Origin of the sequence: Pseudoalteromonas sp. NSLLW24 (genome assembly GCF_015864725.1) — a bacterium.
GTDB lineage: Bacteria > Pseudomonadota > Gammaproteobacteria > Enterobacterales > Alteromonadaceae > Pseudoalteromonas > Pseudoalteromonas arctica.
The window spans coordinates 1-102,275 of the sequence record NZ_JADYWQ010000017.1 but is presented as its reverse complement, the minus strand read 5'-3'; the positions used below and the strand labels follow the sequence as shown (position 1 = coordinate 102,275).

89 protein-coding genes and 1 pseudogene are annotated in these 102,275 nt (G+C 38.3%); 62 read left to right on the top strand and 28 right to left on the bottom strand.

Annotation, left to right across the window (positions count from 1 at the left end; genetic code table 11):
• Positions 1-479: 479 nt before the first annotated feature.
• From I6E72_RS16180 to I6E72_RS16140, 9 genes and pseudogenes are all read left to right on the top strand, one after another.
• A pseudogene (locus I6E72_RS16180) lies at positions 480-635 on the top strand (IS3 family transposase); the annotation flags it as partial.
• A gap of 299 nt (positions 636-934) precedes the next feature.
• Complete coding sequence (locus tag I6E72_RS16175; RefSeq protein WP_197113115.1) at positions 935-1,141, top strand: hypothetical protein; 207 nt, start codon at positions 935-937, stop codon at positions 1,139-1,141.
• A 97-nt stretch (positions 1,142-1,238) separates the two neighbouring features.
• Positions 1,239-1,679 (top strand): hypothetical protein, encoded by a 441-nt coding sequence (locus I6E72_RS16170; protein ID WP_197113114.1) that lies wholly within the window; start codon positions 1,239-1,241, stop codon positions 1,677-1,679.
• 278 nt (positions 1,680-1,957) lie between these two features.
• A complete protein-coding gene (locus I6E72_RS16165) occupies positions 1,958-2,914 on the top strand; it encodes a DUF1679 domain-containing protein (protein ID WP_197113113.1) in 957 nt (318 codons plus the stop codon).
• A gap of 146 nt (positions 2,915-3,060) precedes the next feature.
• Positions 3,061-3,690, top strand: a complete 630-nt coding sequence (gene upp, locus I6E72_RS16160) for a uracil phosphoribosyltransferase (RefSeq protein WP_024591723.1) — start codon at positions 3,061-3,063, stop codon at positions 3,688-3,690.
• A gap of 9 nt (positions 3,691-3,699) precedes the next feature.
• The gene (locus I6E72_RS16155) at positions 3,700-4,938 is read left to right on the top strand and encodes a uracil-xanthine permease family protein (protein ID WP_024607205.1); all 1,239 of its coding nucleotides are present in this window, start codon (positions 3,700-3,702) and stop codon (positions 4,936-4,938) included.
• Between the two features lie 144 nt (positions 4,939-5,082).
• Complete coding sequence (locus I6E72_RS16150; protein ID WP_197113112.1) at positions 5,083-6,828, top strand: HAD-IIB family hydrolase; 1,746 nt, start codon at positions 5,083-5,085, stop codon at positions 6,826-6,828.
• Positions 6,821-8,041: a glycosyl transferase gene (locus tag I6E72_RS16145; RefSeq protein WP_002958673.1), complete on the top strand. Its 1,221-nt coding sequence runs from the start codon at positions 6,821-6,823 to the stop codon at positions 8,039-8,041. The genes I6E72_RS16150 and I6E72_RS16145 overlap by 8 nt, the downstream gene beginning before the upstream one ends.
• A gap of 55 nt (positions 8,042-8,096) precedes the next feature.
• Positions 8,097-9,875, top strand: coding sequence for a sugar phosphorylase (locus I6E72_RS16140; protein ID WP_197113111.1), 1,779 nt, complete (start codon positions 8,097-8,099; stop codon positions 9,873-9,875).
• 104 nt (positions 9,876-9,979) lie between these two features.
• Here the strand turns inward: I6E72_RS16140 and I6E72_RS16135 are convergent, their stop codons facing one another.
• Positions 9,980-12,820: a TonB-dependent receptor domain-containing protein gene (locus I6E72_RS16135; RefSeq protein ID WP_197113110.1), complete on the bottom strand. Its 2,841-nt coding sequence runs from the start codon at positions 12,818-12,820 to the stop codon at positions 9,980-9,982.
• 548 nt (positions 12,821-13,368) lie between these two features.
• Positions 13,369-16,209, bottom strand: coding sequence for a TonB-dependent receptor plug domain-containing protein (locus I6E72_RS16130; protein WP_101217008.1), 2,841 nt, complete (start codon positions 16,207-16,209; stop codon positions 13,369-13,371).
• Between the two features lie 556 nt (positions 16,210-16,765).
• Here I6E72_RS16130 and I6E72_RS16125 point away from each other — a divergent pair.
• Both I6E72_RS16125 and I6E72_RS16120 read left to right on the top strand, forming a co-directional pair.
• Positions 16,766-17,155, top strand: coding sequence for a cytochrome b562 (locus tag I6E72_RS16125; protein ID WP_197113104.1), 390 nt, complete (start codon positions 16,766-16,768; stop codon positions 17,153-17,155).
• A gap of 83 nt (positions 17,156-17,238) precedes the next feature.
• Entirely contained in the window at positions 17,239-17,625 is a 387-nt protein-coding gene (locus I6E72_RS16120) for an OsmC family protein (protein WP_024591728.1), read from the top strand.
• Positions 17,626-17,688: 63 nt separating this feature from the next.
• Here I6E72_RS16120 and ykgO read toward each other — a convergent pair whose 3' ends face one another.
• Together ykgO and I6E72_RS16110 are read right to left on the bottom strand one after the other, a co-directional pair.
• Entirely contained in the window at positions 17,689-17,823 is a 135-nt protein-coding gene (ykgO, locus tag I6E72_RS16115) for a type B 50S ribosomal protein L36 (RefSeq protein WP_002958669.1), read from the bottom strand.
• Positions 17,820-18,086: a type B 50S ribosomal protein L31 gene (locus I6E72_RS16110; protein WP_007580864.1), complete on the bottom strand. Its 267-nt coding sequence runs from the start codon at positions 18,084-18,086 to the stop codon at positions 17,820-17,822. The genes ykgO and I6E72_RS16110 overlap by 4 nt, the downstream gene beginning before the upstream one ends.
• Before the next feature lie 241 nt (positions 18,087-18,327).
• Between I6E72_RS16110 and I6E72_RS16105 the strand changes: the two genes are divergently transcribed.
• Together I6E72_RS16105 and I6E72_RS16100 are read left to right on the top strand one after the other, a co-directional pair.
• On the top strand, positions 18,328-18,597 hold the full coding sequence (locus I6E72_RS16105; RefSeq protein ID WP_007580861.1) for a hypothetical protein: 270 nt from the start codon (positions 18,328-18,330) through the stop codon (positions 18,595-18,597).
• Positions 18,598-18,925: 328 nt separating this feature from the next.
• Positions 18,926-19,888: a sensor domain-containing diguanylate cyclase gene (locus I6E72_RS16100; RefSeq protein ID WP_165722726.1), complete on the top strand. Its 963-nt coding sequence runs from the start codon at positions 18,926-18,928 to the stop codon at positions 19,886-19,888.
• 74 nt (positions 19,889-19,962) lie between these two features.
• On the opposite strand, the gene I6E72_RS16095 is transcribed toward I6E72_RS16100, so the two are convergent.
• Positions 19,963-21,003: a metal-dependent hydrolase gene (locus tag I6E72_RS16095; protein WP_197113102.1), complete on the bottom strand. Its 1,041-nt coding sequence runs from the start codon at positions 21,001-21,003 to the stop codon at positions 19,963-19,965.
• Between the two features lie 107 nt (positions 21,004-21,110).
• Positions 21,111-21,998, bottom strand: a complete 888-nt coding sequence (locus I6E72_RS16090) for a LysR family transcriptional regulator (protein ID WP_197113101.1) — start codon at positions 21,996-21,998, stop codon at positions 21,111-21,113.
• A 115-nt stretch (positions 21,999-22,113) separates the two neighbouring features.
• Here I6E72_RS16090 and I6E72_RS16085 point away from each other — a divergent pair, with 115 nt between their 5' ends.
• The 8 genes from I6E72_RS16085 (at position 22,114) to I6E72_RS16050 (ending at position 27,762) form a co-directional block, all read left to right on the top strand.
• On the top strand, positions 22,114-23,286 hold the full coding sequence (locus I6E72_RS16085) for an MFS transporter (protein ID WP_197113122.1): 1,173 nt from the start codon (positions 22,114-22,116) through the stop codon (positions 23,284-23,286).
• A 417-nt stretch (positions 23,287-23,703) separates the two neighbouring features.
• Positions 23,704-24,519, top strand: coding sequence for a 2,5-didehydrogluconate reductase DkgB (gene dkgB, locus I6E72_RS16080; RefSeq protein ID WP_024591732.1), 816 nt, complete (start codon positions 23,704-23,706; stop codon positions 24,517-24,519).
• Positions 24,520-24,598: 79 nt separating this feature from the next.
• Positions 24,599-24,886 (top strand): putative quinol monooxygenase, encoded by a 288-nt coding sequence (locus I6E72_RS16075; protein ID WP_197113099.1) that lies wholly within the window; start codon positions 24,599-24,601, stop codon positions 24,884-24,886.
• A gap of 449 nt (positions 24,887-25,335) precedes the next feature.
• A complete protein-coding gene (locus I6E72_RS16070; RefSeq protein WP_197113097.1) occupies positions 25,336-25,557 on the top strand; it encodes a hypothetical protein in 222 nt (73 codons plus the stop codon).
• 96 nt (positions 25,558-25,653) lie between these two features.
• Positions 25,654-25,998, top strand: a complete 345-nt coding sequence (locus tag I6E72_RS16065) for a hypothetical protein (protein ID WP_197113095.1) — start codon at positions 25,654-25,656, stop codon at positions 25,996-25,998.
• 188 nt (positions 25,999-26,186) lie between these two features.
• Complete coding sequence (locus tag I6E72_RS16060) at positions 26,187-26,345, top strand: hypothetical protein (protein ID WP_007378675.1); 159 nt, start codon at positions 26,187-26,189, stop codon at positions 26,343-26,345.
• A gap of 109 nt (positions 26,346-26,454) precedes the next feature.
• Positions 26,455-26,859 (top strand): hypothetical protein, encoded by a 405-nt coding sequence (locus I6E72_RS16055; RefSeq protein WP_197113093.1) that lies wholly within the window; start codon positions 26,455-26,457, stop codon positions 26,857-26,859.
• 138 nt (positions 26,860-26,997) lie between these two features.
• Positions 26,998-27,762, top strand: coding sequence for a 2-keto-4-pentenoate hydratase (locus I6E72_RS16050; protein WP_165736380.1), 765 nt, complete (start codon positions 26,998-27,000; stop codon positions 27,760-27,762).
• 73 nt (positions 27,763-27,835) lie between these two features.
• On the opposite strand, the gene I6E72_RS16045 is transcribed toward I6E72_RS16050, so the two are convergent.
• Complete coding sequence (locus I6E72_RS16045; protein ID WP_197113091.1) at positions 27,836-28,699, bottom strand: delta-class carbonic anhydrase; 864 nt, start codon at positions 28,697-28,699, stop codon at positions 27,836-27,838.
• A gap of 103 nt (positions 28,700-28,802) precedes the next feature.
• Positions 28,803-29,456, bottom strand: coding sequence for a DUF6058 family natural product biosynthesis protein (locus tag I6E72_RS16040; RefSeq protein ID WP_197113121.1), 654 nt, complete (start codon positions 29,454-29,456; stop codon positions 28,803-28,805).
• A gap of 171 nt (positions 29,457-29,627) precedes the next feature.
• On the opposite strand from I6E72_RS16040, the gene dapA reads away from it, so the two are divergent.
• The 21 genes from dapA (at position 29,628) to I6E72_RS15935 (ending at position 48,177) form a co-directional block, all read left to right on the top strand.
• A complete protein-coding gene (gene dapA / locus I6E72_RS16035; protein ID WP_024591739.1) occupies positions 29,628-30,545 on the top strand; it encodes a 4-hydroxy-tetrahydrodipicolinate synthase in 918 nt (305 codons plus the stop codon).
• Positions 30,546-30,663: 118 nt separating this feature from the next.
• Positions 30,664-31,377, top strand: coding sequence for a beta-ketoacyl synthase chain length factor (locus tag I6E72_RS16030; protein WP_197100563.1), 714 nt, complete (start codon positions 30,664-30,666; stop codon positions 31,375-31,377).
• Positions 31,370-32,152, top strand: a complete 783-nt coding sequence (locus I6E72_RS16025; protein ID WP_180961397.1) for a lysophospholipid acyltransferase family protein — start codon at positions 31,370-31,372, stop codon at positions 32,150-32,152. The genes I6E72_RS16030 and I6E72_RS16025 overlap by 8 nt, the downstream gene beginning before the upstream one ends.
• A complete protein-coding gene (locus I6E72_RS16020; RefSeq protein WP_007580830.1) occupies positions 32,149-32,406 on the top strand; it encodes a phosphopantetheine-binding protein in 258 nt (85 codons plus the stop codon). The genes I6E72_RS16025 and I6E72_RS16020 overlap by 4 nt, the downstream gene beginning before the upstream one ends.
• Positions 32,407-32,427: 21 nt before the next feature.
• Positions 32,428-32,673: an acyl carrier protein gene (locus tag I6E72_RS16015; RefSeq protein ID WP_002958648.1), complete on the top strand. Its 246-nt coding sequence runs from the start codon at positions 32,428-32,430 to the stop codon at positions 32,671-32,673.
• Positions 32,674-32,677: 4 nt separating this feature from the next.
• Complete coding sequence (locus tag I6E72_RS16010; protein ID WP_197113082.1) at positions 32,678-33,244, top strand: hypothetical protein; 567 nt, start codon at positions 32,678-32,680, stop codon at positions 33,242-33,244.
• Positions 33,237-34,601 (top strand): AMP-binding protein, encoded by a 1,365-nt coding sequence (locus I6E72_RS16005; protein WP_197113080.1) that lies wholly within the window; start codon positions 33,237-33,239, stop codon positions 34,599-34,601. Before I6E72_RS16010 ends, I6E72_RS16005 begins: the two co-directional genes overlap by 8 nt.
• Positions 34,585-34,950 (top strand): ApeI family dehydratase, encoded by a 366-nt coding sequence (locus I6E72_RS16000; RefSeq protein WP_121954599.1) that lies wholly within the window; start codon positions 34,585-34,587, stop codon positions 34,948-34,950. Before I6E72_RS16005 ends, I6E72_RS16000 begins: the two co-directional genes overlap by 17 nt.
• On the top strand, positions 34,943-35,692 hold the full coding sequence (locus tag I6E72_RS15995) for a glycosyltransferase family 2 protein (protein WP_121954587.1): 750 nt from the start codon (positions 34,943-34,945) through the stop codon (positions 35,690-35,692). The genes I6E72_RS16000 and I6E72_RS15995 overlap by 8 nt, the downstream gene beginning before the upstream one ends.
• A complete protein-coding gene (locus I6E72_RS15990; protein WP_165735812.1) occupies positions 35,682-36,650 on the top strand; it encodes an LpxL/LpxP family acyltransferase in 969 nt (322 codons plus the stop codon). The genes I6E72_RS15995 and I6E72_RS15990 overlap by 11 nt, the downstream gene beginning before the upstream one ends.
• Positions 36,643-38,187, top strand: a complete 1,545-nt coding sequence (locus I6E72_RS15985; RefSeq protein ID WP_197113078.1) for an HAL/PAL/TAL family ammonia-lyase — start codon at positions 36,643-36,645, stop codon at positions 38,185-38,187. Before I6E72_RS15990 ends, I6E72_RS15985 begins: the two co-directional genes overlap by 8 nt.
• Entirely contained in the window at positions 38,180-38,608 is a 429-nt protein-coding gene (locus I6E72_RS15980; RefSeq protein ID WP_197113076.1) for an acyl-CoA thioesterase, read from the top strand. The genes I6E72_RS15985 and I6E72_RS15980 overlap by 8 nt, the downstream gene beginning before the upstream one ends.
• A gap of 24 nt (positions 38,609-38,632) precedes the next feature.
• Complete coding sequence (locus I6E72_RS15975; RefSeq protein WP_121954589.1) at positions 38,633-39,142, top strand: outer membrane lipoprotein carrier protein LolA; 510 nt, start codon at positions 38,633-38,635, stop codon at positions 39,140-39,142.
• Between the two features lie 46 nt (positions 39,143-39,188).
• On the top strand, positions 39,189-41,429 hold the full coding sequence (locus tag I6E72_RS15970) for a transporter (protein WP_197113074.1): 2,241 nt from the start codon (positions 39,189-39,191) through the stop codon (positions 41,427-41,429).
• Between the two features lies 1 nt (position 41,430).
• The gene (locus I6E72_RS15965; protein ID WP_197113072.1) at positions 41,431-42,669 is read left to right on the top strand and encodes an NAD(P)/FAD-dependent oxidoreductase; all 1,239 of its coding nucleotides are present in this window, start codon (positions 41,431-41,433) and stop codon (positions 42,667-42,669) included.
• Positions 42,657-43,217 carry a DUF3261 domain-containing protein gene (locus I6E72_RS15960; RefSeq protein WP_197113071.1) on the top strand — a complete coding sequence of 187 codons (561 nt, stop codon included), beginning with the start codon at positions 42,657-42,659 and terminating at the stop codon, positions 43,215-43,217. The genes I6E72_RS15965 and I6E72_RS15960 overlap by 13 nt, the downstream gene beginning before the upstream one ends.
• Positions 43,214-44,383 carry a beta-ketoacyl-ACP synthase gene (locus I6E72_RS15955; protein WP_007580801.1) on the top strand — a complete coding sequence of 390 codons (1,170 nt, stop codon included), beginning with the start codon at positions 43,214-43,216 and terminating at the stop codon, positions 44,381-44,383. The genes I6E72_RS15960 and I6E72_RS15955 overlap by 4 nt, the downstream gene beginning before the upstream one ends.
• Positions 44,376-44,831: an ApeP family dehydratase gene (locus tag I6E72_RS15950; RefSeq protein WP_024599920.1), complete on the top strand. Its 456-nt coding sequence runs from the start codon at positions 44,376-44,378 to the stop codon at positions 44,829-44,831. Before I6E72_RS15955 ends, I6E72_RS15950 begins: the two co-directional genes overlap by 8 nt.
• Entirely contained in the window at positions 44,828-45,553 is a 726-nt protein-coding gene (gene fabG, locus I6E72_RS15945) for a 3-oxoacyl-ACP reductase FabG (protein ID WP_007580797.1), read from the top strand. Before I6E72_RS15950 ends, fabG begins: the two co-directional genes overlap by 4 nt.
• The gene (locus I6E72_RS15940; RefSeq protein ID WP_197113120.1) at positions 45,553-46,782 is read left to right on the top strand and encodes a beta-ketoacyl-ACP synthase; all 1,230 of its coding nucleotides are present in this window, start codon (positions 45,553-45,555) and stop codon (positions 46,780-46,782) included. Before fabG ends, I6E72_RS15940 begins: the two co-directional genes overlap by 1 nt.
• A 90-nt stretch (positions 46,783-46,872) precedes the next feature.
• Positions 46,873-48,177 carry a DEAD/DEAH box helicase gene (locus I6E72_RS15935; protein WP_002958629.1) on the top strand — a complete coding sequence of 435 codons (1,305 nt, stop codon included), beginning with the start codon at positions 46,873-46,875 and terminating at the stop codon, positions 48,175-48,177.
• A gap of 31 nt (positions 48,178-48,208) precedes the next feature.
• Here I6E72_RS15935 and I6E72_RS15930 read toward each other — a convergent pair whose 3' ends face one another.
• Entirely contained in the window at positions 48,209-49,708 is a 1,500-nt protein-coding gene (locus I6E72_RS15930; RefSeq protein ID WP_197113069.1) for an amidase family protein, read from the bottom strand.
• 95 nt (positions 49,709-49,803) lie between these two features.
• Positions 49,804-51,411, bottom strand: a complete 1,608-nt coding sequence (locus I6E72_RS15925) for an NAD(P)/FAD-dependent oxidoreductase (protein WP_197113067.1) — start codon at positions 51,409-51,411, stop codon at positions 49,804-49,806.
• A 194-nt stretch (positions 51,412-51,605) separates the two neighbouring features.
• Here I6E72_RS15925 and fdxA point away from each other — a divergent pair, with 194 nt between their 5' ends.
• The 3 genes from fdxA (at position 51,606) to I6E72_RS15910 (ending at position 56,642) form a co-directional block, all read left to right on the top strand.
• Positions 51,606-51,929 (top strand): ferredoxin FdxA, encoded by a 324-nt coding sequence (fdxA, locus tag I6E72_RS15920; RefSeq protein ID WP_010553018.1) that lies wholly within the window; start codon positions 51,606-51,608, stop codon positions 51,927-51,929.
• 136 nt (positions 51,930-52,065) lie between these two features.
• Positions 52,066-54,309 (top strand): carbohydrate binding family 9 domain-containing protein, encoded by a 2,244-nt coding sequence (locus tag I6E72_RS15915; protein WP_197113065.1) that lies wholly within the window; start codon positions 52,066-52,068, stop codon positions 54,307-54,309.
• Positions 54,310-54,887: 578 nt separating this feature from the next.
• Entirely contained in the window at positions 54,888-56,642 is a 1,755-nt protein-coding gene (locus I6E72_RS15910) for a putative bifunctional diguanylate cyclase/phosphodiesterase (RefSeq protein WP_407072741.1), read from the top strand.
• A 99-nt stretch (positions 56,643-56,741) separates the two neighbouring features.
• On the opposite strand, the gene I6E72_RS15905 is transcribed toward I6E72_RS15910, so the two are convergent.
• From I6E72_RS15905 to I6E72_RS15875, 7 genes are all read right to left on the bottom strand, one after another.
• The gene (locus I6E72_RS15905; RefSeq protein ID WP_165722747.1) at positions 56,742-57,443 is read right to left on the bottom strand and encodes a TorF family putative porin; all 702 of its coding nucleotides are present in this window, start codon (positions 57,441-57,443) and stop codon (positions 56,742-56,744) included.
• A 9-nt stretch (positions 57,444-57,452) separates the two neighbouring features.
• Positions 57,453-58,670, bottom strand: a complete 1,218-nt coding sequence (locus I6E72_RS15900; RefSeq protein WP_024592192.1) for a BCCT family transporter — start codon at positions 58,668-58,670, stop codon at positions 57,453-57,455.
• Positions 58,671-58,828: 158 nt separating this feature from the next.
• Positions 58,829-60,496 carry a choline dehydrogenase gene (gene betA / locus I6E72_RS15895; RefSeq protein ID WP_197113063.1) on the bottom strand — a complete coding sequence of 556 codons (1,668 nt, stop codon included), beginning with the start codon at positions 60,494-60,496 and terminating at the stop codon, positions 58,829-58,831.
• Positions 60,497-60,507: 11 nt separating this feature from the next.
• Entirely contained in the window at positions 60,508-61,971 is a 1,464-nt protein-coding gene (gene betB, locus I6E72_RS15890; RefSeq protein WP_101217061.1) for a betaine-aldehyde dehydrogenase, read from the bottom strand.
• A 1-nt stretch (position 61,972) separates the two neighbouring features.
• Positions 61,973-62,548 (bottom strand): transcriptional regulator BetI, encoded by a 576-nt coding sequence (gene betI, locus I6E72_RS15885; protein WP_197113118.1) that lies wholly within the window; start codon positions 62,546-62,548, stop codon positions 61,973-61,975.
• A 409-nt stretch (positions 62,549-62,957) separates the two neighbouring features.
• Positions 62,958-63,263 (bottom strand): hypothetical protein, encoded by a 306-nt coding sequence (locus tag I6E72_RS15880; RefSeq protein WP_165725464.1) that lies wholly within the window; start codon positions 63,261-63,263, stop codon positions 62,958-62,960.
• Complete coding sequence (locus I6E72_RS15875; protein WP_002958616.1) at positions 63,263-63,520, bottom strand: DUF3081 domain-containing protein; 258 nt, start codon at positions 63,518-63,520, stop codon at positions 63,263-63,265. The genes I6E72_RS15880 and I6E72_RS15875 overlap by 1 nt, the downstream gene beginning before the upstream one ends.
• A 146-nt stretch (positions 63,521-63,666) precedes the next feature.
• On the opposite strand from I6E72_RS15875, the gene I6E72_RS15870 reads away from it, so the two are divergent.
• Positions 63,667-64,947 carry a flavohemoglobin expression-modulating QEGLA motif protein gene (locus tag I6E72_RS15870; protein WP_008169642.1) on the top strand — a complete coding sequence of 427 codons (1,281 nt, stop codon included), beginning with the start codon at positions 63,667-63,669 and terminating at the stop codon, positions 64,945-64,947.
• 71 nt (positions 64,948-65,018) lie between these two features.
• Here the strand turns inward: I6E72_RS15870 and I6E72_RS15865 are convergent, their stop codons facing one another.
• From I6E72_RS15865 to I6E72_RS15850, 4 genes are read right to left on the bottom strand one after another with little or no spacing between them, the layout of a single operon-like run.
• Complete coding sequence (locus I6E72_RS15865) at positions 65,019-65,822, bottom strand: DUF1338 domain-containing protein (protein WP_007580767.1); 804 nt, start codon at positions 65,820-65,822, stop codon at positions 65,019-65,021.
• A 35-nt stretch (positions 65,823-65,857) separates the two neighbouring features.
• A complete protein-coding gene (gene astD, locus I6E72_RS15860; protein ID WP_197113055.1) occupies positions 65,858-67,324 on the bottom strand; it encodes a succinylglutamate-semialdehyde dehydrogenase in 1,467 nt (488 codons plus the stop codon).
• Positions 67,325-67,331: 7 nt separating this feature from the next.
• Positions 67,332-68,366 carry an arginine N-succinyltransferase gene (gene astA / locus I6E72_RS15855; RefSeq protein WP_007580762.1) on the bottom strand — a complete coding sequence of 345 codons (1,035 nt, stop codon included), beginning with the start codon at positions 68,364-68,366 and terminating at the stop codon, positions 67,332-67,334.
• Between the two features lie 50 nt (positions 68,367-68,416).
• Entirely contained in the window at positions 68,417-69,622 is a 1,206-nt protein-coding gene (locus I6E72_RS15850; RefSeq protein WP_007580760.1) for an aspartate aminotransferase family protein, read from the bottom strand.
• A 194-nt stretch (positions 69,623-69,816) separates the two neighbouring features.
• Here I6E72_RS15850 and I6E72_RS15845 point away from each other — a divergent pair, with 194 nt between their 5' ends.
• A complete protein-coding gene (locus I6E72_RS15845) occupies positions 69,817-70,245 on the top strand; it encodes an Lrp/AsnC family transcriptional regulator (RefSeq protein ID WP_002958609.1) in 429 nt (142 codons plus the stop codon).
• Positions 70,246-70,744: 499 nt separating this feature from the next.
• Positions 70,745-71,914 carry a cache domain-containing protein gene (locus tag I6E72_RS15840; protein WP_101216978.1) on the top strand — a complete coding sequence of 390 codons (1,170 nt, stop codon included), beginning with the start codon at positions 70,745-70,747 and terminating at the stop codon, positions 71,912-71,914.
• A gap of 59 nt (positions 71,915-71,973) precedes the next feature.
• On the opposite strand, the gene I6E72_RS15835 is transcribed toward I6E72_RS15840, so the two are convergent.
• Entirely contained in the window at positions 71,974-72,906 is a 933-nt protein-coding gene (locus I6E72_RS15835; protein WP_024591768.1) for a hypothetical protein, read from the bottom strand.
• Between the two features lie 383 nt (positions 72,907-73,289).
• Here I6E72_RS15835 and I6E72_RS15830 point away from each other — a divergent pair, with 383 nt between their 5' ends.
• From I6E72_RS15830 to rluF, 10 genes are all read left to right on the top strand, one after another.
• Positions 73,290-73,592 carry an isoamylase early set domain-containing protein gene (locus tag I6E72_RS15830; RefSeq protein WP_121954768.1) on the top strand — a complete coding sequence of 101 codons (303 nt, stop codon included), beginning with the start codon at positions 73,290-73,292 and terminating at the stop codon, positions 73,590-73,592.
• Positions 73,593-73,601: 9 nt separating this feature from the next.
• A complete protein-coding gene (malQ, locus tag I6E72_RS15825; RefSeq protein ID WP_197113053.1) occupies positions 73,602-75,596 on the top strand; it encodes a 4-alpha-glucanotransferase in 1,995 nt (664 codons plus the stop codon).
• Positions 75,597-77,837 carry a 1,4-alpha-glucan branching protein GlgB gene (gene glgB, locus I6E72_RS15820; RefSeq protein ID WP_197113051.1) on the top strand — a complete coding sequence of 747 codons (2,241 nt, stop codon included), beginning with the start codon at positions 75,597-75,599 and terminating at the stop codon, positions 77,835-77,837.
• On the top strand, positions 77,830-79,893 hold the full coding sequence (glgX, locus tag I6E72_RS15815) for a glycogen debranching protein GlgX (protein WP_197113049.1): 2,064 nt from the start codon (positions 77,830-77,832) through the stop codon (positions 79,891-79,893). Before glgB ends, glgX begins: the two co-directional genes overlap by 8 nt.
• A complete protein-coding gene (locus I6E72_RS15810; RefSeq protein ID WP_197113047.1) occupies positions 79,886-82,423 on the top strand; it encodes a glycogen/starch/alpha-glucan phosphorylase in 2,538 nt (845 codons plus the stop codon). The genes glgX and I6E72_RS15810 overlap by 8 nt, the downstream gene beginning before the upstream one ends.
• A gap of 14 nt (positions 82,424-82,437) precedes the next feature.
• A complete protein-coding gene (gene glgC, locus I6E72_RS15805) occupies positions 82,438-83,739 on the top strand; it encodes a glucose-1-phosphate adenylyltransferase (protein WP_121954773.1) in 1,302 nt (433 codons plus the stop codon).
• A gap of 82 nt (positions 83,740-83,821) precedes the next feature.
• Positions 83,822-85,357: a glycogen synthase gene (locus I6E72_RS15800; protein WP_197113045.1), complete on the top strand. Its 1,536-nt coding sequence runs from the start codon at positions 83,822-83,824 to the stop codon at positions 85,355-85,357.
• A gap of 89 nt (positions 85,358-85,446) precedes the next feature.
• On the top strand, positions 85,447-86,661 hold the full coding sequence (locus tag I6E72_RS15795; protein WP_197113043.1) for an EAL and HDOD domain-containing protein: 1,215 nt from the start codon (positions 85,447-85,449) through the stop codon (positions 86,659-86,661).
• Positions 86,662-86,691: 30 nt separating this feature from the next.
• Positions 86,692-87,762, top strand: a complete 1,071-nt coding sequence (locus I6E72_RS15790) for a DUF418 domain-containing protein (RefSeq protein WP_197113116.1) — start codon at positions 86,692-86,694, stop codon at positions 87,760-87,762.
• Positions 87,763-87,848: 86 nt separating this feature from the next.
• Positions 87,849-88,886, top strand: coding sequence for a 23S rRNA pseudouridine(2604) synthase RluF (gene rluF, locus I6E72_RS15785; protein WP_033012488.1), 1,038 nt, complete (start codon positions 87,849-87,851; stop codon positions 88,884-88,886).
• Between the two features lie 22 nt (positions 88,887-88,908).
• Here the strand turns inward: rluF and I6E72_RS15780 are convergent, their stop codons facing one another.
• Both I6E72_RS15780 and I6E72_RS15775 read right to left on the bottom strand, forming a co-directional pair.
• The gene (locus I6E72_RS15780; protein WP_197113041.1) at positions 88,909-89,493 is read right to left on the bottom strand and encodes a hypothetical protein; all 585 of its coding nucleotides are present in this window, start codon (positions 89,491-89,493) and stop codon (positions 88,909-88,911) included.
• Positions 89,494-90,065: 572 nt separating this feature from the next.
• Positions 90,066-90,806: a putative quinol monooxygenase gene (locus I6E72_RS15775; protein WP_197113039.1), complete on the bottom strand. Its 741-nt coding sequence runs from the start codon at positions 90,804-90,806 to the stop codon at positions 90,066-90,068.
• 344 nt (positions 90,807-91,150) lie between these two features.
• Between I6E72_RS15775 and I6E72_RS15770 the strand changes: the two genes are divergently transcribed.
• Complete coding sequence (locus I6E72_RS15770; protein ID WP_010552992.1) at positions 91,151-91,483, top strand: PBPRA1643 family SWIM/SEC-C metal-binding motif protein; 333 nt, start codon at positions 91,151-91,153, stop codon at positions 91,481-91,483.
• Positions 91,484-91,591: 108 nt separating this feature from the next.
• Here I6E72_RS15770 and I6E72_RS15765 read toward each other — a convergent pair whose 3' ends face one another.
• Positions 91,592-94,660, bottom strand: coding sequence for an efflux RND transporter permease subunit (locus tag I6E72_RS15765; RefSeq protein WP_197113037.1), 3,069 nt, complete (start codon positions 94,658-94,660; stop codon positions 91,592-91,594).
• A gap of 2 nt (positions 94,661-94,662) precedes the next feature.
• On the bottom strand, positions 94,663-95,745 hold the full coding sequence (locus tag I6E72_RS15760; RefSeq protein WP_024591780.1) for an efflux RND transporter periplasmic adaptor subunit: 1,083 nt from the start codon (positions 95,743-95,745) through the stop codon (positions 94,663-94,665).
• A 122-nt stretch (positions 95,746-95,867) separates the two neighbouring features.
• Between I6E72_RS15760 and I6E72_RS15755 the strand changes: the two genes are divergently transcribed.
• Complete coding sequence (locus tag I6E72_RS15755; RefSeq protein WP_165725478.1) at positions 95,868-96,770, top strand: LysR family transcriptional regulator; 903 nt, start codon at positions 95,868-95,870, stop codon at positions 96,768-96,770.
• Complete coding sequence (locus I6E72_RS15750) at positions 96,760-97,065, top strand: MGMT family protein (protein ID WP_197113035.1); 306 nt, start codon at positions 96,760-96,762, stop codon at positions 97,063-97,065. Before I6E72_RS15755 ends, I6E72_RS15750 begins: the two co-directional genes overlap by 11 nt.
• Positions 97,066-97,121: 56 nt before the next feature.
• Here I6E72_RS15750 and I6E72_RS15745 read toward each other — a convergent pair whose 3' ends face one another.
• Complete coding sequence (locus I6E72_RS15745) at positions 97,122-97,700, bottom strand: DJ-1/PfpI family protein (RefSeq protein WP_197113033.1); 579 nt, start codon at positions 97,698-97,700, stop codon at positions 97,122-97,124.
• Between the two features lie 217 nt (positions 97,701-97,917).
• Positions 97,918-98,298, bottom strand: a complete 381-nt coding sequence (locus tag I6E72_RS15740) for a VOC family protein (RefSeq protein WP_197113031.1) — start codon at positions 98,296-98,298, stop codon at positions 97,918-97,920.
• 977 nt (positions 98,299-99,275) lie between these two features.
• On the opposite strand from I6E72_RS15740, the gene I6E72_RS15735 reads away from it, so the two are divergent.
• Positions 99,276-102,065: a tetratricopeptide repeat protein gene (locus I6E72_RS15735; RefSeq protein ID WP_197113030.1), complete on the top strand. Its 2,790-nt coding sequence runs from the start codon at positions 99,276-99,278 to the stop codon at positions 102,063-102,065.
• Positions 102,066-102,275 lie beyond the last annotated feature (210 nt).

Genomic DNA, 102,275 nt, shown 5'->3' with positions numbered 1-102,275 from the left:
GCAGCCAAAGCTTGGGCCTCACATTACCCGAACTTGGTTAAAGTATTAATTAATTTATGGGTTTATTATCCATACAAGCTAATTAATAAGGACAATGCTCCTCACCCGTTTTAGTGGACACCTCCTCATCACTTTGAGGAGGCTAAAATGCCTAGATATACCCAACCTAGAAAGACATGGTTTTACCCAGTTAATTTCAAAATAAAAGTGTAGTGGCATAGTGATTTTGGCCACAATTTTCATACAGAGTTATATAAAACCAAGTGGGGGTTTTTTATGCCTTAGTTTTATCAAAAACGTCCACTAATGTTAAACTACAAAAAACTTAATTACTTAATTACTTAATATAGCTATGGCATTTTACATTCCGTTATTACAACCTCATTTTAAGCACATTGAAATTGGCGATACGCTTACATCACTTTGGAGTGGATGTGGCAGCGAATAAACAAGACACCCATCCTAAATTTTGCACTTTTCTTAAAGCAGATTTAATTCGAGGAAATAAATTTGAGAGCAGCGGTAAACTATTATCAAAATTAAAGGTTTACCTAAATTATTTTTACAATAGACAGCGATTGCATTCGAGTTTAGGATATAAATCACCTGCCGAGTTTGAATCGGCAGTTAATTGAAACGTGGAAGGTGTCCACTTTATCGGGTGAAGATCAACTAAAACAGTTGGCTCAGTTTCGCTTCGCTGCACATTTTAGCCAACAATTTTAGTCCGCTTAATGTGGGCGTTATAAGGCTTAGAATGATAAATCGATATCCTAGCCATGAAGAAGTTGAGCATCTTAATAAATTGCTCGGATTCAAAGCGACTGGAAATGAACAAGATTGGGCAATACAATTTGCAGATCATTCCCGAATATCAGAGTTTCTAGAGGTTTACCTAAACTCGATGATTTCTCCTGCTCAAAAGATTGAAATTATGGAATTAATTATTGCTTCGTTTGATGATTTACTCGCATACGAAAATGACAATAACGAACTTTGGTCAATGATCTGTGCTGCAATGTACAAAGATATTCACTTATTTAAAGGTACTTTAGATTATTGGGGTTGTGGTCAGAATAGAATTGAAGATGAGTTATTTCATATTACAAAGAAAATTAGGTTGTTTGAACACGCCTTATAACAAAGCGCTAAACGGGACAAAAACGCAATGCCATGCTTCGCATATTGTGGCATCACGTTTTAGCCCGTTAGCTTAGTGTTATATACCTAGGGAAGTTATGGTCGCTCATTCAAAATTTGTTCAATTATTAGCTTACGTTTGTGCTGTGATTCTTATTCCCGTATACGTTTTTGGTTCTATAGCTTTATTTTATGCAACTTATAAATCAACTTTAAATCCTGACGTGCTAATTACATTATTTATTGCTGCTGTTGCTATTGTAGTTTCTTTTTTCGGTTACAAAAGCATGTATTTATTAATTCGTTTTATCAAAACACTCAAGGCTAGTTTTGAATTTGACGAAAATGGAATATGTTTAAATTTTCAAAGTAATTCCCAAAAATATACTTGGGATGCACTTAAAAATTCAAAAGACTATCCAAGTTGCCAAATTTTTTGTTTAATCGATGATAGTGGTAATCATCTTTATTCTATTTGGGAGTATGCTTCTAATTACTCACAATTTAGAAAATTAGCTTTAGAGAAAATCGGTATATAACAAGCTGTTCAAGCGGGCAAATGCTCCTCACCCGTTTTAGTGGACACCTCCACATCACTTTGAGGAGGCTAAAATGCCTAGATATACCCAACCTAGAAAGACATGGTTTTACCCAGTTAATTTCAAAATAAAAGTGTAGTGGCATAGTGATTTTGGCCACAATTTTCATACAGAGTTATATAAAACCAAGTGGGGGTTTTTTATGCCTTAGTTTTATCAAAAACGTCCACTAATGTTAAACTACAAAAAACTTAATTACTTAATTACTTAATATAGCTATGGCATTTTACATTCCGTTATTACAACCTCATTTTAAGCACATTGAAATTGGCGATACGCTTACATCACTTTGGAGTGGATGTGGCAGTATTGTGCAGTGCCAGCTTGATGATAAAGCCTGTGTTATTAAAGCTATTAAAATACCCAGTTATATACACCATCCTAAAATTAAACAAAGCGAATTTGCACTTAAAAGAAAGCAGTATTCCTATAGTGTTGAATACACTTTTTATAAGCTTTATAGCCAGCACTTACCAAAACATGCGCAAAGTATTAAATGTATAAGCGCAGTTAATAAAGATGATGAATACGCGCTGGTGTTTAAAAACTTTATCAAACATGGGTTTACTCAAGCAGGGCCACAACATGTTAAAGCTATATTAAGGTGGCTTGCACACTTTCATGCGTTTAACTTAAGTAAACCCGCTGATGGGTTGTGGCAGCAAGGCAATTACTGGCATTTAAGCACGCGCCCAGATGAGTTTAATAAACTAAAAGATAACCTTGATAAAAAGTCCGATATTAAAAATGTTGCACATAAAATAGATGAGCAACTACAAAGTTGTGCGTACAAAACGCTGATTCATGGCGATGCAAAACTTGCTAACTTTGCAGCAAATGAGCGCGATCAAATACTCGGTTATGATTTTCAATATATAGGTGCAGGTTGCGGGATAATTGATGTAATGTATTTTATGACCAGTTGCTTGAGTGATGCACAATTACACGAGTGCGCTGATGAGTACCTTGTGTATTATTTTGATAATTTAAAAGCTGCTATTACAACTTATCACCCTTGGGCACCAGCAGGTATAATAGCTGACAATTGGCTCGCTTTATGGCCTGCTGCATGGGCTGACTTTTATCGATTTTTAGCTGGCTGGAGCCCCGAGCATCAAAAAATAAATAGTTATATGCAACAGCAAGTAAACAGCTGGTTAGCGGGTAACATTTAATAAACACAATTGGTTGATGGCTTGCATAAATATCAAGCAAAACAATGCATTTTGGCACGATGTATGAAAATCTCTTTAAAACTACAGGTCAAATGACCTTTTTTAATATAAAATACTGCAAATTCTTGTATCAGTAGGTTTATATCATGGCAATTCACGTTATTTCTCACCCTCTTGTTCAACATAAACTAGGCCTAATGCGAGCGCATGGTATTAGTACTAAAAGCTTTCGTGAATTATGTTCTGAAGTTGGAACCTTATTAACTTACGAAGCAACTAAAAACCTACAGTTAGAAGATAACGAAATTACAGGCTGGGATGGCAATAAATTAAAAGTAGAGCACATTAAAGGTAAAAAAATTACCGTAGTGCCTATTTTGCGTGCTGGTCTTGGCATGATGGACGGTGTTATGCAGTTATTACCAGCCGCGAAAGTAAGTGTTGTTGGTCTTGAACGTAACGAAGAAACACTAGAGCCAGTACCATATTTTGAAAAGCTAGTAGGTAATATTGATGAACGCCTAAGCTTAGTTATTGACCCTATGCTTGCAACGGGTGGCTCAATGATTGCCACAATCGATATGCTTAAAAAAGCAGGCTGTAAAGAAATCAAAGTAATTGTACTTGTTGCAGCACCAGAAGGTGTTGAGAGAACACTTGCCGCTCATCCTGATGTAGAAATATTTACAGCCTCAGTAGATAGCCACTTAAACGAAAAGGGCTATATTATCCCTGGTTTAGGCGATGCAGGCGACAAAATATTCGGTACTGTTTAGGAGTCTTAAGTGCAAAATAATGACACCTTTTCAATAAAAACTATTTTAACGGGCGCGCAAATGCTGTTTGTAGCATTTGGTGCATTGGTATTAGTGCCGCTTTTAACGGGCTTGGATCCTAATGTTGCGCTTTTTACCGCAGGCCTTGGTACTTTGCTGTTTCAGGTAGTGACTAAAGGCCAGGTGCCTATATTTTTAGCTTCATCGTTTGCCTTTATTGCTCCTATTATTGCCGCTGTGCAAATGTGGGGCGTACCGGCCACTATGGGCGGCTTAATGGTTGCAGGTTTTGCTTATATGCTTTTAAGCTTATTAGTAAAATTTAAAGGCGTTGCAACGCTTCATAAAATTTTACCGCCTGTTGTTGTAGGCCCAGTAATTATGGTTATTGGCCTTGCGCTTGCACCTGTTGCTGTAAATATGGCGATGGGTAAAAGTGGCGATGGCAGTATTCAAATTATTGATTACACTAGCGCTATTTATATATCGTTGTTCTCGTTAGTGGTTACGCTTATTTTTGCAGTATGGGGAAAAGGCGTATTTAAGCTTATACCTATATTAGCAGGGGTTGTAGCGGGTTATTGTTTATCGCTTGGTATGGGCGTTGTGCAATTTGACGCAGTGACTAACGCGCAGTGGTTTGCTGTACCAAACTTCACTTGGCCTGAGTTTAAATGGCAGGCTATTTTGTTTATGGTACCTGTAGCAATAGCACCTGCAATTGAACACATTGGCGACATGATGGCTATTAGCCAAGTAACCAATAAAGACTTTTTGAAAAAGCCTGGGCTTCACCGCACTTTATTTGGTGATGGCCTTGCGACGTCTGCTGCATCATTATTTGGTGGCCCGCCTAACACTACATATTCAGAAGTTACGGGCGCTGTAATGCTTACCAAAAACTTCAATCCTAAAGTAATGATGTGGACAGCCGTTATTGCCATTATTTTAGCGTTTGTAGCTAAAATGGGATCTGGTTTGCAAACTATTCCTGTGCCAGTAATGGGCGGCATTATGATTCTACTTTTTGGCTCTATTGCTGTAGTGGGTTTAAATACACTGGTTAAGTCGGGCGATGATTTAACAGCACCACGCAACTTAAGTATTGTTGCACTTATTTTGGTGTGCGGTATTGGTGGTATGCATATTGGTGGCAGCCAATTTAGTTTAGAGGGCGTAAGCCTCTGCGCTATTTTAGGAATAGTACTTAACTTAGTATTACCAAAAGCAGAACCTGAAAAAGTTTAATTTTGTACATTAGGTAAATAGATTGCACCATAATAGCGCATTTTGAATGCGCTATTTTTTTAACCTATTAATAAATATATAAAAATAATAATGGTCTAGTACCTGCATTTAACTCCCAGACGCATTGTATGCAAAGGAGTAACTATGTCAGAGGCCAATATTGTGGATATAACCCCGTTTTTAGCAAAACACCAACTGCCTTTAAAGTATCAATATTTGAGTGAGCAATATTTTGTTCCACTCGCGCATGACATCCTCGAATCTAAAAAAACAAATACTCCTATTTTTGTTGCCATAAATGGATGCCAAGGCTCAGGAAAAACAACACTCGCTGATTTTTTAGTTACCTGGTTTTCTAAAAACACTCCGTTTAATAGTGTTGCATTGTCGATTGATGACTTTTATTTAGCAAAACAAGCACGTACTGAGCTTGCCAAAGATGTACATCCTCTTTTTACTACTCGCGGAGTACCGGGTACTCACGACGTAGCGTTAATGAATAGCACAATAACTAACTTACTTGCAGGTGAGATAAACATACCGCTTCCGCGTTTTAATAAACATGAAGACGACTGCGTGCCAGCAAGTGATTGGCTAACAAACAAAAAGCCCGTTGATATTATTATTTTAGAAGGGTGGTGCGTAGGTAGTGAGCCACAACCGCTGTTTTCATTGAGTGAACCGCTTAACCAGTTAGAGCAACAATTTGATAAAGAAGGTGTTTGGCGCCGCTGTATAAACAGCTGTTTAGCAAACGAATATAAAGCCGTTTTTAACCTAATTGATTATACCGTTATGCTAAAAGCACCGAGTTTTAGTGATGTTTTTACATGGCGACAAGAGCAAGAACAAAAGCTAATAGCCAAAAAAGGTGAAGGCTCAGGCACCATGACTAACGAGCAATTGGTGTATTTTATTTCTCATTTTGAGCGTATTACACGTGAGAACTTAAACACACTGAGCGCTAAAGCAAACGCTTTAATTGAGCTTGATAGCAACCGCGATATTAGCGGTATGCATCTAACAAGTGATGACACCCTCCAGCCAATTATTTTTACAGATTTGGATGGCACATTACTCGATCACGCTGATTATAATACAAATAATATCAGTGAGTTATTACAGCAGCTGCAAAATGCGCATATTCCGGTGGTGTTTAATACCAGTAAAACTTTTTGCGAAGTCATTGAGCTTAAAAATGATTTAAATATTCAACAGCCTTTTATTGTAGAGAACGGCGCAGCAGTATTTATTCCAGAAGACTATTTTGAACTTAAGCCTATCGGTTGTAAAAAAGTAGGCGCTTACTGGTGTTATGCGATGGCAAAGCCATTATCGAGTTTATTACAGGATTTAAATACCTTAAATGCCGATTACAAAGCGCATTACAAATTGTTTAGCGACTTATCGAGTGAGCAAATATCAGAGCTTACCGGGCTAGACGATGCACAAGCAAGACGTGCACAAACACGCGATTATTCAGACCCTCTTTATTGGTATGGCAACGACGAATTACTCACCGCCTTTGTAAATGATGTAGAAGCACTCGGTTACGATATAAAAATTGGTGGGCGCTTCATTCATATTGCTAAAAATACCGATAAAAGCGCTGCACAGCAGTGGTTAGTTAAACAATTTACCCATCATTTCAGAAAGCCTCTCACGGTCATTGCACTTGGTGATAGCGATAACGATAAGCAAATGTTAGAGCATGCAAATATCGCCATTATTATCGCCAACCCGGCGAGTAAAAAGCCGGTTAAATTGTCGCACAACAAAGCACGATACTCTCAATCGCCAGCACCGCTGGGCTGGATTGAAGAAATAACATCGTTGCCGTGCATTAGCAGTATTTTAAGTATTTCTGAGGAGCAAAAGTCTCATGGCTGATTTTTATCAAAATGGCATTATTACTACATTACATAACATTGCCGACAGACCAATTGAAGATCTAGAAAAAGAGCTACTTACTTTTAGTAAGCAGCGCCCAATGGGATTAATACTTCCTTCGTTATTTAGTGAGCTTGAAGGCCCTGCGCTGCAAAATATAGTTAGTGAGTTGCGTGAAGTACCTTATTTATCACAAATCACTATAGGCTTAGATAGAGCCGACGAAGCACAGTACCGCCATGCACTTGGCTTTTTTAAAGAGCTAAACCAAAACCACAAAGTATTATGGAACGATGGCCCACGCTTACAAGCACTCGATAAAGAATTACAAGAGCTAGGGGTTGCACCTCGCGAGCTTGGTAAAGGCCGTAATGTTTGGTATTGCATGGGCTATAAATTAGCAACAGCAGAAGTAGAGTCTATCGCGCTGCATGATTGCGATATTTTAACCTACGACAGAAGCTTACTTGCGCGTTTAATTTACCCTGTTGCGCATCCGCGTTTTAACTATGAATTTTGTAAAGGGTTTTACCCACGTACTGCTAATGGCAAAATTAATGGGCGTGTATCGCGCTTATTAGTAACGCCGTTGCTTCGCTCGTTTAAAACAATTTTAGGCAATACAGACTACCTTGAATATATGGATTCGTTTAGATACCCATTAGCAGGGGAGTTTTCGTTTAGACGCGATGTATTAAATGATATTCGCATTCCAAGTGACTGGGGCCTTGAAATTGGCGTGCTGAGCGAAATGTATCGTAACTACTCCCATAACCGCTTGTGCCAAGTAGATATTGCCGATAACTATGATCATAAGCACCAAGAGCTTTCACTTGATGACCAAAGCGCAGGCTTGTCTAAAATGTCGATTGATATTACCAAGGCATTATTTAGAAAGCTGGCTACACAAGGCGTTACTTTTACCAGCGAAACGATTCGTTCATTAAAAGCGACTTACTACCGTATCGGTCTAGATTTTATTGAAACCTATCACAACGATGCGTTAATGAACGGGCTAACGCTTGATGTACACCAAGAAGAAAAAGCAGTAGAAATGTTTGCGCAAAATATTATGGAAGCAGGGCAACACTTTTTAGAAAACCCAATGGAAGCGCCATTTGTGCCAAGTTGGAACCGTGTTGTATCAGCAATGCCAGACGTACTTGAGCGCTTAAAAGAAGCCGTAGAGCTAGATAACGAAGAATATAGTTAACCTGCGCGCAGGTTAACTAGCCTATAAGTCTAAACAATAAATATTAGGGGCGCATGTGATTTCAGTTAGCGAATTATTTTTACAACGAGTAGAGCAACATCTTCATATTATCTATGAAGGTGTTGAGCTGCCTTTATCGGTTACTGAGCTTGCTCAGCAACTTATTAAAATTATATTAGGTAGCAATGCACTGCGCGACCCTACACCCCATACAAATCGATGGGATGAACAAGATATAGTATTGATTGCCTATGGCGACTCAATTATTAAACACGATGATAGTGAATTTGCAGTATCAAGCCCAATAGAAGCGCCGCTTAAAACGCTACACAGTTTTATAAAAGAGCAATGTGATATGCAGCTTAATGCACTGCATATATTGCCATTTTACCCGTACAGTTCAGACGAAGGCTTTGCGGTAATGAACTACGTGCAAGTTAATGAGTCATTAGGTGATTGGGGTGATATTCAAAACATCGCTAAAGACGTAAAGCTAATGGCAGATTTAGTTATTAACCATTGCTCAAGCAGAAGCGTATGGTTTGAGAACTTCTTAAACGATTTACACCCGGGTAAAGACTACTTTAAAACGGCGAGCTTAACGGATGATTTAAGCCAAGTTGTGCGCCCGAGAACCTCATCGTTATTAAATACTGTAATAACGCCAAGCGGCGAAAAGCATGTGTGGTGTACGTTTAGTCACGATCAGGTCGATTTTGATTTTGGTAATCCCGATGTGCTTAAAGAGTTTGTGGGAATAATTCGTCATTATTTAGATAATGGCGTACGTTTGTTTAGACTCGATGCGGTTGCATTTTTGTGGAAACAGCTTAATACAAGCTGCATTAACTTACCGCAAACACATGAAGCCGTAAGGCTAATGCGAACACTTATTGAGCACGCAGAGCCTAGTGTAGTTATTATTACCGAAACTAATATTCCAAACCAAGAAAACCTATCGTACTTTGGTAACGCCAATGAAGCGCACAGTATTTATAACTTTGCACTGCCACCGTTATTGCTACATACATTATTAAGTGGTGATAGTGCAGCGCTTAAACATTGGATGATGAGTATGCCGCCTGCGCAAAATGGTACGGCATACTTTAACTTTATAGCCTCGCACGATGGAATAGGGCTCAGGCCAATTGAAGGTTTATTACAACCTAGCGAAGTGGCGTCATTAGTAAGTACCACTATGCAGTTTGGTGGTCGTGTATCTATGCGTACCAGTAACGATGGCACACATACACCATACGAGCTAAATATTGCTTTATTTGATGCAATGCAAGGGACGCACAATGGCCCCGATAAGTTTGGCCTTGAGCGATTTATGTGTGCTCATGCAATTATGTTTGCACTTGAAGGTATCCCAGGGCTTTATATTCATAGTTTGTTGGGTACAACTAACGATTACGACCGATTTGAAAATTCACAGCATAATCGCGCTATAAACCGCCATCGTTGGCAAGAGTCAAAGCTATTAGCTGCAATTAGTGAAAAGTATAGTCATCATCATAAAGTGTTTAACGGCATAAAAAGCTTATTGGCAGTACGTAAAAAGCAGGGTGCTTTTCATCCTAACGCAACGCAATTTACTTTGCATTTAGCGGGTGGGTTGTTTGGTTTTTGGAGACAAAGTATAGACCGTCGCCAAAGCATATTTTGTGTTTATAACATTAGCGATAAACCACAAACGCTCACATTGGCCGACTTAAACTTAATTAACACCCAAAAGTGGTTTGATTTAGTGGCAGATAAAACGATTGAAGAAAGCCAATTAACAATAGAACTAGAACCATATCAAAGCGTGTGGCTGAGTAATATTAAATAAGGCGCAATAATACCAATCCTCAAAATTGATCACTTAATTAAGCGGATTTATATAAAAAGGCTCGCACTGCGAGCCTTTAATTTAATTAATAACGTTGTTACTAATTATAAGCTGTAGCTTAAGTTAATGTAGCCAAAACGACCAATGTTATCGTAACTTGCGCTACCCGCGCTTGTACCACGTGAACCGTACGGAAGTTTACGGTTAAATACGTTATCAACACCTACTTTAACGCCTAAACCGCTATCGAAGTTATAACCAACAGTCATATCGGTAATAAAGTATTTACCGTAAGACATTTGATTACTTGGATTTGGGTTGTTTTCAAGTTCAACATTTGTGTATAAATCGACTTCACTTAAAAAGCGTGTTTCAACTGTTGAGAAAAAGTTATCCATAACATAACTTACAGATAAGTTAGTTTGCCACTTAGCTTCACCTGTAGTACCTGCGTATTCAATGTAGTTACTAGGATCGTCTTGGAACGGGTAATCTTTACGTTCAATTAAGTAAGTACCAATTAAGCGTGTTTTAAAGCTACCTTCAAACGCGTCAAAATCGTAACCTAGTTCAAAATCTATCCCTGATGCTTTTTGGCCAGCAACATTTAATACAGAGTTTTGAATTAAAGTAATTTCACCATTAGCATTACGTGTAATTAAGTCACAGTACTGATTGTTTATACCTGTTGCGCTATCTACACAGCGATCAAGAATGTCTTGAGCGTTAATTGTGTCAATTGCATCTTCAAGTTCAATTTCCCAGTAATCAATAGTAAGTAGCGCGTTTTCTAAAAACTCTGGTTGGTAAACAATGCCTACAGTTGTACTTGTTGACTCTTCGCCTTTTACATCGCGGTTACCACTGCTTAAACCATCTAATGACGCTGAATCGTAATCTGAGTTAAAGTCACTCGCTACGCCTAATGCGGCACAGTTTGCAGTACGTGTTGCACCGTTTGATAAGTCACCTAAGTTTTCAGCGCGACACGGGTCGTCTACATTGTAGAAAGTTTGGCTTGCTGCACCAAATACTTCACTAATGTTTGGGGCACGAAGTGCTGCAGATTGAGTTACACGTACACGTAGCTCATCATTTACAGTCCAATCAAGGCCAAGTTTCCAGCTAGTTGCTTCGCCAATCGTACTGTAGTCAGCATGACGTACTGCAGTATCAAACACTAAATCTTGAATAAGCGGTAAATCAGTTAAAATTGGCATCGTCGCTTCAAAGAATACTTCGCGAACATTAAACGAGCCCTTATCTTCGCCCAGTGCGTTAAAAAAAGTACCTTCAGCGTTATCTGGCTCTTTTGTTTCGCTTTCTTCTTTACGGTACTCAGCACCAAATGCAACACCTACATAGCCCGCTGGTAATTCAAAAATAGCGCCATTAGCAAGTGAGCCAGAAATAACTGTTTGCTTAATAGTTGATGTGCCAACAGATACCGTATTAATGTAATCAATGGCTTGTTGAGATGGCGAACCAAACCCCATAATATTTACAGGAACACAGCCATCAGCTTGGGCTGCAGCACTACGACATACTACGTTACCATTTGTATCTTCAACTGCATCAAGTGCATTAAAGTAGTTGGCTACAATCATGTTAGCGCCGTTTTCACGCTCTAGATCAGTTTGGCCATAAACAACTGATGTATCTAATTCCCAATCTTCAAATACAGTACCTTTTAAGCCGGTAACAAAGCGCGTTGTTTCACGCGTATTGTTTTCAATGCGGCGGCCAAGGTCGGTCATCATGCGGTTAACCATGATCGAATCAACACCTTCCTCTTCCATACGTGCTTTAATGGCTGGGTCTAGGTAAGGGTTGTCGATTTTGATGCTGTTTTCATCGTCAAAGAAGAAAAATGCAGGTTGGCCTATGCTTTCACCTTGGCTGTTTACATATTTAGCATCAAAGTAAACGTTTAAGTCGTCGGTAACATCGTAGTTAACTTTAAAGTTTACGTTGTAGCGCTCAAACTCAGGTTGAATCTCTTCAAATTGACCAAGATTAAACGAATCACAGTTTGCACACGACAAGCCATCTACATTATCACCTATGTATAAGTCGCGAGCGCTGCTGTCGGCGTTAAAGCTATTAGTATATCCATCTTCAAGTGCATAAACACCGGCGTTATTAATAGCGTAATAACCAGCATTAGGTGTTAAGATTTTATCAGGGAAAGCTGCGCTATCTTTGTTTACTTCTGTTTGGGCTTGATTACGTAAACTACTAAACGAAGTGCTAGTCCAAGGGTGATCAAGCGCGTTTAATGAATCCTGGCCTGAGTATTCAATAGCAAAAGCTGCATTACCACGATCGTTATCAAAGTTAGAGCCGTATGAGAACGTCGCTTTTTCGTTGTTGTAGCTGCTTAAATCGGCAAAACCACGTGTAACGCTAAAGTCCATACCTTCAATGTTGTCTTTTAATATAAAGTTAACAACACCTGTTACCGCATCAGCACCGTATACAGCAGATGCACCACCGGTAATTATCTCTACACGTTCAACCCATACACTTGGAATAGTGTTGGTATCTACAGATTGAGAACCTGCAGAGCTTGATACATGACGCTTGCCATTTACAAGTACCAAAGTACGATCTGTACCCATGTTACGTAAATCAAGAATATTTAAACCCGCAGTACCAATAAAACGGCCTGAGTTAGCCATAGAATATGTATTGCCAAGTGCAGGTAAGTTATTTAGCGCTTCACCAATGTTTACTGCGCCAGTGTTCATTAGCTGCTCGCCACTGATGACTGTAACCGGTGCAGGCGCAATAGCACCTTCACGTAAAATACGTGAACCCGTTACTTCAACACGTTCAATTTTTGTTGTTTGCTCATCTTGTGCAAGCACAGAATTACTTGCTGTTGCAGCAGCAGTAATTAATGCACATTTAATGCTAGTAGAAAGTAAATTATGACGTTTCATTTGATTCCCAGAGAACATTTTATAGTAATTAAATACAATGTAGTTTTATCCAAATGCAGTTTGTATTTGGATAAAGCCCTATAACTTTTTTATGAGGGCGGCGATTATTGCACGGTAAAACTAGTAATAGAAGGGAGGTATCTAGATGGATTTTAATAAGTTAATCCTGTATCAATTTTTATAAAGTACATTTTGTTGCGTTTTTAACACTAATATTTTTTTAATTATTTGCTACAAATTTGTAATTAAGAAGGGTTGTTGTTTTTTATATATACTTCTCATTATCATTTAATGTTTTTTGTTTTCATTGGCGTGTTAATAATGAACTTTGTAGGGGGGTTATCATTACTTTTTAGGGAAGGGTTATTTAGTTAAAAATCTTTTAAAGAACACTTATTGAACTTTAATGTTTTATTTGTGTGATTTTTTTGTTTTTATAAAGTGATTTTAAATACGTATCTTTTGTTACTCATAAATCTAAAATGAGTAAATTTCATCTTTAAAAAGTAAAAAGGCCCAATTAAGGGCCTTTATATTAACAATTAAACTTACATGCTATATGAAAAAGTAATGTAGCCAAAACGTCCAATATTGTCGTAGCTAGCGCTTCCGCTTCCATCACCACGTGTGCCATAAGGTAGTTCACGATTGAATAGGTTATCAACGCCCACTTTTAAGCCAACACCATTGTCAAAGTTATAACCAACTGTCATATCAGTAATTATGTATGTACCAAAAGTAGTTAAACTATTTGGGTTAGGGTTATCGCTTAAATCTTGGTCTGTGTATAAGCTTACTTCTTCGATATAACGAGTGCTTAAAGATGTGTATAAGTTCTCGTAGCTGTATTCGATATTTAAGTTAGCTTGCCATTGCGCTTCACCTGTAACGCCTGCATATTCAATGTAGTCGCTAGGTTCATCTTGGAATGGAAACTCTTTACGCTCAATCAAATATGTACCAATAAAGCGCGTTTTAAAGCTACCTTCAAGCGCATCAAAGTCGTAACCTAACTCAAAGTCAACACCAGATGCTTCTTGACCTGATACATTAAGTACTGAGTTTTGAATTAGCGAAATCTCACTGTTTGCATCACGTGTAATAAGGCTACAATATTGATTCGAAATACCTGAGCCGCTATCAACACAACGATCTAGGATATCTTGTGCACTGATAGTCGAGATTGCATCTTCAAGCTCAATCTTCCAGTAATCGATAGTTAGTGTTGCGTTTTCAATAAACTCTGGTTGGTACACTAAACCAATAGTAGTACTTGTAGACTCTTCACCTTTTACATCACGGTTACCACTTTGTAAACCTTCAAGTGTTTGTGAGTCATAGTCAGAATCAAAACCTTCTGGAACACCTAATGCAGCACAGTTGGCACGGCGTGTACTACTGTTTTGTAAATCATTTAAGTTGTCAGCTTGACAAGGATCGTCAACATTGTAAAAAGTTTGGCTCGGTGCACCAAAAATTTCACCAATATTTGGCGCTCTTAGCGCTTCTGATTGAGTTAAACGAAAACGAAGTTCATCGTTTAGAGTCCAATCAAGTCCTAATTTCCAGCTAGTTGCATCGCCAATTGTGCTGTAATCAGCATAACGTACAGCAGCATCTAAGACTAAGTCTTGAACAAATGGCATATCAGAAAGTAGTGGAATTGATACTTCTGTAAAAATTTCACTTACATCAAAGTCGCCTTTGTCTTCGCCAAGTGCATTAAAGAAAGTACCTTCAGCATTGTTTGGTTCTTTCGTTTCACTTTCTTCTTTACGGTACTCAACACCAAAAGCCATACCTACATAACCTGCAGGTAATTCAAATAATGCACCATTGGCTAAAGAAGCAGATACTACAGTTTGAGTGATTTCTGATGTACCTGTAGAAACTGTATTAATGTAGTCAATTGCAGCATCACTTGGCGCACCAAAGCCCATGATATTTACAGGAACACAGCCCTCTGCTTGTGCTGCTTCACTTCTACACACAATGTTACCATTGCCATCATCTACGGCATCAAGTGCGTTAGAGTAGTTTTCGAGAATCATATTAGCGCCATTAACGCGCTCTAATTCTGTTTTACCACGTACAATAGATGCATCTAAATCCCAATCATTAAATACCGTACCTTTAAGGCCTGCTACAAATCGAGTTGTTTCGCGTGTATTGTTTTCAATGCGGCGACCTAAATCAGTCATCATACGAAGTACATTTATTGATTCAACACCAGCTTCTTCCATAAGCGTCTTAACGCTAGAATCCAAGAATGCGTTGTCTATTTGTATTGTATTACGAGGGTCGCCAAAGAAAAACGCAGGTTGCCCAATGCTTTCGCCTTCGCTGTTCACATATTTAGCTTCAAAATATGCATTAATATCTTCAGTTACATCATAGTTAACTTTAAAGTTTACGTTGTAACGCTCAAATTTTGGTTGTATTTCATCAAACTGCGCTAGGTTAAACGAATCACAATTTGCACATAGAAGACCGTCAACATTATCACCGGTATAAATATCACGTTGAGAGCCATCAGCATTAAATGTATTTACATAACCACTACCTAGGTTAAATACACCTGCGTTATTAATCGCATAGTAACCAGCATTTGATGTATAAATTTTATCTGGGAAATTTGGATCGTCTTTATTTGAATCGTTTTGAGCTTGGTTACGTAGGCTTGAGTATGAACCGTCAGTCCAAGGGTGATCTAATGCATTTAAAGAGTCTTGAGCTGAGTATTCAACTGCAAATGCAGCATTACCACGGCCATCATCAAAGTTCTTACCATATGAAAAGGTTGCCTTTTCATTGTTGTAGTCACTTAGATCAGAAACGCCTTTAGTTACAGTAAAGTCTAAACCTTCTATGTTATCTTTTAAGATAAAGTTAACAACACCTGTTACAGCATCAGCACCATAAACAGCAGAAGCACCGCCAGTTACAATTTCTACACGTTCAACCCATACGCTCGGTATGGTATTAGTATCAACAGATTGTGAACCAGCTGAGCTCGAAACGTGGCGTTTACCATTAACAAGTACAAGCGTACGGTCAGTACCCATGTTACGTAAATCAAGAATATTTAGGCCTGCAGTACCAATAAAGCGGCCTGAGTTTGCTAAAGAATATGTATTACCTAGTGCAGGTAGTTTATTTAACGCTTCACCGATATTTACTGCACCGGTATTAAGAAGTTGTTCGCCAGTAATTACAGTTACTGGTGCCGGTGCAATTGCACCTACTCGACTAATTTTTGAACCAGTTACTTCAACTCGTTCTATTTTTGTATCCTTAGCATCTGCTGCAATAGCAGTATGTGACAAACCAATTGCACTTAAACAAAGAGCTGTTTTTATGCTGCGTGAGAGTTGGTTATAAGATTTCATGTTATCCCCTAGATGAATTATTTGTTTTTTTAAAACTTAAGTGCAATATAAAATTCATGTTAGTAATTATTTGTATACAAAATTTACATCGCGTACCCATGTTTAACACTTGCAGGTATTTAGGCAATAAATTATCGCTGAATCTACAAAAAAAGAAGATAAGACGATTGTTAAAATATAGTTAAAACAATGGTTTAAAGTGTTTCAGTTAACTTTTGGTTTATATTATTAGCAATGTATTTTTGTTTTTTATCTTGTTTGCCTTTTTTTTATTTTTTTAGCTGTTGATTTTTAATGATATAAATAGGAATCTAATTTTATCTTTGGTTTAGTTGTTGTGTTTTATGGGATTGTTTTTTGTGACTTTTAAGGTTTTATATCTTAGCGGTATAGCGTGATAACCCATTTCCATAAGTTTAAAGATTAAGCTCTGTCTTTTACGTCTAATACAAACTGTAAAGGGGCTTTACAGATAGCTTCCAAAGTTCAGAGTAGTAGAGTTACTTTTTTTACTTTAATTGATACAATTAGGCGTCTTTCATTCATAAGGTTGTTCATGAAATATTTCTTATTAAATATTGCGTTATTATTTAGCTCATTGGTTTTAGCCGAGGAACCTGTCGATCTTGAAGTAAATATGAAAAACACGGGCCTTGCATATAAACAAGCGGTGCAGGCAACTCAACTTAGTGAATTTAATACTGCGATTGATGAATTTATAAAGCTGGTTAAAGTGAGTAAAACAGGTAAGTTTTACAAAAAACCTGAGCAGTCATTGCAGGGCCTTGATAAAGTGATTGCGCAAGCTGAACTTGCAAAAAAAGCAGCAAACGAGCAGGGGCTAAGTGCGGCAAAAGAACCACTGAAAAATATAGATGATTTACGTAAAAAATATCATGAGTTACACGAGCCTCCAGGGTTCTTTGAATTACTGTTCGGTTCATAAACCTAGACTATATGTATCTTTAGTAGCTACTTTTAAGCTAATTGCGTTAAAGATATCTGCAGCAATAAATATAAGGAAACACAATGGAAATTTCAGTTTCAATGTTAGAAGGCCAAAAGCAAAGCGCTAAATTTGGCGACCTAGAAGTAATAAGCGATCAAAGCGTAAACGCTGGTGGCAATGCAGAGTATCCAGAACCGTTTGATTATTTTTTAGTAAGTATGGTTTTATGTGCAGGTTTTTATGCGCGTAAGTTTTGCGAGCAGCGTGATATTTCAACGCAAGGTATGACGCTTACTCAAAATAACGAAAATGTAGATGACAACGGTAAAAAGCTATTTTCAATTGAGATTAACTTACCAGAAGGCTTCCCTGATAAATATAAAAAGGCGCTTATTGCAGCCGTTAATACCTGTACGGTAAAAAAAGTAATTCAGGCAGTGCCAGAGTTTTCAGTAGTGGTAAAATAGTCCCCCCTAAATTAGGTAGCTTAAGCAAGCTACCTAATTATATGTTGAGCATCCCCGTTTAACTTATTTCTTTTTCATTCCTTGTACTGCTTTAAAGCGTGGGTTGTTTTTACAAATTACAAATACGCGGCCTTTGCGTTTTACAATTTGACACCCCGGACGTTGCTTGGCACTTTTTAGAGAGCTTAATACTTTCATACCTTTTCCTTTTTAACAGTCGATAAACTTTTAAAACGACGATTAAACTGCGCAACGCGGCCATCTGTAGCGGTTGTTTTTTGCTTGCCTGTATAAAATGGGTGCGAGTCACTTGATACATCAATAGGTACGTATGGATATGTATTACCGTCTATTTCTACTGTGCGGCTCGTTTTTATGGTTGAGCCAATAATAAAGTAAGAATCGGCAGCGGTATCGTGAAAAGCAACCACGTGGTAATCAGGATGAATATTTGGTTTCATAATACGCCTCAATAAATGATATGTGATAGTATATCATTTCAATTTAACGTATTTATTCTCCCATTGCAAATTATTTAAATGTTCCTCAAAAAGGCCGTAATTGCTGGCTATTTGCGCAAACAAATCAAAAAATAAGCACTTGAATCAAAAATGCTGGCTATTGGCGTTTAGGCTGTTATAACTATATTTAAGAGTTAAAACGTTAACAAATACGGTTATAAAGTTATTACAGAGGTTATGTATGAGTGACGCAACACAACAACAAGAACAAATTGATCAAGGGGTGATGGAAACCCTAAGAGAGCGCGACCACAGTACCTTGGCGCAACAAGTAAATCCTTTAACCTGCAACCACAATGATATTGTAGAGTTACTAGCAAGGTATATGGCACTAAGCGAGCAAGAAGATGATGAGCTGTTTGATGATTGGTTTGATAACCTAACTAAAGAGCAACATACTGTTTTAAAAGTATTTGAAGTTTACCGTGGACAATATGAGCACCAAAATTAAAGTGTTTATTTTTGTAAGTATGCCAAATCCAGTGGTTATTTAAATAAAACTAAATAGCCACTACTACTTTTTCATTAAAGAGTAGCTATGTTGTATCAACCACTACTCCCACCTGTTTAAATCATAATTTTTTGCGGATTGAATCTTATATTTATTTAGGCACGACTTACTGATATTTATAAATATTTATTTATTGCTATTTTTAGGTAATGTTCTAGTTTGAATAGGCAGACTGTTTATAGTTTAAATAAGTTTATCGGATTATATACTCGAAAATATTCGCTCCAGTTTCGTAATTTATAAAACATTTAAAATTAATAGAGCTTTAATGATTAAACCTGAGATTCCAAATAACGAAGCTGAGCGATTACACGCGCTTAGAGCATTAAAAATTCTAGATACGTCTCATGAAGAGCGCTTTGATCGTGTTACTCGTATTGCCAAGCGTATGTTTAATGTTTCTATTTCATTGGTTACTTTGATTGACGAAGACCGCCAGTGGTTTAAATCAAGGCAGGGGCTTGATGCGGCTGAGCTTCCTCGCGAAACCTCATTTTGTGGCCACACCATAAATCAAGACGAGTTATTAATAATCCCAGATACAGCTCAAGACGAAAGGTTTTTTGATAACCCCTTTGTTACAGGCGATCCTAAAGTACGCTTTTATGCAGGCTTTCCTTTAAAATTAAGGGAAGGAGTCATTATAGGCACTTTGTGCCTTGCCGATAATAAACCTAGACAACTCAATGATGAAGAAAAACAATTACTAAGAGATTTAGGCACGTTAGTCGAGCGAGAAATTCAATCAATTCAACTAGCCACAATTGATGAGTTAACAAGAATCTCTAATCGACGTGGCTTTTTAAACCTTGCCGAACATACGCTAAATGTATGTAGGCGAAACAAAGTATCAATGTCGTTTATATTGTTTGATCTCAATAAGTTTAAACAAATTAATGATATTTATGGACACCACGAAGGCGATTTTGTATTAAATAAATTTGCACAAATTATGCTTAGTTCATTTCGTGATTGTGAAGTCATAGGTCGACTTGGCGGAGATGAATTTGTTGCGATGTTAAGCGACTCAGACGAGACAAAAGCAGAGTTTGTTTTACAAAGGTTTGCGGATGCAATAGCGCATGCTAATAATACCTTAAACAAGCCATACAAAATTGATTACAGTGTAGGGGTAACACACTTTAAACACGATACAGGTAAATCGGTTGAGGATATGATTCAAGATGCTGATGTTGCAATGTATCAGCAAAAAAAGCAGCAATCACTCTAGTGAGCTATTTAGTTTAATTGCTGCTTGAACTTCACTTATCTTACTCAAGTTAGTACAAATCTTATAATATGCCGTTATTCGCTATTGCAGTCATTTTTTGCAGCGGGTGATGCTAAAGACACATTTGGTTGCCAAATCCTGTTCCATATTTTATGAAGATTGTTTAAGTTTGGTCTTTGACTTATTTTTTCAAAGTTACCAATGCTCACTTCTGAATCATTTTTTTGACCCACTACAAAATTAAACACATAGTTGCACTCCATGCCCATACGTAAATCAGAAAGTACAATATTGCTTTGCTGTTGGCGCACCGAATAAAACCCTTTAGTAAACCACTGCAAGCGTTTTATAGCCCATTCATCGCTAATATTATTTAACAGTGAAGGCGTTGTTTGATAAGCCGTTAATGTAACATCGCTGGGCGCGTCAAATACTGATGCATAACCTTCGTAGTATTGTCCGTCAGACATCACAACAATACGCCACAGCAAAGTAGTTAGCGGAGCAGGCGTACTAACATACGCATTGACTGGTATTTGCCTGTTGTTGAGAGCCGTTTTTACTTTGTCATCAATATTTACTTTTAAAATTAAAGCGCAAAATAAATATAGACTACTTAAAACTAAGGCTGCTGCATTTATACGATAAGCCGTTGCTGCTTTTATTTTGGGTATTAGCGTACATATTACGCCAATTAATAAAGGAAGCGTGTAAGCGGGGTCAATAATAAACACACTAGAAACCGCAAAGGGGTACTCAGTAAAAGGCCAGAGTAGTTGTGTACCGTATACCGTTAGGCTGTCTAATAGGGCATGTGTAGATAAGCTTAAAAATACTAGCCAAAACCAGCGCACTTTATAAGTTTGCATTCCCGCGTGTACTTTTAATATTAGCCATACAATGAGCGGGCTAATTAATAAATGTATTAATAACGAATGGCTAAAGCCACGGTGGTAAGTAAATGCTTCTACAGATCCGCCATATGGCAAAAATACATCTAAATCAGGGAGCGTGCCTAGAATTGCTCCCCATAAAACGGCTTTTCGACCTATTTTATTGCCTAACACCGCATAACCTACAGCACTGCCTAATGCTACCTGCGTTAAAGAATCCATTTTGATTAATACCTTTAATTAATACTTTTATTATTTATACTTTTTGATTATTAAAAAGCGTCAAAAAATAATGTGAAATATTTGATAAGCACATCAATGCCCAAAATTTATAAACTAAGCCTGGGCTTTATAAAATCTAAAAAAGCCACAATTCGAGACGATACCGCACTGTTTTTATAATACACGGCTTGTACAACCTCTCGATTATTAGGAGAGCTAACTGCACTGGGTAACACTTCAACTAATTTACCTGTTTTTAGGTCATTGCCAATCATAAAGTGAGAAAGTAGCGCAACGCCTTGGTTTGCAATACATAGTTGGCGCACTGTTTCGCCGCTGCTTGCGCTAAGCGAAAACGTAAATAAAGCGGGCTTTACTAACGGCCAAGTGTTTAATTTTGGGGAGTCACTAAAACCAATTAACTTATGATTTTGTAAGTCATCTATTTGTATAATTGCTGCGTTGTTTTTTATATATTCTGGGCTGGCTACAATACGTAACTGACTACTGCCGAGTTTACGAGCATGTAAGTTTGAGTCTTTTAAATCACCAATGCGTATGGCTAAATCGGTTTTATGTTCAAGTAAATCAATAATGCTGTCGTGTGAGGTTATATCAAGCGTTATGTGGGGGTAATGCTTGGCAAATTCGTCAATTAAAGGCGTAAGTTGGTGCAATACAAAAGGGCTTGCCGCATCTATTCGCAGCTTGCCACTTGGCGCTTGTTTTAAAAGCTTTATGGCTTCTTCACCGGTATAAAGCGTATTTAATCCTTCGCGCGCATATTTTATAAAAGTATGGCCCTCTTCGGTAAGTTCTAATCGGCGTGTTGTTCTGTTTAGTAAAGTGCATTGCAGTGTATTTTCAAGGCGTGATACAGCTCGCGACACTTTAGCCACTTGTTGATCGAGCAAATTAGCTGCCCCCGAAAAGCTTCCGCAATCTACTACCGTTATAAACGTTTCTAAATCTTCAGTTTTTGAATGAACCGCCATAATATACCAACACCATCTTTGCATTATTAACAAAAGTATTTTGTCACTAATGCTATTTTTTGCAAACGATATTTTAGCCAAACTACATTCTTCAAATATTAATGAGGATATAACTATGCCATTGGCTTTGTGGGCGCTTACCTTAAGCGCATTTGCAATAGGAACAACTGAGTTTGTAATAGTGGGATTAGTACCCACCATTGCAAACGACTTAGGCGTAAGCCTACCTTCAGCGGGTTTGCTTGTAAGTTTATATGCGGTTGGCGTTGCTATTGGTGCACCGGTGCTAACAGCTTTAACGGGTCGTTGGAATCGTAAAGTGGTCTTAATAAGCTTAATGGGCTTGTTTGTATTGGGTAACTTACTCGCTTGGCAAGCGCCAAGTTACGAAACATTAATACTTGCGCGCATTTTAACGGGGCTTGCCCATGGTGTGTTTTTTTCAATCGGATCGATGATTGCCACAAGTCTAGTAAGCAAAGACAAAGAAGCCAGTGCAATTGCAATTATGTTTACCGGGCTTACTGTAGCACTAGTAACTGGTGTGCCACTAGGTACATGGATTGGACAACACTTTGGTTGGCGTGCAACGTTTTTAGTTGTGTCGGTATTAGGTTTAATTGCATTAATCGGCAGCTCTATTTTAGTGCCAAAAAACTTAAAACAATCAATACCAGCCACGTTTAAAGAACAACTACAAGTAATTGTAAAACCGCGTTTATTACTCGTGTATTTAATGACGATATTGGGATACGGCGGCACGTTTACAGCGTTTACTTATTTAGCACCTATTTTAGAGCAACAAACAGGTTTTGCGCCTTCGGCTATTGCTTTAATAATGCTTGTTTACGGTGTATCGGTAGCGATAGGTAATATTTGGGGTGGAAAGTTGGCCGACAAACGCGGCCCAATTAGCGCACTGAGCATTATATTCAGCGCTTTGAGTATTATTTTACTGATATTTACTTTTACGATGGAATCAAAAATTGCTGCTGTACTTACTATTTTAGTCTGGGGCGCATTTGCTTTTGGTAATGTGCCAGGCTTGCAACTTTATGTAGTAAAGCAAGCACAAAAGCACACGCCAAATGCGGTAGATGTTGCATCAGGTTTAAACATAGCCGCATTTAATATTGGTATTGCACTTGGCTCAATTATTGGTGGTAGCGTAGTAGAGAACATGACCCTGCAAGATACAGCATGGATAGGCGCCGTTATCTCTGTTTTAGCACTTGGTGTTACACGCTACAGCGGTATGCTTGATAAACGTGAAATTCCGCAAGCATAAAGCCTTAGCAGGGTCTGTTGACCTTTTAGGATTAAATTTGTTCAATCTAGGGAGGATTTAATCACGGAGCGAGGTTTGTAACCTAGTGGGCTAAGTAAAAATCGAGGGACAAAGAGTAAATCCACCCTAGGAAGAACCTACAGGCAGCGCGTATTTGGCATTTATGCTGCGTTATCGCCTATTAATGTGGAACAACCACACTGCATAGGCTCTGCCTTGCCTAAATACCAAATACACTGCTGCAAATGTAATCTCTAAAGATTAACAGACCCTAACCTTGAAACTAAAATTAATGACCTCATACCTGTTATGAGGTCATAGATTTTTAAGTGACAGTCGTAATAAGAAGTAAAAGGTGTATTTCGTAAAACTTTTAAAAGTTTGTATTTCAAACCGATTATTTTATAAGGATAAACCATGACAAAACGTGTAATAGAAATGCCAGAACTCGGTATGGGAACATTCCGCTTAGAGGGCGACACTGCCTATAACTCAGTAAAAATGGCGCTCGAAGTTGGGTTTCGCCATATTGACACCGCACAAATTTATGGCAACGAAGAGCAAGTAGGTCAAGCCATAAAAGATAGTAATATTCCGCGCAGTGAAATATTCTTAACTACCAAAGTGTGGAATAACAAATTAAATAAAAGCGACTTTATCCCAAGCGTTAAAAAGTCACTTGAAAAGCTACAAGTTGATTCGGTCGACTTACTGCTAATTCATTGGCCATCGCCTGCTAACGACGAGCCAATGAGTGAATACCTCACTGAATTACTAAAAGCGAAGCAGCTTGGTTTAACTAAGCACATTGGTGTATCAAACTTCACCATTGCAAACTTAAATGAAGCAATGCAAACGCTTGACTCGCGTGAAATATTTACCAATCAGGTTGAGGTGCACCCATATTTAACTAATACTAAATTACGCGCATTTTGTGCTCAGCACGACATTCATGTAACAGCGTACATGCCATTTGTAGTAGGCAAAGTACTTAAAGATCAAACCATTATCGACATTGCTAAAAAGCACGATGCAAGTCCAGCACAAGTTGTTTTAGCATGGGTTAACGCCAGTGGTATGACGACAATTCCATCATCAACTAAGCGTAAAAACTTAGAAGATAACTTTAACGACCACGTTAAATTAGATGATGAAGACATAGCCCGCATTGATGGCCTAGATTGTGGCGACCGCCAAGCAACACCAGAATTTGCGCCGCAGTGGGATCAGTAAACTTACCTCAAACGCAAAGTTAAACTAAATATTTTAAGGTGTAGATTATCTACACCTTAACTTTTAAGAAGGAATACACATGTTAACGGTTATAGCTGCACTGTCGTGCAAAAATATTGATGCAGATGTGATGCTTACAGCACTTGAAAACTTACAAAAGTCATCGCGCCAAGAAGTAGGGTGCTTACGTTATGAACTATCGGTAAAAAGTGATGATGAACATACCGACTACGTTGTTAGCGAACAGTGGGCGTCTGACGAGCACTTTGAAGCGCATAAAAGCGAGCCACACTTTAAAGCGTTTGGTACGCAAGTTACTGGGCTTTTAACCAATAGTAGTATTGATGTATATAAATCAATTGGTTAAATTCTTTTTATAGTGCCTATTATGGTACGTATTAAAATACTTAGCTAAATTACATATCATAAAGTAAATACTCAAATAGGTGCTGTTAACCTACATCACCTTTTATTCTTACACTCTAACCTGCCTAAATACTCTACTTCGCCAATATCAATGAAACCTATTAGGACTCTTTTTTGTTAATGCACAGTGCGTCGAAATCAAAAGAGGTTCATAACTTTATTAAAGTCGTTTTGGTATCACAACCCACTCTAATAAATAGCCTATTTAATTTGTTGTTTACATTAAAGTTCTCTGGTGTAAATTATAGAAATATAATATGGCATTTTAGTCAGCCATAAATAGTCCGAGTGGTACTGAGTAAGAGACTCAAAATAGCTAACTATTTATATATTTTTTGTGTGTTATATTTTTAGAGCTGAGTTAATTAAACCAATAATGGAGACATGGGTATGGAAATTAATAAATCTAATCAATCTATTCTTATTTTTGTAATCCCTTTATTAACTGCGTATTTTGGATCAAAAGTTATATTTCACTTATTTGCTTTTGAGTATCTTGTGTTTACAGATACTTTTGACATTCTAAAGCTACTCATTGATATTAGTGTATTTGGAGTGTTGTTCTATATTAGTTCACTGGGTGTTGGTTACTTCACCAGAGCTAAAACATAAGTTTTTTTATCATTAGTTGGTAAATTGCTAGCTGAAAAATCACAGCCAATAAAGCCTTAATAGCTTTAAGCTGTATCAATTTATATGGAAATAATAATGAAAAAATTAATCGCAATTATAGCATTGTTAGGCTTTGCCTCATTTGCACAAGCTAATGATAGTTTTGTAGTGAAGGCCAAATTTTATAATAATAAAAACCTAATTGGCTCACCTACTTTAGTTGTAAATTCAAATGAAGAGGCATCAGTTTCAGTTTATAATTCGTATAGTTTTGCTCTTACAGTAACGCCAATTGATGATTCTACTGTTAGTTTAGCAACTGACCTGAAGCTAGGTGGAAAACATATGGCTCCCTCTTTAGTTGTTGAACTAGGCAAAGAAGCAAGTATTAATCTTGATGGTAAAGAGCTTTCAGTTTTAGTAAGCAAATCAAGCAGCTAATAATACCAACCTGCATAAATCTTTGATCAATTTAACGAATTAAATTGCACTATAACGTCGTTAAAAATTTTTTATTTAGAACAACTAGATATAAAAATTTTTGCCTAGTTCTAGCGTAATTTTCTTAACGTTAAATAGACCCCATATATAAGCAGATTGGTATAAGTTAAAAATTAGGAATATAACTAATGAGAAACTCAAGAAATGAAATAGTAAAATATGGAGTCTCTTTTGGTACAGCCCTAGCAATTGCTATTTCATGGAGTGCTAACGAGTCTGTGTTATGGGCAATTTTGCACGGTTTTTTATCTTGGTTTTATGTTATTTGGCATGTAATCACGCGATAAGTGCTTTCGCGTGTGCACTGATTGATTATGTAGACTGCGGTCAATGTTAATAGCCGAGTAATTACCATTTAAAACGATTAAGTTAAAAATATAAAAGGAATAATTAATAATGAAAGGTGCTGGTGGAAGCTCTGGTGGTATTGGGCATTTTTTTATTGGTTTAATTATGATGTGCGGTGGCTTTTATATGCTGCTAAACGCAATTTCGGTGACCTCTAATTTTGGACTAAGTTCTCGCATTTATAGTGTTAATGCTTTAGGTGGCTTTGGCGTTACAGGCGGCATGGTTATGATCCCGTTTATATTTGGTGTGGGTCTGATTTTTTATAATTCTAAAAATATTTTAGGCTGGGTGCTATCTCTAGGTTCGTCAACCGCACTAATATTTGGCGTTATATCGAGTGTGCGATTTAGTATGCGAACTATGACGTCGTTTGATTTGATTGTTATTATAATTTTAGCGTTTGGCGGCTTAGGGTTGTTTTTACGTTCGCTTAAATCTATTGATACTTAAATAATTACCACGCTTTGTTTTAAATACAATTTTAATTATAGGCATTTAACATGATGTTCTAATGCCTAAGCTAATACATTAATAATATAACCCTCCCTATTTACTACTTAACCAGTAACGTATTTTAAAGAGATTTATGTGAACAACTCAATACAGCTAAAACTAATTGCTACTCACTTATTAGCACAAAGAGATGAAAACCCAGCACGTTCAAACTTTCCTAAAGAGTTAGTACTAGACTCGACTGACGATGCAATAGAAGTACAAAAGTTGATGATTTACTTAAATGATCAAACTGTATATGGCTGGAAGTGTATGCTGCCTTTAGATGATGGCTCAATTATATTAGCGCCTCTTTTACATGCACCTATAAAACAAGCTGAAAATTGCCCACTGTATACAACAAACAATAAAGCGCTTATTGAACCAGAAATTGCATTTATTTTACAAAGCGATTTACTAAGTAATAATACCTATACAAATGAAGACGTGGATACTGCATTTGCCAGCGCCCACTTGGCACTTGAGCTTATCCAAAAAAGGTTTGATGAAGACACTCCAAGCACGCACATTGAAAAGCTGGCCGATGGCCTATCTAATCAAGGCGTGTATTTAGGCCCACAAATAGATAAAGCCAAAGCGTATAACGCAAGTACTGTAAATATTAACGTTAAGCAAACTGAGTTGGAGTTAAACCTGGCGGGTGTGCATCCTGCAGAGCTTGCGCAGCTTCCACTTTATTGGGCGGTTAATTACTTATCAGCAAAGGGAATTAATTTAAAAGCAGGGCAAGTGTTTATAACTGGTTCTTACTGTGGTGTTGTTGAGCTTAATACCAATGAGCAAACATGTATTACATATGAAGATTTAAATACATTTAATGTGACATTTTTATCCCATTAAGCGTAATACACATTTTAACGGTCATAATAAAACAACCCACTAATTAGCGGGTTGTTTTTTATTTGGCTAAATTTTAATTATTGATTTTAGAGAGTAATGCAGGATTTATTACGAGATTTCGTACGCCGTGAGCATGATCTTCATTAAAGGTGTTACTTTCACACCATTTGCCAACACTGTTTATATCAACCTTTGCTACTTTTGGTTTAACTGACCATGTTACTTGAAAAGGAGAGCCTGTCTCGTTGTAACTAGGACCAGTAGTTGAACCGCTATAAACAACCGGTTTACCCGTATTTGTAGGTGTAGCAATAGCTTGATAGTAACCATTAACAGATGACACGGTGCTTATTTGAGCAAAATCAAGTGCGTTAGCATCGTTTACTAATACATATACTTGGGCTTCAACACGTAGTTGCGGATTTTTAATCGAATCACTTAAACAGCTACCCAAGGTAGGGCCTGGTTTTACAATTGCTGACGTATGAACGTTATGAACCTCAATGGTATCGCCAACTAAAAGCGCGCCGTGATCGCTCGGACAAATTTCAATTTTTGCTGGTTTACTTTCACTTTTAGTTAAAGAGCCTGAATATAAGTAGCCACTTTTAAAGCCTTTTCCATTACCATTTCCGGCATATTTACTAAACTCGCCACCGGCATGTTCAGCATTTTTATGAAGGTGTATATTACATAAGTTCATATTTGATGAAGTTGGGGCATGAGAGAAAACTACGGTGTTTTCGCCTTTATAATTATCAATATTGCGTGGAGATTGTGGGCCAAAGCCTTTATTCGCAGTGTTTTTAGCAAGTGCTGCACGCTGCATTTTTATTATGTCGTCATTTGCTATTTCGTGGTTAGCTTTAGCTAGCGTATTAAAAGACAGGATAGTGATTACAGCAGAAATTACACTTATTTTTGTTTTGATTGTCATTGAGTCAGTGCCTTTAAATCATGTTTTACGTAACAATTAAGTTAACAGATCTTGTTTTTCGTAAAATAATCCTAAAATAATAAATAATCAAACTATTGCAAAGCTATTTTATAGATAAGTCGTATTTTAAAATAAGTGCATCTATATAGCGGGTGCGTAATGTGTGTTGTTTTTCATGATCGGCGCCATGCCCTAATGCTTTGTTTAAAAGCTTCATGGCGGGGTGCAGTAGCGCTCTTTCTTCTTGGTTTAAGCTCGTTTTACTGCGCAGTTCTGTAATGTCGTCAACTAATAGCCTGCCAATATCTACCGAGACTATTTCGTCTATTAATCCATTTTGAGTAAGCACGCCGTACTTACTGCATAAAAACTGTTGCCAAATTTGCTGCAAGTGCTCGTCTATTTCGCAGCCAAATAGCTCTTCGCTAAACGTAAATCCTTGCTGAGCGAGTTTAGTTAGGCTTGCAGTATATTGCTGTGCAAAATAATTAAAAGCATGGCTTGATGATTCTATTTTTTGTTTTAAAAGACCTTGACCCCAATTAACACAGCCGCGCGAGTAATAGTCGTCATACTCTTCGCATTCATACAAACCTGAATATGAGCTGCAGCTAAGTTGACTTTTAATACAGTAACTTGGTTTTGGGAAAACGCTTCGCTCTTGCCAAGCTAAAAGTGTATCTGCATCTATATTTAATGCTTGGCACAGTTCATCGGTGTTATAAAAATGAGTTGCTAAGTAGTCAGATAAACGCATAAAGCCTCTGGTATCGTTAAAAATAAAATACTGTTCATATATACAGTTGTTCATTTTGTATTACCAAACTTAATAACACAAGAAATTTTATAATTAAATGTGTGTTTACACCTCCAAAAGTACCGGCAATTATGTTACAAATAGCGCAAGTTTTATAAATAATGATTTTTTATGCGCACCCTAGACCAAATTAAACAAGCAAGTCTTATTACAGCTATTAAAACGCCATACTTAGCAAACGGTGAAATAGATCTCGCAAAGTACGATGAACTCGTAGAAATACAAATTGCAGCAGGCGTTGACGGCATTGTAGTTGGTGGCACAACAGGCGAAGGCCAGTTAATGAACTGGGAAGAGCATTTAATGCTTATAGCGCACAGTGCAAACAAGTATGGTGACAAACTGGTTATTGTCGGTAATACCGGTAGTAACAACACCCGTGAAGCGATTAAAGCAACTAAATATGGCTTTGCCAGCGGTATGGATGCAGCACTGCAAATTAATCCATATTACGGACGTACGTCTATTGCGGGTGTTAAAGAGCACTTTAAGCGCGTGTTAGATATTGGACCTGCCTTTATTTACAACGTAGCAGGGCGAACAGGTCAAGACCTAACACCTGATATTATTGAGCCACTCGCTAAGCATGAATATTTTATTGGTGTTAAAGAGTGTGGCGGTAATGAACGTATTGCCCATTATGAACAACAAGGTATTGCATGTTGGTCGGGTAACGATGACGAAAGTCACGATGCGCGCCACACACATAAAGCGCACGGTGTTATTTCGGTTACTTCTAACTTAATACCTGGGTTATTTCGTCAGTTAATGGATACGCCAAGTAACGAGCTAAATGCGTCGTTACAACCATTAATGAACTGGTTGTTCTGTGAACCAAACCCGATTGCTATTAATACCGCATTGATGATGACAGGTGCAGTAAACCCTGTATTTAGATTACCGTATTTACCGCTTAGTGATGAGCAGCAAGCTCAAGGCGAAGTATTAATTAATGAGTTAAATAACAACGATGTTGTTGGCGGCACAGCTAAGTGTATAAAACAGGACGATATAGCCCTACTTTCTTAGCAACATGAGCAAGCACTGAACAAAGTGTTAGTTCAGTGCTTTTTGTTAATGATTATTTACTTCTATTGCTAAAATCGGTAAAATTCCTTCCCTTATATCTTATAAAATATGCAGAGCTGTGAAATTTGTTGTTGAAGAACTCGCTATATGGATAAAGCCCGAACAGCGACAAATAAAAGAGAGTAATTGGTTTGATTCCTCCGTATTAAATCTTAGTTGGGTGCCTGCTATGCAGCGACGCCGAATGACTTCCTTTATTAAAATGGCACTCTTTAGTGCTCATCAAGTAAGCACTCAAGGTAACTATGTTAATTTACCGAGTGTTTTTTCTTCTCGCCACGGTGATTTTCACAAAACGTCTAACTTACTTATTGATGTAGTAAATGATCAGCCACTGTCGCCCACTGGTTTTGGGTTAAGTGTGCATAATGCCGCATCGGGACTTTTTGGGATAATACAGGGTAATACAAGTGCTACAAATGCTATAGCTGCAGGAGCCGAAAGCTTTATTTATGCACTCGTAGATGGCTTTGTAAGACTTGCTGATAACGATCAGCAACACATGTTAATAGTTCATACCGACGAGACTCTCCCCGATATTTACGCTCAGTACGCCGATGAACAGCAAATAGCACACTCTATTGGTTTAATAATAAGAGCGCCGCAAAAAGGCGAACCCCATTTTAGTTTAAACAAAGTATTTAATACGGGCATGGAAAAAAGCGACTTACCAATGAGTATTCAATGCGCTAAAGCTTTGTATGAGCGAAGCAATATATTACTTGTTCATAACACGCTTGAGCACGATTGGCAGCTTACATACCATGCTTAAAAATGTACAAAGGTTATGTGGGTTGATTTGGCGGATTATTGCTACTGCATTTTGCTTTTCAGTTTTTGGGGTTGGTGGTTTAGTATTAGCCTTTATTGTTTTTCCTGCTCAGCGCCTATTTCAAAGTGACTCAGTTAAACAAAAGATTAAGGCTCGAAAAACAGTACATTACAGCTTCAAATGGTTTGTTAGTTTAATGCATGTAACGGGCGTTATTCGATTTCATGTCAACGATAAAGCAAAAATTGAAGGCTTAAAAGGGCAACTGATATTAGCAAACCATCCTTCTTTAATTGATGTTGTTGTTTTAATTTCGGTAGTAAAAAATGCAGATTGCGTAGTAAAGGCGCATTTATTTAAAAATCCTTTTATGCGCGGCGTTATTAAAAGCACCGGCTATATAAGTAATGACGATCCGCAGGAGCTATTACGAGAATGCGAGCGCAGTTTGCAAAAGGGTAATAACTTAATTGTATTTCCTGAAGGGACACGGACAGAGCCTCACAAAACATTAAAGTTTAAACGAGGCGCTGCAAATATTGCAATTAGATGTCATGCGCCCATTACTACTTTTTTAATTAAAATGAAGCCAAACACTTTAACCAAAGGCACACCTTGGTATAAGGTCGCGCCATATCAGGCGCATTTTACAATGGGGCTTGCGAGCCAGCAGTTTAATTGTGCAACGTACGACAGCGATATGCCTGCGATGCAATCACGCCAATTGACTAAAGATTTACAACATTATTTTACACAAGAGCTAAAAAATATATGAGCGAATTAAAAGAACAAATAAAACAACTGATTATCTCAAGCCTTGACCTTGAAGACATGACCACTGCTGACATACAAGATGATGACGCTTTATTTGTAGATGGCCTAGGACTAGACAGCATAGATGCATTAGAGCTTGGTCTTGCGATAAAGAAGCAATTTGATGTGAAAATAGATGCAAACTCTGATCAAACTAAAGCGCACTTTGCCTCAGTTAATTCTTTAGCAAAATTTATTGAACAAGCACGTTCTTAATATATAAAAGTAGGAAGAAAGATGAAAACCGCTGCTGAAATTTATGATGTATTACACGGCATTTTAGAAAACGAATTTGAAATAGACCCAGAAGATATTAGCTTAGAGGCTAACCTGTACCAAGATCTTGATTTAGACAGTATTGATGCAGTTGACTTAGTTGTGAAGTTAAGAGAAATCACAGGTAAAAAAATTGAGCCTGATGCCTTTAAGCTTGTGCGCACAGTGCAAGACATAGTTACCGAAATAGAAAAGTTAGTTAACTAATACTATGTTAAAAGCAGTTTTAACAACGTTAATTATGATTTGCTTGGCTTGCTACCCTATTATTGTGTACGTAGGCCTTACGCGTTTTAATAGTCTGATTATTACAGTATTACTGCTATTTTTACTCGGGCTTAGACTTTGGTTAAGCAGAGCCTTGTTTGATAAAATGCCGTGGTTAAAGCCCGCTACATTTTTAGCAGCCATTACTATTTTGATTTCCAAGGTAATGGATAGCGACTTAGGGCTGCGTTTGTATCCCGTAATCATTAATTTAGTTATGTTAGTTGTGTTTGCGTATTCTTTGTATAAAGGGCCTTCTATTATTGAAACCTTTGCGCGCATTACTGAGCCCTCACTTGATGAAAACGCTCTGATTTATACAAAAAAAGTAACGCTAGTGTGGTGTGTTTTTTTTGTATTAAACGGTGGCATTGCCCTGTACACCAGTATTTTTAGTAGCCTAGAAACCTGGGCTTTTTATAATGGTTTTATTGCTTACTTAGCTATGGGCACATTGTTTGCTATAGAGTGGCTAGTCAGACAAAAAGTAAAAAGGAACGCCGGTGTTTAATGCTTTTCAAAGTAATGCGATAAGAACATGTTTTAATCATACTGATAATGATATTTCGGAGCGTCAGTTTGTTAGTGATATAAACGCAGTTTTAGCAAAGCTATCAACGTTAAATGCTAAATCATCGGTTGTTTTATACACCACAGACACCTACAAATTTGCCGTGTACTTATTTGCTTTGGCACTACACGGAAACACAGTGATTTTGCCGCCTAATGGGCAACCTGCAACGTTAAACTCCTTGCTTAAACAAACACCTTTTTTTATTGGTGAGTCTGAATTAGTAGCCGATTTAGAGGCTGATTTTTTAGATATAGGCTCCTTAGTCAATCAACCTCACTTTGTATCTATTGAAACAATTAAATGGCCTCAAGAAGGCACAATTGTTTTTTACACGTCGGGCTCGTCGGGTAAAGCAAAGCCAATTGTAAAAACGTGGCAGGTAATAAATAAAGAATTAAGTACATTAATTAATAGCTACGCACTGATTGATAATCCTATTTTTATAGCGAGTGTTTCGCATCAGCATATATACGGCTTATTGTTTAGATTATTGTGGCCATTACGTGCAGGAAAGGTTGTAAATACAGAACTATTGCATTACCCAGAACATATAGCTACAAAGCTCAAGTTATTTAAAAAAGTAGTGTTTGTTTCAAGCCCAGCGCAGTTAAAACGGTTATGTATTGATAATGTTTTAGTGGATGATAAGTCTCATTTACAATGGATTTTCTCATCAGGTGGACCGCTATTAAACGAAGATGCTGTATCGTTGTTTACGCAATTAAATAAACCAGTTACACAAGTTTTTGGTAGTACCGAAACCGGTGGTATTGCATATCGACAAGTTACTTCACTTGAAAAGGTTAGCCTTTGGCAGCCTTTTTCGGGTATTAAAGTACGGGCTTTGGACGATCAGCGTTTAATTTTAAACTCACCGCTCGTTCGCGACAAAAATTACCCTTTAGATGATAGAGGCGAAGTACTTAAAAATGGTCAATTTAGACTATTAGGCCGATTCGACCGAATTATAAAATTAGAAGAAAAGCGATTAAGTTTAGATGAGCTAGAACAACATTTGTGTACTAGTGAGTGGGTAAGTGAAGCTAAAGTAATCGCCTTGCCTGGTGAGCGATTAATTGTAGGCGCTATTGTTGTGCTTACGCATAAAGGGCAGATGTTTTTTAATGGTGACGGTAAGTTAGCTACAAATAATTTATTAAAAGCGCATGCATTAGCGCGCTTTGAGCGAATTTGTATCCCTAAAAAGTGGCGTTTTGTAGATCAATTACCATACAACTCACAGGCAAAGTTAAATTTAAAAGCATTGGAGAGTCTTTTTGCAAAAGTTGACTAAAACACAGCCTGATTTACTGTCTTGTGAAAAAGCAGAGCAAAAGTATAAATTAAGCTTACTAGTTCCTCATGATTTAGATTATTTCAAAGGACATTTTACGGATGGCCCAATACTCGCAGGTGTTGTGCAATTAGACTGGGCTGTGGCTGCAATTTGCAAATATTATAATGTTCAGCAACCTGTTAAAAATGTTGAAGTATTAAAATTTCAGGTAGTGATTACCCCAGGTATAACAATCGAATTATTGCTAGAGCAAAAGGCAGAGAATAAATATACCTTTTCGTATAATTCAAACAAAGGACAGCATGCATCTGGCCGTGTTATTTTTGATAGCCTGATAAATGAATAACTTTTGTATTGTTATCCCAAATTATAATCACATTACGGTTATTGATGATGTACTGAGCAAATTATCGTCATTTAATCTTCCTATTATTATGGTTGATGACGCAAGCAACGTCGAAGCTAAAAATGTGTTTAGTAAGCTTGATGCAAAACACGCGCAGTTGAGTGTAGTTACCCACGACGATAATCAAGGCAAAGGCGGCGCGGTACAAACCGGCTTAAAGCAAGCATATAAGCTAGGTTTTTCGCATGCGATACAGGTTGATGCTGATGGTCAGCATGACTTATCTGATATTAAAAAACTAATAGCGCTTTCAAACGCTCAGCCTAAAGCGCTTATAAGCTGTTGCCCAATATATGACGATTCAGTGCCTAAACACCGTTATTTAGCACGTTATTTAACGCATGTTTGGGTATGGATTGAAACGTTAAGTTTTACAATTGTAGATTCAATGTGTGGCTTTAGAGTATATCCGCTTGAGCCAAGTACAAAGCTAATTGATGAGGTATCGCTTGGAAAACGCATGGATTTTGACCCCGAAATTTTAGTGCGTTTATATTGGCGCAATGTGCCTTTTGTATTTTTACCTAGCCAAGTAATTTACCCCGAAAATGGGCTTTCTCATTTTCAGCCATTACACGATAACGTGCGTATTTCGTGGTTGCACACTCGCTTATTTTTTGGAATGTTGATTCGCTCTCCTGTGTTAATTTGGCATAAATTAAAGAGGCGTTATGGCCGCTAAACACTGGTCTAAAATGCAAGAGCGCGGTAATTTCTTAGGTATTCAAATACTGTTATTTGCTCATAAATTACTGGGTAGAAAAGGGCTGTGGATTGTTTTGTTTCCTGTGGTTTTTTATCTTTTTTTAACAGGAAAAGTAGCGCGTGTAGCATCTAAAGTGTTTTTAGAGCAAGTTAATGTTTACCAAGGCTGCAAACAACCTGTTACGTTTAAAATGCAATTAACGCACTTTTGCAGTTTTGCAGATAGCGCATTAGATAAAATTGATGCTTGGCTTGGGCGAATAACCCAACGTGATATTAAATACACTAATGAGCATTTATTTGCTGAGCTAGATGAGCAAAATCAAGGGGCTATTTTTATAGGTTCCCACTTGGGTAATTTAGAGGTGTGCAGGGCACTTAGCCAGCACCGCAGCAGTAAAAAAATAAATGTACTGGTGTTTACCCATCACGCTGTTGAATTTAATAAAATGCTTAAAAAGATTAACCCAGATGTGTCGGTTAATTTAATACAAGTGACTGATATGGGGCCTGACTTAGCTATTTTACTAAAAGAAAAAGTAGAACAAGGAGAAATAATCGTTATTGTTGGCGACAGAACAAGCACAACAACGGCTTCTCGGTCGGTACAGGTACCATTTTTAGGCAAAAATGCCCCATTTTCACAGGGGCCTTTTATATTAGCCGCGCTGCTTGATTGCCCTGTTTACTTTTTGTTTTGTTTAAAAGATAAAAAAAGCAAAAAGTATCAAGTGATATTTGAACATTACAGCCAATCATTAAAAATGCCTCGACGAGAGCGACAGCAGGCGCTAACACTTATTATTACTGACTATGCACAGCGTTTGAGTTATTACGCAGCTTTATATCCTTATCAGTGGTTTAATTTTTACGATTTTTGGAAAAGTGATCAGCAGGTAGTGCGCGATCAATCAATGGAGAATAAGTGTGACTGAACAAAATATACAGCTTTTTGGCAATCAGCGATTATCAATTGAAGATATTGTTCGAGTTGCCTTTAATAAAACACAAGTGCAATTAAATAGCTGTGAAAATTTTAGCGTTAAAATTAATAGCGCTTTGCGTTTTTTAGACACACTTTTAAAAGAAGATGGCGTAATTTACGGCGTTACTACTGGTTACGGTGATTCTGTAACGGTGGCTGTACCCCTTGATTTAGTTGATGAATTACCTCTGCATTTAACTCGCTTTCACGGCTGTGGACTTGGGGATGTATTTAATAAAGTGCAAGGGCGTGCAATTTTAGCGACCCGCTTAACATCACTTTCACAGGGCTACTCTGGTATTAGCTGGGAAATGCTGCACCTACTTAAAGATTACTTAAATAACGATATAGTGCCTGTGATCCCGCAAGAAGGGTCAGTAGGTGCCAGTGGCGATTTAACACCGTTATCTTACGTTGCAGGTGCGATGGTAGGCGAGCGTGATGTGTTTTACAAAGACCAAGTACGTAACAGTGCAGAAGTTATGAAAGAAGTTGGCTTAGAACCACTAACACTAAGGCCAAAAGAAGGTCTTGCCGTTATGAATGGCACAGCGGTAATGACTGCATTAGCGTGTTTAGCGTTTGATAGGGCTAATTACTTAGCTAAACTGGCGAGCCGTATTACTGCATTATCAAGCTTAGCGCTTAAAGGAAATAGCCATCATTTTGATGAGATATTATTTTCAGTTAAGCCACATCCTGGGCAGCAACAAATTGCTCGTTGGATAAGAGAAGATTTAAACCATCACGATCACCCTCGTAATGCAGACAGACTTCAAGATAGGTATTCAATCCGTTGTGCACCCCATGTTATTGGTGTGCTGCAAGACAGTCTGCCGTTTTTTAGGCACATGATAGAAAACGAGCTTAACTCAGCAAACGATAACCCAATAATTGACGGTCAAGGTGAGCATGTATTGCACGGCGGGCATTTTTACGGAGGCCACATTGCAATGGCAATGGATAGCATGAAAACAGCCGTTGCAAATCTTGCTGATTTAGCCGACAGACAAATCGCGTCTTTGGTTGATACTAAGTACAACAATGGGCTACCTTCAAACTTGTCTGATAGTGCACCAGAGCGCCGTTATATTAATCATGGCTTTAAGGCTGTTCAAATTGGCTGTAGTGCTTACACAGCAGAGGCATTAAAGCTAACCATGCCGGCCAGCGTTTTTTCTCGCTCTACGGAGTGTCATAATCAAGATAAAGTGAGTATGGGAACTATTGCGTCTCGCGATTGTTTACGTATTTTACAGCTAACAGAACAAGTGTTAGCAAGTACGTTATTAGCAAGTATTCAAGGTGTTAGATTGCGTATAAAACAAGGCGATCTTGAGTTTTCGACTTTAACGCAAGATATGCAAAACATGTATACCGATATAACTGATTACTTTGAAAACCTCACTGAGGATAGACCAATGGAAGCCGTGCTAAGGCAAACAATAGGGTATATTCAAACTAAACGTTGGGCGTTGTATGAATAGTAAAGGTGCATTATTAACGCATGTGGTAGAAATTGAAATTCCATTTCATGACTGCGACCCAATGAATGTTGTATGGCATGGTAACTACCCACGTTACTTAGAAGTAGCGCGCTGCGAGTTACTGCGTTTATTTGATTATGATTACCCACAAATGCATGAATCGGGCTACGCGTGGCCTATTGTTGATATGCAAATAAAGTATGTCGCCTCAGCGGTATTTACTCAAAAAATCAAAGTAGCGGCTTACTTAAAAGAATACGAGAATAGACTACGGATTGATTACGTAATCACTGACTCGCTAACTAACAAGCGCCTTACTAAAGCCTCAACCACACAAGTTGCAATTGAGGTTAGCTCTAAAGAAATGCAATTTGAATCGCCCGCTATTTTATTTAATAAATTAAAAGCGGTTTTGAATTAAATTTTGATTTTATAGGCGATTTAGATGAATTTATTAAAATGTTTTACATTGAGTGTAGCCATTAGCTTTTTACTGTTTTGCTCTGTAGTAAATGCAGCACCAATTAAAGGTGAGTTTAAGCAATATAAGCAATTTAATGGATTTGCTAAACCTTTTATTTCGTCGGGTGTTTTTTCGTTAATTGATGAAAAGCTCATTTGGCAAGTGAAAATGCCTGTTGAGAGTATGCTCATAATAGAAAACGGCAAAGTGCTTGCACAAAATGCCAATGGTGAGTTAATACCACAACCCGGTAGCGAGCAATTTGTAGGATTACTGAGTGACTTACTTAGCGTAAATATGAGTGCGCTGGAAACACGTTTTGATATTGCTAAAATGCAAGACAGTTGCACACAGTTAACACCAAAAGAAGCGATGCTACAGCAATTATTTAGTGATTTTATTTTATGTGAAACTGCTAAGCAAGTGAGCAGTATTACACTAAATGAGCACTCAGGAAATAACACAAAAATTGAGTTTACTTATTCCAAATAAAATTATGTTTTTAAATAATGCAGTGGTTAATTAAGGGAATAGTGCAGTGACAAAACGAATTACCGTTATTGTAGGGTGGTTTAGCAGTTTAATTTTACTTTTTTCTGCAGCTTTTTGGCTGTCTAAACCAACGTTTAGCGCTGATATGTTTAGCTTATTGCCAAAATCGTACTCCCAAATTGCACATGCGGAAGATGTTTTTTTTCAGCAAAATGCTAACCGTATTATGTTCTCGTTTGCAGGAAATAATAAAAATAAAGCATTTGATGATTTCCAAAAATGGCTCGACGATAATGCAATTAAAAGCACATTTAACTTTCCGTCCGCTAACGATTTAGCGCAAACATTCTCACCTTTCAAACATGCGTTATTAAGTGATACTTACAAGCAAACATTAAGCAAAAAAACAACGTTTGAACATTATTACCTTGAGCAATTAAATCAGTTAGGCAACCCATTTGTAAGTGCTACCTTAAGCAAAGATACAAGTTTGAGCTTAGCGGCATTTATAGAAGATAACTTAAAACAAAGCCAATTGTTTACGCTTGAACAAGGTCGTTTAACTCGACGTTTAAAAGGCGTTGAATACCGTGTCATTCTGGCAAACTTAGTGCCTGAAAATTTAGGGGTTAATAAATCAATTGATTTAGCTGGCTCGATAATTAAACAGATCAATATACTTAATAAAACCTACCCTGATTTAAGCATTACTTACTCTGGTGTGCTATTTCATACGGCTGAAAATGCTAAACAAGCTAAATACGAGATGAGCCTGTTTGGTGGCATTAGCTTATTAGCCCTTATTGCTATGGTATTTTGGGTGTTTAGGCGTTTAAACAGTATTTTATTAGCAAGCTTTACCGTACTGAGTGCACTTATTGGCGGCGCTATCGCTATGGTGTTGCTGTTTAAGACTATTCATTTATTAACGCTTGTTTTTGCAGTTACCTTGATTGGTATTGCCATTGATTATGCATTTCATGGTATGACTGACTTAGCCAAAAAAGAGCATGAAAAAGGCTACAGCAAAGGGACTCAATCTGCGCTTTTACTGTCTCTTATTACGACTACGTTGGGTTATTGCTGCTTACTAGGTGCGCCACTAACGTTATTATCTCAAGTTGGCGTGTTTGTTATTGCGGGTTTAGTGAGTGCTTGGCTATTTACAGTTTTAGTTTTGCCATTGTGGCAATCTACACTCACATTATCGCCTTCGAGTTTATTGATGAGTCAAAAGCTCATTAAGGTTTTTTTATACTGCAATAGTTTAAAAAAACCAATACTCATTACGTTATTAGTCCTTATAAGTGCGTTATTTTTAATAAAACCTATTAGTTTTAATGACGATGTAAAGCTATTAAATGCAAGCTCCGAACATTTAATGCTAAACGAAAAAAAGCATTTGTTATTACTTGGGCAATGGGATAGCCAAATTGTTTTTATGTTTGCAGATAGCGACGAAGCGCTTTTACAAAAACAAGAACAATTTTTAAAACGCTTAACCCAACTAAACCCTAATTTTAAACATAATAGCATTAGCCATTGGTTGCCTAGTTTACAAAAGCAGAGCGATAACCAAGCCTTGTTTGAACAGGCTAAAAACAAAGGGACTTTGGATATTGCAGAGCGCGTTACAGGGCAAGCGTTAGTAAGTACAAAGGCACCGTTATTAACTTATGAAACACTCGCCACGAGTACATTTAAACCATTACTGCTTTCTCAAATGGTTGTTGAGTCAGAACAATCGATAACGTGGGTGTCTATTTCGGGTATTTCATCTGATCAACTAATTAATGAGGTTGAAAAAAACAATGGAATTTACCTTTATAATAAACCTAAACAAATTAGTGCTTTATTAAGTGATTACCGTGAATATTTACTATTAAGCCTAGTGCTTGCGGGTTTTATTAGTTGGCTGCTTTTTAGTTGGCGATTTACGATTAAGATAGCGCTGCTGCAGGTGACCATTTTATCTGTTGTGGTGTTGAGCATGCTTTGGGTATGTAATGCGATTCAAGGTAGCTTGTCGTTATTTAATTTACTCGGTGCGTTACTTGTTATTGCCTTAGCAATTGATTACCTCGTTTTTTATCAAATAAATAAGTTAGAGCCCAAAAATGTGTTAGCGATTAGCTTATCGGCTGCGTCATCAATGTGGGTATTTGGCATGTTGAGTGCATCTGATACGCCGGCTATTTTTAGCTTTGGGCTGAGTGTAATGGTAGGGATTTTAGCTATTTACTTTTTATCACCGCTGAGTGTTTTAAAGCCTCAAAAGGAACAATAATTTGAATAACCTTGAGCAGTACGATGTTGTTGTTATTGGCGCTGGGCCTTCTGGTGCATTGGCTAGTAGTCTTTTAGTTCAAAAGGGTTGGCGGGTACTGGTACTTGAACAGCAGGCGTTTCCACGTTTTTCAATTGGTGAAAGCTTACTACCGCAATGTATGGCGTACTTAGAAGACGCGGGCTTAATCGATACACTACATAACAATGCAGCGGCTTTAGGTTTTCAGTTTAAAGATGGCGCTGCTTTTCATCGGGCAGGGCAAAATACAACTATAAATTTCACTGAAAAATTTACTAAAGGCCCAGGCACTACGTATCAAGTGAAAAGAGCCGACTTTGACAAATTATTAGCAGACAAAGCACAAGGACAAGGCGTAGAAATCAGATATAAGCACACGGTGGTTGACTACTGTGATGAGCCAAATGGTGCATCATTAGTGGTATACAATGAGCAGCAGCAAGCTTATCGCGTTAATGCCCGATTTGTATTGGACGCAAGTGGCTTTGGGCGTGTATTACCAAAATTGTTAGATTTAGAGCTTCCTTCTAACTTTCCTGTTCGAAGCGCTTATTTTAGTCACTTTAAAGACAATATTAGTGATACAAGCTTCGATCGAAATAAAATTTTGATTACCGTACACCCTCAATATTCAGACGTGTGGTATTGGCTTATTCCCTTTAGTGATGGTACTGCGAGTATTGGGGTTGTGGCGCAGTCAGAGCGTTTTAATGATGATGAATCTAGCGATTTACTAAATCAATTTATAGAGCAAGACCCTTATTTAAAAACACTGTTAGCACAGCGTGAGTTATTAACTCCAGCAAAAAATATAAAAGGCTACTCGGCAAATGTGAGTAAGTTATATGGTAAGCACTTTGCTTTATTGGGTAATGCGGGGGAATTTTTAGACCCGGTATTTTCATCAGGTGTAACAATTGCACTCAAATCTGCAAATTTAGTTGCCCCACTTGTTGATCGCTATTTAAAAAACGAAGTCGTCGATTTTGACGCTCACTACGCACAGCCATTACAAGCTGGAGTCGATTGTTTTAGAACATTTGTAACAGGGTGGTACGATACGCGTTTTCAGGATGTGATATTTTACTCTGAACAAAATACTCAGGTGCGAGAAATGATTAGTGCTATTTTAGCGGGCTACGCATGGGATACAAATAACCCATTTGTTGCACAAAGTGAACGCCGTTTAAATGTGTTGGCTCAGTTATGTCAAAATTAATTAAGTATGTGGTGTGTAGTGTATTTATATTTGCTGTATTGAGCGCATGTACGAGTTTTACAGCATCTAAAAATAGAGTGTATCTATCACCTAATATTCAATTAAATATTAATAGCGTGCCAGCACAAATGTTTGATAAGTCTTGGCAGCATGTTTTGTATATTACGAATCAGCAAAACACACACACTGTATTTGCCCAATTAGCTATAAATGACAAAGGTGCAATTAAGTTATTGTTAATGACAGTGCAAGGCTTTCCAATTATGGAGCTTGAAAAGCCTTTAAATGGCCCAGTAAAAACACGAAATATGCTGGCGGTAGAAGGGATAGACCCTCATTATATTTTGGCGGATATTGCATTAGTACATTGGCCAGTAGCATTTTTACAAAAGCAGTTAGAGGGTGCTTTAATAGAGCAGGTTGGCTCTAATCGGCAGGTATTTAACGATGAGGGTACATTTATCACCATTGACTATAGTGATGAGTCGACAACGTTGAACAATATTTTACATCAGTATCAAATAACATTTAAAAAGGTAGAACAGTGACATATTGGCTGAATGATTTAGGCATTGTGAGTGCGATGGGCATAGGCCAAGATGCAACCACAACAAGCTTAAATAAATATAACCCTGCAACTCCTTTATTAACTTTAAATAAAAGTTTAAGTGCTGAGCAAACTCCGCTGTATGTCGGGCAAGTTCAGTCTATTGCTTTATCAAATAATAAACGTATCAATACATTTATTGATCTAGCTTTAGAGCAGATTAAGCCAACCTTAGATAAACTTTCGCATATTGATAAGTCGCGTATCGCAATTGTAATGGGTACTAGTACATCAGGTATTCATGATGGCGAAAGAGCGCGTAAAAGCTATGAAAGTACAAAACTCTGGCCTGATGACTTTAGTTACAGTGATCAAGAGCTAGCAACACCCGCTCATTACATTGCACATAAAATAGGGGCTCTAGGGCCTTGTTACAGTATTTCTACTGCGTGCACGTCGAGTAGCAAAGCGTTAATTAGCGCCCGAGCTTTGCTAAATGCTGATTTAGCCGATGTGGTAATTTGTGGTGGTGCGGATAGTTTGTGCCAATTAACAATTAATGGCTTTGACTCGCTCGCTTCTTTAAGCTCGGGTTTATGCCAGCCTTTTTCTAGCACCAGAGACGGCATTAATATTGGTGAAGGGGCCGCTTTATTTGTAATGACTAAAAATAAGCCAATAACAAATAACGGCGTTATGTTACTAGGCAGTGGCGAAAGCTCAGATGCGCATCATATGTCAGCCCCCGATCCTAATGGGATGGGCGCCCAAGCCTCAATGGAAAAAGCACTAAAAAGCGCAAAGTTATCCTGTGGTGATATTGATTATATTAACGCTCACGGTACGGCTACTGTAAAAAATGACGAAATGGAAGCACTTGCAATTAATCGCGTGTTTGGCAACAATACCCCGCTTAGCTCAAGTAAACATTTAACAGGGCATACTCTTGGTGCTGCAGGTGCCATTGAAGCCGGTATATGTTGGTTATTATTAAAAGACAGCGGCCAACATATGCTGCCGTATAACGCGATTAAAGAAGGCAGTGATTTGGCTGATATAAAAATAATAAAACAAGCGTTTAAGCCCGCTCTTAAATACTGCTTATCTAATTCATTTGCGTTTGGCGGTAATAATGCCAGCTTAATATTGGGAGTTAACGTTGACTAATTACCCTATAGAGCAAGTAGTCCCGCATGATGCGCCTATGATTTTAATAGATAGCCTTTTAACACACAGCGAAGATGAAGCTCAATGCGGCGTTACTATCTCTGAGCAAAGCCCTTTTTTTAGTCCTGCAATTAACGGCGTACCTAGCTATATTGGTGTTGAGTACATGGCGCAGTCTATTGCTGCTTACGCTGGTGCGTTAGCGAATGATGAAAATAAACCTGTAAAAATTGGTTTTTTAATTGGCACGCGAAAATATCAAACTTATCAACCGTGTTTTAAAAACGGCAGTAAGCTGACTATTGAAGTGAAAAAGCTATATCAAGAAGAGTCAGGTTTAAGTGTATTTGAATGCCAAATACTCGTGTGTGAAACTCTACTTTGCCAAGCAAAAATTAATGTATTTCAGCCTGAAAACCCGTTGGAATTTATAAGAGAAAATCAATGACAAAAAGAATTTTAGTTACGGGTTCAAGCCGTGGTATTGGTAAAGCTATTGCGTTAAAACTTGCTGAGCAAGGGTTTGATATTGCAGTACATTGCAGAGCGGGTGTTGAGCAAGCTCAAGCAACATGCGATGAAATTAATGCATTAGGTAGAGCCACCAGTTTATTACAATTTGATGTATGTGACAGAGAGCAGGCCAAAGCACAAATAATAGAAGATATAGCTCAGCATGGCGCTTATTATGGCGTGGTGTGTAATGCAGGTATTACTAACGATATGGCATTTCCTGCTATGCAAGGGGAAGACTGGGATTGTGTAATACGTACAGGCCTTGATGGGTTTTATAATGTAGTACACCCAACTGTAATGCCTATGGTACAAAGCCGTAAAGGTGGGCGAATAATTACAATGTCATCGGTGTCAGGTATTGCAGGTAACCGAGGACAAGTAAATTATAGTGCAGCAAAAGCCGGTATTATTGGGGCCACTAAAGCACTTGCATTAGAATTGGCAAAACGCAAAATCACAGTTAATTGTGTGGCACCTGGTTTAATAGAAACCGCGATGACTGATGAATTACCTATTGATGAAATGATGAAAATGATACCCCTTAAACGCATGGGGAGCGTTAAAGAAGTTGCGGGAACAGTCGCTTTTTTAATGTCTGATGATGCAGCTTACATAACACGCCAAGTGATTTCGGTTAATGGTGGCATGGTTTGATTAAACGCGTTGTTGTAACAGGGATGTCGGTGGTCACTGCATTGGGCGATGATTGGTCTGAATTCAAACAAGCCTTAATTAAAGGCGAAAATGCGGTTGTTACTATGCCAGAGTGGGATATAGCTGACGACCTCAATACTCGTTTAGCCGCGCCAGTTAAACACTTTGAGCGACCAAGTCATTACAAACGAAAACAAATCCGTTCAATGGGGCGAGTGTCACTTATGTCAACTCGTGCTACTGAATGCGCACTTGAACAAGCCAAATTACTCGAGCACGACAGTCTAACAGATGGCTCTACGGGTATAGCGTATGGCTCATCTACGGGCTCTACTGAGCCATTACTCGCCTTTGCAAATATGATGGAAACGGGGTCGATGTCAGGTGTAACAGCCACGAGTTACATTAAAATGATGGCGCATACTGCCCCTGTAAATGTTGGTGTGTTTTTTGGTTTAAAAGGGCGTGTTATAACAACAAGCTCTGCTTGTACATCGGGATCTCAAGGAATAGGCTTCGCCTATGAAGCGATTAAGTTTGGCCGACAAAAAATAATGGTGGCTGGTGGAGCAGAGGAATTATGCATCACAGAGGCTGCAGTATTTGATACGCTTTATGCAACATCTACAAAAAATGAAACACCAAAACAAACACCAAGACCTTTTGATAAAAATCGCGATGGCTTAGTGATAGGCGAAGGCGCGGGTACACTTATTTTAGAAGAATACGAACATGCAAAAGCGCGCGGAGCAACAATATTAGCTGAGGTGGTTGGTTTTGGTTGTAATTCTGATGGACAGCACGTTACTCAACCAACATCAAAAACAATGCAACTAGCGATAGAAATGGCACTGCAAGATGCCAATTTAGAACCAGAAAAAATTGGTTACGTTAATGCTCATGGTACATCAACAGATAAAGGTGATATTGCCGAGTCTCACGCAACGTTTAAAGCATTGGGCAGCAAACCTATTAGCTCGTTAAAAAGTTATTTGGGGCATACATTAGGTGCTTGTGGTGCAATAGAAGCATGGGCAAGCATTAATATGATGGCTGATAACTGGTTTGCACCAACAATTAATTTAGATAACGTTGATGACGAATGTGCTCAGCTTGATTACATAAGGCATCAAGGGCGTGAGATTAATACCGATTACGTGATGAGTAATAACTTTGCGTTTGGTGGTATTAACACCTCTTTAATATTTAAACGCTATAAAGTAGATTAAACACGTTAAAAGATAAGTTATGACTAACTGTTAGCTCGTTTTTACTGTATAATTTGCGACCCTTGATAATGTGGCCGTAGGTTATACAGCATGAATTTTAAATCTTTTAGTTTCGCTCCTGAAATCATCCAGGCGTTGGACGAACTTAACTATCACACCCTTACGCCCATTCAGCGCGCAGCAATTCCTGCTGTTCGTAAAGGTAAAGACGTTTTAGCCAGTGCACAAACTGGTACCGGCAAAACTGCCGCGTTTGCTTTACCTATCATCCAAAAATTGGTTGAGTCTGAACTCAGCACAACTAATGCACCTCATGCATTAGTACTTGCTCCAACGCGTGAACTTGCAGAACAAATTGCAAATAATTTTAGAGATTTTGCAAAGCATACATCACTTAAAGTCGTTAGCTTATTTGGTGGTGTTAGCACTGCCGGCCAAGCAAATGCTTTAAAAGAAGGTGTAGATATTGTTGTTGCAACACCGGGTCGTTTATTTGATCATATTCGTTTAGGTAACTTAAGCCTTGCAAGTGTTAAGCACCTTGTTCTTGATGAAGCTGACCGTATGCTTGATATGGGCTTTATTGAAGACATGCAAAACGTTATTAAAAGCTGTGCAGAAGAGCGCCAGATTTTACTTTTCTCTGCTACATTCCCTGCAGCAATTAAACAATTTGCATCTAAAGTATTGAAACAAGCTGAAATAGTGCGTGTTGATCAAACTAACAGTACAGCAAGCACTGTTGAGCATGTTGTTTACCCTGTTGAAGAGCGTCGTAAGCAAGAGCTACTTTCTGAATTGATTGGTAAGAAAAACTGGCAACAAGTGCTTGTCTTCGTAAACATGAAAGAAACAGCTGATGAGCTTGTTAAAGAGCTTAACCTTGATGGTATTCCGGCAGGCGTTTGCCACGGTGATAAATCTCAAGGTAACCGTCGTCGTGCTTTACGTGAATTTAAAGAAGGCAAGGTACGCGTATTAGTGGCTACAGAAGTCGCTGCTCGTGGTATTGATATTGATGGCTTACCTCGTGTAATTAATATTGATTTACCATGGCTTGCAGAAGATTACGTTCACCGTATTGGCCGCACAGGTCGTGCTGGTCGCCAAGGTCAAGCAATCTCATTTGTTAGCCGTGAAGAAGAAAACACTTTGTTTGAAATTGAAACGCTAATCGGCCAAAAAATCAAACGTGTATATTTAGAAGGTTATGAAGTAAGTAACCGTGAAGTACTAATTGATAAAATTGGTAAAAAACCAGCGCATTTACGCCGTACACGTTCTAACAAGTTATCAGGACAAGCAACCGGTGAAGCGAGAGCAGTAAATCGCTCACGTATTTCAAGCGTTCGTAAAAGCTTAAAAGGCGAAAAACTGTCACTTAAAAAGTCATAGTTAACGCCGTTTAGTTTAAAAAAACCTGAGTTTACTCAGGTTTTTTTGTGCCTGGTAATAACACCTCATCAATAATGTTTGCGTATAAATAAGCCGCTTGCTCGTCCTCTTTATTTGCTATTATGGACAAACCAACCGGTAAACCACTTACTTTTCCGACCGGTAGGGTTATGTGCGTTGTGCCAGCAATAGCAGATAACGAACTACTACTGCCATTAAAATTATCACCATTAACTAAGTCAGTTTTCCAGGCGGGGGATACTGTAGGCGCTATAACAATATCAAGCTTGTTGTTTTTATATACATTAACAATGGCTGTCGTTGCTAAAGTTCGATAGCGTTCTTTAGTCTCTTGGTATTTTTGTTTGTTAGTTAAATCAATGGCCTGTGATTGAACTAGGATATCTTGCTCAAAATGGGGCATTTCTGTTTTTTTATTTTGAATATTAAAATTAATAAGTGCTTTTAGGCTTTTAACAGCCACTTGTGTTGGAGTGTTTGCGAGGTAATGATTAATTTCGGCTTTAAAGTCGTAGAGTAAAATATAGTATTCATCAGCAAATAGCGTATCTAAGTTATCAGTAATATCTACATTAATAACAGTGTGCCCAGCCTGTTTTAATGCTTGTAACTGCTTGGCATAAAGGCGCTGCGTTTCAACTGTAAATTTGTCGCTAGGCAGTGCACCAATAATAAGTGACGATTTTGATTTTATATTACCTGTTTTTAATTCAAACCCTGTAGTTGTCGCATCAAGGGAGTCTTCACCTTGCAAAACTGATAAAACCAGCAGCGCATCTTTAAGTGAATGCGCCATCGGCCCTACTGAATCTTGGCTACTTGAAAGAGGCACAACGCCTGAGCGTGATACTTGGCCCATACTCGGTTTTATTGCATAAACTCCATTTACTGAGGCAGGGCACGTAATTGAACCGTCTGTTTCAGTCCCTAATGCTATAGGCGCAAAGTTAAGTGCTACCGCAACAGCAGAACCTGCGCTAGAACCACATGGGTTACGTGTTACATCGTGCGCATTATGTGTTTGTCCGCCTACGGCACTCCAGCCTGAAGATGAATAGGATGAACGAAAATTTGCCCACTCACTTAAATTAGCTTTACCTAAGATTATAGCGCCCGCATTACGTAGTTGTTTAACAACAAAAGCATCATTATCAGTAACGTTATTTTTAAGTGCTAAAGAGCCAGCCGTTGTGGGAAGTGTGCCTTTAGTTTCTATATTATCTTTAAGAAGTACAGGTATTCCATGTAATGGCCCAGCCCAAGTTCCTTTGACGGCAAGTTCATCTAACGTTTTAGCTTGAGCAATAGCTGTAGGCTCTAAACTAATAACCGCATTATAGTGTGGATTAAGTTTATTAATTCGGTCTATATAATTTTGGGTGAGTTGCTGTGCATTAATAGAATTATTTTTATATGCACTGTGAATTTCATCGATGGTTTTTAGCTCTTGTGCTTTAGCGTTAAAAATTGCTAATACACTAAGCAACGAAAAGGTAAATGTTTTGATCATTGTTGAGGTGCTTGAGGTGTTATTATTTTCTATACATTTAGCACAAAAAAGCCTCACAAAGTGAGGCTTTTCGATAAACGGCTTAAAAAAGAGGTTTAAGCGTTTTCTAACATAGACAGTGCGACCGCTTCAGCCGCTTTAATACCATCAATACCCGCTGATAAAATACCGCCAGCGTAGCCTGCGCCTTCACCTGCAGGGTAAAGCCCTTTGGTGTTAATACTTTGGAATGTTTTATCACGCTTAATACTAATAGGCGACGAAGTACGTGTTTCAACGCCGGTTAGTAAACCGTCGTTAGTTGAAAAGCCACGAATTTGTTTATTAAACGCTGGTATCGCTTCGCGAAGGGCATCAATAGCAAATTGTGGTAGCACTTTACTCAAGTCAGTTAACTTAATACCGGGTGTGTAAGAGGGTTGTACTTCACCTAAATTTTCTGATGATTTACCTTTCAAAAAGTCGCCAATTAACTGGGCTGGTGCATCGTAGTTGCTACCACCAAGCTCATACGCTTGCTCTTCAAGTTTACGTTGTAAGTCTATTCCGGCAAGTGGATTACCTGGGAAATCTTGCTCCGGTGATATGCCTACCACAATAGCGCTGTTAGCGTTGCGCTCACTGCGTGAATATTGGCTCATACCGTTGGTAACAACGCGGCCCTCTTCAGAGGTTGCAGCGACTACTGTGCCACCTGGGCACATACAAAAGCTGTAAACTGTGCGGCCATTGTCGCAATGATGAACAAGTTTATAATCGGCAGAGCCTAAAATTGGGTTTCCTGCATTTGTACCAAAACGACATTCATCGATCATTGATTGTTTATGTTCGATTCTAAAACCGACTGAGAATGGCTTTGCTTCAACATAAATCCCCTTTTTGTGGATCATATCAAACGTGTCGCGTGCGCTGTGACCAACGGCTAATACAACATGGCGAGTGTTTAGTTGCTCGCCATTTGAAAGCGTTAAACCTGTTACTTGCCCGTCGTCTAAATGAATATCGTCAACACGTGTGCTAAAGCGAATTTCGCCGCCTAGTTCTATTATACGAGCGCGCATTTTTTCAATCATGGTGACAAGTTTAAACGTACCAATGTGTGGCTTACTTACGTATAAAATTTCATCGGGTGCGCCTGCTTCTACAAATTCAGTAATGACTTTACGACCGTAATGTTTTGGATCCTTTACTTGGCTGTATAACTTACCGTCTGAGAATGTACCTGCGCCACCTTCACCAAATTGTACATTTGATTCGGTATTAAGTGTGCGTTTACGCCAAAAGCCAAACGTGTCTTTTGTACGTTCACGTACCTCTTTACCGCGCTCTAATATAATGGGATTAAAGCCCATTTGAGCAAGTAATAAGCCTGCAAATAAACCACAAGGGCCAAAACCAATCACAACAGGGCGCTCTGTTATATTTTCGCTGGCTTGGGCTACAAATTTATAGTTTGTGTCTGGCGCTACTTTTACATGTTGGTCTTTTTCAAATGCCGCGAGTAGCTCGGCTTCGTTATCAACTTCTATATCGAGTGTATAAATCAGTAAAATAGCTGATTTTTTACGTGCATCATAACCACGCTTAAACACATTAAAACTGTGCAATTGTTCTGGTTGGATTTTTAGTTTATTTACAATTGCTTGACCAATTGCATCTTCGTCATGATCAAGTGGCAGCTTTATTTCGGTTAAACGTATCATTTATATCTCTTTTAGGTGTCATAGCGGGGTATTATTACCGCTCACAATAAGGGGATGCAGGGCACAACGGGTGTGCAAACATAAGGCGCGTATTTTACGTTAAAATAGGGTGATATGGCACTTATTTATTGTATTTTTGGAGTGGATGGGTATGATCCACAACTGTTGTTTAAAATCTTAGGTATTAAAATAGTATGGCGTTTGTAGTCACCGAAAATTGTATAAAATGTAAGTACACCGATTGCGTATCAGTGTGCCCAGCAGATGCATTTTTTGAAGGCCCTAATTTTTTAGCAATTAGCCCGATTGATTGTATCGATTGTGGTTTATGTGTCCCTGAGTGTTCAGCTGATGCTATATACCAAGAAGATGAATTACCAGAATCTCAAAAAGAGTTTGCTGAATTGAATGCTGAACTTGCACTGGTCTGGCCGCGCATTACAGAGGTTAAACCTGCACCAGAGGACGCTGATATATGGAATGGCATAGACGATAAACTTAAACTACTCGAAACATAATACGTAACAATTAGTTACTCCTTTATCATTAAATAGTTAATTTTTTATTTCAAAGTATTAACAAATGTACCTGGATAAATTACAATCCCCAGCTTAAGTTACTCCCTATGAGTAATTACAGTCTAAATGGATGTTTATGCAGTACTTTATAATTATAATAAAAAAGTTTACCTTCCTATTTTTAAGTTTCGTTTTATTACTCTCAAGCCTTGATGTAGCGGCTAGTAAACAGCAAGTATCCTTATCTCGTATTGATTCAAAGATCACTATTGATGGTGTTATGGATGAAGCGCACTGGCAAAATGCGACACGTATACCTCTACTCTACCAAGATGAGCCTAACGAAAAAGGCACACCTCCTGTAAAAACTGATGCCTTTATTTACGAAGATGGCACAAACTTATATGTTGCCTTTATTGCAGAGGATCCAAACCCTGAACAAATTCGTGCATCACTTCGTGACCGCGATACGCTATGGGAAGACGACGTAGTCATTCTTGTTATTGATACATTTAATGATGAACGCAGTGGTTATGAATTTCATGTGAATCCCCTTGGTGCACAAGGCGATATAAGAATGACCGATACTGATGGATGGAGCTCAGATACCTCATGGAATGCTATTTGGGATAGCGCGGGACAAATTAACGAGAAAGGTTACATTGTTGAAATGCGTATTCCTTTTAAGGCACTGCGCTTTCCTGAAAATAAAAAAGAGCTAACGTGGGGTTTTTCAGTCATGAGAAACTACCAACGTGATGTTTTATATCAGCTATCAAATATGGGATTTGATAGAAATATAAAATGTAGCCTTTGTCAGTTTGATAAGTTAGTGGGTTTTAGCGATATTGAATCGAGTAAAAATATTCAATTAACACCTACATTGACAGCACTTCGTAACGATAATAAATCTGAATTACCGGGTAACTGGGATAATGGCGATATAGATACCGAAGTGGGCTTAGATTTGCGCTGGGGTTTAACCAAGGACGCTGTTTTAAATGCGACTATCAACCCAGATTTTTCGCAAGTAGAAACAGACTCTTTAGAGCTCGATGTAAATACAACCTTTTCTATTTATTATGCTGAAAAACGTCCTTTCTTTTTAGATGGAGCTTCTTACTTTAAAAGCAGCTTATTTGAACTTTTATATACACGTACAATTGCAGAGCCTACTTTAGGTGCAAAATTAACGGGTAAAACGGGTGATCATAGTTATGCGTTAATGCTCGCTGATGACGACAATAGTAATATTTTACTGCCAACTAATCAGGGCTCTGGCTTTGCAAGCTTAAACGAAAAAACGAATGCGGCCGCAGGGCGTTATCAATATGACCTAGGTCAGCAGGGTACTATTGGCCTTTCAAGCACGCACAGAGAAAGTGATGACTATCACAACACTGTATTATCAGTGGATGGTAGCTACTGGTTTAATCAATCGGATACTCTTTTGTATCAAGTATCATCTGCTGATACACGTAACTCTGAATTTTTAATTCAAAATTATAACTTATCTGAAACTCAGTCAGATGAAGCATATGCTCTGGAACTTACCCGCGATAAACGTGATTACAAATTATTTGCATCTTATGAAAATATTGGGCAGGACTACCGCACCGATTTAGGTTATCAAGCTAAAGTCGATTATGAAAAAGTTGGCTTTGGTGGCGGACAAACATGGTACAGAGATGAATCTGATTTACTTACCTCATGGTCATACGAAGCTGACTGGGATAAAACGTGGGCGCAAAACGGCGACTTACTTGAAGAAGAATACGAAGGCTTTTTAAGCTTCAAAGGCCAAAAACAATCTATTTTTGAAATTGGTTTAGTGCACCGTTATGAAAACTATAACGACAATTTTTATAATCAAAATATTGGTTTTATTTATACGGGCTTTAAACCCACTAAAGATTTAAAGTTATCACTATATATTGAATACGCTAGCCGCATTGATTATGCAAATGAACAATTAGGCGATGCGTTTGACACTCAAACCCAAGTGGTTTGGGACATTAACGACCATTGGCAGCTCGATGTAAAACATAACTACAGTCAATTAGACAACCCGCAAGGGAAACGTGTGTTTACTGCTAACTTGGTCGACTTTAGACTTCATTATAAATTTAGCATGCGTTCAATTCTTAAATTAATTTTACAATTTGAGGACATTGATAGAGACGAAAACGCCTACTTTTACCAAGTTAGTCAAATCAATAAAGACTATGGCAGCCAGCTTGTTTACTCATATAAAATTAATGCGCAAACACTGTTTTATTTGGGTTACTCAGATAGAGGTTACCAAGACGATTCTCTTAAAAATATTGAGCGAGATCAGCGTACATTTTTTACAAAAGTTAGCTATGCATGGCAGCTTTAAATAAAAATAATAATTGTACCTGCGATAGTTGTTACATTCCTAGGTTGTGTAGCAAGGCATGATTTTGAAGAATAATTTTAGGAAATGGTGTATTGAAGCATCGGGAATGTCAGAAAGGATTAGCAAATACAGATACTAAAGGCTGTAATGGTGTGGCCTAGATTGACGCGGAAGAAAAAACAAAAGAGAGCTTATCGACGGTATGTATTAAATTTTAAACAATTAGAACCTTTTTGTTTATTTTTGTTAATGCCACCTATACTATATATCAAATATAGTTAGTTAATCCGTTATTGTTACAAATTTTTGTTATTCTAATGGCTTAGGATTATATCAATGCTTGCGTAGTACTAAATGCAAGCGATATAATCCGCTTTTGGTAATAGGTTTAATAGGAGAAGCAAAATAGATGGATTTTTTTTATGAGTAAACTTAAACCGTTCGGTTTTATTTTTCTAATTATAATTCTATTTTGTTTTTGCATAAACATAGAATTAACGAATCAGATTAATCGTATAAATTTATTTAGTACTAGTGTTGATATACGAAGTTTCGAAATAACGAATACCACTCTTGATATGGCTCCTTGGTATAATCCGATCTTAAATGGCCACTATATAATTGAGCAGCCCACTGCTGACTTTTTGCTTATTAAAACCACTGACACCCAGTTTGTAGCTGCTGATTCAAGTAAGTTAATTATAATGACACTTGCATCACCTATTAATTTTTTACTTTTATGTATCTTAATATTTGGTTCTGGCCTGTACTTACGTAGAGAACGTAGGAAGCGTCATTATAAAAATCAAATAGCGGAGCTTAATCTTCAAGCCAATAGCTTACTCACTGCATTTAATTTGCAAGTAAAACCGGCAGAGAATCCTTTGGGTGTAAGCAGCTTAAGCCAATCAATAAATAGTTTAAATACGCATGTGGCTAATTATGTAAAACAAACACAAACCAGTATATGCCAAGACAAACTGACGCTATTAATTGACCGCCATGCTTATATTGAACATATCGACAGACAAATTAATCATGCGAATCAGGAAGATCTCAAGTGTGCACTCCTGTTTATAGACCTTGATGGTTTTAAACAAGTAAACGATTCGTTTGGTCACAGTTTTGGTGATGAAATATTAGTTCAAGTTGCTAGCCGACTTGCGAATGTTTTACGCCACCATAAATTAAGTAACATAAATAGTGCTAACCAATTAGAGCAAAACTTATCAAGGTTAGGAGGAGACGAGTTCTCCATTTTTATAGAATTACTTGATGATAGCGACAGAGTTGTTGAAATTGCTAAGCACGTGCTAAGTGAGCTTGAAAAAGACTTTGTGCTTGGCAATAAAATAGTAAAAATTAGTGCCAGTATTGGTATTGCGGCTTACCCAGAAAGTGCATCAACGCCTCAAGCACTTTTACAATTAGCCGATGTAGCTATGTATAGAGCTAAAAGTGATGGTAAGGGAATATTTAAAGTTTACTCGCCAGAAATGGGTAACAAAATGCGCCGTTACCATTATTTACTTGAAGAGCTGCGTTTAGCGGTCGCTTGTAAAGATTTTTACTTATCTTTTCAGCCAATTGTGCATGTTGAAGATTGTATGATTGATTATTTTGAAGCGCTTACCCGATGGGACCACCCAGTTGAGGGTATGATCCCCCCTTCAGAATTTATTCCAATAGCAGAGGAGTCTAATTTAATATTAGAACTTGGCGATTGGATTATGCTTGAATCGTGTCGGCAAATGGCTGCATGGCACAATGCAGGTATGCGTAAAGTAAAAATATCAGTAAATGTTTCGGGCATTCAATTAAAGCACCGTGACATTTATGATTGGGTAATGAAGAAGCTCAAAAAAACCGGTTTACCGGCTACGTCTTTAATGCTTGAAATTACCGAATCAACATTTATTAAAGCCAGTCCTAAAATAATTAAAGAGCTAAGTCGATTAAGAGAAGAGGGCATTACTATTGCTATTGATGACTTTGGCACAGGTTTTAGCTCGTTGAGCACATTAGCGGATTTACCAATAGATGTTATTAAAATTGATCGCTCGTTTATAGCTCAAGCTAATAAAAGCCAAAAATATAATGATATATTAAATACAATTAGTGAGCTTGGACAAAAGCTTGGCCTTAAAATTGTAGCAGAAGGCGTTGAAGAAATAGGGCAGTTTGAACTTGTTAAAAAAATGGGTGTGAGTTCTGTTCAGGGTTATTTAGTAAGTCGACCTGAGTCATCAGCTAATGTAGGTAATAAAGTATTACGCAATAACACTAGTAACCTTTCAGCATCGGGTACAAGTGCTTGGGATATAGTTAGTTAGTTAGTTAGTTAGTTAGTTAGTTAGTTAGTTAGTAAGTTTACAAATAAAAATGCCACTCTAAGTAGAGTGGCATTTTTTGTTTAATCAGTAATTATTGTATTAAAGATCAAATGTGCGTGAAACAGCAAGTACAATACGCTCATCAGCATAATCGTAATCTAAGCTTGTGTTTTCAGCGGCCACTTCAATACCAAACCCTTCATAACTAGTTTGATATGCTAAACGGTAATGGTTGTATGATTTTTTCTCGTTTACATCCCACGCCCACTTTTGTCCGTCAAGCGAGTTTGAAATATCAAAGCTTGCACGTAGTGCATGATTTGGAGCCAGCTCATAGGTGTGTGCAATCATTGAGATTACATGGCCTCCACCTTGACCAAAGTAATCCCAGCTGTACCAAAAGTTAAGCTCAGTTTGGCCGTATTCACTTGCATAACCAAACTTAGTGTAAGCTTCAGCGTAGTTACCATCGCTGTTATTACCTTGATAAGTGTAATAAGCAATGCCGTAGTCAACGCTAAATTGCTCATCAAGTTGTACATATTTACCTACATAAGCATCAAGCTCAAAATCAGTATCGTCACCAAAATCTACATTTGAAGCCCATACACCTGCGTAAACACCGCTATCAAAGGCATAGTCTAAGCTGCCTTGAATTGCAGGGTCGCTATCTGTTTGGCTTACACCATTAAAAGTGTAGTCAGACGCTGCAGTGATTGTTGTTGACCAATCAGCAGCTGCGGTTGTTGATAAAAGTGCAAATGGTAGTGCTACTACAAGTTGTTTTAATTTTCTATTCATTATTAATCCCTAATGTACTGTGTCTATTTTTGTGTAATCAATTTCGTTTGCTTTTGGTGAACTGTCTATGTTTGTAACTGTTTTAAACTTGCTGTATCCGATAAAACCAGCACAGATAAAGAACAATCCAATAACTAATGCGCCTACCCACTGAATTTGTAAAAATTCTAATTTAAACAATAGTGTAAGTAGTGATAGAGCAACAACATTTCCGATCATGTATTTCATTTTTCCAAAACGCTTTACGGTAAAGTTTAGGTTATCTGTATATAAACGCACTAACGAATCGAGTGAGTTAATTACAAATACAATACCTACAAATACCATTGCAAAGTTTTTAATACCTTGAGTTGGAATGCCCGCTTCATGGTAGTGATAAAGTACGCTAAACCAAATCGCAATAGGAATAGAAGGGAAAATCAACATAGCACCTAATACTTGATATGTTTTAAGTCCACCAACAAAGCGTGATGTAAATTGACCAATCATTATGCTCCACGCAAACCACCAGAATAAGTAGAACTCATGGTAATCATTAAGCGGTAAAACAAATTCATTAATGTTTGCAAAGTAAGTACCAATAGAGCCTAAGTTATCTGTAAATGCTGACATTTGACTATCACCAATCACAAATGCGCCAGCCCACATAAAGGCGATTAAAGCTAAAAATAACCACGTAGTAGAAATACTTAAAATACGTACATATTTAATATCAGTACTTGAGTACACAGCAAAACAGATAGCAGCAAACACAATTAAGTAAAACTCAGAAACTATACTTGTTCCATCACCTAGTTCGGGTAAATACCAAGGTAGGTTTGTAAGCAGCAAATAAGCAGTAAATGCACATGTACCAATAATTACAACGTTATTGATAAATTTAACCCAAGGAATTTCGAAAAATTTCACTTTAGGTTCTATTACACAGAAATAAAAGCACGTAAGAAAGTAAAATCCCCAGATCAAAAATCCCCAGTAGCCAAACTCAATAGCCAGTGGATTTGCAAACGCGTATTCTGGGCTTGCTTTTATGTCTGCATAACCTGCAAACTCAGTTAAAGGAAACATGATAAGGCCAACATCTAGGCCAGAAGTAAATAGTATTGCTATAAACGTAAAGGTTCGAACTGGTGTTACACCTACTACGCGAACATTACCCCATTTAATTAAAATAGTGATAATGGCAAGTAAGGTAAAAATGATCCCTGCATTAAGCCAAATAGTCATTGTTACCCTCCAGTAATGAATAAAAATAATTCATAAGCACTCCGTATTTTATTGTTTTATTCTCGCATTAACACAACGTAACCTATTTACATCGTGTGCCACTGCAAGGCACGCATTGGTTTAGCCCGACGAGACTAAACCTAAGCATGTGGCTAAAGTTAGATCTCCGTACTACGTTGTGTTTCTTGCCAGTTTGTTGTTATGGCAACATTCACATCCGATTTCTGTAATGGGTCTTTACCTAAAATTATGTCAGCTGCTTTTTCGGCAACCATAATAGTCGGCGCATTCAAGTTTCCGTTAGGAACAGTTGGGAATATAGATGAGTCAACAACTCGTAACCCTTCAATACCACGTACTTGCGTATTTGAGTTAACAACGGCCATATCATCTTCACCCATTTTGCAAGAGCAAGAAGGGTGGTAGGCACTTTCTACGGCTTGGCGTACAAAGGCATCTATTTCTTCATCTGTTTGAATATGTTTACCGGGTTGAATTTCTTCATCGCGATATTCATCAAAGGCACTTTGCTCGATTATATCGCGTGTTAAGCGAACGCACGCTCTAAAGCCTTCAATATCGTCTTGGTGTTCAAGGTAATTAAATAAAATGGTTGGTGGTTGCTCAGGATTCGCAGAAGCAATAGTGACACTACCGCGACTTTTTGGTTTGTTATGACCAACATGTACCTGAAAACCATGACCTGCAAATGCACTTCTACCATCGTAACGCATAGCCGCTGGTAAAAAGTGATACTGAATATCTGGCCATTCAACACCTGGTTTTGAGCGAATAAACGCACACGATTCAAAATGATTTGTTGCACCTAAACCCGAACGCGTTAATAACCAGCGCGCGCCAATCAACCCTTTTGAAACAATGCCTAGCTTGCCGTTAAGTGTGATAGGTTGCTTACACTTGTATTGAAAGTAAAACTCAAGATGATCTTGTAAGTTTTGACCAACACCAGGTAAATGATGCTGTACTTCAACACCTGCTTTTTCAAGCGCTTGAGTATCACCAATACCAGAGAGTTGTAAAATATGTGGAGAGCCAATTGGCCCTGCACTTAGTACGACGTCTTTTGCAGCATGTGCAGTTTTAACGTCGCCATTTACTTTGTATTCAATGCCAGTGGCTTTTTTGCCATCTAAAATCACGCGTTGTGCTAATGCACCTGTAATAATTGTTAAATTACTACGCGATTTAACAGGGTCTAAATACTCACGAGAAGCAGAGCTGCGCACGCCGTCTTTTACGGTCATGTGCATTGGGCCAAAACCCTCTTGCTGCGACGCATTATAATCATCTGTAGAAGCGTAACCGGCTTGTACACCTGCTTTGATAAAGGTGCGGTAAAGCGGGTTTTTCATTTCGTTACCGTTATTAACGCCAAGCGGGCCTTTGCCACCACGGTAAGTATTTTCACCAAGGTAAAAGCTTTCTGCTTTTTGAAAATACGGTAAACACGATTGGTAATCCCAGCCGTTTGCACCGTGTTGCTGCCATTCGTCAAAATCTTTTGCGTGGCCACGTACATATACCATGCCATTAATAGATGACGAGCCGCCTAATACTTTGCCTCGAGGACAATGCATTTCACGGTTATCTAAATGAGGCTCAGGCTGCGTATGAAACTGCCATGCGTATTTGTCACTATTCATAGGAATAGATAACGCAGTTGGCATTTTTATAAAAATACTTTTATCGCTACCGCCAGTTTCAAGTAGTAACACGCGGTTACTTGAATCTTCAGATAAACGGTTGGCCAAAACACAACCCGCCGAACCCGCGCCAACAATAATATAGTCGTAATGATTACTCATAGTAGGGCGCCTTAAAATGGGCTTTCTATGTCGGCCATACCAACATAAATAGACTTAGTTTGCGTATATTGATCAAGCGTTTGAATACCATTTTCACGGCCAATACCTGATTGCTTATAACCCCCAACTGGCATTTCAGCAGGTGAGTTACCGTAAGCGTTAATCCAACAAATACCGGCTTGTAACTTATGAATCACGCGGTGAGCACGTTTAATATCGCTAGTAAATACGCCTGCGGCTAAGCCTAGGTGAGTCCCGTTAGCGCGTGCAATAACATCGTCTTCGTCGTCGAAAACAAGCACGCTCATTACAGGGCCAAATATTTCTTCTTTAACGATAGTCATATCGTCATTACAATCAATGAACACAGTCGGTGCTACAAAATAGCCATTAGGTGCAGATTTAGGTGAAAGCGTTGTACCACCGGTTAATAGCGTTGCACCTTCTTCGATGCCTTTATTAACGTAGCTCATTACTAGTTCTTGGTGCTTTTTAGAAATAAGTGCGCCAAAGTTAGTATTTAAATCTTGTGGGTCTCCAGCAATAATGTTTTTCTCAGTGCGCGCTTTAAGCTCATCAATAAACTGCTGATATACATTTTTATGAACGTAAATACGTGTACAGTTAGTACAAATTTCGCCTTGCGTATAAAAGTTACCTAACATAGCAGCACTAACCGCTTGCTCAATGTTGGCATCATCAAATACTAATAGTGGAGATTTACCACCAAGTTCCATCGTGACATCTTTTAAAGTACCGGCAGCACTTGCTACTACTTTTTTACCTGTGCCTACTTCACCCGTAAATGATACTTTATCAATATCGCTATGCTGCGTTAGCCACTGGCCTACATCGCCTGCGCCTTGAACAACATTAAACACACCTGCAGGTACGCCAGCTTCAACAAATACTTCTGCAAGTTTAATTGCGCCCAGTGGTGTTTCTTCTGATGGTTTGAATATAAATGCATTACCAGCTGCAAGGGCAGGGCCCGACTTCCAACATGCAATTTGTAGTGGGTAGTTCCATGCACCAATACCCGCACAAATACCTAATGGCTCTTTACGTGTGTAGTAAAAGTCATCACCAACCATTTGTTGTTGGCCTACTTGTGCTGGCGCAAGGCCTGCAAAGTATTCAATTACATCAGCGCCGGTTTCAATATCAACACAGTTTGCTTCTTGCATTGGTTTACCGGTGTCGAGTACTTCTACAAGTGCAAGCTCATCGTTGCGCTCGCGTAAAATAGCCACTGCTTTTAATAAAATGCGACTACGTTCAATGGGGGTCATTGCTGACCACTGAGCAAAACCTTGCTTTGCACTGGCAATGGCTGCGTTTTGAATAAATTCGTCGGCAATTTCTACTGCGTAAATAACCTCGCCCGTTGCTGGGTTTGTTACATCAAATGTTTTGCCGTTCTGGTTTGCAAGAAAATGGCCGTTAATAAAATTTTGATAGACAGGTGTAGTCACGCTAGGCTCCATATTGCTTGATAAGTGAAAGTACATAGCTTTTTGCTAACTTTTCACTGTGTTTAAACTGATTATTGTCTGATTTACTCAGTACTGCTCTTAACCATAGGCCATCGATCATTGCGGCGCTAAGTTCTGCAGCTTGCTTTGCTTGCTCAATAGGCATTAATTGCTTAAAAGAAAATGCTAAATTACTTTGCAAGCGTTTACTGTTTACGTTTTGTAGTCTGTGTAATTCTTCATCATGCATCGATTGCGCCCAAAAACTTAACCACGTTCGGGTTGTATCATTACGCTGTTGTACAAGCGCAAAGTTGGCTTCGATAATAATCATTAAACGTTCAATGGCATTCGTTTGGTTATTTACTTTACTTATCAAGCCTTGTTTTAAGCTTGATAATAAGTATCTAACAGTGGCTTCAATTAACCCCTGCTTACCACCAAAATAATGACTAATAATGCCTGACGATAAACCGGCATTTTTACTAATGCTGTTTATAGTTGTGCCTTGTAGTCCATTAGTTGCAACTGACTCTATAGTCGCGTCAATTAGCTGCTGACGTCTGACAGGTTCCATTCCGACTTTAGGCATAATTTTTATTAATTGAACGTTCAATAAACATAAGCTTAAGGTAATAGCTCTAACAATTCAAGGCTGAAGTAAATATCTAGATGCCAAAATGTAGATTAATCATTAATAAAAGCGCAACTAATGCGATAAAGAAGATAAGGTTTTACTTTGTTTTATTTTATTTAAAACAAAGGCTTGTGAATTTTATTTTGAAATTAAATAATAGTAATGATTTGTTTACAGCAATAAATGAATAAAATGTTCAATAATCATTAGTGCAGTAATAGTTAGAGTACTAATAGTATTAATTTAATACAAAAGCGCACTAAACCTGCAATTGCTTAGTGCTCTAATAAAATTATATAGAGAGTAAACTTTGTGGTTTTATCGTTTTAAAGTGCTTGGTTTTGAAAGGTCAGGCATTATTAATAACGCCTTTAAAAAGTAGGGGGTAACGTCTTAGTCTATTGCCAATATAGTCATCAGCTAAAATTTGCTGGCAAATAAAGTCTATATCTTTGCTTGCTTCAAAAACCCAATCAAAGCGCTCTATAGCCAGTAAAAAACCACGCTTTAAATGAGTTTGAGCACGGTACTGTTCTAAATTTTCTTGAATAATTGAGACTTTGCTTGGATCAGCTCTAAGCTCTTCTACTACTTGGTTTATAAAAGTAGTATTGAGCTTACTGGTAGGGCGGTGTCTGCGTTTTCGTGGGTGCATTAGCTCTCGTTTGCAATGTTATATAATTTTTTCAAAAAGTCGTCTTTATGCTTTTCATGTTCGTAGTCAAGGTGGTAAGTATTATGAAAACCAAAGCGCAGTTCAACGCCGCTACCTTGTAGGTATACTGTGTAGCCATCTACGTCTGAATAAGCAGTAACACCTTGATAATGCTTGCCTTCATCAGTCATTTCACCTTTTTGAATTATACGTTCATATACGGCTAAAATCTGTTTATTGTCGATTTCGTTTTTCATGTTTTATGCCCTTCGTTTAGTAACTCATACGATACAGATATGAGGGTCGATCATCTTAAAAACAATAGCTAAAAAAGTGTGATATTGCTTTGTAATTTCGCTTTTTTAAATTATGCTCAAAGCTCATTTATTGTTGAGCTTAGAGCATGATAGACAAGGCGTTACTACTAAAAACTCGTGAGTTATCGGATCAATTAATTGCATTGCAAACGCCAATTAGGATACTCGATGCTATTAATTGGGATAAACAAACTAAAGAGGAGTTTTTTAGACAGAAATGTCAAAAAAACCCACTCATCGATCGTGCATATTATCAACAGCGCGACCTTGGTTTTGTACCTAGCGAGTTACGCCAAGCATTTTCTACTTTGCACCGTAACATTATTAATCAATTGGGACAGTTAAATCCGATTGCTCAATATATGGGAAAAATGTGCACCGAGTATAAAACGGTATTAAGTATGCTTGAGTATCGTGGAACGCCAGAGTTTCATGACTTATCGGTGGAGTTATTTGGTCACCCTAAAGACTTATTCCATGCTGGTGAGCCCTCACTTTCTGAGCTAGCTAATATGCTAGATAAACCGCTTCAAAATTTACTTATAGCCGACATACTGCCTGACGACCCTAAAAATATTGATGCTGTTGATGCTGTACGTATTTTGTCTGAGCAAGTAAATGCCAGTATGGCAGGCATAAATGTAGAGGTAATGCTTAGCGATGGTATTGTCAGTGATGCAGCCGCCGGTGCTAATAATATAAAGCTTAATCAAGATGTTAAGTTTTCTCAGCGTGAACTTGATATATTGGAAGTGCATGAAGGGTGGATACACGTAGGTACCACTCAAAATGGTTTAGCTCAGCCTTATTTAACATGTTTAAGTAAAGGCACGCCTAGCTCTACTATTACCCAAGAAGGCTTAGCAGTACTTACCGAAATTATTACTTTAAAATCGACTCCAAGGCGTTTATCTAAATTAGTTAACCGTATTCAAGCGGTTACAAAGGTAATTGACGGTGCTGAGTTTGTAGATATTTACCGTGATTACGTAGCGCAAGGTTTATCAAAAGATGACAGTTACACACTAGCGCAGCGTGTATTTAGAGGCAGTACGCCAACAGGTCTGCCTTTTACAAAAGATATTGCTTACATTAAAGGCTTTGTACTGGTTTATAACTTAATACGCGTAGCAATACAGCTTGGACGAATCGATAGACTTCCTTTATTACTGGTAGGTAAAATATCGATAGATGATTTTAGATTAATATCGCAGCTTCATGATTTAGGTGTAATAGAGAGTCCACAATTTGTGCCACCACATTTTAAAGATTTACGCGGTTTGGCAACTTGGTTGAGCTTCGGTCGTTTTATTGGCGATTTATCGTTTGAAAAATTAGAAAATGATTATAAACCGTTATTTTTATAATTAATCAATATAACTTACCGACATAAAAAAAGCCCATAACGGGCTTTTAAAATAAAGTACTTTAGGTTTTGCTATCGAGCGTTGGTGCTTTCAAATATTTTGTCAGCTGAGGCTGCAACAAAACCAGTATAAAGCTCACCGTCGGCTTTAGGGTAACGAATAGCAAACTCATAAAAGCAGCTAGGGATGCTCATATCACCGTCACTAAAGGTAACAGAGTATTCATCAGCAAGTGTTGACGATTGCTCTAGTAACACCTCTGGTGAGCCTTTAACTTCGCCGCCTGACGTATTAAGCGAAAAGCCAGCGTCTTTTAGGGCTTGGTTAACATCATGAATGTTATCAAACTTAGCAAGCGTATTAATATTTACGGTAAAGTGATTGGCACGGTAGCCCCACGCCGACATCCACGCTGCATATTCGCTTTCAGCTAGCAGTTGTTTGTAAGTATCGGTGCTTACTTGCCAATGCGTGCCTGAATACAAAAAGTTATCAGCAGTAACAGCACTTTCATCAATTTTATCAACCATGTCGGTTACTATGGCTTGTAACTCTGGCGAGCATTTTTCAACTAATAGCTCAGAAATAAACACTTTTGGCTGATTAGGATCGCTATGCTCGTAGTGCTTTGCATAGAGTTTTTTAGCTTCAAAATGGTACTCACCACATTCTTTGTAACCAATAGCTAAAAAATGAGCGGCGAGTTTTTCAAGACCTACTTTTTCGATATTAAATGTACGCAGCGCAATATGATCGTTAATAATGTCATCTTTTTGCGTTGACCCTAAAAGGTCATGAATTTTGTCTGCCGATGGTGTTACGTTTAAGTAGTTTTTCCAAAGGCTCTCAAATAATGTGTTTACATCAGTATGCATGTTAAATCCTTAAATCTAAATTTTGGTTTTATTGCTTATTCAATTATCAAGCCTGGCGCTAGGGTTTGCGGTAAACTCACTTTGTCTGACTCAACAGATGCTACAGGGTATGCGCAATAATCGGCGGCATAATAGGCACTTGCTCTGTGATTACCACTGGCGCCTATGCCGCCAAATGGAGCTGCACTTGAGGCACCCGTAATAGGGCGATTCCAGTTAACAATACCTGCACGAATGCGCTTTAAGAAGTGAATGTAATCATCTTCACTGTCGCTAAGTAAACCTGCAGATAAGCCAAAGCTTGTGTTGTTAGCTTCAATAATTGCGCTGTCAAAGTCGTTGTAACGATACACTTTAATTAGCGGTCCAAAATGCTCTTCATCCGGCATGTCGGTAATGTTTGTTACATCAATAATGCCCGGGCTTACAAAACCTGTGCCTGGTTTTAATTGCTTAAGTTCAACAAGGATTTGCGCGCCTTTTGACACTAATTCGCTTTGCGCAGCGACCATGCCTAATGCTGCTTCTTCGCTTATCATTGCACCCATAAAAGGCTGCTCTGTAGCAAAGCTGTCGTCTACAACTATGTTTTTAGTCGCGCTTATTAGCTTTTCTAAAATAGCATCGCCATTGAGCGATTTTTCAATAAATAAGCGACGTGCACACGTACAGCGCTGACCTGAGGTAATAAAGCCTGATTGAATAATATCGTGCACAGCAGCGCTTACATCACTCACATCTTTTACAATAAGAGGATTATTACCACCCATTTCAAGTGCTAAAATTTTGCCAGGGTGTCCTGCAAATTGCTTATGTAGTAAGTGACCTGTGTTTGAGCTACCGGTAAAAAACAATCCATCTATGTCTTTGTGAGAGGCAAGTGCTTTACCTGTTTCAATTTCACCTTGCACAAGGTTAATAACACCTGCTGGTAAGCCCGCTTTTAGCCAAAGTGAGAGCGTAAATTCTGCAACGTGCGGCGTCAGTTCTGATGGCTTAAATATCACGGTGTTGCCTGCTAAAATTGCAGGAACAATATGCCCGTTTGGTAAATGCCCCGGAAAGTTATATGGGCCAAAAATAGCCACAACGCCATGCGGTTTGTGTCTAATAAACGCTTTTGCACCGGGCATTGGGTTTTCGGTTGTACCGGTACGTTCATGGTATGCTTTTACAGATATAGCTACTTTGCCTGTCATTGCGCCCACTTCGGTGCGGGTTTCCCATAATGGCTTACCTGTTTCGCGTGCAATTATGGTCGCAAATTCTTCACTGTGTTCTTTTAATTGAGCTGCGAAGTTTTCAAGAATGGCTATACGCTCTTCAAGCGGCTTATCTGCCCATTGTACCTGTGCTGCTCTGGCTGCTTTTATAGCTGAATCTACTTGATCAGCGTTTGCGCCATTACCTTGCCATACCACATCGCCATTACTTGGATTGATTGACTCAAATGCTGGACCTTGCCCTGCATGCCACTGGTTATTAATTAGGTGTGTATTCATAAATAATTTACAGGCGGAAAAATCGCGCTGCATCTCCTTGACTTAAATTAAGTGCTTTAGCCACATCTTGGCTAATGACGAGAGTATGTTTTGCATGATTGTAATGTGCGTCTTTGGTAAATGTTGCTCTAAAGCCACTTACGCCTTGATTACATACAGCCAGCGTATCAGAGCTATTTTGTGATATGTGATCAAGCTCACCAATAGTAATAGGGCAAACTTGAGAGTCGCGAATGCTGCGAATATTACCAAGCTTTGCTTCAACCGTTGGACCTGCGTCAAATAAGTCAACGTAGCCTCTGTGCTCAAAACCTTCTTTTTCTAATAATTTTAGCGCAGGTTTTGTTTTTTCATGCACATGCCCAATAACTGCTTGGGCTTTTTTGCTAAGCAAGTTCACATAAATAGGGTATTTAGGCATTAACTCGCTAATAAATACCTTATCGCCTAAGCCAACTAAGTGATCCGCTTCTGGAAATTCAATACTAAAAAAGTGCTCTTGCAGCCATTGCCAAAAAGGAGAATGGCCGTCTTCGTCGCTAACACCGCGCATTTCTGCGATAACAGTGTCGGCAAAACGCTCGCTATGCTGAGCCATAAATAAAAAGCGTGAACGTGATAAAAATCGACCTGTTAAACCTTTGCGGCTATTTTCGCGCAAAAATAATGTGCATATTTCAGAGCAGCCTGTGTAGTCGTTACACATGCTTAAAATATCAACGGTGTTATATACATTTAAAGTAGGCGAGTGGTGTACTGTTTTACCTAAATGATAATGATATAAAGGCACCGATAAACCTACCGCAGCTTCTATAGCGGTTGTGCCAATAACGTCACCTGTTTCACTGTCTTCTAAAACAAATAAATAGCTTTCATCAAGTGGCTGGTTAATGTTTTTGGCAAAGCTTTTTTCAGCACGTTCAATTTTTTCTTTAAGCTGTGCATCGTCCACAGGTAAAGAGGTAAACCCATGACCGGATTCAATCGCTATTTGTTTAAGCGCGTCAAAATCATTGGCAGTAATAGGACGTAATACTTGCATTTATTGCTTGCTCCAATAGCACGCCTGTAGGCGTGCTAATTTAAACTATATTAACCGTTTACTACATCGCTAACGGCTTTTTCAAAGCGCGCTAAGCCTTCTTTAATATCTTCAAACGGGATAACTAAAGACGGTGTAAAGCGAATTACATTCATGCCAGCTACAAGGTTCATTAAACCATTATTAGCACTGGCTACTAAAAAGTCGCGTGCACGTCCTTCAAATTTGTCATTTAGTACTGCGCCAATTAATAAGCCTTTACCACGTACTTCGCTAAATACGTTGTATTTTTCGTTGATTGCGTTTAATCCGTCACGGAATAATTGCTCCCGCTCTTTAACACCGTTTAGTACGTCAGGTGTATTTACTGTATCAAATGCCGCTTCGGCTACTGCACAAGCAAGTGCGTTTCCGCCATAAGTAGAACCGTGAGTACCAATTTTTAAATGCTCAGCAATTGGTGTACGAGTGATCATAGCGCCAATTGGAAAGCCACCACCCAATGCTTTTGCCGTTGTTAAAATGTCAGGAACAACCCCTAAACCTTCATAAGCGTATAAATCGCCTGTGCGACCAACACCTGTTTGTACTTCATCAAAAATAAGTAACGCGTTATGTTTAGTACAAAGTTCACGTACTTTTTTAGCAAATTCATCTGTTGGTGAAATAATACCGCCTTCACCTTGTAATGGTTCCATCATAACAGCACATGTTTTATCGCTGATTAGCGCTTCAAATGCTGCTATATCGTTAAAATCACAATGTACTATGTCAGCAGGTTTAGGACCAAAGCCATCTGAATAAGCAGCTTGCCCGCCCACAGTTACTGTAAAGAATGTGCGACCATGAAAACCTTTATTAAATGCAATAATTTGCGTTTTTTCAGCGCCATATACGTCCAGTGCATAACGACGCGCTAGCTTAAGGGCTGCTTCGTTTGCTTCTGCGCCTGAGTTTGCAAAGTAAACTTTATCAGCGAATGTTGCTTCAACCATTTTTTGAGCTAAACGAAGTGCTGGCTCATTAGTCATAACATTCGATAAATGCCAAATTTTTTCGCCTTGCTCTTTTAAAGCTTTAACTAATGCAGGATGACAGTGACCCAAACAGTTAACGGCAATACCACCAGCAAAATCGATAAACTCGTTATCATTTTGATCCCAAACGCGTGAACCTTCACCACGAACTGGAATGATTGCTGATGGATTATAGTTTGGTACCATTACGTCGTTAAATAAGTCTCTTGTTACTTGCATTTTTACACCTAAATTTAATGGGCTTAGATAAAAGATTAGTTGCTAACTCAAAGAAGAATATAGCCTTTATTCTTCAGCAAACACGTTATTATTTCTTGTAGAGGTCATTATCGAAGGTTAGCTATTAAAATTGCAGTGCTATTTTGTGAAAAATGATTAAAATAAAAGACAAAATAACGAAGAAAATAACCATTATGATAACTCCACAAGATGAAAAGCTACTTTCTGTACTAAAAACAAACGCTAGAGCGAGTATTTCTGATCTTGCTCGCATGCTTGACTTATCTCGTTCAACGGTACAAAGCCGTATGCTGAAACTAGAAGAAACGGGCGTAATTAAAGGCTATAGCGTTGATTATGGTGACGACTACCTCAGTAAAATGGTATCAGCTCATGTGTCTATAAAAGTAAGACAAAAATTAACAACTAAAACAAATATCGAGCTTAAGCAAATTGATGCAATTTCGCAGCTCTATGCCATAAGTGGTGAGTTTGATTTAATTGCTGTAGTACAGGCTCAAAATTTAGAGCAGCTTAGCCATTTACTAGACGATATAGGAAATCTGGATGGAGTAGAGCGCACAACATCTTCTGTTATTTTAGAAACTAAATTTAAGCGCTAGAGTCAGTGAGTTTTTGTTTTAGTCGTTAAGTGAACACTCGGTATACTTTAGGTAAGTAATAGAAAGGCTAGGGTTTGTTGATCTTTCAAGGTTGAATTTTCAGTAGCCTGTTTAGTATTCAGGCAAGGCAGAGCCTATGCAGTGTGGTTACTCCCCATAGGGTTCTTCCTAGGCGCTATTTACTCTTGGTTGCCTACATAGATGTAAGCTATTAGAACAACGCAGGAGCAGTTATCGAGCCCACTAGGTTACAAATCTCGCGCCGCGATTAAATAGCGCCTAGTTTGAACGAATTTTAATCCTCAAAGGTCAACAGACCCTAGATATAAATGCATTAATTTAAATATTTAAGTGTACTTTTTATAAGCTAATAGCAGTAGAGCATAGATTTAAATATTGAAGCCATTGATAAGATACAAAATTTTGTAAGGAGAATTTATGCTTTTTTAATATGCATGACTATACTCATTTTAATTTGTACAATATTTAGTAATGGATTATGCCTGCATATTTTTTTACCCTCTTATTGGGTTTAACTGAGCCTCTTCAGTTTGGAACAAACTTACCCACCACTGCACCTGATAATGCAGTCAACCAAGTTGAGTGTATTTTATTTGAAATGGGAGCCCCTTTTCAGCTACAAACCTTGCCATGGTTACGGGCACGTCGAGAAGTAAAGTTAGACCGCTTAGATGGTTATTTCACTACTCATTTAATGCCTGAAATGAAGGCCTATGGGCGCATATCATCCCCCATCTTTTTAGAAAGCTGGTACTGGTTTACTCATCCAGAGAGCATTAATAAACCAAAAAATAAAATGCGTTATGGTGCAGTAAGAGGGAGTTACCAGGCTAATTGGTTTAAAACTCAGAATATTATTGCTGAGGTAGAAGTAAATTCATTAGAAGAAATAGTAAATGTTATGCACCATAAGCGGATTGATAGAATTCTACTTGATTTAGACGATTTTGAATTAGCAGCCTCAAAGCTAGGCATTAATGAAGATGAGTATCAAAGAGAATTTTTTAGGTATGTACCTTTGGGATTATTTGCTTCGCATTCACTTATTAAACGCTTCCCTAAATTTATGCAGCAGTTTGATGAAAATATAAATACTTGCGCGCAGGCTCCATTTTCACTATCAAAAAGTGAAGAAAAGCAAATACTTGATAGATTGTCCAGTAGTGCTAAAACCTTACTAAACTTACCTAGTTTAGTAGAACAAGTTCAAATAAGTAATGAGTCTCCCTTAAGTGAATCTGAAATTAAAAGACTAGACCAGCTATGGATAAAAGAAAGTAAACAAGTAAAGCACCCTGATGGATTAGCTATGCTTAATTTACCGTTATCTAAAGTATTTAAAAAATGGCAATCTCAATTCAAAGGTGTTGTTACTGAGCTAATATTGACTGATAACCAAGGAAAAAACATCGCTATTAGTAAGCTAACCAGTGACTACTGGCAAGGAGATGAAAATAAGTTTACTAAAACATTTAAACAGTCAAAAGATTTTAACTTTGATAGCGTCACATATGATGCATCAACACATCATTTTCAAGTTCAGCTAAGTTTTCCTGTTTTAGATGATAATAATAGTCATATTGGAGTGTTGATTTTAGGTGTTGATGTAGAAAAAGCACTTCATTCGTCAAATGAAAAGAGTAATTAACTCATTACCTTTCACATAAGTTAGCTAAGCTTTAATGCTTTAGCTTAGCTAACTAGATGCTATGGAAGTGTTTTTTCTGAAATAGGTTTTTTTCTTATAACTTCTTTTTTGGCTTTATCAAGCTTTATAAAATAAGCATTACCGCCTATGCCTTTAAACTCTTCATCTGTAAATACAATCGTGTTGTCATCAAAAAAGGTGACTGCTTCTTTTTGAGTAACAATCCCTAAATCTATTTTTGATACATCACCAGAGAAAAACTTATCACCTTCAAAGTTTTCAAATAACCAAAGACTTGTTGAATCAAGTAAGACTAATTTTTTACGATCGGGGCTGAGCGCCGCAGAGGTTATCCAGCATAGTTTTTCAAGCGTGGTACACGTTTTAAAAGAGTCAATTAGCTCAGCATCAAAATTTGCTGCATGATCGCCCACTTTATACACTTTAGTAATACCATCGAAAGGTTCTGTGCGGTTTTTAGTAAATAAATATAAATGACGACCTAGTGCTACAAATGCCTCTAAATCAAAATTACGGTTATTAGGTTTTATTGGGCTTCCATCCATTTCGGGGTAGGTAAACTTAATTATTTCGGCTTGGGTCGTATCTGTTTTTATATCTATCGGGTTTTCTATTTTATAAATAGTCAGCCATCTACGATCGTTTTTGTTATTACCAAAATCCCCTAAAAAAAAGTGCCCAAATTTGTTTTGGGTCATGTCTTCCCAATCAATGTTTTTAGCGTTTTCAACTAAAATTTCTTTGGCGATAGAACCATCTTTGTTAAGGCGGTAAAGCTTGGGTTCGTTGCCTCCGTCGTTAATAGCCCATAGACGTTTTTGTTTATCAAATTCAATACCTGAGATTTCTTTTAATTTAGGATCAACTGAGATTTCTTTTTTACTATAAAGGGTATAGATTGAAGAACCAACAAGTGTGGCTATTATTAAAAAAATGATGGCTATAGTTATTAAAATGCTTTTTTTCAACATGAAAATTATGATATTTCAGAGTATTAAGATGCTGTGTATTATCGCTGATGAAAGTACAGAACAAAAGAATTTTATAAATTTAGGCAATACTTTTGGATTATTTAACTTTAAATTCGATTAAATAAATAATATGTGATGTACGCTTAGTTGGTTCAAATATTGCTCTGTACTACTGAGCTTTTTAAAAAAGATTGTTTATATACTAACCGCACTTTTTAAGTGCAGAAAAAATGAATTGTTGCACTGTAATAATGCGTAAATAAAGTTTTGGTTAACTTACAACGTGTTTAATGATTTTGAATGGAATCCACATCGCCTTTTTGTTTAGTTGTATGGCCTGTGGCAAAGATTAAGTACCCTTTTTGGTTTAGTTGGAGCCTGCTATGTTGAATAAACGTTTTTTTAAAACAAAAGATGAAGCTGAAGTAACCTTTGAATTTTCTCATCCAGAGGCAGAAGAAGTTTGCTTATTAGGCGAATTCAATGATTGGCAACCTGTGCCAATGAAGCTTAATAAAAAACAAGGTGTGTTTAGATTTAAGCAACGCTTACCTATCGATCAACAATTTCACTTTCGTTATTTAATAAATGGAGACATTTGGGATAACGACCACCAAGCTGATGGTTATATTGGCAATACATTTGGCACAGAAAACAGCATAGTAAATACTCAACGCATTAATTAAGGCGATTCAATGGATGCTCTTTCGCAGTTGTTTTACCTGCATGGTATTGGCTTTGAATTCACTAAGTATACAGGTGAACAGGTGTTTTTTAGCGAAGACACGCGTAAACGTGCTTTGCAATGTTGCGGTGTTGATACAAATAACGAAGCCGAAATAACTCAACTAACTTATGATTTAGATGCATCGCTTTGGCTGGATTTAGTACCCAGTGTGAGTTTGGTTGACCAAAAAAAATGCGCTTTAAAGCTTCGTATAGACGAACGTCAGCAGTATTTAGCCGCCAACATTAATGTTCCTTCTCTTGGGATGAATATAGCGGTTGAGAACCTTTATAATTTGGTAGTTACAGGTGAATATTACTTACATGGCGTTCGCTATATTGAGCTAGCACTACCCATAGAAACTATGCCAATTGGCTATCATGACGCTAGTGTTCAAGTAGGTGAACAGCATGCAATTACGCAACTTTGGTGTGTACCTGAGCAAGTTTATCAAGTGGAGGACACAAAGCGCACAGGGTTATCTATTCAGCTTTACACATTAAAAAATAAAGCGCATTTAGGTATTGGCGACTTTGACGATTTACTAACGCTTACAAAATTATGCAGCTCGCAAAATATGGATTACATATTACTTAATCCACTGCATTTGTTATTCGCTGATATGCCAGAGCGTGCAAGCCCTTATAGCCCTAGTAGTCGGGCTTTATTAAACCCTCTTTATATTTCTATAGTATTAAGCGAAGACGCACAAAATAACGCAGTTCTACATGACCTCATGCAACAAGACGACGTAATTACACTTATAAAAAGTAATGATCAATTTATAGATTATGAAAATGTAAGCCGTATAAAGTATGCGTTATTTGAAGCGCTTTATAATCAGTTTGAATTAACGGCAAGTGATGAGCGTCGCCAAGCGTTTACTGATTTTTGTAATACTCATTCAACTACGTTAAATACCCTCGAATCAGATAACTTAACATTTGATTATTACCTGCAGTGGCAAGCGCATACGCAATTGGCACTGTGTCAACAAAGTTGTGCAGAGCGAGGTATGGCTATTGGCTTAATCAATGATTTAGCTGTTGGTTGTGCGGGTGATGGAGCTGAATTTAAAAATCAAAAGCCACTGTTTAGCCAAGGTGCAAGTGTCGGTGCTCCACCTGATCCATGGGCCGAAGCTGGCCAAAATTGGGGGCTTCCAGCACTAAACCCTCATAGTCTTAGTAATAATCACTACCAATTTTATCGCTCGCTCATTCGCGCAAACATGCAAAATGTAGGTGGGCTTAGAATTGACCACGTAATGGCTATTAGGCGCTTATGGTGGTGCTTTGAAAATAATGGCGAACAAGGTGGCTGTTATGTTTACTACCCGTTTGAGCACTTACTCGCCATTTTAAAAATTGAGTCACATATTAATCAGAGTATTGTTATTGGAGAAGATTTAGGCGTTGTGCCGCCAGAGGTAAGGCAGGCTCTAGCTTCAAACGGTATATTTTCTAACAGTTTATTTTATTTTGAAAAACAACACAGTGGAGAGTTTTTATCGACAGATGAGCTAGCAGCACAGTGTTTGTTAATGATAGCCAATCATGATGTACCGCCTTTTACAGGTTGGTGGCAGCATGCTGATTTAAATATTAAGCAACAATACAAGCTTATAACTTGCAGTGAATACGAGCAATTAAAGCAACAACGAGTAGAAGAGCAGCATAGGATACTACGGTTTATTAATCGCCATACCAATACAACCGAGCTTTTATTACATAGTAATTCAGTCGAAGTATATAACGCACTAGCATTGTGTTTGGCAGGTTCTCAATCGCGTCTATTTGCAATTCAAATAGATGATTTAGATGAGCAGAAATATCCGGTTAATATCCCCGGGACAGATAAAGAATATCCTAATTGGCGACGTGTATTAACGCATACCAGTGAAGAAATATTTACTAAAAATGGCTCACTTTTAGCTGCTATCGATTCAATAAGGAAAAGTTAAATGAGCAGTACAATTAATAAAAAATCGTCAGCACAGGACAGCTCAGTACATGAAAATAGCTATGATGCACAAGTACATGCATTAAATACAGGACGATTTACAGACCCATTTAGCTTTTTAGGGGCACATAAAACAGATGCCGAAGTTGAAATTCGTCTTTACTTACCTTGTGCAATAAACGTAAGTGTTACATTAAATAATAAAAGCATTGAGGCGCAGCGCTACCAACAAAGTGACTTATTTATAGCTAAAGTTGATGCACTACCCACCGCGCCTTATCAATGCATTGCTAAGTACACAAATAGCAGCGTTACCTTTTATGATGAATACAGCTTTGAAAGCACACTTGATGCAGAGGCAATGTATTTATTTAACGAAGGCAGCCTTGAACATGCTTACTCTCATTTTGGTGCACATTTTAGTACTCAACAAAACGTAGAGGGTGTGCGCTTTTGTGTATGGGCACCCAACGCAGCAAGTATTTCTATTATTGGTGAGTTTAATTTTTGGCAAGCTAATCGCCACTTTATGCGTTTTCATCCTGCAAGTGGTGTATGGGAGCTATTCGTACCAGGCCTTAAAGCCGACATGTGCTACAAATTTGCAATTACCGCTCAAAGTGGAGAAGTACTCGAAAAAGCCGACCCCTATGCATTTAAAATGCAACAAGCCCCGGGTACTGCAAGTGTACTGCAGTATAAACCAGAACCTATAACGCTCGGCGCTCAGGCACTTCAAAACCGACAAAAGCGTAATCATATTGATGCGCCAATTAGTATTTATGAAGTGCATTTAGGCTCATGGCAACGCGCTGAAAACAACCGCTATTTAAGTTACACAGAGCTTGCTGACAAACTGGTTAGCTACGCCCTTGAAATGAATTTTACCCACCTTCAACTTATGCCAATAAGTGAATACCCGTTTGATGGTTCGTGGGGGTATCAGCCTGTTGGTTTATTTGCACCTACCAGCCGTTTTGGCGATTACAACAGCTTTAAATACTTTGTAGAGCAATGCCACAAAGCTAATTTAGGTATTTTACTTGATTGGGTGCCTGGGCATTTTCCCAGCGATCCGCATGGCTTACATCGATTCGATGGCACTCATTTATATGAGCATGCCGATAAGCGTCAAGGTTTTCATCCTGATTGGAATACCTACATTTATAACTACGACCGCCCTGAAGTTAAAAGCTTTTTGATTTCAAATGCTATGTATTGGTTACATCAATTTGGTTTAGATGGTCTGCGTGTAGATGCCGTAGCTTCTATGTTGTATTTAGATTACAGCCGAAAAGAAGGCGAGTGGATTGCTAATTGTTACGGCGGGCGCGAAAACTTAGGTGCGATTGAGTGCCTAAAGCAAGTCAATATGCGCAGCTATAAAAACAACCCAGGCATTATGATGGTGGCTGAGGAGTCAACAGCGTGGCCGGGCGTCACCCAAAGTGTTGAGCACAACGGCTTAGGCTTTGGCTATAAGTGGAATATGGGTTGGATGAACGATAGTTTGCATTACATGCAGCACGACCCTTTATACCGTCAGCATCATCATCACGAAATGACTTTTTCGATGGTATACGCTTTTAGTGAAAACTATATATTGCCATTAAGCCACGATGAAGTAGTACACGGTAAAGGATCGTTAATTGAAAAAATGCCAGGCGATGATTGGCAGAAATTTGCAAATTTACGCGCTTACTACGCATTTATGTGGGCACACCCGGGTAAAAAACTCTTGTTTATGGGCGGTGAAATTGCACAGCGAAAAGAGTGGGGACACGATCATTCTATCGATTGGCATTTACTTGAGCACCAAAGCCATAACGGTATAAAGCACACCGTAAAAGCGCTCAATACCGTTTATAAAAACCAACCCGCGTTGTATGAGTTAGATTCGAGCGCGGCTGGTTTTACCTGGATAGATAACAATAATAATCAGCAGAGCATTTTAAGCTTTGTTCGCTATGCTAAAAACGCAAAAGACTTTGTGGTTGTTATTGCTAATTTTACCCCCGCGTCCTATGAAAACTACGTTATTGGCGTACCGAGTAAAGGGCGTTATAAAGTTGTTTTAAATACAGACGATACTCAGTTTTTTGGCTCTGGCGTTGAGGTAACTAAAGATTCATCGCAGATAGTTCACGCTATAAATGAATCAAATCATGGCTTTAAACACAGTATTTCAATTGCCATTGGTGGCTTAACAACTATTTACTTACAAAAGGTTGATGATGAGTAACCAATTTGATGTAGCCCCCGGTAATGTAGAACCGCTAGGTTCTAGTGTTATTAATAATGGGGTTAACTTCGCGCTTTATGCGCCAGGTGCAAGCCAAGCCTATGTGTGTTTGTTTGATAAAAGTGGCCATTCAGAAATTCTAAAAATGGCGATGAATATTAACGAAGGGGGTATTTGGAGTATTCATATTTCGCCATTAAGCGCCGGCGCACTTTATGGCTTTAGAGTTGAGGGTGAATATAACCCTAAAAATGGTCAACTATTTAACGAAAATAAACTACTGATAGACCCATACGCAAAAGACTTGTTTGGTGAGTTTACATGGAGCGAACGCCATTATGGGCAAATGCCAATTGGCACTAAAAGCAGCGTAAATAATGCGATTGATATACCTAAGTCAAAAGTAGCACCCCCTACGTTGTATGCGCATAAAAAGCCAAACCACCGTTGGTCAAACACGGTTATTTACGAGTGCCATGTTAAAGGCACAACGTGTCGTCATCCTAAAATACCTAAACCTCTACAAGGAAAGTTTTTAGGGTTAAGCCACCCAAGCTTTATTGAGCATTTACAAAGCTTTGGCATTACAGCAGTTGAGCTTTTACCTGTTCATTCTTTTATTAGTGAGCAATTTTTAACAGGAAAAGGGCTGCAAAACTACTGGGGTTATAACACGCTTAACTTTTTTACCCCCCATAAAGACTATTTAGTAAACGACGATATAAACGAGTTTAAGCAAATGGTGCGCGAGCTTCATGCTGCCGACATAGAAGTTATTTTAGATGTTGTTTATAACCATACCGCAGAGGCGGGGGCCGATGGCCCTATATTATCGCTAAGAGGCTTTGATAACTTAGCGTATTACCGCACAGTAGAGGGTCAGCCTAATGTATATATAAACGATACCGGCTGTGGAAATACCATAAATATTGATCACCCTAAAACGCTGCAACTTGTACTTGATAGCCTTCGTTATTGGGTTGAGGTAATGGGAGTTGATGGATTTAGGTTTGATTTAGCGACCATTTTAGGGCGCTCAAAAGCAGGCTTTAGCTCTGCACATACTTTTTTACAAGCAGTAGCCCAAGACCCTGTGCTTAATAAGGTTAAGCTAATAAGTGAACCTTGGGATATAGGTCCTGGTGGCTATCAGCTTGGGGCATTTCCGCCGCCATGGCGAGAATGGAACGATCAATACCGCGATGTAATTAGACGTTTTTGGCAAAGTGAAACGGGCATAATTGCCAACGTTGCAAAACGTTTGCATGGATCGTTTGATATTTTTGAGCACAGCCAACGTGGACCACTTAATAGCATTAACTTTATAACGAGTCATGATGGTTTCACGCTTGCCGATTTAGTGAGTTATGAAGAAAAGCATAACGAAGCTAATGGTGAGCAAAACAGAGATGGGCACAGTGCAAATCACTCGTTCAACTGTGGAGTAGAAGGCTTTACCAGTGACTCAAAAATAAACGCACTGCGTTTGCAACAACAAAAAAACTTTTTACTTACTTTGATATTCTCAAAAGGTGTTCCCATGATTGCCGCTGGCAGCGAAATGGCGCACTCTCAAGGGGGTAATAACAATGCTTATTGCCAAAATAATCGCACTAGCTGGCTTGCCTGGAAAGATTCTCAGCTTAATCATTCGTTAACACGATTTATTGACGATGCTTTAAAAATTAGACGCGCGCACAGTGCGTTCAAACACAGTGTATTTTTAGATGATATAGACGAGCGTTTTACCGTTAAGTGGTTTACTGAACAAGGTAAAACCATGACCGACGCTCATTGGCATGAAGATACCAGACAGTTTTTAATGTATAGCTTACTTGATAAGCAAAACAATCATGCATTACTGATGGTATTTAATGCCAGTAAAAAAACAGTTTTTTGCCAAATGCCGCATTCGCCTATTAATGCGCCGTGGCAAATGGTTTTATCAAGTGTAAATAATGCATCTGTGAGTAGTAATGAAGATGCGATGGTTGAAATTTCAGCACAAAGTAGTTGGGTTTTTAGTGCTAATTTAGAGGATGTAAGTCATGGCTAAACAAAGTGAACAAGTGTGTGTAGTAAAGGGCTGGCAAGAAGGTCCTGTTATAGATGAAAGTACGCTTAAAGATGACTTAACACGGCATTTTTATTATACCCTAGGTCGCGATAAAGTCGGCGAATCAAGACTGTATTTATACCATGCTTTAGCGCTGACTATTCGCGACAGACTTGTTGCCCGCTGCAGAGAAACTAATCAACAAATTAAGCAAGAGAAACGCCGCAAAACGGCTTACCTTTCTCTTGAATTTTTAATGGGACGTGCGCTGGGTAATGCAATACTAAACCTAGATTTAGACGACCAAGTTGCTGCTGCATTACAAGAATACTGCACAACAGTAGAAACGCTTGAAGATGCCGAGCACGACGCAGGCCTAGGTAACGGTGGTTTAGGCCGCCTAGCTGCTTGTTTTTTAGATAGCTGTGCTAGTTTAGCGTTACCTGTCATTGGTTATGGCCTTCGTTACGAATACGGCATGTTTAACCAATCAATTAAAGATGGTAACCAAATTGAGCAACCAGATAACTGGCTGCGCGAAGGGCACCCATGGGAGCTAAGCGCGCCAGAACATGCAAAACGTGTGAAATTTGGCGGCTACGTGCAAAGTTACACAGATAAATTCGGCCGAGAGCATCGTCAATGGATGAGTTCACAAGATGTATTAGCTGTACCTTACGATGTACCTGTTCCAGGTTATAAAAACAATATTGTAAATACGCTACGCTTATGGAAATCAGAAGCGACAGATGAATTTAATTTGACCGAATTTAATGCAGGCAGTTACTCAGAAGCCGTCGCACAAAAAAACCTAGCTGAACAAATTACCATGGTGCTGTATCCAAACGACAGCAGCGAAAATGGTAAAGAACTTAGATTGCGCCAACAATACTTTTTATCATCTGCGAGTATTCAAGACGTAGTTGATCAGTGGGTTTCCCAACATGGCGAGAACTTTAGCGACTTTGCTGATTTTCATGTTTTTCAGTTAAACGATACACACCCAAGTATTGCTGTTGCAGAGCTGATGCGTATTTTAATTGATGATTACGAACTTGATTGGAACGATGCTTGGCAAATCACTACTAAAACAATGGCCTACACAAACCATACGCTACTTCCTGAAGCGCTTGAAAAGTGGTCTGTCTCGTTGTTTTCAAAATTATTACCACGCATTTTAGAAATAGTTTACGAGATAAACGCACGCTTTTTAGCACAAGTTGCACAGCAATGGCCGGGTGATGTTAATAAACAGCGTGCATTGTCGTTGATTGAAGAGGGCGATGAGCCGCAAATTCGTATGGCTTACTTAGCCATTGTAGGTAGTTACTCTGTAAATGGCGTAGCAGCACTGCATACCGAACTGTTAAAAGCGGGTTTATTTAAAGAGTTTTACGCGCTGTGGCCAGATAAGTTTAATAACAAAACAAATGGTGTTACACCAAGACGTTGGCTTGCACATTGTAATCCCGTTTTAAGTAAATTAATCAGCGAAAAAATTGGTCATGACTGGGTTAAAAACTTTTCAACAATTAGTGACCTACGTCGCTTTTACGATGACAAAGCATTTCATGAGCAATGGCAAAATGCTAAACGCGAAAACAAACAGCGTTTAGTTGATTTAGTTAAGGCGCGCTGCAATGTTGATTTTGACGTATCGATGATGTTTGACGTACAAGTAAAACGTATCCACGAATACAAACGTCAGCTATTAAACATACTTCATGTGATTCATTTATATGACCGTATTCGTCGTGGTGATACCCAAGGGCTTGTTCCTCGCTGTGTTTTATTAGGTGGTAAAGCAGCACCGGGTTATTACATGGCTAAAAAAATTATTAAGCTTATTAATAACGTGGCAGAAGTTATAAATAAAGATCCGTTAGCAGCCCCGTATTTACGCGTCGCCTTTTTACCTAATTACAACGTAACCGCTATGGAAGTTATTTGTCCTGCAACCGATTTGTCAGAGCAAGTATCTACCGCAGGCAAAGAAGCGTCTGGTACTGGCAACATGAAGTTTATGATGAATGGTGCATTGACGATCGGCACGCTGGATGGTGCAAACATTGAAATTAGAGACGCCGTTGGTGCAGACAACTTCTTTTTGTTTGGGGCACAAGCTCATCAAATTGATGATATTAAGTCACGTTACAATCCTGAGCATTTAATCGCGCAAAATAGCGATTTAAATAATGTAATGCAACTACTCGAAAGCGGCCATTTTAACTTGTTTGAACCATGCTTATTTGACGATATAACAAATGCAATTAAGAGCCCACACGATCCATGGCTTGTTGCACACGATTTTGAAAGTTATGTAGCAGCTCAAAAAGAAGTTGATAAAGCTTACGCAGATCAAACCTACTGGACACAAATGAGTATTTTAAATACGGCAGCCAGTGGTATGTTTTCAAGTGACAGAACCATAAGCCAATACAGTGAAGATATTTGGCATTTAGAACCCCTCAATATTAGTGAAACAGACTTAACGACAACTAAAAGCCATGCCACTAACAGCCTAGACTAAATGGAGAGAGTATTATGCCCAATTATGCAAATCGCTACATAAGTAGCCTAACCAGAGAAACTTACGCGTTAATACTGGCAGGCGGACGCGGTTCTCGCCTGCATGAGCTAACCGATTGGCGAGCAAAGCCAGCAGTTTACTTTGGTGGTAAACATCGAATTATCGATTTTCCACTATCAAACTGTATTAACTCGGGTGTGAGACGTGTTGGTATTGCTACACAATATAAATCGCATTCACTAATTCGTCACGTAAATCGCGCGTGGGGCCACTTTAAAAAAGAGCTGGGTGAGTCGGTTGAAATTCTACCTGCATCTCAGCGCCAAGGTGATGATTGGTACTGTGGCACCGCAGATGCTGTTTTTCAAAACATAGATATTATTCGCCACGAACTCCCTAAATATGTGATGATTTTGTCTGGAGATCATGTGTATCGCATGGACTATGGCGCTTTATTGGCTGAACATGTGCAAAAGGGCGCAGATATGACGGTATGTTGTATTGAAGTGCCTGTTGAAGAAGCTGCAGACACATTTGGTGTAATGACCGTTGATGAAGAAAACAGAGTGTGTCGTTTTGATGAAAAACCAGCAATGCCTAGCTCCGTACCTGGCAAGCCAGGTACATGCTTAGCATCAATGGGAAACTACATTTTTAATACTGAATTTTTGTTTGAGCAACTTAAAAAAGATTCTGAGAATGAAGGCTCTGGCCGAGATTTTGGTCACGATATTATTCCAGCAATTATAGAAGAGCATAATGTATTTGCGTTCCCATTTAGAGATCCAAATCAAGAAGGGCAACCTTATTGGCGTGATGTAGGTACCCTAGATTCGTTCTGGGAGGCTAATATGGAACTGGTAATGCCAGAACCACAACTTGATTTATATGACCCAACGTGGCCAATATGGACATATCAAGAGCAGCTACCACCTGCTAAGTTTATTTTTGATGACGATGATAGACGCGGTATGGCCTTGGACTCAACCGTGTCGGGTGGGTGTATTATTTCGGGCTCTGCGGTTAGAAAGTCACTCTTGTTTTCTAATGTGCATGTTCGCTCATTTTGTACCATTGAGCAGTCGGTAATTTTACCCGGTGCAGTTATAAACCGAGGCTGTAAAATTAAGCGTGCGATAATAGACCGAAGCTGTGAAATACCTGCAGGCCTTGAAATAGGTTTTGACAAAAAAACAGATGAAGAAAACGGCTTTAGAGTATCTAAGAAAGGCATCGTTCTTGTTACTCGTGATATGCTCACTGAGCTTGCAAAAAAGTTAGAGCGCCAAGCGCGTGAGAATAAAAAGCTAGCGTAAAACACGTTAAATATTAAGCACGACAACAAAGCTTGCTCATTTATGAGCAAGCCCACACAGGTTTAAAGGAAGTAGTAAATTAATGCATGTATTAATGGTTGCAGCAGAAAATGACGCGTTACCAGGCGCTAAAGTAGGCGGTGTGGCAGATGTAGTACGCGATGCCCCAAGGGCGCTCGCAAAGCAAGGTATAACGGTTGACGTTGTTATTCCTGACTACGGGTTTGAGCCGCTTGAGCGTATTTATATAGGTGAAGTAACCGTTGCATTTAATGCTCAACCGCATGTATTAACAGTTTTTAAAGTACAACAAGCCCAAAATAACGTAAGCCAAATTGTTATTAGCCACCCGCTATTTAGTGAATCAGGCAGTGTATATTGTAATGATGCACCGGGGAGGCCTTTTGCAACTGATGCGACAAAATTTGCTTTATTTAATGCAGCTGTCTGCGAAGCATTATTACAAGGTGTATTAAAGCGCCCTACAGCGCTACATTTACATGATTGGCACAGCGCCTGCGTTGCAGTTTTACTTAAGTTTGAGCCACGTTATAGCTCACTTAATACCTTACCCATTGCCTACACAGTGCATAATATTGCACTGCAAGGTATAAGACCTTTTAAACACGACGACTCAAGCTTAGAGGCATGGTTTCCGTCACTTAGTTATAATGGCCAGCAACTATGCGACCCGCGTTACCCTCATTGCTTTAATCCTATGCGCAGTGCAATAAATCTGTGCGATAAAATACATGTTGTATCACCAACCTACAGCCAAGAGGTTCTTGAACCTAGTAATTACGAGCATGGTTTTTTTGGTGGCGAAGGGCTTGAGCAAGATCTGCAAAATGCAGCAAGCCAAGGTAAGCTTGTCGGTATTTTAAATGGCTGCGAATATCCAAGCAATGCACTTGAAGGAGCAACTCTCGCTGATTTTTATAGCCAAGCAGAGAACACTTTATTTACTTGGATGGCAAATAGCGAGCAGTTACAAAGCGGCTACTATATTGCGCACCAACGACTACAGCAATTTAAAGCAACGGTTAATAATGGCCCATTAATCACAAGCGTTGGCCGACTTACAGAGCAAAAAGTGTTGTTATTGTGCCAGCAGGTTAATGAGGCTTTAGCTATTGATAAAGTGTGCCAAGTCATTAATGAACATAACGGCAGACTTATTATTCTAGGCTCGGGTGATAAAGAGCTCGAAAGCATATTTACCAAAGCGATGGCGCGTAATTCCAATCTTTTATTTTTGGAGGGTTATGGTCAAGGTGTTGGCGATTTAATGTATCAGCTAGGTGACTTATTTTTAATGCCAAGCTCGTTTGAGCCTTGTGGGATTAGCCAAATGCTAGCAATGCGTGCCGGGCAACCCTGTTTAGTGCACAGTGTTGGCGGATTAAAAGATACAGTTAAACACCATGAAAATGGTTTTAGCTTTAATGGCGACACGTTAGCAACACAAACGAGTAATTTAATTAGCTGTTTAGAGGAAACTCTCTTAATTAAAAAGCAGAATCCTAAAAAGTGGCATAAAATTAAGCACAGCGCAGAGCAAATGCGTTTTTCGTGGCCACAAGTGGCAACTGATTATATAACAACCTTATACCGGTAAATCGTTGCTGTACTTTAAAGTTTAGTGACAAATGTACCTGCTTAGGGTTTAATTACTTAGTATTATATAAAAACTAAGAAGTAGGTAATGTGTCTGTATTTGTTGCAAGGCAAGCAATATTCAATCGAAGTAAAAAAGTAGTAGCCTATGAGCTACTTTTTCGTGATAGTCCAAAAAATTATTTTCCAGATATTGCAGAAGGCCAAGCAACAGCAAGGCTTATTATGGAAAATCAATTAAATTTAGGTACACGCCATATTACATCAGGCAAAAAAGCGCTTATTAATATAGGACCAGAATCATTAAAACTCGATTTATGTGCTTTCCTACCATGCCAAGACGTTGTGATTGAGTTACTCGAAACCATAGAACCCACCGACGATAACTATGAACTATGCCGAGGTTTATTTCATAGTAACTACAAACTCGCACTCGATGACTTTGTATATAAACCACAGTGGGATCGTTTTTTAAAGCTTGTGAAGCTCATTAAATTTGATATTGCAATTACACCTCTTAGCGAAATACAGCCCATAATTAATAAGTTACAAGCTCATAAACAAATAAAAATACTAGCCGAAAAAATAGAAACACAAGAAGACTATAAGCTCGCCTTTGATATGGGGTTTGATTATTTTCAAGGCTATTTTTTTGCAAAACCTACCATGATCAAACAAAATGACATTGATTATAATTATGGTTTAGTCGTCGCTATTTACGCCGAAATAATGAAAAACAGTCCAGATATAAAAGCTATATCTGGACTGTTTGAGCTTGATGCTGCACTTGCATATAAATTACTGCGTTTAATTAACAGCGGTGTTTTTCCTATACAAAGCCAAATATCGTCATTAAAGCAAGCGCTTGTGTATTTAGGCCATGAACGCCTTAAAAAGTTTGTGAGCCTTATTGTTACTGCTCATACAGCGGGTAAAAAGCCTGCAGAGCTAATGCAAGTGTGTGTTGTACGTGCTCGTTTTTGTGAGTTGTTAGCAAAAAATGTTAATAAAAGCCAGTCAGGCGAAGCATTTTTAACTGGGTTATTTTCACTGCTGGATGCAATCCTTGATCAACCAATGAGCTTGCTTGTTGAAAAGCTACCTTTCCCTGATGAAATAAAAACGGCATTATTAGGGGATAAAAACACACTTTATTATATTTTAAACGTTGTTAAAGCATACGAAACAGGAAGCTGGTGGGCACTTGAACAAGCTGTACTTTTGCTAAATATAGACAGTGCTATACTTCCTCCACTTTACCAGCAGTCAGTCGATTGGGCTGACAGTTATAAGAATAATATTTAACGGATAATAGCTTTAATGCGCAATTATAATATGGACTTTATTCGCGGCGTTGCCGTACTTGGCCTAGTTTACATGAATGCTTACGCCTTCGGCCTTTTTGAATACGGGTATACCTCCTTAACTAATCCTCCTGTTAGCGACTCAATTATTCACACCTTTAGCAGTTTGTTTGTAGACGGGCGTTTTAGAACACTGTTTAGTTTGCTTTTTGGTGCTGGGCTTTACATTCAGTGGCAACGTTATAAGTCTGAATTGCAGTTAAAAAGCAGGCTCTATTGGTTAATCCTCTTTGGTTTAGCGCATGGTTTTTTACTTTGGGCAGGTGATATTTTATTTGTTTACGGTGTATCTGGCTGGTTTGTTATTAAATATTTAGAGAGTGATAGCACTGTTCTTTTAAAAAGAGGACTTGAGTTTATTTTGTTATCGGGTGTAGCTACTGTGCTTATTGTATCTAGCGTACCCGATGAAGTGATTTACCGTGATTCAGCACAGTTTATAGATTTATATAACCCACACTATATTGATTACTTTATTAGTAACCTCGCCATGAACACATTGATGCTTGTTATGGTGCCAATAATGACAATGTGGATGTGCGTGGGCCTTATGCTTATTGGCATTTATTTATATAAACAAGGCGTTTTTAGTAAAGGCTTAACGACTCAGCAATTAATAGTTTGCGGTGCAATGACCCTTGTTTTTTGTGGAATCAGGCTTTATGCATCACAGCTTAATGGCAGCTTAGGATATGGGGTGCAAGAATTTGTAAATATGTTTGCGGCCCTAGGTATGGCTACGCTGTATATTCATTTAATTGTTAAATTTTGCAATAACAGAGCACACGTCGGCATGCTTATTCAACAAGCAGGGCGCTTAGCATTTACTTTATATATTAGCCAAACACTCATACAACTGTTGTTATATAAAGTGCTATTTACCCACTGGGTGCTCAGTTTTGATCGTATTGACTATTGGTTAGTTGCAACGGCATTAGTTGCGCTGCAGCTCATATTTACCTTTTTATACAGCCGCTATTTTAATCAAGGTCCGCTTGAATGTGTATGGCGTAAATTAACTAAAGTAAAAATTAGTGCTTAAACGCCTATAAATAGTAAATTAGGGGCGAAAAAATAGTGTGGGTGGTTTACACTACTCGCCTTAAAAATTACTACGCTATAAGTGCCATGACCGAATTAAAACGTTTAAATAAATTTATTAGTGAAACAGGATTTTGTTCACGCCGCGAAGCCGATAAATATATTGAGCAAGGTCGTGTCAGCGTTAATGGCTACTCACCAGAAATGGGCGTAAAAGTAGCCGCTACCGATGTTGTATTAATTGATGGTAAGCCGCTTAAAGCCACGCCAAAGCGCGTTTACATTGCCTACAATAAACCCGTTGGCATAACGTGTACTACCGAAAGTAAAATTCAAAGTAATATTATTCGCGCGGTAAATTATCCTACGCGTATATTCCCAATAGGGCGCTTAGATAGACCGTCTGAAGGGCTTATATTTTTAACTAACGAAGGCGATATCGTTAATAAAATTTTACGTGCGGGCAATAATCACGAAAAAGAATACGTTGTTACGGTAGATAAACCGCTTAATCGTCAGTTTGTTACAAAAATGGCGAATGGTGTGCCTATTTTAGATACCGTTACTAAAGAATGTAAAGTAACGCAAAGTGGCCCCAAAGAATTTAAAATAGTACTTACCCAAGGCTTAAACCGTCAAATACGCCGCATGTGTGAATACTTAGGCTACGAAGTTGTAACCTTAAAACGTACGCGCATAATGAACGTAACACTTAAAGGTTTGAAAGTAGGGCAATGGCGTCACTTGTCAGATATTGAAATGGCGCAAATAAACGATTCGATTTCTGATTCTGGTAAAACCCAAGAGCACTCGCTTGATACTAATAAGCAATCAGAAAATAATGCACCTTTAGCACCTAAAAAACGTGATTTTCAGGGCGAAAACCCACGACGCTTTAATAATGGTGATCGAAATAATGAGCGTAGTACTGAGCGAAATACAAATCGTAACTCTGAGCGCAGCAACGCTAACACAGAGCGCAAAAATGAGCGCAGTAATACTCCTTACCAAAAGCGTTCTACAACGTATGTGGGTAAGCCAAAAAGCATTAAAGAGAACAAGTCGTCTAATGCTAAATCAGACTCAAAACCAAGCTCGGACCGTATTCTCAGTCTAAAAAAATAATGTGCAGCTAAGTGGTATTCTACTACCACTGTATTTCTTGTACTATTTTACCAAGTGGGCTTTTAACGCCCACTAAGTTTACGTTGTTATTTTGCAAACCCACCAATCTACCTTTATCTAAATACCATCTAAAAGTGTGCTTTTTATAGCTTTTTAAATCCAGTACAGTCAGTTTTGCGCAACTGTATTCATAATCAGTTGGGCAAGTACCTACTTCGAGTAACTGATATTCTTGCTGCCATATATTATCGCCGTATTTATTAGCCAGTAACTTTACTGAAATACATACTGACGTCCACAACCATAAGTAAATTAAAATAGGTAAACCAATTGGTATAAATACTGAGCGGAACTTCCCATGTTCAACAATATAATCTTTAACCGTATGTTTAAATTCAAAGTTATTATTATATTTTTTATATAGGTGCCTAAATAAAGCAACCGATAACACGATCGTCATTATTGGAAATAACGTAAATGTTAAAGTGTCGTATATACCGTTGGGGATAAAAGCGGGATCGGCTTGTTCATCCCATGCAAGTAAAACCAGTGGAGGTGCTGTTACTAAAAGTAATAAGGCGCTGTTGAATAGTTGTTTAAAGGTCACAGGGGATTCACTTATAAAATGCTGCTTGTATAAAGCCCAAATTAGCGCTTAATGTTTAGCTATTGAATGCTAAAGCCAATATAAAATAAGAGTATACCTAAATAAATTGCAATCGCCGATAATGCGTTTTTAGAGCGCAGGCGTTTAGCTATATCGCGTGTACCATCAATCATACCGGAAATAATACCAATTCGCTTAATTAAGTAATCTATTTTGAGGATGGAAAAACGTGTTGATAGCTAGGCAAAAAATTCGCTATTTAGTTGTTCTAAATGAGAATTTTTTAACACAGGTAGCGACACGTTTAGCCCCGCAAAATGATTAAGTATTATTGCGGGTTGGTATAATCAGCAGTAAACCACCTGTAAATCGGTAGTTGTTTAAGTTCACGTTACCATTATCGTCAGTTATAAAGCGTAAATAACCAAAAAGTATAAAAAGACTGCTTGCTATTAGTACTGCAATTTTAAAGTTTTCCAATGCTTTTCCATAATATTGAGTTAGATACTAAAACGCCACTGAGTCTAGTCAGTGGCATTTAACTATATTACGAATTTAGTATTTATCCATATTTACTTTACAAAACCACCTAGAGGCTTTAATAGAAGTGGTGACAGTGCAGCATGTTTATCGGTTAGTTCTTTAGGTAAATCACCCAAATGAACCATACGTGTTGGTGTTGCTGCAGCAATCCAGCGCTCTGCATGATCATCCCAGTTTTGGATGTGTATGTGCGAGGCTTCTAAATCTCTAAAGCGCTCATAAACCATAATATCGCCATCGTCAGACATGTAATATTGGTAATTTAGTGTACCAGGCTCTGTTTTTGCACGTTCTACTTGTGAATTCATTACTTCACGAAAGGCATCTAACTGGCCAGGGTTTAGCTTGGCTTCAACAATCCAGCCAAAATTATCAAATGTCGTATCACCGTTTTTGTTAATTTGACTCGTTTGTTCTTCTTCGCGAGAAAAGCCACCAAATGGTTTTAGCCAAAGAGGGCTTAAAGCCGCATGACGCTCACGAACATCTTCAGGTAATTCGCCTAAATGCACCATGCGTGTTGGTGCAGCAGCCGCCATCCAACGTGCTGAATGATCGTCCCAATTTTCAATATGTTCGTGTGAAGAGTCTGCATCAGCAAAGCGTTCGTAAACTAAAACATCGCCAGCATCAGACATATAATATTGATAATTTTTAGTGCCAACTTCATTAAGTGCGCGATTAACTTGTGAATTCATCACCGCTTTAAAGTTTTCAAGTTCACCAGCATTAAGTTTAGCTTCTACTATCCATCCAAAATTTTTAAACATGACTTTCTCTACTTAAATAAATTGCCTCTGTATAAGTGAGGCTAAAAAGTTAAAGGCAATTTCTATCGCCCTAGTTAGCATACCTATCGCTTAATTGGTAAGTGCTTAGATAACGAAGCTAAGTGTACAGAGTATTTAAATATTGATAATAATCGCATTTATTTAATCAGTTTATAGTAAATGTATATAATAGTGGTTAGCCTATTTTGCAGGCCATTTAAATTTTTAAGTTAAAATTGCTTTATAGACGTGTTGTTAAGCTATTTACAAGTACACTTAGTTATATGAAGGGTAAGCTGTTAAGATGCGCCGTCTTAATAATGTAGAAAGGTTATAGAAGTAACATGTCAAAATTTTTCTTTATGGGTAAGCCCGACATAATGGGTAAAAATAACAGTAATGGATTTGCGCCAAATCGTACTGCAAAGGTAGGCACAGAGTTGCACCCGTTAACGCTAATTGTAAACTCAGCTGAACGACAATCAGAAATAGAAGCAATACTAGAAGAGCATTCGCTGTTTGCTTCAATTGAAGTTAAAGCAGACGTACCAGAAGATATTCGCGAACTAGACTTTGCGCTTAGCAAGTCAACACCACAAGTATTTGATAAAGTACCAGAGCGTAACGCACCTTGTGTATGTGGTAGCGGCAAAAAATATAAGAAGTGTTGCGGTTAGTTTCTTAACAACTAAATATGTAGCCTTTCTTTTTTCATTGGTATTAAATAAAAATGCCACTGACCTTGAGCCAGTGGCATTTTTAATGTTAACCGATTATATGTTTAACTACTTACGTGGCTCGTAATCAATTCTAAATATAACCGTGTACAGTACCGGCACTACAATTAAAGTCAAAATTGTAGCAAAGCCCAAACCAAACATAATTGTTACCGCCATTGACTGAAAAAACACGTCAAATAGCAGCGGGATCATACCCAAAATAGTAGTTATAGCTGCCATTGCAACCGGTCGTACACGGCTCACACCAGAGTCAAACACGGCCTCATAGGGCGATTTACCTTCCCTTAATTCAAGATTTATTTGATCAACTAATACAATACCGTTTTTAATTAGCATACCGCTTAAGCTTAACAAACCAAGTAGCCCCATAAAGCTAAACGGAGCATTCATCGCTAACAAGCCCGCGCTTACACCAATAATAGCCAACGGCACAGTTGCCCAAATAACAAGTGGCTGTTTAAGTGAGTTAAAAAGTAATACCGTGACTGCAAACATAGCTAAATAACCCAGCGGTAATGAGCCAAATATTGCTTTTTGCGCCTTGCTTGATGACTCAAACTCGCCGCCCCATTCTAGTTGGTAACCACGCGGTAGTTCCATGTTCTCTATCGGACCGCGAATACGCGCAAATAATTTAGCGGGCGTTTCGTCTCCTAATACATTGTGATCGGCCATTACTGTAATAGTACGTTTGCGATCGCGGCGCATTATTAGGCTGTCTTCCCACTGCACATCAAATTCGTCTACAACCTGAGTCACTGGTACAAATACACCCAATACTGGGCTGTATATTTGAAGGTCGTGTACGCTTTCTACGTTTAAGCGCTCGTTAGCAGGAGAGCGGGCAATAATGGGCAGCAATTGCGTACCATCGCGATATACGCCCACTTGTTTACCCGATAAGCTCGTTAGTAATACATTGTCTAAGTCTGATTTACTAATACCTAATCGACGTGCTTTTTGCTCGTTAAATTGCGGGCGAATCATTTTGGTACGTGCGCGCCAGTCATCACGAATATTGTATGCACCATCGTCGCTACCAATCAATTCTTCGGCTGTAGCAGCGAGTTGTCTTAAAACAACAGGGTCAGGGCCTGAAAAACGTGCTTCTATTTTTGCATCAGTAGAGGGGCCAATTTCCATCGGTTTAATTTTAAGCTGTGCAGAGAGTGCATGATTGCTTGAGTAATCACGCACTGTCTGCATTACAGTTGCTACGGCTTCTCTGTCGGCAACACGAATAATTAATTGGCCGTACGCGGGGTATGATTTTTCTGGCGCGTAGGTAAGCATAAAGCGCGGTGCACCTTGGCCTGTAGTACTTGTTACTTCTTCAACAAGGTCTTCTTTTTGTAAAAACTCTTCGAGCTTTTTAACGCCCTCTAGGGTTGAGCGAATATCAGAGCCTTGCTCTTGCCAGTAATCTACATAAAACATAGGTGTATTAGAGGCAGGAAAAAACGACTGTTTTACAGAGCCAAAACCAATAACCGCAGTACACAGTAAAACAACCATTAATATAAGCGTGGTTTTTCTAAAGTGCAGCGCTAAATCTAAAATCGCTTTGTAACCATTAAAAATAAAGCCTTTGTATGGGTCTTCATCTTCTTGGCCTTCTTCGTTTTTAAATTCGTTTTCTTTAAACATTAAATTGGCAAAAAATGGCGTTAGCGTAATGGCTGTTATCCAGCTTAATAAAAGCGAAATAAACAACACCCAAAACAAGCTACCGGCAAATTCACCACTGGCATCAGAGCTTAAACCAATTGGCGCAAAGGCAGTGACTGCAATTACTGTTGCACCTAATAAAGGCCATTTTGTTTGCTCAACAATATTAACAGCCGCTTTGAGTTTTGTTTGGCCACGTTTAAGGTTTATAAGTATGCCTTCGGTGACGACTATTGCGTTATCAACCAGCATCCCTAGAGCAATAATAAGTGCCCCAAGCGATATACGTTGCAAGTCGATGGCAAACAACTTCATAAATATAAACGTACCCAGTACGGTAAGCAGTAAAATACCACCAATTAAAATGCCGCTTTTTAAACCCATAAATAACAGCAGTACAACAATAACAATCGCAATGGCTTCAAGTAAGCTGATAATAAAACCATCAACCGATTTTTGAACCTCTTGTGGTTGGTTGTATACCGAATTTATGTGAATACCATGAGGGCGTTGATATTCAAGTGATGCTAAATGCTCGTCTATGTTTTTACCCACATCAACCACGTTAACACCCGACATAAACGACACGCCAATAAGTAAAGCTTGCTGAGAGTTATAACGAATAATGTTATTTGGTACTTCTGCGTACTCTCTGTAAACCTTTGCTACATCGCCTAAGTAAATAAGCTCATTGGCACCTGATTTTGAAATTAATAAGGTTTCGAGCTCTTTTACATCTTTAAATTCACCAGTAGGATGTAAGCGAATTGATTCATCGCCCACGCGAATTTTACCCGCGTTAGATACCGTATTTTGCGATTGCAATAACTGGAATATATGGCTTGGCGCAATACCTAATTGAGCGAGTTTACGCGTAGAAACTTCAACCATTACTTGCGCTTGTTGTTGGCCCGCAACGGTTACTTTACTAACACCTTTAACCAATACCAGTTCGCGCTTTAAAAAATCGATGTAATCTTTAAGCTCATCATACGAATAACCATCGCCGGTTACCGAATACATAACACCGTAAACATCGGCAAAGTCGTCCAAAATAGTGCTTGGGTAAACACCACTAGGTAATGACGGAGAAAGGTCGTTAATTTTACGACGCATTTCATCCCAAATTTGGCGAAGCTGCTCTTTACGATAATTGCTTTTCATTTCTACAGAAATTTGTGATTTACCGTTAGATGAAATAGACGTAACGTAATCAACATAAGGCAATTGCTGAATCGCGTTTTCAATCGGAAAAGTGACTTCTTCTTCAACTTGCTGCGGCGAAGCGCCAGGGTACATGGTAATAACCATGGCTTTTTTAAGCGTAAACTCAGGGTCTTCTAATTGCCCTAAATCAAAGTACGACACACTACCGCCAATTAATAGCAGCAGGGTAAACATCCAACTGATTACTTTTTTCTCTATGGAGAGTTGTGCAAAGCTCATAATTATAAGCCTCGCTCTTTATTCCATGCTCTTACTTTCATGCCTTCTTTTAGTGAATGCACACCGGCTGAAACCACAATTTGGCCCTCTTCAATACCGCTTAATACTTCAATACCATCGCGGTGCAACTGGCCAACCTTTACAGCTTGTTTATGCACTTGGCTAGTTTTTGAATCAAAAAGCCATACGTAGGCGTTATCTTCAATTGATTCTTGCGGCTCAGAAAACACCGACTCGATAGGTAATATTGTATAAGCAACTTGCGAGCGTGTTACTTTACTTAAATCAATAAGCACGCTACCCGTCATACCCGCTAGTAAATTAAAGTCCTCAGGTACTGGTAGCGAAAACACAACTTTATAGGTAAGTGTTGCAGGATCTGCTTGGGTGTCCCACTCTTTAATATCAAGTGTGTATTCTTTATCGTCAAAGCCATCAAACTTTACAGTAGGGTGGTAATCGGTGCCTTTTTTAAGGCGAGCGATTATTTTTTCAGGAACCTGAATTTCTACGTCCATTAAATCGCGTGTTTCTAAGCGTAATATATTTTGCTTTGCTTGAATATTTTCAAAGTTTTTAACAAATACCTTTGCGACCGTGCCTGAAAATGGTGCGCGTAGTTCACTGTATTCAAGGTTCGTTTGTGCAATTCTAAATGCAGATTCAGCAATTTGCATATTAGCAGTGGCTTGATCTAATTCTGATTGGCTGGTGATTTTTTTCTCAAACAATTGCTCAATACGGCCAAGTTGTGATTTTGCCAATTCAAAGCGCGCTTTACGTTCGTCAAACTGTAATTGAAAATCTTCTGGATCCAGTTTTGCTAATAAATCACCTTTTTCAACGTGTTCACCAGCAAGCACAGGAAACTTAACAAGTTCGCCGTTTACCCTAAAAGCAAGGTACGAGCCTTGGTTTGCAACAACTTCAGCAGGAAAACTACGAATGTTAATTTGCGTATCATGACCTATGTTGAATAATTTAACAGGGCGAATAGGCTCTTCTTTAACTTGTTGTTCTGGCTCAGAACAGGCTATTAAGCTAAGTAAGGTCGTTGTTAATAAACATAGACGAAAGAGTTTCATGTCTTCTCCGTTGCAATGATGGCAAAATAATTAAGTGCAGCATACGCTGCAAACATATAAAATAAAAATCATTAAATTTTAGAAACTCAATAAGTTTTATTTATGATGTTGCAGAGCGGTATATGAAGCTGAATCAATTAATAATTTTAGATGCCATAGTGCAAAGCGCAAGCTTAAGCGGAGCAGCACTAAAGCTACATAAAACGCAGCCAGCGCTTACACTCGCCATTAAAAACTTAGAAGCCAAAATAGGATTTGAGTTACTAGACAGAAGTAAGTACCGATTACAGCTTACTGAAAAAGGGCGTGTTTTTCACCGCGAAGCGCAGCAACTACTGCATGCCAACGACGAGCTAGCACAGCTCGCTAAAGAATTAGCATTAGGTAATGAACCCCAATTTAGAGTTTGTTACGAACAACTTTGTCATATGCAGAGTTACAACGAGATCATAAGTAATACTTTTAGGTTGTTTACCAGCACCGAATTTAGCTTAACAAGCGGGAAGCGCTTTATTTCATTAGAGCAAGTAAACAGTGGGCAAGCCGAATTAGGCATTGGCCCGTGGTTTGATTTATTTCATGCGACAGGCGATTTAGAAAGCGTACCTATAGGCAGGCTCGATATTGGCATTGTGAGCGCTAAAGGCGTACTTCCTCAAAAGCTCACCTATAGCGAACTGCAAACGTATCCGTGTTTAGCCATGTTTGAAAGTGACTTGAGTATCGACAGCGACAGGCTATCGTACTCAAAAGGCTCCGCCATGATGAAAATTGATGATGTATCGACCCTAAAATCGTTTTTACTCTCAGGCGCGGGTTGGGCAATGATGAGCCTAGAGCACTGCGACCCTGAAATAAAAGCAGGCTTACTTCAAGAAATACACATCACTGACCGAGAGCATAAATTTAGCGCGCAAATTAGAGCCTTTAGGCAGCATGCAATGCACCACGGCCCTGTAGCGCGTACTATCTGGGAGCAATTTAAAACTCTTAGTGAGGAATATTCTAACAACAATGGATATTGATAAAGAAACACTTATTTATACTGTTATCGCAGGCATACCAGTAGGAAAAGTAGCAAGTTACGGGCAAGTTGCAGCACTTGCGGGCTACCCGCAAAATTCACGGTTGGTCGGGCGCTTATTAAAAGTGATGCCAAACGATTCGGTTATACCTTGGCACAGGGTCGTGAATAGCCAAGGTAAAATATCATTCCCTGCAGGTAGCGAAAAATACCAAGAACAGCGCGAAAAGCTACTATCAGAAGGCGTACTGTTTAAAAGCGACAAAGTGAATATGCGCGAGTGCCGGTGGGAGTGATATGACTATTATGGGCAGGTAAGTGCCATAGCTGACTACGACGACTTAGCCTGTTGTTATGTGCATTTTTGCCAGTGATACTCCATTTGCTTAGCTGTTTGCTCAGCTAAATTTAAGGTCGATAGTTCTGACACTAAGTGTAAACTCATATCAATTCCAGCTGATATGCCACCAGAAGTTATATATTTACCTTGAGAGACCCAACGATGATCACTCACAACATTTAATTTCGGGTAGATAGCACTGAGATCGGCTATATCTTCCCAATGCGTTGTAACTGTTAAACCATTTAGTAAATTAGCTTCAGCTAAAATGAACGCTCCTGTACAGACAGATGCGACTCTTTTTGATGTACTAGCAACATTCGAAATCCAAGATATTACAGCAGGCTTTTTAACTTCCTCTGTATGTATACCTCCAACAACTATAAGCACATCAATATTCGGATGAGTCTCAAATGAGAAATGTCCGTGCACTGGAAAACCACCACGAGCTTGTACAACATCAGGTTTTTCAGAAACTAAAAATACATTCCAATTTTTATTGCCTAAACGATTTGCAGTGCTTAAAACTTCAAATGGTCCAGAGAAATCAAGAACTTCTGCATCATCGTATATGTATATTCCGATATTCATACTCTGTATACTCCATTACACATAACAATCTTAAAATGTGCTAATCACGAATACTTCTGCTGTTGTCACGCTCATTTTTCTGCTTTATATAGTTTTAACAAATTACCTAAAATATTACTCTTACTAAGTTTTCTATTATCTTTGGTAAAGCTAAATGTAATAATATGCGGGTGTCGCAAAAGTGCCATGAGCGGACGCTCATAACCTTAGTCACTTGTTATACGCGTTTCTCAACTTTCCAAGGAGGATTTAAGCGGTTTTCACCTGCCCAGTAAAGTTTGATTTTATTACCAGACGGATCTTTAAGTATTGCTTCTTTCCACAAGTACCGTTGCTCTGTCGGCTGTTGTTCAAACTGAAAACCTTTTTTAGTCAACTCAGCACACAGTTCATCAAGTTTTTCATGCTCGAAGTAAATCACAGAACTGTTTTCAAATTCACTGGATTCGAGTGATAAGGAAAAAGTAGAATTCCCATCTGGGCAAGAAAACCTTGCGTAATGGGGCGTATCGACAATTTGAGTGAAGCCGAGTTTTAGATAAAAGTTAGCAGCAACATCCATATCTTTTACTGGTAAAGTAACCTGATTAAGTTCCATTTAAACTCCTAGCGTATAACTTTTCAATAACGGGCAGGCACGTAGGGCATAATAGCGAAGCCGCCCTGCGTGTATGCGTCCCAGTGAGCGAGTTTATTGAGTTGTTATGCATGTTTATATACAGAGTGAGTTGTATTTTTAAAACAGTGTAAGGCGATAAAGGCCCCTAAAGTTAAACTAGCCACACTGCACAAATAATTTAAGTCATAGATTATCGTTTCCATTCGGCTCTCACTGTCGAGAAAAACATAACACGAGGAAATTATGTAAAGTAAAGCTATAACAGAGCTCCCAATTTTATAGGAAATCTTTGACGTGTTAAAAGCAGCGAACAGCAATGCTACTGAAAAAAACACACTTGAAAATGCTCCGATGTAATAAGCTGAATCTTGGAATTGATAACCTAATTCTTCATTTCGTAACATGACAAAAGGGGATATGAAACCGATTAATTCGGCTAGAATTGGTCCACTAAATAGTCCAAAGATTAAAATTTTAAGAGCACGGATCACTACACCTCCTTCTAAATGTATAACAACTTTATCAGAGGACACTTTTCCTATTTTAGCGCGAAAACATCCTTATTTTATGAACGTATATTAATAACAAATAGTGTAAGTTATTACTAGTTATAAATATCATGCTTTCTGTGGCATATATAAACATGTAAAAAAGAGGAAAGTTTCCTCTTATTCTGACTAAGTTAATGACGACTCACCTGACCGACCGGTTATCGCTTTTTGCCGAAGTACAGCTGAGTGTTAAAAGAAGCTATTACGGTATAACTCGTTTCTGCCCCAAAACAAGTTAGGGTGATTAGCCATTGTGGGACTTTGACCTACTTTTCCCAAAAAATAGCGATTCAAGTTCAATGTTTACAAGACTCGTTAACAGTGGGATTATAGAATCATGTGGCATAATAAACGTATTGGCTTTGTCGCCATCAAAACAAAATTCCACGGAAATTGAAGGTCAATATGGACATATTAAAAAGAGTTTTTATCAAAAAAGTAGTGGACGACCTCATTCCATTGAATGGGGCAGAGTTTGAGTACTTGTGTAAACCTATTTTTGACATACTTGTAGGTGAGCAATCCATTCATAAAGGTAGCAATTTGTATGCTAAACCAATTAGCAGGACTGTAGATTTCTCTACAAATAACTTTGAAGTCGTAGGACAGTGCGGTACAGACGGTGACTATTTTGATGTTTTCAGTCGTAAGTTTGATAAATTGATTGAACTTAAATTAGGTAATACTAAGCCCATAAAAGATATTAATTCAACATTAAACAATAGCCCCCAATGTTCAAAAATAATTTTATTTGCTAACCAAGAAGCCAAAGGTGGTAGGTTAGACAATGTAAACAAAGTTATCCGCCACATTGGTATAGAACAAGATGTAGATGTTATTGATTCCGAACAAATAGCCGAAATCATTTTTGATAATATCGGAAATCAAAAGCTAGTTTTATCGTTGATAGACTACCTTCCCACGGCAAGTCAAATATATTCAGCAATTTCAATGCATAATGAATTACCTCCTTTACCATCAGACTTTATTGTTAGAAAGGATGAAAATTCAATAATCGACATAGTTAGAGACAATCAAGTATCTGCAATTCATGGTGTAAGTGGTATTGGCAAAAGTAAAGTCGCACTTGGTGTCGCACATAAGCTTTCTGAAGAATTCGATTCAGTCATTTGGGTTAATCTAGGTGAAGGAAAAACCTTCAACTTTAAATCAGTAAAAGTTGGGGACTTTGATAAAAATCTTAACTTAGCAAACCTTTGCGAAACTTATAAGACTTTGGTTATTTTAGATAATTTTTGTGGCAATGCAGATGAACTTAAGTCAAATTTTAGCTCTTTTGCTAATTCAGATAGTAGAGTAATAATAACATCTATAGAACGTTTATTGAGTCGAACGAAAAGCTTTCATCTTTCTGAAATGGACGAGGATGAATCTAGAGCATTAATTAGTAGCCACATTAATATCGATGACAAGTATATTGAAGCATTCATTTCTAATATTGGAGGTCATCCTCTTTGTTTAGAACTAGTCTGTCAAATTATTGAAGATGAAGAGTATGATGAAGCTGAAATAAATGAATTCATTCAAGAAATTGAGCAAATTCCAGCAGAAATAGTAAAAGGGCGTTCGCAGAGCATATCAGATCTCGTGATTGGTAAGCATTCTGATAGATTTTCTCGTGAGTTTACTCTATTGTCTTTATTAAACTCAGAGCAAGTAAGTAACTACGTTCTAAATAAAGTTCTAGGTAAAAGAGCAATAAGAAATCTAGAAAAAAGTTCTCTTATTGTTCGTTCTGGTATTAACTTTTCAACTATTCACTCTATTGTTTTATTGTCAATAAATAACCTATTTTCGACCAGTAAAGAAAAGGATGGGTTCAAAAATGAAATTTGTGATCTTCTATTAGTAGAAAACGAGTTCAAACGTTCTGACTATTATAGCTTTTGCGTAATGCATCACGAATTATTAAGAGCACTTTATCAAAGTGATTTATCTGAAAATAGAAAAAAAGCTTTACTGTATGCAATAATTCAAACTACGGATAACTTAGTAAACAAGGAATCTTTAATTAAAGAAATCGAGAATTTTTCCTTGGATAATAATACTCTCGAAGATTTACTATTGATGATTGAAAAGTTTGAGTTGGAACTTATATCAATAAACAGGAAGAGTGATGAAGACGAATATCAACAAAAATCTGAGGAAGTAATTGGCATATTAAGCAGTATAGACTCCAACCTTGAAGGCGGGTCTAACCTAGAACTATTAGTGAAGCATCATATTGCTAAATTGTATTATTGGAAAGGTAACGCTACGATATCTAAGGAGCTTTTTGAAGATCTTATAAAGAGATTCCCAGACAGTGAACAGTGTATATTACAGTTGGCTCGTATTTTGGATAACGAAAAGGACTATAAAGGTGCCGCTAGTTATGTAGATTTGGTTCTAGGTAAAAAAACATCTAGTCTATCTCACTCAATTGTGTTGTCTTTTTATGATCTTATTGCAAACTCTCAATATAAGGAGTCTAGAGAAAACTATATAGATAGCCGTATAGAAGAGTTTATCTCAGACATATCGATTACTTTACGTTCATCGTTTGATCACCCATATCGAGTATTGAGCTCATTATCAGGGCACCTTGGTTACAACTTTAAAGATGAGTTTAGGACATTATGTGCAAATTTACCTGCACCTGATAATGTTAACCAAAACGAAAAGTTGATGATTGCTTATGCGAACATTCAGATGGCACTTTATCGAGTGTATAAGTACAGTAATTTAGAAGACAAAGATGAGAAACTAAGAATTACAGCAACTTTAGCTGAAAAATATTACCTTGAATCCAGCCCATCTAATGATTTTGACAATTTAAAAGTCGCAAAGTTTTATAATGAAATCGATAATTTCGAAAAAGCTGGTGGTTTTCTAGATAAGATAGAAAATCAAGATCAATTTTATTTTCAGAGTAAAGCCAAACAGTTAAAAGGCATTAGAGATTTTGACAATGCACTTATAGCTATAGATAAAGCCGTTGAAGGTGAGCGAGCTGATAAAAATAGAGCGTGGTTCTTAAGCAGTTTTTTAAACGATAGGGCTGAAATTCTAAATATAGCTGGAAATCGAGAATCAATCGACACTCTCAAAGAAGCAATAGACATGCAAAAAAACTTCAACACAAAAGAATCATGGGCGCGTAAATTAGCTCAATGGAAAAAAATAAATAGATAAAAACCAAATTGGGCAGACACAAATATATTGCTGAAATAGTCTCTATCTTGTAAAAGTGTTTGTCCAACTTGCTTCTTTTACTTCTTGTATTTGTTACGTGTACTAAATCATTTTCTAGTGGCTAATTAACAATGACATATATGGACGCTCCCTTGAAGTCAAGACGAGCTAATGTCTAAACATCAAAATTGATGCCTTTATTTAATTGTC

Coding starts and splice junctions, on each gene's coding strand:
- I6E72_RS16175 (WP_197113115.1), top strand. CDS start 935: ATGGAATTAATTATTGCTTCGTTTGATGATTTACTCGCATACGAAAAT.
- I6E72_RS16170 (WP_197113114.1), top strand. CDS start 1,239: ATGGTCGCTCATTCAAAATTTGTTCAATTATTAGCTTACGTTTGTGCT.
- I6E72_RS16165 (WP_197113113.1), top strand. CDS start 1,958: ATGGCATTTTACATTCCGTTATTACAACCTCATTTTAAGCACATTGAA.
- upp (WP_024591723.1), top strand. CDS start 3,061: ATGGCAATTCACGTTATTTCTCACCCTCTTGTTCAACATAAACTAGGC.
- I6E72_RS16150 (WP_197113112.1), top strand. CDS start 5,083: ATGTCAGAGGCCAATATTGTGGATATAACCCCGTTTTTAGCAAAACAC.
- I6E72_RS16145 (WP_002958673.1), top strand. CDS start 6,821: ATGGCTGATTTTTATCAAAATGGCATTATTACTACATTACATAACATT.
- I6E72_RS16135 (WP_197113110.1), bottom strand. CDS start 12,820: ATGAAACGTCATAATTTACTTTCTACTAGCATTAAATGTGCATTAATT.
- I6E72_RS16130 (WP_101217008.1), bottom strand. CDS start 16,209: ATGAAATCTTATAACCAACTCTCACGCAGCATAAAAACAGCTCTTTGT.
- I6E72_RS16125 (WP_197113104.1), top strand. CDS start 16,766: ATGAAATATTTCTTATTAAATATTGCGTTATTATTTAGCTCATTGGTT.
- I6E72_RS16120 (WP_024591728.1), top strand. CDS start 17,239: ATGGAAATTTCAGTTTCAATGTTAGAAGGCCAAAAGCAAAGCGCTAAA.
- ykgO (WP_002958669.1), bottom strand. CDS start 17,823: ATGAAAGTATTAAGCTCTCTAAAAAGTGCCAAGCAACGTCCGGGGTGT.
- I6E72_RS16110 (WP_007580864.1), bottom strand. CDS start 18,086: ATGAAACCAAATATTCATCCTGATTACCACGTGGTTGCTTTTCACGAT.
- I6E72_RS16105 (WP_007580861.1), top strand. CDS start 18,328: ATGAGTGACGCAACACAACAACAAGAACAAATTGATCAAGGGGTGATG.
- I6E72_RS16100 (WP_165722726.1), top strand. CDS start 18,926: ATGATTAAACCTGAGATTCCAAATAACGAAGCTGAGCGATTACACGCG.
- I6E72_RS16095 (WP_197113102.1), bottom strand. CDS start 21,003: ATGGATTCTTTAACGCAGGTAGCATTAGGCAGTGCTGTAGGTTATGCG.
- I6E72_RS16090 (WP_197113101.1), bottom strand. CDS start 21,998: ATGGCGGTTCATTCAAAAACTGAAGATTTAGAAACGTTTATAACGGTA.
- I6E72_RS16085 (WP_197113122.1), top strand. CDS start 22,114: ATGCCATTGGCTTTGTGGGCGCTTACCTTAAGCGCATTTGCAATAGGA.
- dkgB (WP_024591732.1), top strand. CDS start 23,704: ATGACAAAACGTGTAATAGAAATGCCAGAACTCGGTATGGGAACATTC.
- I6E72_RS16075 (WP_197113099.1), top strand. CDS start 24,599: ATGTTAACGGTTATAGCTGCACTGTCGTGCAAAAATATTGATGCAGAT.
- I6E72_RS16070 (WP_197113097.1), top strand. CDS start 25,336: ATGGAAATTAATAAATCTAATCAATCTATTCTTATTTTTGTAATCCCT.
- I6E72_RS16065 (WP_197113095.1), top strand. CDS start 25,654: ATGAAAAAATTAATCGCAATTATAGCATTGTTAGGCTTTGCCTCATTT.
- I6E72_RS16060 (WP_007378675.1), top strand. CDS start 26,187: ATGAGAAACTCAAGAAATGAAATAGTAAAATATGGAGTCTCTTTTGGT.
- I6E72_RS16055 (WP_197113093.1), top strand. CDS start 26,455: ATGAAAGGTGCTGGTGGAAGCTCTGGTGGTATTGGGCATTTTTTTATT.
- I6E72_RS16045 (WP_197113091.1), bottom strand. CDS start 28,699: ATGACAATCAAAACAAAAATAAGTGTAATTTCTGCTGTAATCACTATC.
- I6E72_RS16040 (WP_197113121.1), bottom strand. CDS start 29,456: ATGCGTTTATCTGACTACTTAGCAACTCATTTTTATAACACCGATGAA.
- dapA (WP_024591739.1), top strand. CDS start 29,628: ATGCGCACCCTAGACCAAATTAAACAAGCAAGTCTTATTACAGCTATT.
- I6E72_RS16025 (WP_180961397.1), top strand. CDS start 31,370: ATGCTTAAAAATGTACAAAGGTTATGTGGGTTGATTTGGCGGATTATT.
- I6E72_RS16020 (WP_007580830.1), top strand. CDS start 32,149: ATGAGCGAATTAAAAGAACAAATAAAACAACTGATTATCTCAAGCCTT.
- I6E72_RS16015 (WP_002958648.1), top strand. CDS start 32,428: ATGAAAACCGCTGCTGAAATTTATGATGTATTACACGGCATTTTAGAA.
- I6E72_RS16010 (WP_197113082.1), top strand. CDS start 32,678: ATGTTAAAAGCAGTTTTAACAACGTTAATTATGATTTGCTTGGCTTGC.
- I6E72_RS15995 (WP_121954587.1), top strand. CDS start 34,943: ATGAATAACTTTTGTATTGTTATCCCAAATTATAATCACATTACGGTT.
- I6E72_RS15990 (WP_165735812.1), top strand. CDS start 35,682: ATGGCCGCTAAACACTGGTCTAAAATGCAAGAGCGCGGTAATTTCTTA.
- I6E72_RS15980 (WP_197113076.1), top strand. CDS start 38,180: ATGAATAGTAAAGGTGCATTATTAACGCATGTGGTAGAAATTGAAATT.
- I6E72_RS15975 (WP_121954589.1), top strand. CDS start 38,633: ATGAATTTATTAAAATGTTTTACATTGAGTGTAGCCATTAGCTTTTTA.
- I6E72_RS15960 (WP_197113071.1), top strand. CDS start 42,657: ATGTCAAAATTAATTAAGTATGTGGTGTGTAGTGTATTTATATTTGCT.
- fabG (WP_007580797.1), top strand. CDS start 44,828: ATGACAAAAAGAATTTTAGTTACGGGTTCAAGCCGTGGTATTGGTAAA.
- I6E72_RS15935 (WP_002958629.1), top strand. CDS start 46,873: ATGAATTTTAAATCTTTTAGTTTCGCTCCTGAAATCATCCAGGCGTTG.
- I6E72_RS15930 (WP_197113069.1), bottom strand. CDS start 49,708: ATGATCAAAACATTTACCTTTTCGTTGCTTAGTGTATTAGCAATTTTT.
- I6E72_RS15925 (WP_197113067.1), bottom strand. CDS start 51,411: ATGATACGTTTAACCGAAATAAAGCTGCCACTTGATCATGACGAAGAT.
- fdxA (WP_010553018.1), top strand. CDS start 51,606: ATGGCGTTTGTAGTCACCGAAAATTGTATAAAATGTAAGTACACCGAT.
- I6E72_RS15915 (WP_197113065.1), top strand. CDS start 52,066: ATGCAGTACTTTATAATTATAATAAAAAAGTTTACCTTCCTATTTTTA.
- I6E72_RS15910 (WP_407072741.1), top strand. CDS start 54,888: ATGGCTCCTTGGTATAATCCGATCTTAAATGGCCACTATATAATTGAG.
- I6E72_RS15905 (WP_165722747.1), bottom strand. CDS start 57,443: ATGAATAGAAAATTAAAACAACTTGTAGTAGCACTACCATTTGCACTT.
- I6E72_RS15900 (WP_024592192.1), bottom strand. CDS start 58,670: ATGACTATTTGGCTTAATGCAGGGATCATTTTTACCTTACTTGCCATT.
- betA (WP_197113063.1), bottom strand. CDS start 60,496: ATGAGTAATCATTACGACTATATTATTGTTGGCGCGGGTTCGGCGGGT.
- betI (WP_197113118.1), bottom strand. CDS start 62,548: ATGGAACCTGTCAGACGTCAGCAGCTAATTGACGCGACTATAGAGTCA.
- I6E72_RS15880 (WP_165725464.1), bottom strand. CDS start 63,263: ATGCACCCACGAAAACGCAGACACCGCCCTACCAGTAAGCTCAATACT.
- I6E72_RS15875 (WP_002958616.1), bottom strand. CDS start 63,520: ATGAAAAACGAAATCGACAATAAACAGATTTTAGCCGTATATGAACGT.
- I6E72_RS15870 (WP_008169642.1), top strand. CDS start 63,667: ATGATAGACAAGGCGTTACTACTAAAAACTCGTGAGTTATCGGATCAA.
- I6E72_RS15865 (WP_007580767.1), bottom strand. CDS start 65,822: ATGCATACTGATGTAAACACATTATTTGAGAGCCTTTGGAAAAACTAC.
- astD (WP_197113055.1), bottom strand. CDS start 67,324: ATGAATACACACCTAATTAATAACCAGTGGCATGCAGGGCAAGGTCCA.
- astA (WP_007580762.1), bottom strand. CDS start 68,366: ATGCAAGTATTACGTCCTATTACTGCCAATGATTTTGACGCGCTTAAA.
- I6E72_RS15850 (WP_007580760.1), bottom strand. CDS start 69,622: ATGCAAGTAACAAGAGACTTATTTAACGACGTAATGGTACCAAACTAT.
- I6E72_RS15845 (WP_002958609.1), top strand. CDS start 69,817: ATGATAACTCCACAAGATGAAAAGCTACTTTCTGTACTAAAAACAAAC.
- I6E72_RS15840 (WP_101216978.1), top strand. CDS start 70,745: ATGCCTGCATATTTTTTTACCCTCTTATTGGGTTTAACTGAGCCTCTT.
- I6E72_RS15835 (WP_024591768.1), bottom strand. CDS start 72,906: ATGTTGAAAAAAAGCATTTTAATAACTATAGCCATCATTTTTTTAATA.
- I6E72_RS15830 (WP_121954768.1), top strand. CDS start 73,290: ATGTTGAATAAACGTTTTTTTAAAACAAAAGATGAAGCTGAAGTAACC.
- malQ (WP_197113053.1), top strand. CDS start 73,602: ATGGATGCTCTTTCGCAGTTGTTTTACCTGCATGGTATTGGCTTTGAA.
- glgB (WP_197113051.1), top strand. CDS start 75,597: ATGAGCAGTACAATTAATAAAAAATCGTCAGCACAGGACAGCTCAGTA.
- glgX (WP_197113049.1), top strand. CDS start 77,830: ATGAGTAACCAATTTGATGTAGCCCCCGGTAATGTAGAACCGCTAGGT.
- I6E72_RS15810 (WP_197113047.1), top strand. CDS start 79,886: ATGGCTAAACAAAGTGAACAAGTGTGTGTAGTAAAGGGCTGGCAAGAA.
- glgC (WP_121954773.1), top strand. CDS start 82,438: ATGCCCAATTATGCAAATCGCTACATAAGTAGCCTAACCAGAGAAACT.
- I6E72_RS15800 (WP_197113045.1), top strand. CDS start 83,822: ATGCATGTATTAATGGTTGCAGCAGAAAATGACGCGTTACCAGGCGCT.
- I6E72_RS15790 (WP_197113116.1), top strand. CDS start 86,692: ATGGACTTTATTCGCGGCGTTGCCGTACTTGGCCTAGTTTACATGAAT.
- rluF (WP_033012488.1), top strand. CDS start 87,849: ATGACCGAATTAAAACGTTTAAATAAATTTATTAGTGAAACAGGATTT.
- I6E72_RS15775 (WP_197113039.1), bottom strand. CDS start 90,806: ATGTTTAAAAATTTTGGATGGATAGTAGAAGCTAAACTTAATGCTGGT.
- I6E72_RS15770 (WP_010552992.1), top strand. CDS start 91,151: ATGTCAAAATTTTTCTTTATGGGTAAGCCCGACATAATGGGTAAAAAT.
- I6E72_RS15765 (WP_197113037.1), bottom strand. CDS start 94,660: ATGAGCTTTGCACAACTCTCCATAGAGAAAAAAGTAATCAGTTGGATG.
- I6E72_RS15760 (WP_024591780.1), bottom strand. CDS start 95,745: ATGAAACTCTTTCGTCTATGTTTATTAACAACGACCTTACTTAGCTTA.
- I6E72_RS15755 (WP_165725478.1), top strand. CDS start 95,868: ATGAAGCTGAATCAATTAATAATTTTAGATGCCATAGTGCAAAGCGCA.
- I6E72_RS15750 (WP_197113035.1), top strand. CDS start 96,760: ATGGATATTGATAAAGAAACACTTATTTATACTGTTATCGCAGGCATA.
- I6E72_RS15745 (WP_197113033.1), bottom strand. CDS start 97,700: ATGAATATCGGAATATACATATACGATGATGCAGAAGTTCTTGATTTC.
- I6E72_RS15740 (WP_197113031.1), bottom strand. CDS start 98,298: ATGGAACTTAATCAGGTTACTTTACCAGTAAAAGATATGGATGTTGCT.
- I6E72_RS15735 (WP_197113030.1), top strand. CDS start 99,276: ATGGACATATTAAAAAGAGTTTTTATCAAAAAAGTAGTGGACGACCTC.